This window comes from Nocardioides kribbensis (assembly GCF_015070375.1).
Taxonomy (GTDB): domain Bacteria; phylum Actinomycetota; class Actinomycetes; order Propionibacteriales; family Nocardioidaceae; genus Nocardioides; species Nocardioides kribbensis.
Genome location: NZ_JADCLL010000005.1, coordinates 171,374 through 286,278, shown reverse-complemented (window position 1 = coordinate 286,278; position 114,905 = coordinate 171,374). Strand labels below are relative to the sequence as shown.

Below are 114,905 nucleotides of genomic sequence, written 5' to 3'. Positions count from 1 at the left end.
CTGCGCCCGCGCGGCGGGGTGCCGGCCCTGGAGGCCGAGCTGTTCGACGGCTCCGGGGTCATCACCATCGTGTGGCTCGGCCGCCGCCGCATCGTCGGGATCTCCCCGGGGGTGTCGATGCAGGTGCAGGGTCGCATCGGCTGCCACGACGGCGTGCGCGTCATGTACAACCCGCGCTACGAGCTGATCCCGTGAGCGACCCGCTCCGTCCCGCCGGCGACCCCGTGTCCCGGTCCGCCGACCAGCCCGGCGCGCCCGTCGACCAGCCCGAGCACGACCCCGGGGTCGAGAGCGTCGAGGCCGTGGTGCGCGCGCAGCTGGCCAAGGCCCTCGGTGGGCGTCGCGGCATGGTCGAGGCCGCCGTGCCGACCCTCCTCTTCACCGTCCTGTGGCTGACCACGCGCGAGCTGAACCTCGCCATCGCGGTCGGCGGCGCGGCCGCCGCCCTGGCCCTGGTGGTGCGGCTCGTGCAGCGCTCCACGGTGCAGTTCGCCGTCAACGCGCTGGTCGGCATCGGCATCGGCTGGTTCTTCGTCGCGCTCTCGGCGCGCAACGGCGGCAGCGCCGACGAGCAGGCGCTGGCCTACTTCCTGCCGGGCCTGATCTACAACGGCGTCTACGCCGTGGCGATGGGGCTGACCTGCCTCATCCGCTGGCCGCTGGTGGGCTTCATGGTCGGCAGCGTCACCGGCGACCCCACGGCCTGGCACGCCGACAAGCAGGTCGTGCGGCTGTGCACCACGCTGACGTGGCTGCTGGCCGTGCCGTGCGTCGTGCGGGTCGCCCTCCAGCTGCCGCTGTGGCTGGCCGGCCAGTCCGGCGCCATGGACGTCGACACGGTCGTCGCCGCGCTCGGCGTGCTCAAGATCGCGCTGGGCTGGCCGCTGCAGCTGCTCGCCCTCGGCGCGATGATGTGGGTGCTCGGCCGCAACCGCACGCCGGTTTCGCCCGCCACCGCCTGAGACCGGCCCGGGCGCCGCGCGGACCCGGCGTACGCCGGTCGGCTCAGCCGCCGTGGGAGGAGGGCGCGAGCAGCCGCTCGAGCTCGTCCTCCTTCTCGGCCGGCACGACCAGCAGCAGCTCGTCGCCCGACTCCACCGGCTGCTCCGGGGTCGGCACGTAGACCTGGCCGTCGCGCAGGATGGTGACGAGCGCGCAGTTGTCGGGCAGCGGGATGAGGCCCGAGGGCTTGCCGACGTAGGGCGAGTCGCTGGGCAGCGTCATCTCGACCAGGTTGGCGTTGCCCTGGCGGAAGGTGAAGAGCCGCACGAGGTCGCCGACGCTCACCGCCTCCTCGACCAGGGCCGACATGATGCGCGGGGTCGAGACGCTGACGTCGACGCCCCACGCCTCGCTGAAGAGCCACTCGTTGTTGGGGTGGTTGACCCGCCCGACGGTGCGCGGCACCCCGAACTCGGTCTTGGCCAGCAGCGAGGCGACCAGGTTGGCCTTGTCGTCGCCGGTGGCGCAGATGAGCACGTCGCAGCGCTCCAGCCCGGCCTCCTCCAGCGACGACATCTCGCAGCAGTCGGCCAGCAGCCACTCGGCGTCGGGCACCCGCTCGGGCTTGATGGAGCCGGCGTTCTTGTCGATCAGCAGGACCTGGTGGCCGTTGCCGATCAGCTCGCGGGCGATGGAGCGGCCCACGGCGCCGGCCCCTGCGATGGCGACTCGCACGTCAGTGCTCCTCAGGTCCTCGGTCGAGCACGGCGTAGGCGTGGGCCGCGTTGTCCTCGCGGATCACCAGGTGGAGCATGTCGCCCTCCTGCAGGATCGTCTCGCGCGAGGGCAGCATGCCCTCGCCGAGCCGGTCGATCCACGCGATGCGGCTGCGGCTCTGCTCCTGCATGGCCACGGTGCGGTGGCCGATCCACGACTCGGGCACCGTGACGTGGTCGACGCGGATGGTGCCGCTGGGGTCGCGGAAGTCGGGCTCCGCGCCGGCGGGCAGGATCCGGCGCAGCACCTGGTCGGCGGTCCACTTCACGGTCGCGACGGTGGTGATGCCCAGGCGCTGGTAGACCTCGGCGCGGCCGGGGTCGTAGATGCGGGCGACCACCTGCTGGAGGCCGAAGGTCTCGCGGGCGACCCGCGCGGCGATGATGTTGGAGTTGTCGCCGCTGGAGACCGCGGCGAAGGCGTCGGCGCGGCGGATGCCGGCCTTCTCCAGGACCTCCTGGTCGAAGCCGTAGCCGGTGACCTTGTCGCCGTTGAACCCCGGGCCGAGGCGCCGGAAGGCGTCCGGCTCGCTGTCGATGATGGACACGGTGTGGTTCCGGTCCTCGAGACTGCGCGCGAGCGTCGAGCCGACGCGGCCGCAGCCCATGATCACAACGTGCACGCCGTCACCGTATCGCCTAGGGCTCCGGGCCGTGCGTGCCGTAGCGTTCCGTCGCGTGGGAGTTGGCGACGTCTCGAAACGGATCCTGCTGGGACGCAAGCTGCGCAGCTCCCAGCTGGGGGAGACGCTGCTCCCCAAGCGCATCGCGCTGCCGGTCTTCGCCAGCGACGCGCTCTCCTCGGTGGCCTACGCCCCCGACGAGGTCTTCATCATGCTCTCGCTGGCCGGTGCCTCGGCCTACATGTGGTCGTGGAAGATCGCGATCGCCGTCGCGATCGTGATGGCGGCGGTCATCGCCTCCTACCGCCAGACCGTCCACGCCTACCCCAGCGGCGGCGGCGACTACGAGGTCGCCACCGTCAACCTGGGCCCGAAGGCCGGCACGACGGTGGCCAGCGCCCTGCTGGTCGACTACATCCTCACCGTGGCCGTCTCGATCTCCTCCGGCGCCCAGTACGCCGCGTCGGCCATCCCGGCGCTCAGCGGGCACGAGGCGACCTTCGGCTCCCTGCTGGTGCTGCTGCTGATGGCGATGAACCTGCGCGGCATCCGGGAGTCGGGCAGCTTCTTCGCGGCGCCGACGTACCTGTTCATGGTCGCGATCCTCGGCATGTGCGGCATCGGGCTCTTCCAGCTCTTCACGGGCAACCTGCCCCGCGTCGAGAGCGCCGACCTCACCATCACCCCCGAGCCGGGCCTCGAGGGCCCGCTCACCACCTTCGCGCTGCTCTTCCTGCTCGCCAGGGCCTTCTCCTCCGGCTGTGCCGCGCTGACCGGCGTCGAGGCGATCTCCAACGGCGTGCCGGCCTTCAAGCGGCCCAAGAGCAAGAACGCCGCCACGACGCTGCTGCTGCTCGGCATGATCGCGATCTCGATGATGGTCAGCGTCATCGTGCTCGCCCGCCAGATGGGGCTGAAGTACGTCGACCCCCACGACCTCGACCGGCTCACCCGCGACGGGCAGGCGCTGCCGGCCGACTACGACCAGCACACCGTCATCGCCCAGATCGCCGAGGCGGTCTTCCGCGACTTCCCGCCGGGCTTCTACCTCGTGGTCACGGTCACCGGCATCATCCTGGTGCTGGCCGCCAACACCGCCTTCAACGGCTTCCCGGTGCTCGGCTCGATCCTGGCCAACGACGGCTTCGCCCCCCGCGCGCTCGGCTCGCGCGGCGACCGGCTGGCCTACAGCAACGGCATCGTCTTCCTGGCGGTGATGGCCATCGTGCTGATCCTGGCCTTCGACGCCGAGACGACCCGGCTGATCCAGCTCTACATCGTGGGCGTCTTCGTGTCCTTCAACCTCAGCCAGCTCGGCATGATCCGCCACTGGACGCGGCTGCTGCAGACCGAGCGCGACCCCGCCGAGCGGCGCCGCATGGTGCGCTCGCGCCTGATCAACGCCATCGGGCTCAGCTTCACCGCCGTGGTGCTCGTGATCGTGCTGGTCACCAAGTTCCTCGCCGGTGCCTGGATCACGATCCTGGCGATGATCTTCTTCTACGCCCTCATGCGCGGCATCCGCGGCCACTACGACAAGGTCTCCGCCGAGCTGGCCGCCGACGAGGAGGACCGGGTCATGCCGACCCGCGTCCACGCGATCGTGCTGGTCTCCAAGCTGCACAAGCCCACGCTGCGCGCGCTGGCCTTCGCCAAGGCGACCCGGCCCAACGTGCTGGAGGGCATCTACGTCTCCGTCGACCCCGTGGCCACCGACAAGCTGCTCGCCGAGTGGGACGAGCGCAAGATGGACGTGCCGCTCAAGGTGCTCCACTCGCCCTACCGCGAGCTGGTGCGCCCGATCGTGGAGTACGCCACCGAGATCCGCCGCTCCAACCCGCGCGGGGTGGTCGCCGTCTACATCCCCGAGTACGTCGTGGGACGCTGGTGGGAGCAGCTGCTGCACAACCAGACCGCGCTCGTGCTCAAGGGCCGCCTGCTCTTCACCCCGGGGGTCATGGTGACCTCCGTGCCCTACCAGCTGCGCTCCTCGCAGATCGCGCGCGAGCGCCAGCTGTCCGACGACTTCCGCGTGCGACCCGGAGACCTGCGCCGAGGCCAGGTCGACGAGCGCCACCCCGACGAGCTGAGACGATGACCCGACACCCCCGCGCCCGCGCCGCCCGCCCCCGAGCCGCCCGTGGACGCTCCCGCGTCGGCGAGCGCTTCGAGGTCGAGGTCGGCCCCGTCGCCCACGGCGGTCACTGCGTGGCCCGTGTGCCCGACGGCGAGGACCTGCGGGTCGTCTTCGTGCGCCACGCGCTGCCCGGCGAGCAGGTCGTGCTCGCGATCACCGAGGGCACCGACGGCGACCGCTTCTGGCGCGGCGACGCCGTCGAGGTGCTCACCGCCTCCCCCGACCGCGTCACCGCGCCCTGCGTCTACTCCGGCCCCGGCGGCTGCGGTGGCTGCGACTTCCAGCACGTCGAGCTGGGCGCCCAGCGCGGGCTCAAGGCGGCCGTGGTCGCCGAGCAGCTGCGCCGCCTCGCGGGCCTCGACCTGGCCGTCGAGGTCGAGGCCGTGCCCGGCGACGACCACGGCCTGCGCTGGCGCACGCGCATGCAGTACGTCGACCTGGGCCAGGCCGACGACGGCGCACGCCGCGTGGGCATGCGCAAGCACCGCTCCAGCGAGGTCGTCGCGATCGACGACTGCCTCATCGCGCACCCCGAGGCCCGCGAGCCGGGCCCCGGCACCCTGAGCGAGACCGTCAGCGCCACGACCGCCGCCGGACCGGTCGGGCCGCACGACTTCACCGTCGCCGCCGACGGCTTCTGGCAGGTGCACCCCGGTGCGCCGGCCGCCCTCGTCGGCGCCGTGCTCGACGCGCTCGCCCCGCGGGCGGGGGAGTCGGTGCTCGACCTCTACTCCGGCGTGGGCCTCTTCGCCCGCTTCCTCGGCGAGGCCGTCGGCGCCGACGGCCGGGTCGCCTCGGTCGAGGCCGACCGCACCGCCTCGGGCCACGCCCGCAGCAACCTGGCCCCGCTGCTCGAGCGCGGCACCGGCGTGGAGATCGTGTGCGGGCCGGTGGAGAAGGTGCTGGCCCTGCGCGCTCAGGAGGGCCCTGACAGCGTCGACCTCGTCGTGCTCGACCCGCCGCGCACCGGCGCCAAGCGGGTCGTGGTGGAGCAGGTCGTCTCCCGCTCGCCGCGCGCGGTGGCCTACGTCGCGTGCGACCCCGCCGCCCTCGCCCGCGACGTCGCCATCTTCGCCGAGCACGGCTACCACCTCACCTCGCTGCGCGCCTTCGACCTCTTTCCGATGACTTCACATGTTGAGGTCGTGGCGCAACTTGTGAAAAGCGGTTCTGAGGTGCGGTGATGCGGCGCGGGACCTCGGCGTCGGACGCTCAGAACGTGCCTTGAGGCCCACTTTGGGCTCACTTGGTTGAGAGACGGTGACCAAAGGACTCTGTGCGAAGGGAAGTGGGGAGCGACGTGCTATCGACTAGCGGTCGCCGACCGCTTTGCGACTCGGCTCGCGCCGAGCCCCGCGACCCAGACCCCGGCGACCATGGCGGCCACGACCACGAGCGAGGAGACGTTCAACTGGGCGACTCCGGAGAGGCCGTGGCCGATGTTGCACCCGCCGGCGATCCAGCCTCCGGCCCCGAGCAGGAGGCCTCCGGCCGCGAGCTGGACGTAGCGGACGGGCTCCTCGCCACGGAGCCAGAAACCGACGGCAGTACGAGCGGCCAGGGTGCCACCCGCGACGATGCCCAGGAGGAAGGTGATCAACCAGTAGTTGGGGGAGCCGCCGGCGATGCTCGCGACGGCACCCACCGAGCTGGGGCCGAAGCTGGCGCCGCCCAGGGCCGCCAAGGCCCACCCGCTGGTGATCGCGATCCCGAGTCCCAGTCCGATCCTTCGCCAGCCCCACTGCCAATCGTGGGCCGGGGACTCGCGACCCGGCCGCAGCCACAGAGCGATCGCGACGCCGAGGAGAAGCAGGACGGCCACGCCGAGGCGCGGCACCCCGAGCAGGCCGGGGATGGTGGCAGCCTCGCCACCCGCAAGCACCGTCGGACCGGGCAGCCTGAGCTGGCGGGCGACCAGCTCACCCGCTGCCCAGCCGGTCAACCCGACCACGGCACCGAGCATGCCTGAGCCCAGCTTGTAGAACAGCCCCGAGACGCATGACTTGGCCACGACCATCCCGATGCCGATGATCAATCCGCCGGTCACGTTCGCCACCGGGCGGAAGGCCAAGCCCTGGTTGAGCCCACTGGTGCCCGGAAGGAGGAACAGCAGCGCGAGGCCCACCGAGGCCAGCGCCACGCCGAGGGCCCAGCCTCGGACCAGGAGGAACCGGCCGTCCAAGGAACCGCGGATGGCGGAGTGGAAGCACAGCTGCCCCCGCTGCAGCACGTAGCCCATGGCCACGCCCGCCACCGCTCCGGTGATGACGGAGGTGATCATGCCCAGGTGCGGACGGCGCCAACGACGGACGGCCAGGTCATAGTGGCTCCAGGTGGGGTGTCAGCATTCGTCGATTCTGCCTGCCCCGTCCCACCCGAGGTGCGACGGCGTCCGAGGGCGGCCCGCTCGAACCATGAGTCACACCCTGTGACGATCGGCGCGCGACGCGGGGAGAGCGTTCGGATCCCCTTCAGGAGGCGCCGTTGATGCGGAAGTCGACGGTCTCGACCTTGGAGGCGACGCCGATGATTTCGAGGTCGCGGCGGTCGATGTGTCCGTCGGCGTTCTGGTCGGTGACCACGGCGGGCGCGTCGTTGTAGATGCCGTCGTGGTTGAGGTCGTCGATGACGGCGACGGTCAGCGTGGTGGTGACGTCCTTGCCGGCGATCGGGGCGCCGACGATCCAGGTGTCCCAGATCTCGACGTCGTTCTTGGAGCGGTCGGTGACGCCGGTGAGGTTGAACAGGTTGGCCAGGTTGGTTCCGGGGCCGGAGAAGCCGGGCAGGGTGCTGTTGGTGGTGCTGGTGAGCACGACCAGGCCGGGCATCCGGTCGTCGGCACCGGTCGAGAAGCTGCCGGGGAAGGGAGCGGTGTTGTTGTGAGCGGCCGGCCCGGTCAGCTGGTTGGCCGTGAAGCCGGTGCCCGCCAGCGTGGTGTCGTCGAACTCGATGTCGAGGTCGACGAACCACCCGGCTCCGGCGATGCCGGCGTTGTCGCCGCGTGCGGGGGCGAGGATCTCGACGTCCACGGACTTGGCCGCTTGATGGCGGTCGCGGTGCCCGGCCCCAGGGGCGGCGGAGGCCCCACCGGCGGTGGCGGCGTAGGTGCCGCCGAGCGCCGCGGTCACGGTGAGGGCGGTGAGGGCGGTGAGGGCGGTGGTCATCTTCTTCATGGTGGGTCCCTTTCGTCGGATGTCACGCAGGTGTACGCCGTCTCCGGCGGATCGGTTCACCGGGTGGCGGCGGAGAGGACGAGATCACCGTTGGAGTCGGTGACGCGCACCTGGGCCACGTCGCGCGTGACGAATGCCGCCGCCCCGGTCACGTGCGCCTCGCCGTTGCCGGTCGATCCCCAGGTGGCGACCTGCTGGCGCTCTCCCGCGGGTGAGACGAGCCATGCGACGAACTGCTCGTCCTGCGGGAGCCCCCGCAGGTCGAGCTCGACCGAGGTGCCCCACGGCTTGGCGCTCAAAGAGGTTGCACCGGTGGCGCTCACTCCCGCCGGTGCGCTCAGCGCGAGAGTCGTTCCGACCGGTGCGTCGGGTCCGAGGACCAGCGCCGTGCCGACACCCGCTCCGGCGACCAGCACGACCGCGGCGGCCGCGGTGAGGAGGAGCCGGCGACGTCGACGGCGGGTCCGCAGGGCTCCGATCGCGTCACCCAGGGCAGCATCGGAGGTTTCGCGGTGTGCTGATGCCGGTGCCCCGTCCCGCAGCAGCGCCGGCAGCCCGGCGTACGTCGCGAGCTCGTCGCGGCATGCGGCGCAGGTCGGGAGATGGGCCTCGAGCCGAGCCCGGTCGTCGGCGTCGAGACCGCCCAGGACGTAGGGGCCCAGCAGCTCGCGCAGCCGGGTGTGAGCGCGGTCCTCTTCTTGCTGGTTCATCGCTCGACTCCCATCTCTTCGAATGCGGTGCGCAGGATGCGGATCGCGTAGTAGGACCGTGACTTCACGGTGCCCGGGCGCAGTCCGAGGGTGCTGGCGGCCTCGGTGACCGTGGCGCCGCGGTAGTAGAGCTCGTCGACCACGGCCCGGTGCTCGGGTGAGAGCCGGTCCAGCGCCTGCTCGACGAGGTAGGCGTCGACGACTGCGTCGGCGCGGTCACCGACCGACTGGGCTGCCGCGGTGTCGTCGTCGCCGATGAGTCGTGGGCGGCGCTCGTCGGCGCGCCACAGATCGATGACCAGGTTGCGGGCCACCGCGAACAGGTAGGCCCGCGGCTCACCGCGGGTCGGATCGATCTTGTCCAGGTTGCGCCAGCCGCGCAGCATCGTTTCCTGCACGACGTCCTCGGCGCGGCCCCGGTCATCGACCAGGCGCAGCACGAAGGTCATTAGGGCCGTCCCGTGCCGTAGGTAGAGCTCGGTCAGCACCCGCTCGTCGGCCTCGTCCGGCCTCCCGGGTGCCCGCGAGCCCGGGCGTAGCGATCTCACGAGCCTGGGTACGACGCGCTCTCGGGATCGGTTCACGGTGTCGCGCCCAGCACGACGGCTCCGTGCGGGCTCACGGGGCAGCGAAGCGCTTGAGGCGGTGGAGCATCGCGCCGAGGACCGGTGCGGCCTGGTCGGTGGCGAAGATGTTCTGCGCGTGGGCCGAGCCCGGCAGGATCGTCACCTCGTTCTCCTCACCGGGCGAGGACGCGGCCAGCTCCATCGAGACGTGGGCCACGGGCTCGTCCTTGCTGGCCACGAAGAGCTTCGGCTCGTCTCCGAGCCCCTCGACCGTTGCGTTCGGCGACAGCAGGATCAGCTGATCGGCCAGCTCTGGGTCCTGGGTCGCGAGATCGAGGATGGCGTCGGCCCCAGCGCTGGCGCCGACGAGCGCGACGTCAGCGACTCCCTCGGCTTGTAGCTGTTCCACGGCATCGCGAATCGCATCGGGGTCGATGTCCTCGACCGCGATTACACTCGCCCCCTGGTCGGCGATCGCGACGGCTTGCCTCTCCCAGCTGGCCGCGTCGAAAGCAGCGCCATGCGCGAGGACAACTCCGTAGTCTCCCTCACCCCACCTCAGCGCCGGGGCGCCGGCCACGGAGATGCTCTTCCCCGAGGAGCCGCCGCCCGAAGTGCTGTTGGTCGTCTGAGGCGACCCTCCGCAGCTGACGAGGGCCAGGACGACGACCGGTGCCATCGCGGTTCGCCTCAGGCTTTGGAGCATGTCCACCACATTAGGTCGCTCAAAGGCCTCGAGTACTTACAGGAAGCTGACGGCAGATGGCTGCGCACCAGGCAGTGGGCCGTTCACCGGCAGAGATCCGCGGCTCGTTCCAGAGCGGCGGTGGTTCGGCGGAAGGCCTCCTGGCGCCGGTGTCCGTTGGCGGGTGAGGGATGGGGAACGGCCAGGGTGGGGACGAGGACCGGGTGCTCGGCGAGCGTGAGGTACCGCATCCAGCCCTCCAGCGCCGCGCTGCCGAAGGGCACGACCACCCGGAGGTCGACCAGTTCGGCGAGCAGGGCGCTCAAGGCGGGGCGGGCCTCTTCCAAGTCGTTGACCCGGGGGCTGCGGAGTCGACCTTCAGGTCCGGTCAATGCCCAGGGGACGACGTTCCACCGCAGGCAGCGCGCCGGGTCGAGCCTGGAGGGGGTCAGCGCCCGGCGGACCTGTCGGGTGGTGGGATCGTCGTTGTCGAGCGAGCTGAAGCCGAGGTCACCCGCGGCAACCGTCTTGGGGCCCGGCGCCTCCATCAGCAGCAGGACCCGGGCGCCCGTGCCAGCGCCGTCGGGGTCGAACCAGGGCACGAACCTGGTACCGCTCGGACCTCCGAACCGCCACCCTTCGACCAGCTCGTTCAGCCGACCGACCGGAACGTCATGGACGCGGGCTCGCTTGCTTGCGGGGTCTGGTCGCACGCAGTCAGTTCCAGCCCACGAGCGCGACACCGGTCGCGATGCAAAGGCGCACGAGGCCGGCGACCTCCGGGAGTGGGAGCGCTTGCTCGTCGCGGACAGGAGGCGACCACGTCATGAGCAAAACCCTATGCCGAGCGTGACCGAGCCGCCTGCTCGCGCCTACACGTCCGCGATGCTGGGACACAAGGCCGTGTTGTGGGTCCACACCACGAAGCCGGTGATTAGCAGGCCTCGCTCGCGGACACCCTGCAGGAAAGGAAGGGAGGTGGCACACATGCGGCTCACCAAACCAGGAGTTCAGATCGAGATCGTGGCGCTCTACTCGCTCGGCTTGCTCGTGGTGCTCGGAACCGTTGCTCGTGGTCCACCGATTCGTTGTGTAGGGGCTATGGTCAGCGTTCGGTCGTTCGCGCGATCGCCACAAGATCTCGCACCGCGCCCGTGGGCGGGTTCTTGGTTCCGACCCAGACGGCGCGGAAGTACCGTCTCAGGTCGAGGTCCAAGACCGCCACGACACTCAGGCTCCCGGAGTCCACGTCGCGCGCGACGACGCGACGGCTGAGGAACGCCGGCGCGCTGCCGGCAAGGACCGCCTCACGAACAGCGGTCGCGGTGGTGAGCTCCACCTCCGGGTCGCCCACCACCAAGCCATGCTTGGCCAGGGCGATCTCGAGAACCTCGCGGGTGCCCGAGCCCTCCTCACGACTGGTCAGCGCAAGTGCTGCCACCTCCTCGGGCAACAGAGGGGTGCGTCGTCGACTCAGCGGTGCGCCGGCCGCCGCGACCAGGACGAGCTCGTCCTCGGCGACGGTCACAGACCGCACCGCCGCCGGCGCCTCGACTCCCTCGACGAAGCCGACGTGAGCCGTTCCTGCGCGAACCGCTTCGACCACGTCGCGGCTGTTGGAGGCATGGAGACTCACAGCCGTCGCCCGGTAGCCCTCGCTTTGCTGTCGCTGGCGCAACTGCACCAGCCAGCGGGGGATCAGACTCTCCGCGATCGTCATGCTGGCCCACACCACGAGCTCGCGACTACGGTCGCCGCGCAACCCCTCGATCGCGGTGTCTACCTCGTCGGCCAGATCGAGCAACCTCGCCGCCCACTCGGCTACGACCACGCCGGCCTCGGTGAGCTGTGAGCCACGTGCGCCGCGTCGTAGGAGCGTCAGGCCCGTTTGGGTCTCCATCGCCCGCACACGTTCGGACGCGGCCTGCTGGCTCATGCCGTTGGCACGGGCCGTGCCACCGATGCTGCCATGCCGGGCGATGCCCACGAGCAGGCGCAGTGCATCGAGATCAGGGAGATGCGGAGTGGGCACAAGCCAAACCTACGGCAGTCACAAGCCCTGGTTGTGCATGCACAACTCGGCGGGGACTACTGACCCACCGTGTGCACTCGCAGACTCAAGTCATGAGCATTCTTGAAGCCCGCACCAGCACCAGCGAGCGCCCCGCAGATCGTCGTACTTTCCTGACCGCTCTCGAGGGACAGTCCGCGTTCGGATTCATCGGCCCGAACTGGTTCGCCTCCGTGATGGGCACCGGGATCGTCGCGAACGCCGCCGCGACCCTGCCCGTCAAGGTCCCCGGTCTGCTGCCTTTCGCACGGATCGTGTGGATCCTCGACGTGATCCTGCTCGCCGTCATCAGCGCGGCGACAATCATCCACTGGACGCAGCACCCCCGCACCGCGCGGGGACACCTCGACAACCCGGCGATGTCCCACTTCTACGGCGCCCCGGCTATGGCGCTGATGACCGTCGGAGCCGGCGCCCTGCTGGTCGGTCAGCCGCTGGTCGGCCAGGGGACAGCGGTGGGCATCGACTTCGTGCTCTGGACCGCCGGCACCCTGCTCGGTCTGTGGACCGCGGTGGCGGTGCCCTACAAGGCCTTCACCACCCACGAAGTGAAGCCGGACGCCGCCTTCGGGGGCTGGCTGATGCCCGTCGTACCGCCCATGGTCAGTGCAGCCACCGGCCCCCTGCTGCTGCCCCACCTGCCCGCCGGTCAGTGGCAGCTCACCATGCAGCTGGCCTGCACGATGATGTTCGGCCTCACCATCGTCGCCAGCCTGGTCGTGATCACGATGATCTGGACCCGCCTGGTGCACCACAAGGTCGGAGCCGCAGCCGCAGTCCCCACACTGTGGATCGTGCTCGGCCCGCTCGGCCAGTCGATCACCGCCGCGCACACCCTGGGCGCGACAGCCACCGACGTCTACCCCGCACCGTACGGGCGCGCCTTCGAGGCCATGGGGCTCGTCTACGGCGCACCCATGTGGGGATTCGCCATGCTCTGGCTCGCGCTCGCGATCGCCATCACGATCCGCACTATGCGAGCAGGCATGCCCTTCTCGCTGACCTGGTGGTCCTTCACCTTCCCAGTCGGCACCGTCGTCACCGGGACGTCAGGACTGGCCGCCATCACGGGTGCGCACTTCCTGGCAGTCGCTGCAGTGCTCTTCTACGCCGGCCTCCTGCTCGCCTGGGGCACCGTGGCAGCTCGTACCGGGCGCGGAGTGTTCTCCGGCCACCTGCTGCGCGCCCCGGCCTAACCTCCCTCGGCCCCGGACTGTGCTGATCCGGCACGTCAGCATGGTCGGGCTCGGTCGCGAGCGACTGGATTCGACACGTCATCGAAATGTCAGGCAGCGATGTGAGTCAGGCCTGCGCTTGGCGGTCGAGTCGGTGGCGGAGGGTGCGGTACTCGATGCCGATGGCGAGCATGACGACGCCTGGGTGACAGCTGGCGGGCAGGGTGAGGATCAGGATGCCGGATGACTTCGTCATCGCGCGCAACACCGAACCCGGATCGACGCTCCCGTACCTGCTCCGGATCCCGCTCGAGGAGGGAATCATCCTCAAGGCGAAGGACGTGTGGCCGCGCACCGGCAAGGTCTACTGCCACCGGCTCGAGGAGTGGCCACCCGACGCCGAGATCGTCGAGCAGGTGGCGGTGCGGTCCTGCGTACGACGGGGCGCGGCGAGCTCTCCGCGATCCCGCGCGCCGCCGTGGTCGTCGAAGAGGGCTACTCGCGGGGCGTCAAGGTCGACTACGTCCGGCCGAGTCTCGTGGCCGACGGGATCGCCGAGTGCCAGATCCGGTTCCCCAACGTTCCGATCATCTTCTGCGAGACCCGCAAGCTCGCCCAGGAGTGGACCTACCGCTTCCTCGCAGCTGCGCGCGTAGGACTGGCCGAGGAGATGGTCGGCGCCAATGCCGCACGAGCCCTCGAATCGGCACCGCCGCTCGCGCCCGCACCGCCGACCCCGGCGTACGTACGTCGCTGGGCGTCCACGCACGACATCGTCGTCTCCGACCGCGGCCGGATCCCCGTGGCGGTGATGGATCAGTACCTCGAAGCACGCGCTCGCGGCGACACCTGAACATGCAGTTGATTGCGACCGTCGGTGCCCGCAGACACGAGGGCTCGGAATGGGCTCGCTTTGATTCGCAAGCTCCCTCAGCGACGTGCTGACGACGTCAGACCTCTCGGGCGGCATCGCTGCAGGTCAGAGGTCAGTTTCGCCTCCTGACCGCAGCTGACCGCAAAGGATCGCGTCTACGCTCAGGAGCGTCGGCGTCTTCCCGATGACGCACCACGTGGAGTGCGTCGCCCTGCTGGAGCAAGCGGGCGCCGACCCGCGCTGACCCGCGCTGAGGCTGCTCGGGCTCCCGTGGTCGACGGCACGGACCGGCCGCAGGGTCCCGAGGGGGCCGCGCGCTGCTCCCGCGGCCGCCATACTGGACGCGTGACGAGCCGCAAGCCTTCCTCCCGCACCTCGCAGGCCCCGGCTGCGGAGCTCGACGAGGCCAGGCTGACCGACCTTCGGCGGTGGAACGTCGGCCTGACGGTGCTCCACGCCGCCCAGGCGATCGCGGTGCTGGTGCTCGCCTCGGACTTCGCGATCGACGTGTCGACGGCGTACCCGGAAGGCCCCCCGGGTAGCCGTGTCCCTGCTCCGACCGTGGCCTTCGACGTGCCGATCGGCCTCGCCGTCTCCGCGTTCCTCGCCCTGGCCGCGCTGGACCACGGTCTGACCGCGACGGTGCTCCGCACCCGTTACGAGCGCGACCTGAGGCGGGGGATCAACGTCTTCCGCTGGGTCGAGTACTCGGTCAGTGCCACGATCATGATCCTGCTCATCGCCTTCTACGCCGGCATCACGCAGGTCAACGCCGCGATCGCCATCATCGGCGCCAACGTGGCGATGATCCTCTTCGGCTGGCTCCAGGAGACGATGAACCCGCCCGGCAGGTCGTCGACGACCATGCTGCCGTTCTGGTTCGGCTGCATCGCGGGCGCCGCGCCGTGGGTCGCGATCACCGTCAACATCGTCGGGTCCGAGACCGTCCCCGGGTTCGTGTACGGCATCTTCGTCTCGCTCTTCGTGTTCTTCACGTCGTTCGCGCTCAACCAGTACCTGCAGTACCGCGAGGTCGGGCCGTGGCGCAGCTATGCGTTCGGGGAGAAGGCCTACCTGGCGCTGAGTCTCGGCGCGAAGTCCGCGCTGGCCTGGCAGATCTTCGCGGGGTCCCTGGCCGGCTGAGGGCACCGGGAGCACCAGCGGCCCGCGGGCCCGGCCGTGGAGACCTGCGCGGTCGGGTCGAGGCCGACCGACTCGTCGCCGGCCCCTCCCTGACCGGCCGGGCCGCCTCAGCGGCGAGCAGCGTAGACCCGGCGCACGACGTCCTCGACGTCGGGCTCCTCGATCGACAGGTCGAGCACCTCGGCGTGGTCGGAGACGGCGGCGAGCACGCGCGCGGCGGTGGTGGTGTCGGGGTCGAAGGAGAGCCGCTGGCGCAGACCGCCGCCCTCGCTGCCCAGGTGGCGTACGTCGGGCAGGCCGGTGAGGTCGGGGGTCGCCCCCGCGAGGTCGACCACCAGCACCCGCTCGGCGCCGACGGTGCGCGAGAGCCCGGCGAGGTCGCCGTCGAAGACCAGCGCGCCGCGGTCGACCAGCAGCACGCGGTCGCAGAGCCGCTCGACGTCGCCCATGTCGTGGGTGGTCAGCAGCAGGGTCGTGCCGTGGGCGCGGCGCTCGGCGACCAGGAACTCGCGCAGCCGCTGCTTGGAGAGCACGTCGAGGCCGATGGTGGGCTCGTCGAGCACGACCAGCGCGGGGGAGTGCAGCAGCGCCGCGGCCACCTCGGCGCGCATCCGCTGGCCCAGCGAGAGCTGGCGCACCGGGGTGCCGAGGACGTCGCCCATCTCCAGGCGCTCCACCAGTTCCTCGGTGCGGGCGCGCTCAGCGGCGGCGTCGAGGGAGTGGATCGCGGCCAGGATCCGGAACGACTCGCGCACCGGGAGGTCCCACCACAGCTGCGAGCGCTGCCCGAAGACCACGCCGACGCGACGCGCCAGGCGGCGCCGGTCCTCGACCGGACGCAGCCCGCAGGTGCGCACCGTGCCGGAGGTCGGCACGAGGATGCCGGTGAGCATCTTGATGGTGGTCGACTTGCCCGCGCCGTTGGCGCCGATCCAGCCCACCGCCTCCCCGGCGCCGACCGTGACGGTGAGGTCGTCGACGGCCCTCACGCGGCGGCGGCGCAGCCCGTCGCGCACCGTGAACTCCCGGGTCAGCCCGTGGGTCTCGATCACGGGCCCGGTCTCGCCCGGGCCGCCCGGTGTCGTGGGACCGCTCATCCGCCGCCTCCTCGGTAGTGGCGCACGCCGGTGCGCCAGCTCAGTGTGGCCAGGGCCCAGGCCCACACCGCGGCCAGCGGTGCGCACCAGCCCAGCCAGCCCGGCAGCCAGTCCGACCCGGGCAGGTCGAGCAGGGCGAGGGCGGGCAGGTAGGCGGTGAAGGCCATGGGGAAGAAGAAGCCGAAGACGACCACCAGCGGCCGCGACCACACGCTGGCCGGCTGCGAGGCGGCGTAGCGCCCGCCGTAGACGAAGGCGTTGGTCAGCTCGGCGCCGTCGAGGAGGAAGAACTGCAGCCCGGCGGCGGTGACGAAGAGCGCGGCGAAGGTCGCGATCCCGCTGGCGACGGCCACGAGCAGCAGCGCGACGGTGGCCGGCGACCACGCCACGTCGTTGACCACGAGCCCCGCCACGAGGGCGGCCAGCCCGACGGCCGCGCGGGCCAGGCGCCGCAGGCTCAGGTCGCTGGTGACGAGCTGGAGCAGCAGCGGCTGGGGGCGCAGGTAGAAGACGTCGAGGGTGCCGGCGCGCACGTAGGTCGGCAGCGTGTCGCAGTGGCCGAAGGCGAGGTCGGCGAGCGAGAAGCAGAGGTCGGCGAGGCCGAAGACCAGCAGCACCTGCGCGAAGTCGATGCCCCCGAGCCGGTCGACGTTGTGGAAGAGCACCCACACCTCGGCCAGCTCCACCACCCCGACCAGCAGCGAGCTGGCGAGGTCGACGCCGAAGCCGACGCGGTAGGAGCGCTGGGAGCGCGCCCGCGACCCCAGCACCGCGAGGTACGGCGCAGCAGCGCGCCGCCCGCGCGCGAGCGGTCCGCGGCGGGTCCCGGCGGGCGCGGCGGACCCGGATGCGGTCCCGGGTGCGGGCCGGGCCCGGGTCGGCTCAGCCACCCTGCACCTCCAGGCGGACCCGCCCGGCGCGGGTGAGCAGGTGACCCGCGAGCAGCACGAGAGCCAGCCACCCGACCTGGGCGGCGACCATCGCGAGGGCGCCGAGGCCCTCCACGCGCCCCGACAGCACGTCGACGGGGTACATCAGCATCGACGGGAAGGGCGTGGCCTGGGCGAGCGCGACCAGCCAGGAGGGGAAGAGCCAGATCGGCACGAAGAGGCCGGCCAGGAAGCCCGAGACCACCATGTAGAGCACCTGGAGCCCGCGGGCGTCGACCAGCCAGAAGCCGGCGGTGGCCACGACGTAGACCGTGGCCCACGACAGCACGATGCCGAGCAGCACGCTGAGCGCGCCGAGGGCGTAGGACGCCGGGTGGTCGGGGGTGGCCATGCCCACCACGAGGGCGCCGAGCACCACCGAGGGCACGCCGCGGGGGAGCAGCGCGAAGAGCGCCTGGCCCACGGCGGTGGTGATCGTGGCGGCCTGCACGTCGAGGGGGCGCAGGAAGTCGACGGCGATGTCGCCGGTCTTGATCCGCTCGGCCACGTCGGTGCGCCCGAAGAGGTTGACCGAGCCGAGCAGACCCTGGGAGAGCCAGATGTAGGCGCTCATCCGCGCCGCGTCGTAGCCGGCCAGCTCGCCGCCGGCGGCCTCGACGGTGGCGAGCAGCACGGCCACCTTGAGCAGCCCGAAGGTGGCGTTGGCGACCAGCCCGCCGAGCGCGGCCAGGCGGTAGGTCGAGCCGCGCCGGAAGCCGGCGACGAGCAGTCGCCAGTAGGTCCGCCCCGAGCCACGCACAAGCGCGAGAACCTACCCGCCGCGGCGACGCGCCGCAACGGAGCTGCGCGCCCGACGCGGCGCGGCGTACCGCGATCGCTCGACATGATGTATCTTGATATCAAGACAAACTGACGGTGATCGGTCGCTCGGTGTTAGGGCAGCCTTCCTTTTGAGGGGGTGCGTCCCGACGGCAAGATGGCAGCGGCGAACCAGAGACGGCGACGCGCACGCGTCGCACCAGAGGAGATGAAGGCGCATGCCCAGTCAGGACAGCTTCGGTGCCAAGAGCACCCTGGACGTGGACGGGAAGTCCTACGAGATCTTCCGCCTCGACGCGGTCGAGGGAGAGGGCCTCGACGTCGCGAGCCTGCCCTTCAGCCTCAAGGTGCTGCTGGAGAACCTCCTGCGCACCGAGGACGGCGCCGACATCACCGCCGACGACATCCGCGCGATCGCGGGCTGGGACGCCGACGCCGACCCCAGCAAGGAGATCCAGTTCACGCCGGCGCGCGTGATCATGCAGGACTTCACCGGCGTGCCCTGCGTCGTCGACCTGGCCACGATGCGCGAGGCCATGGCCGAGCTCGGCGGCGACGCCAGCAAGATCAACCCCCTCGCCCCGGCCGAGATGGTCATCGACCACTCCGTGATCGCCGACGTCTTCGGCACCCCCGAGGCCTTCGAGCGCAACGTCGAGATCGAGTACGAGCGCAACCGCGAGCGCTACCAGTTCCTGCGCTGGGGCCAGGGCGCCTTCGACGACTTCAAGGTCGTCCCCCCAGGCACCGGCATCGTGCACCAGGTCAACATCGAGCACCTCGCCCGCACGATCTTCACCCGCGAGGTCGACGCCGGCGACGGGACGACCAGCCTGCAGGCCTACCCCGACACCTGCGTCGGCACCGACTCCCACACCACCATGGTCAACGGCATCGGCGTCGTCGGCTGGGGCGTGGGCGGCATCGAGGCCGAGGCGGCCATGCTCGGCCAGCCCGTCTCCATGCTCATCCCGCGCGTGGTCGGCTTCAAGCTCAACGGCGACCTGCCCGAGGGCACCACCGCCACCGACCTCGTGCTCACCATCACCGAGATGCTGCGCAAGCACGGCGTGGTGGGCAAGTTCGTCGAGTTCTACGGCCCCGGCGTCTCCGCGCTGCCCCTGGCCAACCGCGCCACCATCGGCAACATGAGCCCCGAGTTCGGCTCGACCATCGCGGTCTTCCCGATCGACGAGGAGACCACGAAGTACCTCAAGCTCACCGGCCGCTCCGAGGAGCAGCTCGCGCTGGTCGAGGCCTACGCCAAGGCCCAGGGCCTGTGGCACGACCCGTCGGCCGAGCCGCGCTACTCCGAGCGCCTCGAGCTCGACGTCTCCACCGTCGTGCCGTCGCTGGCCGGCCCGAAGCGCCCCCAGGACCGCGTCGAGGTCACCTCGGCCAAGACCGCCTTCCGCGGTGCGCTGAGCGAGTACGTCGACGAGGGCGACAACGACCCCGACGACGCCGCGGGCGCCACCGGCTACGACGAGACCGTCGAGGAGACCTTCCCGGCCTCCGACGCCCCCTCCCACGAGGGCAACGGCTCGGCCCCGCCGCGCGACTACGTCTCGGCCGCCCCGGCCGACGGCGGTCGCCCGAGCAACCCCGCCCTGGTCACGCTGGCCGACGGCACGCAGTTCGAGCTCGACCACGGCGCCGTCACCATCGCCGCGATCACCTCGTGCACCAACACCTCCAACCCCTCGGTGATGATCGGCGCGGCCCTGCTGGCCAAGAAGGCCGTCGAGAAGGGCCTGCAGCGCAAGCCCTGGGTCAAGACCACCCTCGCGCCCGGCTCGAAGGTCGTCTCGGACTACTACGAGAAGTCCGGCCTCACGCCCTACCTCGACAAGCTCGGCTTCAACCTCGTCGGCTACGGCTGCACGACCTGCATCGGCAACTCGGGCCCGCTCATCCCCGAGGTCAGCCAGGCCGTCAACGACAACGACCTCGCCGTCGTCTCCGTGCTCTCGGGCAACCGCAACTTCGAGGGTCGCATCAACCCCGACATCAAGATGAACTACCTGGCCTCCCCGCCGCTGGTCGTGGCCTACGCCCTGGCCGGCTCGATGGACGTGGACCTGTTCACCGACCCGCTGGGTCAGGACACCGACGGCCACGACGTGTTCCTCAAGGACATCTGGCCCAGCGCCGCCGAGGTCGAGGACGTCATCGCCGACGCCATCACCTCGGAGATGTTCACCAAGGACTACGCCGACGTCTTCGCCGGCGACGAGCAGTGGCAGTCGCTGCCCACGCCCGAGGGCAAGACCTTCGCCTGGGACCCCGAGTCCACCTACGTCCGCAAGCCTCCGTACTTCGACGGCATGCCCGACGAGCCGGCCCCGGTCACCGACATCGAGGGCGCCCGCGTGCTCCTCAAGCTCGGCGACTCGGTCACCACCGACCACATCAGCCCGGCGGGTGCGATCAAGAAGGACTCGCCGGCCGGCAGGTACCTCGCCGAGCACGGCGTCGAGCAGCGCGAGTTCAACTCCTACGGCTCGCGCCGCGGCAACCACGAGGTCATGATCCGCGGCACCTTCGCCAACATCCGCCTGCGCAACCAGATCGCCCCCGGCACCGAGGGCGGCTTCACGCGCGACTTCTCCGCCGACGGCTCCGGCGACGTCACCACCGTCTTCGAGGCCTCGGAGAAGTACATCGCCGAGGGCACCCCGCTGGTCGTGCTGTCGGGCAAGGAGTACGGCTCCGGCTCCTCGCGCGACTGGGCGGCCAAGGGCACCGCGCTGCTGGGCGTCAAGGTCGTCATCGCCGAGTCCTACGAGCGCATCCACCGCTCCAACCTCATCGGCATGGGCGTGCTGCCGCTGCAGTACCCCGAGGGCCAGAGCGCGGAGTCGCTCGGCCTGACCGGCGAGGAGACCTTCTCGGTCACCGGCGTCACCGCCCTCAACGACGGCTCCACCCCGAGGACCGTCAAGGTCGTCGCCACCGGTGGCGGCCACGACGACGTCGAGTTCGACGCCGTCGTGCGCATCGACACCCCCGGTGAGGCGAACTACTACCGCAACGGCGGCATCATGCAGTTCGTCCTGCGCAACCTGCTCAAGGCCTGACCGAGCCGGGCCCGTCCCAGGACGGGCCGACCCGCTCCACCACCGGTGCCCCGGACCGCAGCTGCGGTCCGGGGCACCGGTGCGTCCGGGCGCGTGCGGGTGGGGCCGGGCGTCTCACCGCGGAGGCGGCATCAGGGCGAAGAGGTGGTCGAGGACGACCTCGGGGGAGGTGCGCAGGCCGTCGTGCTCGTGCTCGTCGGTGACCCAGGTGCTCAGCGTCGGCACCAGGGCGGCGGTCTCCAGCGACAGCGTCGCGTCGACGTAGGGGTCACGGGCGTAGACCGCGGCCGCGCAGGGCACGTCGACCTCGCCCAGCGCGTCGGCGTCGTAGAGCCGCGGCCAGGCGCGGTGGGCCAGCAGGTCGGCGGCCCCGGCCAGCGGCGCCAGCTCGGAGTCGTCGGCGATCGTCTCGGGGAAGACGTGCTCGCCGACGAAGAGCGTCGGGTCCGCGCGGAACTCCTCGGGCAGGGTGCGCGCCGCGGCCCAGCCCGTCGTGGTGCCGTCGGCGTAGCAGGACTCCTGGAGCAGCGTGTAGAGCGGGTTGCGACCGCCCCACGGCACGAGGTGGGCCAGGTCGTGGCGGAAGGCGCGGGAGAGCGGGTCGAGCTCCAGCAGGTGGTGCATCGTCTCCGCGCCGTAGGACATGCCGAGCACGCTGCCGGCGTTGCGGAGGCGGACGGGGGTCAGCCGGTCGCCGCCGGGCAGGACGATGCGGCCCTCGGCAGCCAGGTCGTGCACGCGTCGCACACGGTCGCGGTCGGCGGGGTAGCGCTCGTGGAAGAGCCGGTTGCGCTCCAGGACGGTCGGGTAGGTCGCGGCGTAGACGTCGTCGACCGGGCGGGCGACCGGCGGCAGCCCGCCGGTGAAGTAGCCCGCGGCCAGCGACCCCGGCGCCACGGTGAGGTAGTGCAGCAGGCAGAAGCCGCCGAAGGACTGCCCGAGGACCGACCAGCGCTCCACGCCGAGGTGGGCACGCAGCAGCTCGGCGTCGGCGACGATCGCGTCGGCGCGGAAGAGCGCGAGCCGGTCGGCCTGCTCCTGCGGGGTGGCGCCGAGGTCGGCGGGCTCGCCGATCGGCGTGGAGCGGCCCGTGCCGCGCTGGTCGAGCAGCACGACCCGGAAGTGGCGCAGGGCGTGCGCCACCCAGCCGGGCGCGGTGGGGCCGAAGGTGGGCCGGGTCGCCTCCGAGCCCGGACCGCCCTGGAGGAAGACCAGGTGGGGCCGCTGCTCGCCGCCCGGCGCGACGACCTCGCGGGCGAAGACCGTGAGGGTGCCCCGCGAGGGGTCGGCGTGGTCGAGCGGCACCTCCAGCTCGTGCTCGAGGGTGGTCGTGCCGTCGGGGAAGGTCGTGCGCTGGGGGGTCACGGGCCCAGTCTGCTCCCGCCGCCACCTCGACGTGCCGGGCGAGCACCTCCGTCGGCGCGGCGGAGCGGGGCCCCCGGGCGCCGGGTGCACCAGACTGGCCCGATGCCCTCCACCACGACCACCCCGGCCGAGCCCGCGTCGCGCGCCCGGGCCCTGCTGGCCACCGCCGGCCGCCTCGTCCTGACCTGGGTGGTGCTGGTCGCCGTGGTGCTCAGCGTCGGCTGGCTGCTCACCCACACGCTCGCCTCCTCGGTGGGCGGGTGGGACGACGACGTCTCGCGCGGCATCGCCGACGAGCGCACCCCGGGGCTGGGGGAGGTGGCCGACGTCGGCACCCTGCTGGCCGACACCCCGGTCGGCATGGCCGTCGCGGCGCTCTCGGCGCTGGCCTTCGCCGCCTGGCGTCGCACCTGGCGCCCGCTGGTCTTCGTGGCGCTCGTCGTCGCCGGCACCGGCGGGATCTACGCCGTCGGCACCCACCTGATCTCGCGCGACCGGCCCCCGGTGCGGATCCTCGACCCGGGGCTCGTGCCCGACCACAGCTTCCCGTCGGGCCACGTCGGCACCGCGGTCACGGCGTACGGCGCCCTGGCCCTGCTCGCCCTCGCCTACTCCGCCGCCGCGCGCCCGTGGGCGCTGGCGATCCTCCTCGTGCCGGTGCTCGTGCTGGCCGCACGGCTCTACCAGGGCGCCCACCACGTCACCGACGTCGTCACCAGCGTCGGCTACGCCGGCGCGTGGCTGCTCGTCGTCGGCCGCGCTGTGCTGCCGGCTCCGGTGGGGCGCACGGGCGCCGGTGCCGCTCGTGCCGACGGGTCGGGCCGGGCCTCCTGACCGAGGGCCGGCGAGCCTCGGGCGCCCGCGGCTGGAGGAAGTCCGCCGCCGGGCCCCTCCCTTCCCGGGGCTCGCGACGTGTGGGTGGATGAGGACAGGAAGGACCCCCACCCATGAGCGACGACCTGCGCGAGACGATGAGCCTGCTCGCCGACCGGGCCGACCCGAGCGGCCCGCCCCCCGCCCCCGACGAGCTGTGGGCGCGCGGCGCGGCGTACCGGCGTCGGCGCCGTGCGGTGGGTGCTGCGGGCGTGGCGGCGGTGCTGGTGCTGCTGGCCGCCCTGGGCGGGCTGGCCTGGGACCGGGGGCGCGCCGAGGTCCAGCCGGCGGGTGCGGTCGATGCGGGGTTCGGCGGCGGGCTGCGGCTGCCCGACACCTTCTTCACGCCGAACGACTGGCTGCCCGCCGCCGAGGCGCCGACGGGCCCCCTCGTGGCCACCGTGCCGTGGAGCGACGCCGGCTGGCTCGGCAGCCGACCGGGGCTGGTCGGGGTGTCGGCGACGGGGGAGTACGCGTTCCTCCCGCTCGTCGACGCCGCGCACGGCGACCTCACCACCGCGCTGTCGGCGGACGGTCGGTGGCTGGCCTGGTGGACCAGCGGCGGTGCGATCACGGGTGCGCCCGTCGACCCCGCGGCCTCGGGCACCGACGCGCCGGTCACGGGGCTGGCGGTGATGGACACGACGACCGGGGAGGTCCAGCGGCGCGAGGTGGTGAGCGAGCACGGGCTCCAGCCCGAGGGCCTGGCCTGGGCCGGCGACACGCTGTGGTGGTCGACCTTCGCCTTCACCGACGTCGGGAGCGCCGCGGGGAGCACGTCCTCCTTCCTGCGCGCGGCGGCCTGGGACCTGTCCAACGGCACCAGCATCAGCCTGGGGGTCGCGGACCGTCCGGCCTACGTGCCGGGGATGGGCGCCGCCGACAGCGGCTCGTTGGTGGCGACCTCCGGGCGGAGGGTGGTGCGCTTCCCGGGCCCCGGCGCCCGGGAGGTCCTCCGGGGCGACCGGCAGCTCCTCGGGGCGGCGTTCGCCTCCTCCGAGGGTCGCACCGTCGTGACCACCGCCTACGCCCGCGGCACCGGGCGGTTCGCCGACCGGCCCACCGAGCCGGTGCTGGCGACCCCGGCGGGAGACGGACGCCTCACGGTGCGGCCGCTGCGGGTGGAGGGCTACGCCCCCGAGACCCTGACGCCCGTGGGATGGCGCGACGAGACCCACGTCGTGCTCGCGGCGAGCGACCTCGAGACCGCCTTCGTCTCCGTCGACGTCGCGACGGGCGAGACGGAGGTGGTCAGCCGCGCGGAGCTGCAGGTCGCGTCGGCGCAGGTCTCGTTCGCCCAGGGCGTCTGGTCGGCGCCCGAGCGCGACGTCGTCGCGCCGCCCGACCCCCTCGACCCGCGGGCGGTCGCCGCGCTCGGCGTCGTCGTGGTGCTGCTCGGCGCGGCCGGCGTGGGGCTGTGGAGGCGACGTGTCCGCCCCTGACAGCTTCACCTCCTACGTGCTGGCCCGCCGCGGTGCGCTGCTGCGCACGGCCTACCTGCTCACCGGTGACGCCGACGACGCCGAGGACCTCGTGCAGGTCGCGCTGGTCAAGGCCAGCGGCGCGTGGCGCAGGATCGAGGACGACCCCGAGCCCTACGTGCGCCGCATCCTGGTCAACGAGAACGTCTCGCGGTGGCGACGGCGTCGGTGGCGGGAGGTGTCCACCGACCGGCTGCCCGAGGTGGGCCACGACCCCGTCGGCGCGCACGACCAGGCCCTGGTGCTGCGGGCGGCCCTGCAGGCCCTGGCGCCGCGGCAGCGCGCCGTGGTGGTGCTGCGCTACTTCGACGACCTCACCGAGCGCCAGACCGCCGAGCTGCTCGGCGTCTCGGTCGGCACGGTGAAGTCCCAGGCCCGCGACGGCCTGGCCCGCCTGCGCGAGGCGCTGCCGGCCCCGGCGGTGCCGTGAGGCGAGCGGAGGGCGACCGGTGCGGCCGGAGGAGCAGCCCGTCACCGACGCCCCGGCCTGGCACACTGCCGTCGTGAGCAGACCCGGCCCCGGCGTCCCGCAGTCCCCGCAGTCCGTCCCGCAGCCCGCGGCGCCGTCCGCGACCGCTGGGTCCGCCGCTGGGCCCCGCACGCCGGGCTCGGCGCGACGCCGGCTGCTCGCGACGGGCGCGCTGGTGGTGGTCGCGGCGGGGCTCGGCTTCGCCGTGGGTCGTGACGCCCGGGTCGTGGAGGAGGACGTCAGCTGCCTGTCGGCGCAGGGCACTATCAGCTGCGAGCTCGAGGACGGGTGGACCGTCTCCGTGCCGCGCGACGTCGCCTGGACCGACCGTCGCGGTGCCTTCCACCAGGGTGGTCGGCCGACCTGCCTCCCGCCCACCGGGATCGGCCTCGAGGGCCCCGTGCGCGTGTGGTGGGTCGCCGTCGACGAGCAGGGAGTGGGCCAGAGGCAGGTCGTCAGGGTCGCCTGCTGACCCCACCCGCCGAGCCCGTCGGCAGGGCCGCTCCCGGGCGGTGCTCACGGTCGAGGACGGCGGCGCGGCTACGGTGGGCCCATGATCGTGGCCTTCAGCATCACTCCCACCAGCGGCGACGACACCGGCGGCGTCTCGGAGGCCGTCGCGGCCGCCGTGCGCGTCGTGCGCGAGTCGGGGCTGCCGTGCGAGACCAACGCGATGTTCACCAACATCGAGGGGGAGTGGGACGAGGTGATGGCCGTGGTCAAGCGGGCCGTCGACGTCGTCGCCGCTGTCTCCCCGCGCGTCGGGCTCGTGCTCAAGGCCGACATCCGCCCCGGGTGGGAGGGTCAGCTCAGCGCGAAGGTCGAGCGCGTCGAGCGGATCCTCGAGGGCTGATGAGCAGCCTCCCGCCGCCGGGCCCGCCCCCGGCCGGTCCGCCGCCGGGTCCGCCGGGTCCGCCGCCGGCCGGCCCGCCCCCGCAGGCGCCGCCGGGCTGGTCGCCGTACCCGGTCGGCCCGGAGGGCCCCCCTCCGCCCGCGCCGCGACGCACGACCCGGCTCGTGCTGGCCCTGGTCGGCGCCGTCGCGGTGGTCGCCGCGGCCGTGGTCGTGCCGATCCTCGTGACCCGCTCGGAGGAGCCGGTCGAGCAGCAGGCGACGCTCGCGGCCATCGAGCAGTACGCCGACCTGCGCCGCGACCACGTCGAGGGGTCGGTGGACTACCCGCAGTCGCCGCCCGTCGGCGGCCCGCACGCCCAGGAGTGGCTCGACTGCGGCGCCTACGACACCCAGGTCCCGGCGGAGAACCTCGTGCACGACCTCGAGCACGGCACGGTGGTGCTCACCTACGAGCCCGGCCTGCCCGCCGACGACGTCGCCGCCCTCGCCGACGCGCTGCCCGCCAACGGGATCCTCTCGCCCTGGGAGGGCCAGGCCGCCCCGGTGGTCGTCACCGTGTGGGGCGTGCAGCTGGAGCTCGAGGGCGCCGACGACCCGCGCCTGGCGATGTTCCTGCAGGAGTTCGGCCACGGCGAGACCGCCCCGGAGTTCGGCGCCTCCTGCGAGGGCGGCATCGACCCGGCCGACGCCGCCGGGGCCGGCACCCCGGTCTGAGGCCGGCGGGCCCCTCCGCGCCCGGCCGCCCCAGCGCCCGGTCCCGGCTGCGGTGTCGGAGCGCGGCGCTACCCTCGCCGGCGTGACCCAGGACGCTCTCGCCCCGCTCGCCCTGCCCGCCGTCGACGACCGCGACGGGTGGCGTGCGCTGCTCGAGACGCGCAGCACCGGCGGGCTGGAGGCGGCCCGCGCGCTGGCCGACGGGCTGCGGGCCCTCGAGCCCGGCGACCCGGCCGCGCTCCAGCGGTGGAACGACCTCTTCGTCGAGCTCTCCAACGCCTTCGCCGTCTGCTCGCTGCTCGCGCAGGTGCACCCCCACGCCCCGCTGCGCGAGGCGGCCGAGGCCAGCGAGCAGGAGCTGCACCGCTTCCGCACCGCCCTGCTGCTCGACGCCTCCGTCTTCGAGCGTCTCGCCGCCGTGCCCACCGAGGGCCTCGACGACGGCGGGCGGCGCGTGCTGGCCGACGCGCTGCGCGACTTCCGCCGCTCCGGCGTCGACCGCGACGAGACCACCCGGGCCCGCCTCACCGAGCTCTCCGAGCGGGCCAGCGACCTGGCCCAGACCTTCTCCCGCAACATCCGCGACGGTGCCGCGGTGACCCGGGTGCCGGCGGCGGCGCTGACCGGTCTGCCCGCCGACTACGTCGCGGCCCACCCGGCCGACGCCGAGGGCCGGGTCGCGATCACCACCGACTACCCCGACACCCACCCCTTCCTGGCCTTCTCCACCGACCGGGAGGCCCGCCACGCCGTCGCGCGCACCTTCTTCACCCTCGCCCCCAACAACGACGTGGTGCTGCGCGAGCTCTTCGACGTGCGCCACGAGCAGGCCACCACGCTCGGGTTCCCCGGCTGGCCCGACCTCGACGCCGAGGTCAAGATGATCGGCACGGGCGAGGCGATCGGGGAGTTCGTCGACCGGATCGCCGCCGACGCCCTCGCCGCCTCCGACCGCGACGTCGCCGTCCTCCTGGAGCGCGCGCGCCGCGACCACCCCGAGCTCGAGCAGGTCGACGTGGCCGACAGCCGTCACTACGGCGAGCTCGTGCGCCGCGAGCAGTACGACGTCGACGCCCAGGCCGTGCGGGAGTACTTCGACTTCACCCGCGTGCGACAGGGCCTGCTCGAGGTCACCGGGCGGCTCTTCGGTCTCACCTACACCGCGGTGCCCGACGCCCCGACCTGGCACGAGGAGGTGAGCGTGCACGACGTGTCCCTCGACGGACAGCTGCTCGGGCGCGTCTACCTCGACCTCCACCCGCGCCCGGGCAAGTACAACCACGCCGCGCAGTTCGACCTGGTCAGCGGCGTCGCCGGTCGCCAGCTGCCCGAGGGCGTGCTGGTGTGCAACGTCGGGCGGGGACGCATGGAGCACTCCGAGGTCGTGACGCTCTTCCACGAGTTCGGCCACCTCATGCACCACGTGCTCGCCGGTCGCCACCCGTGGGTGCGCTTCTCGGGCGTGGCCACCGAGTGGGACTTCGTCGAGGCGCCGAGCCAGATGCTCGAGGAGTGGGCCTGGGACGCCGACGTGCTCGCCACCTTCGCCACCGACGACGCCGGCACCCCGATCCCCGCCGCTCTGGTGGAGCGGATGCGCGCCGCGGAGGAGTTCGGGAAGGGCTACTACGCGCGCACCCAGATGTTCTACGCCGCCGTCTCCTACCAGTTCCACCGCGACCGGCCCGCCGACCTCGGCGCGCGCCTGCACGAGCTGTCGCAGCAGTACGCCGCCTTCGCCGCGCTGCCCGGCACCCACTTCCACACCGGCTTCGGTCACCTCGGCGGCTACACCTCGGCCTACTACACCTACATGTGGAGCCTGGTGATCGCCAAGGACCTCTTCTCGGCCTTCGACGCTGACGACCTCTTCGCCCCCGACGTCGCCACCCGCTACCGCGACACGGTCCTGGCCGCGGGCGGCAGCAAGGACGCCGCCGACCTGGTCGCCGACTTCCTCGGCCGCCCCTACGACGCCCGTGCCTTCCGGGCCTGGCTCGAGGGCTGAGGACCCGCCGCGGGGAGTCGACCGGCGGGGTGTGGGTCGGGGCAGCACCCGGCTGGCACGATCGGCGCCATGGACTCAGAGACCCGGACCTTCCACACCGGTGACCGCGAGCGCGTGCTCGACCTCACCGCCGAGGTGGCCGACTTCTGCGCCGGCCGCGGCAGTGGGCTCGTGCACGTCTTCGTGCCCCACGCCACCGCGGGCATCGCGATCCTCGAGACCGGCGCCGGCAGCGACGACGATCTGCTCGCCGCGCTATCCGACCTGCTGCCGGCCGACGACCGGTGGCGCCACCGTCACGGCTCGCCGGGCCACGGCCGGTCCCACGTGATGCCTGCGCTGGTGCCGCCGTACGCCACGGTGCCCGTGCTGGAGGGTCGGCTGGCCCTCGGCACGTGGCAGAGCATCTGCCTGGTCGACCTCAACGTCGACAACCCCGAGCGCCAGGTGCGGCTGAGCTTCCTGGGGGCGGCGTGAGCGCGGGCCCGGGCGGGCGCGACCTGGTCGTGCGCCCGGTGCACCCCCAGGACCGGGAGTCGATCACCCGGGTCGTGACCGCCGCCTTCGGCGAGGAGGGCGAGGTCGTCGCCCGCCTGGTGGAGCGGCTGGAGGCCTCGCGGGCGGTGGCGCTGGGCCTGGTCGCCGAGGTCGGCGGCGCCGTCGTCGGCCACGTGATGCTCACCCAGTGCTGGGTCGACACGCGTGAGCGGCTGCGCCAGGTGCTGGTGCTCAGCCCGCTGTCGGTCGCGCCCGACCACCAGCGCGCCGGCGTGGGCGGCGCGCTGCTCGCGGCCGCGCTCGACGCCGCCGAGGCCGACGGGTGGCCGGCGGTGTTCCTGGAGGGATCGCCGGCCTACTACTCCGCGCGTGGCTTCGCCCCGGCCGGCGACCACGGCTTCGAGCGACCCTCGCCCCGCATCCCGCACGCCGCCTTCCAGGTCGCCCTGCTCTCGACCCACGACGGCACGCTGACCGGGCCGCTGGTCTACCGCGACGCCTTCTGGGAGCTCGACTGCGTGGGGCTGCGCGACCCGCTCCTGGCTGAGCTGGAGTCCGAGCCGGAGTCCGAGCCGGGCGGCCGGTCGGAGGGCCGGTAAGCGGGAAGAGGCACCCGGCGCAGGCCGGGTCTGAGCCTCGCCCACGGCAGGGGTGCGAGCGCAGGCGCCCGGAGTCGGGCACGATGGGACGGTGCCTCGTCCCGCCGCCCCGGGCCCCTCCGGTCGGAGCTCGTCGTACCGGACCGCGTCCGAGAAGAGCGCCGCCGACCGGAGCGCGGCCGACCTGCGCCGCGCCGGCGGTGCGCCGCGCGACCTGCGGGTCGGCCTGGTGGCCGCGGTGGGGGTCAACCTCGTCGTCGCGGTCGCCTTCTGGGCCGCCGCGGTGCTCGAGGTCGGCTACGACGGGGTGGCCTACGACCTCGAGCTGTGGTCCGATCCGGTCTGCCTCTTCCTCGCCGTCTCCTCCGCGGCGGCGCTCGTCTGCCTCTGCCTCACGGAGTGGCGGCGCCTGGGCTTCGGGCTGCTGGCGGGCACGCTGCTCGTCCTACTCCTTGACGCGACCTGGCTGTTCGTCCACGTGGCGCTCCTCGGGTCCTGAGGTCGGTCGCGCCGGCCGGGGTCAGCTTCTCGCCGGAGCCGGAGCCCGGCCGACAGGTCGCGCACTGATCGAACAGATGTTCGATCAGTGGAGTAGGGTGGGCGCCGTGAGTGCTCCCGTCGCCCCGCCCGGCTGGCCCGCCGAGGTGCGCGCCCCGGGGGCGCCCGAGTGGGAGGCCAGTGCCGAGGCCTGGCTGCTCGACCTGTGCCCGCCCGACTACCGCTCCTACCCCGTGCTGCGTCGCCACCTCGTGGTGCTGGCACGCTTCGCGGTGCTCCACGTCGAGGCGGGTCAGCTGGCGTGCCGCCGGGGTCTGAGCGAGGCCCGCGCCGAGCTGCGCGGGCTGGTCGAGCCGGAGGTCGTCGACGCCGTCGTCGACACCTGGCTGCGGGAGGACGCCCGCCTGGCCGGGGCGCGGCGCGCCGTGGGGCTGGTGGAGGAGGCCGTGCGGGGACGCCGCTTCCGTCCGCAGCTCTGACCCTTGCACCCTCCGCGGCCGGACGGCCGGACGGCCGGACGGCCGGACGGCCGGGCGTGCGGGCGTGCGGGCGTGCGGACGGGCGTGCAACGGGCCTCGCCTGCGGTGCGGGTCGCGGGGCGTCATGCGGAGGGTGGATGCGCATCCACGCGGCGCATGACGTCCGGGGCGGGCCTCGCTCCCGCATCGCCCACACCGCGGTGCAGACGACCCAACGTCCGCACGTCCAGGGGTTGAACGAACGTTCGATCAACCCCCGGCACTGCCCCAACGTGGGCCACTCCGCGGTGCGAACACCCCGGGGCCGCACGTCTCGGGGTCGGACGCGAACGCTCGACCAACCCGCGGCACTCCTCCAGCGTCGGCCACACCGTGGCGCGGATGACCCCGGGCCCGCACGTCCCGGGCCTGCAGTGCCGGGTGCGGGCCGAGGCGGTCAAGCGTGCTGGGGTCGACGCGGGTCGCACGGCTCATGCGGAGGGTGGACGCGCATCCACGCAGCGCATGACGTCCGGGTGCGGCGCACGACGTCCGCAGCCGCGACTCGGCCGACCCACCACGAGCGCGCCGGGGCTGGGCCGGGTCCGCGCGGCCGAAAGTCGACCGGGCCGTGCGACAATCGCCTGGTCATGTCCCACGGCACCGCCCTCCCGTCGACCCCGGCCGCCGAGCCGCGGGTCGACCCGGTCGTGCTCTGGCTCCGCGCGGCCCTGCTGGCCACGGTGACCCTCTTCCTGGGAGCCGCCGGCCACGTCACCGCTGACGGTCTGCTGCCCGGCCCGGTGGTGATGACCCTGCTCACGGCCGTGACCCTCGTGCTGAGTGCGGCGCTCCTCGCCCGGCCGGCCTCGACGCTGCGCCTGGTCACCCTGCTGGTCGGCGGTCAGGCCGCCGTCCACGTGGTGCTCAGCGCCACCGCGGGTCACGTCGGCGACGCCCCGACCACGGCCACGCCGGCCGGGGGAGCGGCGCACGCCGCCTCCGCGTCGCTGCCGCAGGTCGACGGGCGACGGGTCGGCTCGCTGCTCGACGCCTACACCGGCCCCGCCGGCGACCTCGCCTCCGGACCCTCGCTGACCCTCGGCCACCTGGTCGAGGACCTGGCCGCCCATGCCCCGATGATGGCCGCCCACCTGCTGGCGGCCGCCCTCGTGGGCCTGTGGCTCGCTGTCGGCGAGCACGCGCTGTGGGCCCTCGTGGCCCTCGCCGGTGCCGTGCTCGCCGCGCCGTGGCGCCTGCTCGCGGCCTGGGCCCGCGGGCGGTCGCTGCCGGCCCCCACGCGCGGCCGCCTCGTGCCGACCTCCCACCACCCCGCGCCGGTCGTGGCGCACCTGGCGCGCAGCGTCGTACGCCGGGGACCGCCGGCCCTCCTCGCCTGACCGCACCCCGGTCCGACCGCACGAGGCGGTCGGCCCTCGTCAGCATCGTCCGACGCGACGGCCCCGCCGTCGCGCGTCCCTGCGTCCGCACCCACCGCTGCCGCGCCACGCCCCGGCCCGGGCCCGCCACCACGGGCCCGCCGGGGCTCGGCCCGCGCGGTCGCCCTGCGGCGCCGTCTCGAGGAGAGACCGTGACCGACTCCATCGCCCGTCCCGGCGCACCCACGCGCGCCACCCCGACCCGCCCGCCCACCGACCCGCCCACCGACCAGGCGGCCCCCACCGCCACCCCGGCTCGCCGACCGCGACCACCGCGCGACGAGCGCGCCCGCAAGAAGGGCGGGTCGGGCCTCTTCCGCGCGATGTGGCGCTGGCACTTCTTCGCCAGCTTCCTCGTGGTGCCCGTGCTGCTCGTGCTGTCGGTGACGGGGCTGATCTACCTCTTCCGCTTCCAGATCGAGCCGCTCATGCACGGCGACCTCATGCACATCGACACCCCCGCGGCCACCGAGGTCCGCCAGTCCTACGCCGCCCAGCAGACCGCGCTCGAGCGGGTCTACCCCGACGTCACCGTGGTCTCGATGCGCGAGCCGCTCGAGGCCGACGACGCCACGGCCTTCTCCGTGGTCGAGGCCGACGGCAGTCCGCGCGACGTCTACGTCGACCCCTACGGCCCCGACGTGCTCGGCTCCCTCGACCCCGACACGACGCTGTCGGGCACGGCGGTGAGGATCCACGCCGACCTGATGGCCGGGCGCTTCGGCGACCACCTCATGGAGCTCGGCGCCTGCTGGGCGATCGTGATGGCGCTGACCGGCTACTACCTCTTCGTCCGCGGCGCCAAGGCCCGTCGCCGCGCCCGGGCCAAGGACCGCCCCGGCGCCCGGCTGCGCTCGCGGCACGGGTGGCTCGGCGCCGGCGTCGGGGTCGGGCTGCTCTTCCTGCTCGTCTCGGGCCTGCCCTGGACCGGGGTGTGGGGCGAGACGGTGCAGAAGCTCGCCACCGACCGTGGCAGCTCGCTGTGGAGCACCGACCCGGGCGCCCTGTCCGACCCCACCTCCAGCCTCGACGAGTCGCTGCCGCACAGCCACGTGCAGGACGTGCCGTGGGGCATGGGCGCCTCCGAGGTGCCCCGCTCGACCGGCGACCCCGAGGGCAGCGTGGCCAACATCGACACCGCCGTCGAGGTGGCCGAGGCCGAGGGCCTGCGCCACCCCTTCACCGTCGCGGTGCCCGACACCAGCACCGACGAGGCGGGGGTCTACTCCGTCATCGGCTACGCCTTCGACGCACCTTCCGACGAGCGCACCGTGCACGTCGACCGCTTCGGCGGCGCGGTGGTCTCCACCTACGGCTTCGACGACTACCCCACCCTGGCCAAGGTGGTCTCGCAGGGCATCGGGCTGCACGAGGGACGCAGCCTCGGGCTGTGGTCGTTCTGGGGTGCGGCGCTGATGTGCGTGGGCATCATCGCGGCCTGCGTCACCGGTCCGCTCATGTGGTGGCGCCGCCGCCCGCGGGGTGCGGCACGCATCGGCGCCCCGCGTGGACGCATGCCGCTGCGCGGCAGCCCCGTGCTGCTCGTCGGCCTGGTCGCCCTCGGGATCGTCCTGCCGCTGTTCGGTCTGTCGCTGCTGGTGGTGCTGGCCCTCGACCAGCTCGTGCTGCGACGGGTGCCGGCGCTGGCGGGGTGGTTCGACACCGTGTGACCCGCCCGGCGGGGCCTCGTGCGGGTCGTGGGGACGCCTCCACCTCTCGCACGACGTCACCGCCCGGCCGCCACGTGCGATCGGCGGCCACACCGAGCGCCGTACGGCGGCAGCGCACCCCGAGCCGGGGCGAACCTCAAGAGGGTCGCCCCGGCTTGCGCGTTCCTTGAGGCAACGTCGTGGATCTGCCGCGTCGTGGCTTGAGGCTGGAGCGCCAGAGTTCTGGTCATCAAGCAACAGCGACCGGCGCAGGGCTGGTCCACCCGACTCGAAGGACTCCCGATGCGCACTGCACACCGCAAGGCCACCACCCGCAAGGTCTCCAAGGGCGCCACCCGCCTGGCCGCCTCGGTCGCCCTCGTCGCCGGTGCGGCGTCGGTCGCCGGTCTCGGCACGTTCGGTTCCTTCACCTCCACCACCAGCGCCACCGAGGCCACCACCACCGGCACCGTCGTGCTGACCGCCAGCAACCCGGCGCGCGGCTTCGACGTCGCCATCCCCAAGCTGGTGCCGACCGACACCGTGCAGCGGGCGCTGACGCTGACCCGCGGCTCGGCCGACGAGACCTTCGGCTCGGTCGCGCTGACCACGACTAGCTCCACCGCCAACGTCCTCACCGGCGACGCCACCAAGGGTCTGCAGATGCGGATCGACCAGTGCTCGCAGGCCTGGACCCAGGTCGGCTCCACCAACGCCCTGACCTGCGGCGGCACGGAGACCCCCGTCCTGGCCAGCGGTCGCGTCCTCCAGGCCAACACGATGCTGCCGGTGGTCACCACGGCCCTCAACGCCGCGGCGAAGACCTCCTTCCTCCGTGTCACCCTCACGCTGCCCGAGGCCGCCGACAACACCTTCCAGAACCTCACCAGCACCATCAACTACTCCTTCCTCGCCACGCAGCGCGCCGGCGACTTCCAGTGACCCCCTCCCGCGCGGCCGCGGACGCCGCTGCCGGCCGCGCGGGAGGCTCGGCCCCGGGTCGCAGGGCGACCTGACCCTCCTCTCCCGTGCGGCCAGGGGTGCCCTCGTGGCCGCACGGGTCTCCACCGCCCAGCCCGCCCCGCCAGCCCGACCCAGACCAGACCAGACCAGACCGGATCAGCGACCAGGAGGACACGATGAGCAGCTCGACCGCCACCACCGCGGCGACCGAGTCCTCCGCCAAGCACCGCGGCGACGGGTCGAGCAGGGTCGTCGTCCGGCCCACGGCCGGCGGGGCGCTTCACGTGCTGGGCAACGTCGTGACCAGCCTGGTGCTGGTGGCCTGCCTGGCCGCCTTCCTGCTGCTGGCCGTGGGCCCGCACGTCTTCGGCTACCGCACGGCCACGATGCTCACCGGGAGCATGGAGCCGGGGATCAGCCCGGGTGACGTCGTGGTGACGGTGCCGCGCCCGGCCGCCGACGTCGAGGTCGGCGACGTGATCAGCTACCACATCCCGATCGAGGACCACCGCGTCGAGACCCACCGGATCACCAAGGTGGTCCGGGGCGACGACGGCAGCGTCGCGGTGCAGACCCAGGGCGACGCCAACGAGGGCGTCGACCCCTGGACCGCCACGCTCGAGGGCGACACCGTGTGGCAGATGACCGCGGTCGTGCCTCACGTCGGCAAGGCCATCCAGTGGCTGCGCGCGCCCGTCGTGCAGCACGGCGTGCTGTGGGGCGCGCTGGGCCTGCTGGTCGTGCTCGGCCTGGTGCGCATCTGGGCCCGCGACGAGGACGGCGAGCCCGGCGCCGGGACGCCCGAGACCGCCGACGGCACCGACGAGGTCCTCCGGGAGCCCGCCGGGTCCGAGCGGTGAGCGCCGAGGACCTCTGCGGCGGCGTGGCCGTGCTCGACGAGTCGGTCCTGGGGGAGCTCGCGCTCGACCTCTGCCCCGCCTCGGCCCTGACCTTCGCCCGGACCTACCGCCGCATGCTCCCCGGGCGCGTGACCCGGGTGACCAGCGTGCTCGCCCCGCCCGCGGCGGCGGCCACCGAGCCCGCCGACGTCGACGTGCTCGACGCGGTGCTCAGCCTCGGCACCTCGGCCGCAGCCGTCGGCGCCTGCTGCCTGGCGGAGGTCGCGCAGGGCCTCGCGCGCGACGTACGCCGGGGCGACCGCGAGGCCGCTCGCTGCCGTCTGGCCCGGTTGCGCGACGTCACCGGGTGCACCGAGCGCGCGCTCGACGGCTACCTCGCACGCAGCTGACCCGCACGACCCACCGACCACCGGCCGCCCGCGGGCCGGGGGAGACAGCCCTCTGAGGCGCCTGGGGGGAGGCGCCTCAGAGGGCCTCCATGCGGTAGCCCACGCCTCGCACGGTGTGGATGAGCCGGCCGGCGCCGAGCTTGCGGCGCAGGTTGCCCATGTGCACCTCCACCAGGTGCGTGTCGGTGGCCCACTCGGTGCCCCACACCGAGCGCAGCAGCGACTCGCGGCTCCACACCCGCGCCGGGCTGCGCATCAGCTCGGTGAGCAGGTCGAACTCCGTGCGCGTCAGCGTCAGCTCCCTGTCGTCGCGGAAGGCGCGCCTCCCGTCGACGTCGACGCGGAGCGGGCCGTGGTCGAGCACCTCGTGCGACGGGGGCGCCACGGGGGCCGCGGGTGCCGGCGGCGTCGCGGTGGGGTCACCGGTCGCCGGTGCCCGGCCCTCGCCCACCGGGAGGCGGCGGGGGCGTCGGAAGAGCACGTTGACCCGGGCCTTGAGCTCGCGCACCGAGAAGGGCTTGGCCAGGAAGTCGTCAGCGCCGGTCTCGAGGCCGAGGAGCTTGTCGATCTCCTCGTCGCGGGCGGTGATCATGATGACGTAGGCGTCGGTGAGCTCGCGCATGCGACGACAGGTCTCGATCCCGTCGATGCCGGGCAGCCCGAGGTCGAGGGTCACCAGGTCGGGGTCGAGGGTGCGGATGGTCTCCACCCCGGCCAGGCCGTTGTCGACGGTGGTGACCGCGAAGCCCTGCGACTGCAGGGAGAGCTCGATGAGCGCGCGGATGTCTTCGTCGTCCTCCACCACGAGGGCGCGCCGCTCCTCGGTGGTGGTGCCGCTGCCGTTGGTCATGCTCCCCGTGACTGACATCGAGACGATCCTCTCAGACCTTGAGGATTCCTTGAGGCAAGTCGGCGGATCGGTTGAGGCCCTCCGGACAGACTCGTCCTGTCGCCCACCCGTGGGCGAGGACCCGACCGACGACCCGACCCCGAGCCAACCGACCGCGCCAACCGACCGCGCCACCCGACCGCGCCGCCCCGCCGAGAGGACGCCATGAGCAACAGCCTGCGTCGCCGTGTGCTGGTGCTGGTCGCGCTCACGGCGTTCCTGGTGTGCCTGCCGCAGCTGGCCTCGGCCCGCTTCTCCGGCCAGCAGCAGGCCTCGCTGAGCGTCGGCACAGCGGGCATGGTGGCGCCGAGCGGTGTCACGGGCACCTACACGTGCACGCGCAGCGGCTTCTCGGAGGGGATCTCGGTCACCATCACCTCGGTGGCCGACCCCGGGCCCGCCGGCGCCTCCTACCCCCTGGTCCTCACGGGGGGCAACGCTCCGCGAGCCACCGCCACCGCGGCGACCTCGACGTCGACCACCACCCTGTCCACCTCCGGACTGATCGACCTCGGGTCGACCGACTACACCCTGACCGTCACCAGCCGCATCGGCGGATGGACCGGGGACCCCCTGGTCCGCACGATCACCTGTCCCGCGGCGCAGACCAGGACCGGCCCTCTCTGAGGCCCCGGGTCGGGCTCAGGTCGGGCTCGGGCCGACTCGGTGACTGCGTCCGGTCTAGCCCGGAAGCGCACAATTTCCGACCAATACCTGTCATCGCGTGTTTTACCGATGCCGGCGCGTCACACTGGGGGAGCCAGGTCGCGACTGATGCCCCCCAGAAGCCGCGGCCTGGCACACACGTCCTCGTCGAGCCCCGCTCCGAGACCCGTCCTCGCCCCGCTTGGTCCGCCGTCCTCCGGGCCCCTCCACCCGGCCCAGCCTCCGAGCACGTGACGCGTATCGCGTCGCCCCGGCGGCCCACGTGACTCGGGCGAAACACCCCCGACACGCGCGCCCCCTACGGTCCGGCTACCGCCCCGCCGTCCGAGGAGACACCGATGAGCGCCAATCCCGTCCGCCTGCAGGCCATGAGGGCCGTCGAGGCCACCGTCGCTCCGCCGATCAGCTTCGACCCCGGCGAGGAGCCCGGCGCCATCTTCGGGCAGAACGTCTTCAGCCTCACCGTGATGCAGAAGCGGCTGCCGAAGAGCGTCTACAAGTCGGTCGTCTCCACCATCGAGCGGTCGACGCCGCTCGACCCCGACGTCGCCGACGCGGTGGCCTCGGCCATGAAGGACTGGGCGATGGAGAAGGGCGCCACGCACTACGCCCACGTCTTCTACCCCCTCACCGGCCTGACCGCGGAGAAGCACGACAGCTTCCTCGACCCGGTCGGCGACGGCACGGCCTTCGCGTCCTTCTCCGGCAAGACCCTGGTGCAGGGTGAGCCCGACGCCTCGAGCTTTCCCAACGGCGGGCTGCGCAACACCTTCGAGGCGCGCGGTTACACCGGATGGGACGTCATGAGCCCGGCCTACGTGCTGGAGAACCCGAACGGCAACACGCTGTGCATCCCCACCGTCTTCATCTCGATGACCGGCGAGGCGCTCGACCACAAGACCCCCGTGCTGCGCTCGCAGCAGGCGATGTCGGTCCACGCCAAGCGGGTGCTCACGCTCTTCGGCCACGACGACCCCGACAACGTGGTGGCCTACTGCGGCCCCGAGCAGGAGTACTTCCTGGTCGACAGCCACTTCTTCATGGCCCGCCCCGACCTGCTCAACGCCGGGCGCACCCTCTTCGGCGCCAGGCCGCCCAAGGGCCAGGAGTTCGACGACCACTACTTCGGCGCGATCCCCGAGCGCGTGCTCGGCTTCATGATGGACACCGAGCGCGAGCTCTTCAAGCTCGGCATCCCGGCCAAGACCCGCCACAACGAGGTCGCGCCGGGCCAGTTCGAGGTGGCGCCGATGTTCGAGCGGGCCAACGAGGCCTCCGACCACCAGCAGCTGCTCATGACCACCTTCAAGTCGGTCGCGCGCAAGCACGGCATGGAGTGCCTCTTCCACGAGAAGCCCTTCGACGGCGTCAACGGCTCGGGCAAGCACGTCAACTTCTCCCTGGGCAACGCCGAGCTCGGCAGCCTCCTCGTGCCGGGGGAGACCCCGCACGACAACGCGCAGTTCCTCGTCTTCTGCGCCGCGGTCATCCGCGGCGTCCACCAGTACGGCGGGCTGCTGCGGGCCTCGGTCGCCTCGGCCTCCAACGACCACCGCCTCGGCGCCAACGAGGCCCCGCCGGCGATCATCTCGGTCTTCCTCGGCGACCAGCTCGCCGACGTCTTCGACCAGATCGCCAAGGGCGGTGCCACCCGCTCCAAGGAGCGCGGCACGCTGACGATCGGCGTCGACACGCTGCCCAACCTCACCAAGGACCCGGGCGACCGCAACCGCACCAGCCCCTTCGCCTTCACCGGCAACCGCTTCGAGTTCCGCGCACCGGGGTCCAACCAGACGGTGGCGGGCCCGATGGTGGTGCTCAACACGATCATGGCCGAGGCCCTCGACCACTGCGCGAGCTTCCTCGAGGACGCCGTCGCGGCCGGCACCGACTTCAACGAGGCCGTGCAGGCGCTGCTGACCCAGGTCATCAGCGACCACGGTGCGGTGATCTTCAACGGCAACGGCTACTCCGAGGAGTGGCCGGTCGAGGCCGAGCAGCGGGGGCTGAAGAACCTGCGCACCACCGTCGACGCCCTGCCCGAGCTGATCGCCCCCGAGGCGCTCGCGCTGTTCTCGGCCTACGGCGTCTTCAACGAGCGCGAGATGCACAGCCGCTACGAGATCGGCCTGGAGCAGTACGTGCTCAGCGTCGGCGTCGAGGCCAACCTCACCCTGGAGATGGGCACGACGATCGTCCTGCCCGCGGCGCTGCGCTACCAGACCGAGCTGGCCGGCAACGTCGCGGCGCTCAAGGCGGCCGGCGTCGAGGCCGACACCTCCACGCTGCTGTCGGTCTCCGAGCCGCTGGCCGCGCTGCGCGCCGGTCTGGCCGACCTCGGCGCCGCGCTCGCCCACGAGCACCCCGCCGACGCCCTGGCGGCGGCGACCGCGGTGCGCGACGGGGTGCTGCCCGCGATGGCGGCCGTGCGTGCGGCCGCCGACACCCTCGAGGGCCTCGTGGCCGACGACCTGTGGTCGCTGCCGACCTACCAGGAGATGCTCTACGTCCTGTGACCCGCACCGTGTTCTGCGCTGTGACCCGCGCGGGGCCCCGCGTCGTGGCCTGCGGCGCGACCCGCGCGGTCGTCGCGGGGCGGTGACGCCCCGAGGAGGCCCGGGAGGGTCTCCTCGAGCACGTCGCGCAGCGCGGTCACGGGGGCCGGTGGCCCGGCGCTCGACCACACCAGCTGCACGACGCGCTCCGCGCGCCGCGCCCCGGCGTCGAGGGCGACCTCGACCGTGCCGGGGTAGTCGACACCGGCCGGCACGACGGTGAAGCCCAGGCCCGCCGCGACCAGCCCGCCGGCGGTCGCGAGGTCCTCGCACTCGTACGCCGGGCGCCGCGGAGCGCCCGCCTCGCGCATCATCGCGTCGGTGATGGTGCGCAGCCCGTAGCCGGTCGCCATCGCCACGAAGGGCTCCTCGGCGAGGTCGGTCAGCGCGACCTGCCCCGCGCGGCCGTCCTCGGCCCCCCGCGAGCCGCGCCCCGAGGCCCCGTGGTCGCCCGGACCCGCCAGGTGGTGACCGCGGGGGAGCAGCACGCGCAGCGGCTGCGTGCCGAGCACCAGCGAGGCCAGCCCCGTCCCGGTCGAGGGCTCGAGCACGGCCACGAGCGCGAGGTCGAGACGGCCGCCGGCCACGTCGGCGACGAGGTGCTCGGCGCCGCCCTCGGCCAGCTGCAGGGTCACCCGTGGGTGACGGTCGTGGAAGACCCGCAGCGCCCGCGGCACCAGGTCGGCGCCGAGGGCGTGCTGGAAGCCGAGCCGCACCCGGCCGGCCCCGGGGTCGACCTCGGCCCGGATGGCGCGCAGGGCCTCCTCGACCTCCGCCACGGCCCGCTCGGCGGCGTCGGCCAGCAGTCGCCCGTGACGGCTGAGTGCGATCCCGCGTCCCCGGCGCAGCAGGAGGGGGGCGCCGACCTCGGCCGACAGTCGCGCCAGGGAGCGGCTCAGGGTCGGCTGCGGCACGCCCAGCTCGGCGGCGGCATCGGTGACGTGACCCGTGCGCGCCACGGCGAGCAGCTCCTCGAGCGGTCGCAGGAAGCCGGCGGAGTCATGCTGCACGCGCATGAGTCTAGGTCGACCGGTGCATTGGAGTCATCAGCGGCGGCACGAGAGACTGGGTCACGTGAGACGCCCGAGCGACCTGGACCCCACGGCCACCCGCGCCGGCGTGCCCGTCGCGCCTGCGCCGGCCGGTCCCGCGGGGCACCTCCCGGGCTCGCGCGACTTCCGCCGCCTCAACCTCGCGATGGGCGCGGCGGGGCTGGCCGCCTTCGGCATGCTCTACGCCACCCAGCCGCTGCTGCCGGAGATCGGCGCCGACTTCGGCGTCGACGCCACCCGGGCCAGCCTCACCATCTCGGTGACCACCGGCCTGCTGGCGCTGCTCGTCATCCCCGCCACCCGCATCGGCGCCCAGCGCGGACGCGTCGCCACGATGCGGCTCGGCCTGCTCGTCGCCGCGGTGCTGACGCTGCTGAGCGCGGTGGCGCCGACGTACCCGCTGCTCCTCGTGGCGCGCGGCCTCACCGGTGCGGCCCTGGCGCTGGTGGTGGGCGTGGCGATGGGCCACGTCGCGGCCGAGGTCCACCCGCGCGGCCTGGCGACGGCGATGGGGCTCTACGTCGCCGGCAACTCCCTCGGCGGCGTCGGTGGGCGCGTGGTGACCTCCGCGGTCGTCGACCTCGCCGGCAGCTGGCGCTGGGCCGTGGTGGCGCTGGGCGTCTGCGCCCTGCTCGCGACCCTGGCCTTCCTGCGCCTCGTGCCGGGGCCCGCGGCGGGCGTGGCCAGCGCCATCGGGGTGCCGCCGCCCCCGGGGCGGGTGGTCGACCTGCTGCGCGACCCGGCGGTGCTGGCGGTGCTGGCTCTGCCGTTCCTGCTCATGGGCGGCTTCGTGGCCACCTACAACTACCTCACCTACCGGCTCACCGGTCCGGCCTTCGAGCTGCCCGCGGCGGTCGTCGGGCTGGTCTTCCTGGCCTACCTCGCCGGCACCGCGGCGTCCGCGGTCGCGGGTCGCGCCGCCGACCGGGTCGGGCGAGCGGTCGTGCTGGTGGTGTCGGTGGCGGTGATGGGCGCAGGTCTGCTGCTCACGCTGCCCGACGTGCTGTGGCTGGTGGTCGTCGGCCTGGTCGTGCTGACCTCCGGCTTCTTCGGCGCCCACTCGGTGGCCAGCGGCTGGGCCCCGGTGGTCGGCTCGGCCCAGCCGGCGCGCACCAGCGCGCTCTACGTCGCCTCCTACTACGTCGGCTCGTCGGTCTTCGGCGCCCTGGTCGGGCTCGGCTGGCACGCCGGTGGCTGGCCGCTGACGGTGGCCTGCGTCGGCGCCCTGGTGGCCCTCGCGGGCGTCGCGACCGCGGTGCTCCTGGCCCGCACCGGCAGCTCCTCTCGGCGCTCGGCCGCCTGAGAGGGCCGCGGCCCCGCGCCCTGTCCCGCTCGGTCCCGCCCGCCGTCGCGGACCGGTCCGACCCCGCACGGACCGGGCGGGGCCGGGAGGCACCCCGAGGGGTGGTTCGTCCCCGCGGAGCCGGCCGCACCATGGAGGCAGATGAGGCGGGAGGTGCACCGTGCAGCCCATCCCCGAGTCCGTGGCCGCGGTCGACAACCTCGACGCGGCCTCGGTGGACGACGACGTCCTGCGCTGGCTCTGCCTGCTGGGCGAGCGGGCCCGCGAGGTCGTGCCCGACTGCATCGGGCTCACGTGGGAGCACGCCGACCTCGGTCTCGTGCTGACGGTCGAGGCCTCGGCCGCCGAGCGTGCGGCGAGCCCCTGCCTCGAGACCGCGACGTCCGCGGTGGCCCAGCCCGCGGCGTCCGACGATCCTTGCCAGGAGTCGTCGTGGAGCACGTCGGGTCGCGCCTCGGCCGCCCGCGGTGTCGGGAGCACGCTGACGATGCCCATCCTGAGGGCCGGCGACGTCGTCGGCACGATCGACCTCTACGCCGCCTCGCCCGGCGCCTTCGTCGGCCGGCACGACGAGCTGGCGCGCCTCTTCGACGCGTGGGCGCCGGGCGCCGTGTCCGACGCCGACCTCGGCTTCGCCCGACGCGTCGAGGCCTGCGAGGCTCCGCGTCGCGCCGAGGACCGCGCCGCCATCGACACGGCCACGGGCGTGTGGGCCGCCCTGCTCCACCTCGATGTCGTGTCGGCGCGCGAGCGGCTGCGCGAGACCGCCCTCGGGCTCGGGCTCACCGAGGCGGAGCTGGCGCGGGCCGTGATCGGCCGCGCCTCACCCTGACCCCGCACGCGGATCACCTCCCCACGGGTGGGACGGCTCGCCCCCGGGGTGCGGCGTGAGTAGGGTCGGGCTCGTGTCGACCGATTCCCCCATCCGCCTCGCGATCGTCAACGACTACGAGCTGGTCGTGAAGGGCCTCGCGGGTGCCTTGGCGCCCTTCGCCGACCGGGTCGAGGTCGTGGAGCTGGCCGTCAACGTGCCGGTCGAGAGCGACGTCGACGTGGTGCTCTTCGACAGCTTCGCCCAGACCCAGGGCGCCTGCACCGAGCTGCGCGACCTGGTCCACGAGGTGGGCTCCGCCGGTGCCCGCCTGGCCGTCTACAGCTGGAACGTCGACGAGGCCCTGGTGCAGGACAGCCTCAAGGCCGGCGCGTCGGGCTACCTCGCCAAGTCGATGTCGTCGGCCGACCTGGTGGAGTCGATCGAGCGCGTGCACGCGGGCGCCCGGGTCGTGCCGCCGATGGGCAGCGGTGGCGACGACGAGGGCGCCGAGGACGACGCCACCGGCGACGCCGTCAGCTGGCCCGGCCGCGACCTGGGCCTCTCGGGCCGCGAGAGCGAGATGCTCGCGCTGATCGTGCAGGGCCTGACCAACCAGGAGATCGCCGAGCGCACCTACCTCAGCATCAACTCGGTCAAGACCTACATCCGCACCGCCTACCGCAAGCTCGAGGTCACCAGCCGCTCCCAGGCCGTGGCCTACGGCATGTCCCACGGCTTCGAGCCCGACCGCTCGCGGATGCTGCAGCGCGACTGAGCACCGCCCGGCGCGGTCGTCGCGGAGGTGGGCCCCGACGTGACGAGACCCCGCCGGCGACTGCCGGCGGGGTCCCGCTGCTGGGTGCCGTCGTGACGACGGCTCAGCGGAAGAGCACGTCGGTGCAGCCCGTGCACTCGTAGGAGCGCACGGTCAGGCCGTCCTCGAACTCCACGCCGCGCAGGTCCCACAGGTGCTGGTGGGTGCGGGGCAGGTCGAGACGGACCCCCTCGGCCCGCAGCGGCTCGGGAGCCGACAGCGGGGCCGCGGTGGCCAGGTGGAGCACGGGCGGGTCGGTGGGGCCCTCCAGCGAGTGGGCGGCGCTCACGCGGCTGCTCAGCGCGGGGGGAGGGTGTCGCGACGCTCGGTCACGTGCACGCTGCGCGTGCGCTGCTGGTTGACGATGAGCGACACGACGATCGCGAGCACGCCGGCGGCGAGCAGGATCCACCCGAGGGTGGTGTCCTCCACGTTGGCGAGGTCGAGGGTGATGACGTCGAGGACGAAGACGAGTCCGACGACGATGAGGACGATGCCCAGGCCGATGACCATGAGATGACTCCTTCTGAGACTCCGTGGAGCGGAGGTGGTGCGCGTGGGGTGGGGCTGACGGCGGAAGCCGTCCGATCCACGATGTCGGAGTGCCCGGGTCCTCACAAGAGCCCCTCAGGGTGAACTCAGGTGCGCGCGGCCGGGGTCGAATACCATGCCCGAGGGCGCCGATGCGCCCGTCGGGCCCAGTGTCCCGACCCGACGTGGCAGGAGGGTGCCCCGTGTCGCAGCGTGCCGAGGTCGTCGACCCGCAGGGGTCGGTCCCGCCCGACCACCTCCACGACCCGGACCACGGACCGGACCACCACCCGGACCACGACGGCGGCGCCGCGGCCGGTGGCGGCGGTGCGGCGTACGCCGACCGCGCGCTGGGCTGGCTGCTGCTGCTCGGCGGGCTGGTCGGGGGGCTGGCGGCGTTCACCCTCGCGGTGGAGAAGATCAAGCTGCTCACCGATCCCTCCTACGTGCCCAGCTGCAGCATCAACCCCGTGCTGAGCTGCGGCTCGGTGATGGCGACCGACCAGGCCTCGCTGCTGGGCTTCCCCAACCCGCTGATCGGCATCGCGGCCTTCCCCGTGCTCGTCGTGACGGGGGCGCTGGTGCTGGCCCGGGTGCGGCTGCCGCGCTGGTGGTGGCTGGGGCTGCAGGCCGGGGCCACCGTGGGCCTGGTCTTCGTGGCCTGGCTGATCGACCAGAGCCTCTACAGCATCGGCGCGCTGTGCCCCTACTGCATGGTCGTGTGGAGCGTGGTCGTGCCGGTCTTCTGGTACGTCACGCTGCGCAACCTCAGCAGCGGCGTGCTGGGGGAGCGGGCCCGCGACTCCTCGCTCACCGCGCTGCTGCGCGACGCCCACGCGCTGGTGCTGCTCCTCGCGCTCGTCGTCGTGGTGGGTCTCATCGGCGTGCGCTTCTGGGACTACTGGTCCACGCTGCTCTGAGCCTCGCCCCGGGTCTGCTCGCGCGCCACGTCAGCGGGTCGTCCCGGGGGAGCCGCACCCATCAGCACCACCAGCACCCGCCCCAGCAGGTCGTCGGCGACCGAGCCGGGGTCGGCGTGCCGCTCAATGGCCAGCCCGTTGGAGAGCGCCATGAGCACCGTGGCCAGCTCCTCGGCCGGCAGCGGGGCGGCGACCCCGGCGGCGTCGACGTGCTCGGCGATGGCGGCGGTGACCGCCCCGTGCAGGTCACGACGGCGCTCGCGGAAGGCCTGCGAGCCCTCGCCGCGCACCGCGCGCTGCCACAGCTCGAGGAAGAGCAGGTGCCAGTCGCGCTGCTCCTCGGCGGCGGCGCTGAGCCGGTCGCCCAGGTCGCGGGCCTGCTGCTCCAGGGGCACCGCCACGTCGCTGACGGCGGCCAGGCCCAGGTCGAGGTAGGCCGAGATCCGGTCCTCGGCCAGGGCGTCGACCAGACCGTCCTTGCTGCCGAAGTTGGAGTAGACGGCGCCCTTGGTGAAGCCCGCCGCGCGGGCCACGTCGTCGAGGCTGGTGGCGTCGATGCCGCCGCGGGCGAAGAGCTCGGCCGCGGCGTCGAGCAGGGCACGACGGACCTCGTCGCGCGGGGGTCGACGACGCACGGCGGGATCGGGAACGCCATCAGCGGCGCCCGCGGTGGTGGGGCGGTGCTCGGGGGAGGTTGACATCGGTCGCTACGATACTCACCAGTACTCGATACCGATCGGTATCCCAGGTCGTGGCCGGTGTCGGCGAGGAGAGGTGGGCCCATGAGCATCCAGGAGCAGGTCGGCGGCCGGGCGGCCTCGGCGGTGCGGTGGGGCTTCGGCCACGCGCTGCCGGCCACGGCGATCCGCAGCGCGGCCAAGCAGGGCGACCTGCACGGGCGCCTGATCGAGGCGACCCGCGACGGGGAGACCGTGCCGCTGGAGCTCTTCGAGGCGATCCGGGCCGACGGCCCGCTGCACCGCTCGAAGTTCGCCTTCGTCACCGCCTCCCAGCCGGTGGTCAAGGAGGTGCTCACCAGCGCCGACGTGCGGGCCGGGGTGGAGTTCTCACCCGGCGGCGTGCTCGGTCGCATCGGCCACTGGGCCGCCCGGCAGGCGCCGATCGGTCCGCTGACCCCGCCCTCGCTGCTGGTGACCGAGCCGCCCGACCACACCCGCTACCGCAAGCTCGTCACGCGGGTCTTCTCGGTCAAGGCCGTGCAGGGTCTGCGCGAGCGCACCGAGCAGATCGCCGCCGGGCTGCTCGACGACCTCGAGGCGCAGGCGCGCCGCGAGCCGGGCGCCGCGGTGGACCTCGTCGAGACCTACTGCGCCCAGCTCCCGGTCACCGTCATCGCCGAGATCCTCGGGGTGCCCGCCGCCGACCGCGGCCGGGTGCTCGACTTCGGCACGGGCGCGGCGCCCAGCCTCGACCTGGGGCTGACCTGGGGCGGCTTCCGGCGCGTGGAGTCGTCGCTGACCGACTTCGAGGCGTGGCTCAGCGACCACATCGACCAGGTGCGCCGCAGCCCCGGTGACGACCTGTTGAGCCAGCTCGTCACCGCCCGCTCCGACGACGGCGTGGCCCTCACCGACGCCGAGCTCAAGGCCACCGCCGGTCTCGTGCTCGCCGCGGGCTTCGAGACCACGGTCAACCTCCTCGGCAACGGCGTCGCCCTGCTGCTCCAGCACCCCGACCAGCTCGCCCGGCTGCGCTCCGAGCCCGGGCTGTGGCCCAACGCCGTCGACGAGGTCCTGCGCTACGACCCGCCCGTGCTGCTCACGGGGCGGATGACGCTGCGCGACACGACGTTCTCCGGGGTCCCGGTGCCGCGCGGCGCCGCGGTCACCACGCTGCTCGCGGCCGCCAACCGCGACCCCGACGTCTTCGCCGACCCCGACATCTTCGACGTGGCCCGTGAGAACGCCGCCGACCACGTGTCGTTCTCCTCTGGGCGCCACTACTGCCTGGGCGCCGCCCTGGCGCGGATGGAGGGCGAGGTCGGCCTGCGCGCGGTCGTCGAGCGCTTCCCCGACCTCGCGCTCGCCCCCGGCGCCCGGCGCCGCACCACCCGCATCCTGCGCGGCTTCGACCGGCTCCCGGTCACGCTGGGCTGACGCGGCCCGCCGTACGCCCGGGGGCCTCAGCCGGCCAGGTCGTGGGTGCGCAGCCAGGCGTCGACGGCGGCGTAGGCGGCCGCGCGGGGCTCGGCGAGGGAGAGGAAGACGTCGTGGCGGGCGTCGACGACGGGCACGACCGTGGTCTCGGAGCCCAGGCAGCCCGACCAGCGGGCGATCTGGCGCACGTCGAGCACGGTGTCGGCGCGGTCGCTGCGCTCGGAGTAGCGCGAGGAGTAGTAGGTCTTGTCGGAGCGCAGCACCAGCGAGGGCACGCCCACGTCGAGCCCGCGGTGGAGCCTGGCGTGGCCGCGGCGCACGGCGTTGAGCCAGCCCACGGTGACGGGGAACCCCTCGAGCGGCTTCATGACGGTGTCGAACTCCCACTCCCCGGTGCCGCTGACGTGGAGCGTCTCGCCGTAGGTGCCCTCGGGCAGGTCGAGGGCGCGCAGCGGGCGCACCCTCGACAGCGCCCGCACCGCCCAGGTGACCGGGCCGCGCATGACCGGCTTGCCCTGGAGGTCGAGCCAGGGGCTGTTGAGCACCAGCCCGGCGATCGGCGCGAGCCGGCCCGCGCGGCGGCGCCGGTCGAGCCACAGCGGGGCGATGAGGCCGCCGGTGGAGTGCGCGACCACGGTGACCGGCACGCCCGGGTGCGCCGCGGCCACCAGCTCCAGGGAGCGGTCGAGCTCGGCGTCGTACTGCGCCAGGTCGCTGACGAAGTGGGCCGTCTGACCCTCGCGGCGCGCGCGACCGCACTTGCGCAGGTCGAGGCCGTAGAAGGCCTGGCCGCGCTCGGCGAAGAAGTCGGCCAGCTCGGTCTGGAAGAAGTAGTCGGAGAAGCCGTGGACGTAGAGGGTCGCGCCGCGCACGGACTCGCCCTCGCGCACGCCGCGCCGCACGAGCACCGCCGCGACCTCGCCCTCGCCGTCGGGGTCCTCCCCGAGGTCCATCACGTGCTGCTCGTAGCCCTCGCCGAGCAGGTCGGGGGTCCAGGTGACCCCGGTGGCGGTGGCGTCGGCGCTGTCGGTGCTCATGGCTCCGATGATGGCAGGGCCGGGCCACGCCGCGGGAGGCTTCCCCCTGTCCGGACACCGCGCCGCGCCCTGCGGCCCTGCGCTGGGTACGCCGGCGGCGCCGGCTCAGCCGCGGACCGGCAGGCGCGGGTCGATCACGGTGATGCCGGCCGGCGACGCGGTGGCGACGCCGGGCAGCAGCCTCGCGCCCTCGTCGAGGTCGACGACCCGCTCGAGCAGGTCCTGGGGGCGCAGCGCGCCGCGCTCGACCTCGGCGAGCAGGGCGGGGTAGTCGGCCGCGGCCATGCCGTGGCTGCCGAGCACGTCGATCTCCCAGGCCACCACCCGGTCCATCGGCACCGGCGGGTGGCCGTCGACGGCGGGCAGGAGGCCGACCTGCACGTGGCGCCCGCGGCGGCGCAGGCTGTGGATCGCGTCGGCGCAGGTGGCCGCGCTGCCCACGGCGTCGAGCGCCACGTGGCTGCCGCCGCCGGTGAGGTCGTGCACCTCCTCGGCGACCCGGCTCGGCCCGGGGCCGACGTCGCGCCCTGCCTCGTGCCCGTCGGTCGGGTCCGCGGCGAGCACGGTGTGCTCGGCGCCGAGGCGTCGGGCGAGGTCGAGGGCGGCGGGGGAGCGGTCGACGGCCACGACCCGCGCCCCGCGGGCCACCGCGATCATCACCGCGCTGAGGCCGACCCCGCCGGCGCCCACGACGGTGACCCACTCGCCGGGGCGGAGGTCGGCGCGGGCGCTCAGGGCGCGGTAGGCGGTGGCGAAGCGGCAGCCCAGGCTGGCCGCCGCGGCGTCGCCGACGGCGTCGGGCACGGCCACGAGGTTGGTGTCGGCGGCCCGCAGCGCGACCAGCTCAGCGAAGGAGCCGTCGTGGGTGAAGCCCGGCTGGGTCTGGTCGGGGCAGACCTGGGCCTGGCCGCTCGTGCACCACGCGCAGCGCCCGCAGCCGCAGACGAAGGGCGTGGTCACGCGGGCGCCCACGCGCCAGCGGCGTACGTCGGGGGCCACGGCGACCACCGTGCCCGCCAGCTCGTGGCCCGGCACGAGCGGCAGGGTGACGCCGTCGTCGTGGCCGGCCCACGCGTGCCAGTCGCTGCGGCACAGCCCGGTGGCGTGCACGCGCACCACCACCCCGCCCGGGGGCGGCTCGGGGTCGGCGACCTCCCGCACGACCGGTGCCTGCCCGTACTGCTCGACGACGACTGCTCGCACCGGTGCTCCCCTGGGTGTCGCGACGGTCCGCGGCTCCGTGGTCGGCGCCGCGGGCGCATGTTACTGACCGTTGCGACCACTACCTGACCGTCATGACTGTCAGGTAGAGGTCGCAACGGCCAGTAGGACCCGCGCACCCGGGCCACCCCAGCACCCCACCGGTACGGCGAGCCGCGTGACGCCGGCCGCGCGGGCGGCGATCATGGTCAGGTTGCGTGCAGGTGGCGGCGGGGATGATCGGTCCCGGCGCCCGCCACCCGGGCGCTCCGGGCCGGGAGTCGGCTCCGGCGCACGGCTCCTGGAGGCCACTGTGTTCGACCTGATCAACGGACTGCCGGTCCACCCGCTCGTGGTGCACGCCGTGGTGGTGCTGCTGCCGCTGGCCGTGCTCGGCACCATCGCCCTCGCGGTCCGGCCCCGCTGGCGGGTGACCTTCGGCCCGCTGCTGGTCGGCATCGCCGCGGTGGCCACGGTGCTGGTGCCGGTGGCGACCTCGAGCGGAGAGGCGCTGGAGGAGCGGGTGGGCGACCCCGGCGAGCACGCCGAGCTCGGCGAGCAGCTGCTGTGGTTCGCGATCCCGCTGCTGGTGCTCGCCCTGGTCATGGTGGTGCTCGCGCGCCGCTCGGCCGCGGGCAAGCCGGCCCCGGGCCCCTCGTGGCTGACGACCGTCGTGGCGGTGCTCGCCGTCGTGGCCGCGCTGGCCACCGCGGTGCAGGTCTACCGCGTGGGCGACTCGGGCGCGAAGGCGGTCTGGGGCGACCGGGTCAGCGCCTCCGCGCCGCGCTGATCCGCGACCGGGCCCAGGACACGCCGCCGTGGCCCGCATCGGGGTCTGCGAGGACCAGGAGAGCATCCGCAAGGTGCTCGTGCGCGGTCTGCGACAGGCCGGTCACGACGTGGTGGCCGCCCACGACGGCGGGGAGGCGCTGCGCCTCTTCGCCGACGACACGGCCCTGGGCGCCCTCGTGGTCGACATCGGCCTGCCCGACGCCGACGGCCGCGACGTGGTGCAGGCGCTCCAGGCGGGCGGGCAGACCGCCCCGGTGCTCTTCCTCACCGCGCTCGGCGAGGTGCGCGACAAGCTCCAGGGCTTCGCCGCCGGCGCCGACGACTACGTCGTGAAGCCCTTCGACCTGGCCGAGCTGCTGGCCCGCCTCGACGTGCTGGTGGCCCGGCGGGCCCGTGCGCACGCCGACGCCGCGGGTCGAGGCGGGCTGCGGCTCGACCCGGTCGCCCACGCCGCGCGCACCGCCCACGGCGAGGTGCTGCTGACCCCCACCGAGTACCGCATGCTCGCCGCGATCCTCGCCCGGCCCGGCGAGGTGGTGCGACGCCGCGTCGTGGTCGCCGCGGCCTGGCCCGACGGGTCGGTGGTGCACGACAACACCGTCGACAGCTTCCTGCGGCGCATCCGCTCCAAGCTGGCCGGCATCGGGTCGCCGGTGGTCATCGAGACGGTGCGCGGCATCGGCTACCGGGTCGCGGAGTCGTGAGGTGAGCGGCGCCGACGGCGCACGCGGCCCCCGTGCGCGCGGCCGCCGCGGACTGCCGGTGTGGCCCGGCGCCGCTGCCGACGTGGGCTCCCTGCGTCGCCAGCTCGTGCTGTGGACCGCCGTGCTCGGCGCGGCGGTGGCCCTGGCCCTGGTGGGCGTGGTGCACGCCGTGGTCGACGGGGCCTCGCAGGACGCCGTGGCGCGGGTGCTCGACGACCGTGCCGCCACGGTCGTGGCCGCGGCCGAGGCCACGCGGGCAGGCACGGTCAGCGTGCCCGACGACCTGCTCGGGCCCGCCGTGGCGCTCTACGACGACCGGGGGCGGCTCGTCGGGGGCACCGTGCCGCCCGCCCAGGCCGACACCTTCGCCGATCTCGCCGGATCCACCAGCGAGCGCAGCCTCACGCGGGGGGAGAGCTACCGGGCGCTGGCTCGTCCCTTCGTCGTCGAGCAGGAGGCCGCCGGCCCCGGCGAGGGCGTCGGCCCCGGCTCCGGTGAGGGCTCGGCCTCGGGTGCGGCCGGGGCACCCGTGACCGCCCGTGGCGTGCTGGTGGTCGCGGAGTCGCTGTCGCCCTACGAGGCCGACGAGCACGTCGCGCTGGTGGTGGCGGTGGTCGCCGGGCTGATCATCGTGGGGCTGGCGACGCTGCTGGTCTCGCTGGCCAGCCGGCGCGTCCTGCAGCCGGTCGCGGCGATGGCCGCGACCGCCGAGGACTGGAGCGAGCACGACCTCGACCGCCGCTTCGACCTCGGAGCCCCGACCAACGAGATCCGCGCGCTCGGCCGCACCCTCGACGCGCTGCTCGCCCGCGTCGCGGACGCGATCCTCGCCGAGCAGCGGCTGACCTCCGAGCTGGCCCACGAGCTGCGCACCCCGCTGACCGCCGTGCTCGCCACGGCCGACCTGGTGGCGCTGCGCGGCGACCTCGACGAGGAGCTGCGCACCGACATCGCCGACATCCAGAGCGCCTGCCGCGCGATGGCGGCCACCGTGACCGGGCTCCTCGACCTCGCCCGCGACCGCTCGGGCCCGGTCAGGGCCGGCAGCGGGCTGCGGGAGGTCGTCACCAGCGTGTGCGCCGAGGTCGACCCCGACGGCCGCGTCGAGGCCCGGGTCGGGGCCGGCGTCGACCTCGCGCTCTCCCACGACCTGGCCGTACGGGCCCTCGCGCCGGTAGTGCGCAACGCCGTCGAGCTGGCCCACCACGTGCTCGTGCGCACCGAGCGCGACGGCGACCTCGTGCGGGTGGTCGTCGAGGACGACGGCCCCGGGGTGGCGCCCGAGGACGCCGACACCGTCTTCGAGCCCGGTCGCTCCGGGGTCGGCAGCAGCGGTCTCGGCCTCGCCCTGGCCCGCCGGGTCGCCCGCAGCGCCGGCGGCGACGTCGTCCTCGACCCGGTGGCCGGCGACACCGGGGGGCGTACGTCGGGCCCCGCAGGCCCGCACGGGGCCCGCTTCGTCGTCACCCTCCCGGCCGCCCGCCCCCACGCCTGAGCCGCTTCAGCGGCTGAGCCGCTCGGGGCGGTCGGATTGCTGGAGTAGCGCAATTGCGCGGGCGTGGTGGGGCTGCCGGGTCGGGTTTGCGCTGGTGGTGCGGTGTCGGGGGCGGTCGGGTTGCTGAAGTGGCGCAATTGCGAAGGACGGCATGGGCCTGCGGTGCGGGTTTGCGCGGGTGGTGCGGTGTCGGGGGCGGTCGGGTTGCTGGAGTGGCGCAATTGCGTGGGCGTGGTGGGGTGCCGGTGCGGGTTTGCGCTGGTGGTGCGGTGTCGGGGGCGGTCGGGCTGCTGGAGTGGCGCAATTGCGAAGGACGGCATGGGCCTGCGGTGCGGGTTTGCGCGGGTGGTGCGGTTGCCGGGGCGGTCGGGTTGCTGAACTGGCGCAATTGCGCGGGCACGGCCCGCCGCCGGAGCGGGTGTGCGCGGCTGGTGCGGTGCGCGACGCGATCCGACCGCTGGGGTGGGGCCATTGCGCGGACGGACGAGCGGAACCTTCGGGCGAGTCGGCCAGGCCCGGACGGTGCCACCACCGACGTCCGCGCCCCACCCCGCGGGCGGCCGTCAGCCCCAGGTCGGTGCGGCCAGTCGCGAGCCCGGCGGCTCGGTGAGCACGCGCAGCGCCAGCTGGGTGGTGGCGGGCACGCCGAGGTAGCCGACCACGCGCGAGACGCGGTCGGGGTCGAGCGGCAGCAGGCCCGGGGTGCCGGGCACGTCGGGGGTCAGCCCCAGGTCGACCGGGCGGCCCGACATGATCGCGAGGTTGAAGTCGAAGCGCTCCCGGGCGCCCGGTGCGGTGAGCCGCTTGAGCAGCCCGGCGCCGATGCGGCGCTGGCCGGTCTCCTCGCAGTAGGAGTCGAGCGCGGCGACGAGGTTGGCGCCGTCGCAGTGCTCGATGTCGGCCCACACCGAGCGCATCGAGCCCATCTGGGAGAGCAGCACCGGCGCGGTCTTCTCCCCGATGCCGGGCACGCCGGGCAGGTTGTCGCTGGCGTCGCCGCGCAGGGCGGCGTACTCGAGGTAGTGCTCGGCGGCGATGCCGTAGAGCGCGAAGAGCCGCGCGGGGTTGAGCAGCGGGGAGGCGTTGATGCCGCCGTTGATCAGCCGCAGCACGCGGGTGTGCTCGCTGATGTGGGCGAAGGAGTCGCGGTCGGAGGTGATGATGACGCACTCCCACCCGTGGGTCTCGGCCCACACCGCGGCCGAGGCGCTCACGTCGTCGGCCTCGAGCCCGGCCGGGGTGACGGTCTGCAGGCCCAGGGCGTCGAGGAGCGCCGCGGCCCGCTCGAGCTGGTCGACGAGGGTGGCGTCCTTGGCGGCGCGTCCGGCCTTGTACGCCGGGTACATCCGCTCCCGCACCGAGTCGCGGCGGTCGTCGAGCCCGAAGACGACCGCGTCGGGGGCGAACTGGTCGATGGCCTCGAGGATCTGGCGCAGCATGCCGTGCAGCGCCCACGCCGGGCGACCGCCCTGGTCGAGCAGCGCCGACTCCGCCCGCGCGTGGTGGTTGCGGTGCAGCAGCGACGGCGCGTCGACGGCGAGCAGCAGCTTGCGGCCCTGGGCGGGCGTCGCAGTCACGGGCGGGGCACTCACAGGGGAGGCGTCGGTCGGTTCGGTGGTCATGGCGGTGAGGACACCGTACGCACCCCACCGGCCCCCGGGCAGTGAGGGCCGGTGGCCCGCCCGGTCGGCCGCCCGAGCGCCCGGGCAGCGGCTCGTGCAGACGCCCAGGCAGACGACCGGGCCTCCGCCCGGGCCGGTGGGCGACTGGGGCCCGCTCAGGCCAGCTGGCCGGGCGGCTCGCTCTGCACGGGGCGTCCGGCGCCGGCGGCGGCGCACTGGCCCAGGGTGATCTCCTTGTAGCGCGCGAAGTCGGGCGAGGTGGCGGCGGCCTCGAGGTAGTCCCCGGGGGCCAGCTCGGCGTAGTACTCCACGGCCTCCAGCAGGTCGGCGGCCTCGGTGGTGGGGTCGTCGTCGACGGCCTCCCGGGCCAGGGGCACGGCCTCCTCGAAGCGGCGCACCGTCTCCTCGTAGTCGCCGAGGTTGAAGGCGTCGATGCCCAGCACCACCTGGCGGCACGCGCCCGGCACGGCGGCGTCGGGGTCGCCCGGCGCGGGCGCGGCGTCCTGCGAGGGGGCGCCGTCGTCGCTCCCGGAGGGCGTGCCGGGGTCCGACGGGGCGGGCGTCGTGCTCGACGTCGCGTCTGCGCGGGCTGCGGCCCCGTCGCCGGCCGGGTCGTCGTCGCTGCACCCGACGAGCAGGGCCAGCAGCGTCACGGGCGCGGCGAGGGCGGCGGAGCGTCTCATGCCGAGGAGCCTAGGCCGCTGCTGCGCGGGCGTGGTCGGACCAGAGGTGGCCGGGCGCCCGGGCCGGGCGTCCGGATCGGTGCCTGGGTGCGGTGCCGGGGGCGGCGCGGTCAGGCCCCGACGTACGCCGCGAGGTGCTGGCCGGTCAGCGTGGTGCGGGCGGCGACCAGGTCGGCCGGGGTGCCCTCGAAGACGACGCGGCCGCCGTCGTGGCCGGCGCCGGGGCCGAGGTCGATGACCCAGTCGGCGTGGGCCATGACGGCCTGGTGGTGCTCGATCACCACCACCGAGCGGCCGGAGTCGACGAGGCGGTCGAGGAGGGCGAGCAGGTGGCGCACGTCGGCCAGGTGCAGCCCGGTGGTCGGCTCGTCGAGCACGTAGACCTCGCCCTTCTCGGCCATCTGCACCGCGAGCTTGAGGCGCTGGCGCTCGCCCCCGGAGAGCGTGGTGAGGGGCTGGCCGAGGCTGAGGTAGCCCAGGCCGACGTCGCGCAGCCGCTCGAGCACGGCGTGGGCGGCCGGCACCCGCGATTCGCCCTCGGCGAAGAAGGCCAGGGCCTCCTCGACCGGCATCGCGAGCACCTGCGCGATGTCGCGCCCGCCCAGGGTGTGCTCGAGCACGGCGGCCTGGAAGCGTCGGCCCTCGCACTCCTCGCAGGGCGACTCGACGGTGGCCATCACGCCGAGCTCGGTGAAGACGGCCCCGGCGCCGTTGCAGGTGGGGCAGGCGCCCTCGGAGTTGGAGCTGAAGAGCGCGGGCTTGACGCCGTTGGCCTTCGCGAAGGCCTTGCGCACGGGCTCGAGCAGACCAGTGTAGGTGGCGGGGTTGCTGCGTCGTGAGCCCTTGATGGCGCCCTGGTCGACGACGACCACGCCCTCGCGACCGGCGATCGAGCCGTGCACCAGCGAGCTCTTGCCCGACCCGGCCACGCCGGTGACCACGCAGAGCATGCCGAGGGGCACCTCGACGCTGACGTCGCGCAGGTTGTGGGTGGCCGCGCCGTTCACCGCGAGGGTGCCGGTGGGGGTGCGCGGCGTCGCCTTGAGCGCCACCCTCTCGTCGAGGTGGCGCCCGGTGAGGGTGTCGCTGGCGCGCAGCCCCTCGACCGTGCCCTCGAAGACGATCTCGCCGCCGGCCGCGCCGGCGCGCGGGCCGAGGTCGACGACGTGGTCGGCCACCGCGATGGTCTCGGGCTTGTGCTCGACGACCAGCACGGTGTTGCCCTTGTCGCGCAGCTCGAGCAGCAGGTCGTTCATCCGCTCGATGTCGTGGGGGTGCAGCCCGATGGTGGGCTCGTCGAAGACGTAGGTGACGTCGGTCAGCGAGGAGCCGAGGTGACGGATCATCTTGGTGCGCTGGGCCTCCCCGCCCGAGAGCGTGCCCGCGGGGCGGTCGAGGGAGAGGTAGCCCAGCCCGATCGCGGTGAAGGAGTCGAGCAGGTGCTGCAGGCCCGCGAGCAGCGGCGCGACCTCCGGGGCGTCGAGGGCGCGCACCCAGTCGGCGAGGTCGCTGATCTGCAGCGCGCACAGCTCGGCGATGTTGCGGCCCTCGATGCGCGAGGCGAGCACCGCGGTGGTCAGCCGCGTGCCCTGGCAGTCCGGGCAGGTCTGGAAGGTGACCGCGCGGTCGACGAAGCGCCGCACGTGGGGTTGCATCGCCTCGGGGTCCTTGGAGAGCATCGACTTCTGGATCTTCGGGATGATCCCCTCGAAGGTCAGGTTGACGCCCTCGACCTTGATCTTGGTCGGCTCCGCGTGGAGCATCGTGTCGAGCTGCTTCGCGGTGAAGGTCGAGATCGGGGCGTCCATCGGCAGCCCCATCCCGGCGAAGAGGCGGCCGTACCACCCGTCCATGGAGTAGCCGGGCACGCTGAGCGCCCCGTCGGCCAGCGACAGCGTGTCGTCGTAGAGCGCCGTCAGGTCGATGTCCTTGACGCTGCCCGTGCCCTCGCAGCGCGGGCACATGCCACCGAGGTAGACCGCGCCCTTCACGACGCTCTTCTCGGTGCGCCCCGCCCGCTCGGTCGACATCACGCCGCTGGCCCGTCGGGTGGGCACGTTGAAGGAGAACGCCGTCGGCGGTCCGACGTACGGCGAGCCGAGCCGGCTGAACAGGATGCGCAGCATCGCGTGGGCGTCGGTGGCGGTGCCGACGGTCGAGCGGGGGTTGGCGCCCATGCGCTCCTGGTCGACGATGATCGCCGTGGTGAGGCCCTCCAGCCGGTCGACCTCGGGGCGCGCCAGCGAGGGCATGAAGCCCTGCACGAACGCGCTGTAGGTCTCGTTGATCATCCGCTGCGACTCCGCGGCGATGGTGGCGAAGACCAGCGAGCTCTTGCCCGACCCCGAGACGCCGGTGAAGACGGTGAGCCGCCGCTTGGGCAGCTCGACGCTCACGTCCTTGAGGTTGTTCTCCCGGGCGCCCTGCACCCGGATCAGGTCGTGGCCGTCGGCGGGGTGCCCCGCAGGAGGTGCCGTGGTCTCGGTCATGGTCTCTCCTCGCGGTGTGGGTGCCACAGGGTAGTGAGGGGCTCCGACAGCGCTCAGCGACCGGGAACGGGGCTCGCCGCCGTGCGGTCGGCACCGGCGTCACCCGCGACCGGGCCACCGGCAGGGTGCCCGGCGGAGCGCTCGTCCGAGTCTTGCGCCGAGCCGCCCGCGGCGCCACCCTCCGATGCTCCCGGGACGGGCGCCGACGCGCTCGCGGCGAGCGGCACGGTGAAGCGGAAGCTGGCCCCGTGGCCGGGCTCGCTGTCGACCCAGATCCGCCCGCCCTGGTGCTCGACGAGGGAGCGGCTGATGGCCAGGCCCAGGCCTGAGCCGTCGCGCTGCCTGACGTCGCTCTCGTCGAGCTGGCGGAACCGCTCGAAGACCGTCTCCTGCGCCTCCCGCGGGATGCCGGGGCCGGTGTCGGTCACGCTCACCTCGGCGGCCCCGTCGCGCACGACCGCCTCGACGCGCACGAGCCCACCGCGGGGGGTGAACTTGACGGCGTTGCCGACCAGGTTGGTCAGCACCTGGGTGAACCGGTCGGCGTCGACCCTGACCCGCGCCTCGACCGGACCGGCCTCGAGGACGATGCCGGCGGCGTCGGCGACGGGCTCGAGCGCGGCGAGCACGCCGGCCACGAGGGGAGCGGCGTCGTGGTCGGCGAGGTCGAGCGGCAGGCGTCCCGACTCCAGCCGGTCGACGACCAGGATGTCGTTGATCAGCCGGGCCAGCCGGTCGGTGCCGCGCAGGGCGACGTCGACGACCCGCTCGGCGGCGGGCGACAGCTCGCCGACGTCACCGTCGTGCAGCAGGTGGAGCGCGCCGTGGATCGAGGTCAGCGGCGTCCGCAGCTCGTGGCTGACCACGGAGATGAACTCCGACTTCAGCCGGTCGGCGGCGCGGCGCTCGGTGGCGTCGCGGAAGACGACCACGGCCCCCCTGGCCCGTCCGTCGGGCCCGGGTCGGGCGCCGTCGGCGGTGATCTCGACCGGCAGCACGCTCCCGTCGGAGCGGCGGAAGCCGTGCTCGGCGTCGCGCACGGCCCGGCCGCCGAGCGCGGCGTCGAGGGCGCAGAGCGGCGCCTCGACGACCGGTCCGGGGTCCGCCGTCTCCGCCGCGGCGCCCGGGTGCTCGGCCGCGGTGTGCACACCGTGCAGGCGCCGGCACGCGGGTGCGCCCACCAGGGCGTCCGCCGTCGACCCGAGCATCCGGGCGCCGGCGTCGTTGACGAAGTCGATGCGGCCCTGGGCGTCGAGGCCGAGGATCCCCTCGCCGACGGACTCCAGCAGGTGCACGTGGCGCGCGGTCAGCGCGAGGTTCTCCTCGGTGCGCTCGGCCACGCGCTGCTCGAGCCCGACGCGCAGGCGGTGGTTCTCCCACCCCAGCCAGACCTGGCGCACCACGGCGAGGACGACCACGAGGAGCACCAGCCGGCCGCTGGCCCCCTCCGACCCACCGACGGCCAGGGTCGTGGCCAGCGCGGCCAGCACCGCGAGGTCGGGGGCGGCGGCGCTGAGCAGGCGGGCCCGGGCCGAGGGCGTGCCCGGCTGCTCGGGGGGTGGGGCGAGGGCGGCCAGGCCGAGCACCAGGGGGGCGGCGACGTAGGGCACGTCGGTCAGGAGCATCGACTCGTAGGACCCGTCGAGGGTCACCAGCGCGAAGGCGGAGTCGGCCACGGCGTAGCAGATGAAGCCCAGCCCCAGCAGGGCCAGGTCGGCACGTGGCCGGGCCGCGCCGCCGCGCAGCAGCAGCAGGCTCGCGACGCACACCAGCAGGACGTCGAGGACGGGGTAGCCGGCGTTCACCGCCGCGCCGAGGCCGCTGCCGAGGGAGGAGAAGACGTCGCGCAGCAGCACCATGAAGGCGACCAGGACGACCGCGCAGCACACCACGGCGGAGTCCAGGAGCACCCGCGCGCGGCTCACCGCGACCCCGCGACCGACGGGGAAGAGCAGCAGCCCGGCGAGCGCCGGGGGCGCTGCGAGCAGGTAGAAGAGGTCGGCGACCGAGGGGTAGGGCACCGGGGCGGAGGCGATGTCGTAGACCGTCCAGACGCCGTCGGCCACGGCGTAGCCGACCAGGGCCACCAGCACCAGGCCCCAGGCGCGTCGCGCCGGGCCGGGCCGGCTCCGCCGCACCCGCAGGGCGACGGCGGCCGCGGCGAAGAGGTCGGCGGCCATGGTCGCGGCGTCGGCGGCGATCCAGGCACGGTCGGGGCCGCTCCACGGCCCGAGCATGAGGGCCGTGGCCACCACCAGCACGGTGCCGGCCGCCGCTGCCGCCCACCGGAAGAGCCGCCATCCCTCGTCGTCTGCGCGCACCCGTGCCTCCCCTCCCGCCCGCCGTGCGCCGGGCCCTGTCCGGCCCGGCTCCTCCGGGGCGATCGTCCCACGTCGTGCGCCCGGTCGGGACCGACTCGGTGACACCCGCCGCCTCGACCAGCAGCGGGGGAGCGAGGTGCGGCTGTGGTCGCCGCAGATGGGCCGGTGGGTCGGGCGCGGTGGTGGCGTGCGGGCGCTCGGCCCCGTCGAGGGTGTCGTGGAGTGCGCGGGAGCCGTGGACCACCGGCAGCGTGGTGGCCGCGGCCCCGGCGAGCAGGGTCTCGGCCTGCTCCCGCCACCCTCGACCTGCGCGGGAGCGCCCGTCGGCCGGCGCCCTGGTGCCACGACTCACCGGGTCCACGGCGTCCCGGGCGCCTGTCGGTCGCGGTGCGCTCAGGCCCGCGGGGAGCGGCCACGCACGACCTGGGCCGCGCCGAGCTCGGCGCCCCACTCCTCGGCGCCCCGCTCCTCGGCGCGGTCGACCTCGCCCGCGACGAGCGGGCCCTGCAGGTCCTCGACGTAGAACGACCGCGGGGCGTCCTCGACGAGGTAGTGGTGGCGGCGCAGGATCCGCGCGGCCTTCACCGCGGCCGAGCCCGGCAGGTGCCGCACCTTGGTGACACGGGTGTCGAACGTCGCGGCGTGGTGCGCCCCGGGCGGGGGCTCGGGCACCTCGGCCAGCCACTCGCGCATGCCGCGCTCCTCGTGGTCGAGGGGCGCCCCCTGCTCGATCGCCTGCGCGCGCGAGGAGGCGCGGCTCAGCGAGAAGGCGTGGGTCGGGGCGCCGACCACCAGCACGTCGTCGTCGGGCACCGTGGGACCCACCGCGCCGGCCTCGGCCACGTCGACCACGTCGGTGCTGACACCGGCACGCTCGAGGCCGCGGGCGACGGCGTCGGCGACGAGGCGGGTGTTGCCGAACATCGACTCGTGGGCCACGAGGGCCCGGGCACCGGCCCCCCGGTCGCGGGCCTGGTCGGGTGCGGGGCCGGGCCGGTCCATCGGGTGCTCCTCGTGGGTGGGGGCTGCTGCCCCCAGGCTCGTACGTCGACCCCGCCGACGCACCGGCCGGGCGCCCCGGGCCGGCGGGCCGAAGGTCCCTGCGGCACTGCGACCCGCCGGTCCGCCGGCCCCGCTCGCGGGAAGGCGCCGCTCGGGACGGAGGTCCGCCGCGGAGGGACGTCCGTCCCTGTCGGCCCCGGCCGCCGTCGCGCAGGCTCGAAGGGCGTCGTCCCCGGCCGTCGGGGGCCCGGGCGCACGACCGAGGTGGGGAGTGCGATGGCAGGCAGCAGGCGTGCGGAGCGGGCCAGCGGGGTCGGCTCGGACGTGGGGGTGGTCGCGGCCCTGGGCCGCTGGCCCGGTGACGAGGCGGTGCTGCGCCGGGCGGTCGAGGGGGCCGTGCGGCGCGCGACCTGCGTGACGATCCTCCACGTGGACGACCGCCGTGCCTCCGGCGGGCGGGTCGGCCCCGCGAGACCGGTGCTGCCGCGCACCCACGAGGAGCACGCGCTGCTGGTGGCGGCCGAGCGCGCTGCGCGCGAGTGGCAGCCGGGGCTCGTGGTCCACACCGTGCTCTACGCGGGCTCGGTGCTCGAGGGGATCCTCCAGACCTCGCGGCGCGCCGACCTGGTGGTCGTGGGCACGAGCGGCGCGCCGGCCGACCCCGTGCGAGGCGGGCCCGCCCCGACGGCCCCGGACCCGACGGAGGGCCGCGAGCCGGTCACGGCCGCGGTGGTGGCCCGAGCCGCAGCCCCGGTCGACGTCGTGCCGACCGGGACCGCGCCGCGCTGAGCCGAACCGGGTCGCGCTGAGCCGGGCTCAGCCGAGCCGGCCCCATCTGGCCCGAGCCGAGCCGGGCCGCTGGGAGCGCTCCGGGCGTCCGGCCCGTGCAAGGGCGGGGCGCCCGGTGCTCAGCGCGTGCGGCCGAAGAGCCGCCCGAGCAGGCCGGGCCGCTCCTCACGGGGGTGGCCGGCGCACCGGTCGGCGCGTGGCACGCGGGCCATGACCTGGTCGACGTGCTGGCCGCAGCCGGCCCAGGTGGTCTTGCCGCACTGCTTGCAGGTGACTGCTCGGCACACGGTGGTGCTCCTTCGTTCGAGGTGGTGGTGGGGAGGTGCAGGTGGTGCGTGGTGTGGTCGGGAGATGGTCAGCCGTGCGAGAACGTGACGGTGGGCAGCACCCGTCGCAGCCAGGCGGGGGTCCACCAGGCGGCGCGACCGGTGAGCCGCAGCATGACCGGCAGCAGCACGAGCCGCACGAGGAAGGCGTCGAGCAGCACGGCGACGCCGAGCACGATCCCCATCTCCTTGGGCGGCAGCGGCCCGGAGAGCGCGAAGGTGAAGAAGACCGCGACCATGACGGCGCCGGCGGCGAAGATGACGCGTCCGGAGTGGGCCAGCGAGCCGACCATCGCGTCCTTCGGGTCGCCGGAGCGCTCGTAGTGCTCCTTGGCGGAGGCCAGCAGGAAGACGGTGTAGTCCATGGCGATGGCGAAGATCATCGCGAAGAAGAACACCGGCGCCCACGCGTCGAGGAAGCCCTGGCTCTCGAAGCCCAGCAGGTCGGCGCCGATGCCCTCCTGGAAGACGAGGCGGGCGACCCCGAAGGCGGCCGCGGTGGACAGCAGGCTCGCCAGGGTGCCGAGCAACGAGATGAGCGGGGCCTGCAGGGCCACGAGCAGCAGCAGGAAGCCGAGCACGAGCACGACGGCGATCACCAGCGGCGTGGACTCGTCGAGCTGGGCCTCGAGGTCGAGGTTCTCCACCGCTGCGCCTCCGACGAGCGCGCTGTCGGGCAGGGCGGCGCGCAGGCGGTCGACGGTGTCGGCGAGGGCGGGGTCGGAGGGGTCGACGGTCGGGACGGCCTGGAGGAGGACCAGCCCGCTGTCGTCGGCCGCCGGCTGGGCGGGCAGGGCGCCCGCGATCCCGGGGTCGGAGGCGAGCACGCTGCTCGCGGCCTCGGAGTCGGCTGCCGCGGTCACGACCTGGAGCGTGCCGGGCGCGCCGTCGCCGAAGGAGTCCTGGACCAGGTCGTAGCCGATGCGGGCGCTCGCGTCCTCGGGCAGGACCTTGATGGACGGCATCGCCGTCGTCAGGCCGAGGATCGGCGCGGCGAGGGCGAGCAGCACGACCAGCGCGCCGAGACCCCAGACGACGGGGCGCCTCCAGAGCCGCTCGCCCCACGCGGCGAAGGCCGCGGAGCGGTGCTCGCCGGTCCTGACCCAGGGCAGCGAGAGCGTGTTGATCGTGTGGTCGAGCGTGAACAGCACCAGCGGGAGCAGGGTGAGGGTGGCGGCCAGGACGAAGACGACCGAGAGCATGATGCCGCCGGCCATCGACCGGAACGACGGCGAGGGCACGAGCATCACCGCCGACAGCGAGACCAGGACGGTGGCGCCGGAGAGCAGCACCGCCTTGCCGGCGGTGTCCATGGTCTCCGCGACCGCCTGGCGTGCGGAGCGGCCGGCGCCCATCCGGGCGGCGCGGTAGCGCACCACGAGGAAGAGCGCGTAGTCGATGCCGAGCGCGAGGGCGAACATCATCGCGAAGTTCATCGCCCAGATGGAGACCGGGACGAGCTCGTTGATCAGCACCAGCGATCCCGCGGAGGCGACCAGCCCGGCGAGGGTCAGGATCAGGGGGAGGCCGGCGGCCACGAGGGCGCCGAAGGCGAGCACCAGGATCGCCATGGTCACCGGCCAGGAGACCATCTCGGACGTCAGCATGGCCTCGAGGTTGGCCTCGTTGAAGTCCGACCACAGCAGCGAGGAGCCGGTCGGGTTCACCTGGACCCCGTCGACGGAGAGGTCCTGGAGCTCCTCCTTGAGGTCGGTGGCCACCCGCACCATCTCGTCGGTGTCGACGCCGGCGCCGGCGAGCACGATCGCGGTCGAGCCGTCCTGGCTCAGGGTGGCGCCCGGCTGCGGGGCCACGACGTCGGCCAGACGGGGCTCGCGCTCGAGCACGGCGGTGATCCGGGCCAGGACGTCACGGCCCGCGCCCTCGGTGACGGGTCCGTCGGTGGAGTGGACGACGACCTGGATCGCGGAGGAGGCGTTGCCGCCGAAGCTCTCGCGGGCCAGCTCGCGCGCCGCGACGGACTCCGAGCCGTCGGCCTGCCAGCCGGCGCCGGAGAGGTTGTGCTCGACCTGCGGGGCGAAGGCGCCGAGGCCGACGACGAGCAGCAGCCAGACCCCGGTGACGAGGCGGGCGTGGTCGGTGACCCAGACGCCGAGGCGCCCCAGCGGCCCGGGTCGCGCCTCGGAGGCGTGACCCGCCGCGGCGGGGCCGGAGTGCCGGCCGGCGCGCTGGTCGGGTCGCCGGCCGGCCTCCTGGTCGGGCGGGGTGTCGGCGTCGCTGGCGCGGCGCGGGCTCGTGGTGCTCATGGTCGGTCCGTTCCTGGTGCGTCGGATGAGGGACTGGTCGGGTCGCGCGGAGCGCGTGGTCCTGCGGTCGCGGTGCGGCCGGGTCACAGCAGCGCGGGGAGGGCCTGGGTCGCGGTGTAGGCGGCGACGGCCAGGACGAGGGCGGTGAAGGCGGCGGAGAGTCGACGGGTGTCGACACAGTCGGCGAGTCGGGCTCCGACCACGGCGGTGAGGGCTGAGGCGGCGGTGAGGGCGAGCACGAGACCCCAGTCGGGGGCCGGGCCCACACCGGCGCGGGTGGCCAGCGCGGCGGCGCTGGTGATCGTGATGACGACCAGCGACGTGCCGGCGGCGTAGGGCAGCGGGAGGGCGAGGGCCAGCAGCAGGGCGGGCACGACGAGGAAGCCGCCGCCCACGCCGAGGAAGCCGGTCAGCCCGCCCACGAGGGTCGCGGTGAGCAGGACCTTCAGCGCGCGCGGGCAGGCGCAGGCGAAGGTGGGGGAGAAGGTGAAGATCGGGTCGTCCAGGGCGGGTCGCGCGGCGTGGGAGGGCCCGTCTCCGGGGCGGCGCACGAGGCGCACCGCCATCAGGGCACCCACGAGGAGCATGAGCGCGGCGAAGGCCGCGAGGAGGACGTCGTCGTCGACGTGGGCCGAGGCCTTGGCGCCGAGCACCGCCCCCCCGGTCGCCACGGCCCCGAAGGCGACCCCCCGCGCGAGCAGCACGTGGCCGGACCGGGCGGCCGCGACGGCCCCTGCCAGGGAGGTCGTCGCGACCACCACCAGCGAGCCGGTCGTGGCCTGGGCGGGCGACTGGCCGAGCAGGTAGACCAGCACCGGCACGGCCAGGATCGACCCCCCACCGCCCAGCGCGCCGAGGCTGAGCCCGATGAGGGCGCCGGCCAGGAGGGCCGCCAGCAGGGTCGTCTCGGGGGTCACGGGGCGCCCGGTCGGTCGGGTCGCCGCCCGGTCGGGCGGCTCATGCCGAGAGGCCGACGAGGTGCAGGCCCACCGCCTCGGCCTGGTCGAAGGTGTCGTCGATCGCGACGGGGCGCCGGCCGTGGGCGTCGAGGATCGACGCCGCCACCGAGGCGCGGTAGCCGCCGGCGCAGTGCACCCAGACCTCTCCGGGCGGCACCTCGCCGACCCGGTCGAGCAGCTCGTGCAGCGGCACGTTGACGGCGCCGGCGACGGCTGCCGCGGCGTGCTCGTCGGCGCGGCGCACGTCGAGCACCACCACGTCGCGGTGGTGACGCACCTGGGCGAGGTCGGCGAACGTGGCGGTGGCGAAGCTCGCGGGGGCACGGGTGCTCCACTGCTCCGGGCCGCCGGTGGCGTGGGCCGCGGGCCGGTCGATGCCGATGCGCACCAGCTCGCGCTGGGCGGCGGCGACGTCCGCGGCGCTCTCGCCGAGCAGGGTGAGCGGGGTGCCCCAGGGCACGAGCCAGCCGAGGTAGGTCGCGAAGCCGCCGTCGAGGCCGAAGTTGAGCGTGCCGGGGGCGTGGCCCGCGGCGAAGGCGGTGCGGTGGCGCAGGTCGACGACCCACTCGCCGGCCTCGATGCGGCGGCGCAGCTCCTCGGCGTCGGCCCGGGCGGGCGGGCTGAGGTCGGGTGCCGAGGGGCCGGCGGCGTTGGCCGGGGCCATGTGGGCGTAGTAGGCCGGCCAGGCGCCGAGACCGGCGAGCAGCTCGTCGACGTAGGACTGCTCGTCCTGGGTCAGCACGGGGTTGGTCGAGCGCTCCCGGCCGATGGTCGAGGAGGTGGCGTCGGACTGGGTCGCGGAGCAGAAGGACCCGAAGCCGTGGGTGGGGAAGACCTCGGCCTCGTCGGGCAGCAGCGCGGCCAGCCGGTGCGCGGAGGCGTGCTGGTGGCGCACCAGGTCGTGGGTGTGCTCGGGCCCGAGCAGGTCGGGGCGACCGGTCGCGCCGAAGAGCAGCGAGCCGCCGGAGAAGACCCCGACGTCCGTGCCGGTGCCGGTGCCGGTGCCGACGTCGCACAGGGCGTAGGCGAGGTGGGTGAAGGTGTGGCCGGGCGTGGCCAGCGCGGTGAGTCGCATCCGCTCGCCCACCGCGACCACCTCGCCGTCGGCGACCGGGGTGCGCGCGAAGGCGACCTCGTCGGCGCCGTTGACGACGTACGACGCTCCGGTCGCCTCCGCGAGGGCGAGGCCGCCGGTGACGTAGTCGTTGTGCAGGTGGGTCTCGAGCACGTGGGTCAGCCGCACGCCGTGGGCGTCGAGCAGGTCGAGCACCCGGTCGATGTCGCGCTGCGGGTCGACCACGAAGGCGACCTCGCCGTCGTGCACGAGGTAGCTGCGGTCGCCCAGCGTCGGGGTCTCGATCGGGACGACCGTGAGACCGGTGCCGGTCGTGGTGCCGGTCGTCGAACCGGCGGGGGAGGAGGTGGCGGGGGAGGTGGCGGTCATCGGGGTCAGCCCCTCTCGACCGGGCGGCCGGAGCGGATCCACGCGGTGGTGCCGCCGGTGACGTTGACCGCCTCGAGGCCCTGGGCGGTGAGCAGGTCGGTCATGGCCGCGCTGCGGTTGCCGCTGGCGCACACGACGTGCACCGGCCGCGAGGGGTCGAGCTCGCCCAGGCGCGAGGGCAGGTGGCCCATCGGGATGTTGCGGGCGCCGGGCACGCGGCCCTCGGCGTACTCGCCGGGCTCGCGCACGTCGACGACCACGGCGCCGCCGTCGATCGCGGCGGCGAGCTGGTCGATGTCGATCTGCCTCATGTCGGTCCTCTCCGGTGCGGGCGAAGTATCCCCGTGGGGGGTTCCTGTCGTCGACGTTAGCATAACCCCCCGGGGGGATATAGCATCGACCGTGAGAGCACCTCACGAGCACGATCGACAGCACGAGGAAGGCCCCGCTGATGAGCGACTACACGATCCGCGTCACGACCCACCGCCCCTACGCCGAGGCGGTGGCCGCGGTGAGGGAGCAGCTCGCCGAGGTCGGCTTCGGGGTGCTCGCCGAGATCGACCTCGCGGCCACGCTCGAGGCCAAGCTCGACGTCGACGTCGCGCCGCAGGTGATCCTCGGCGCGTGCCGCCCGCAGCTGGCGCACCAGGCGCTTCAGGCCGAGCCCTCGATCGCCGCGCTGCTGCCGTGCAACGTCGTCGTACGCTCCGTCGACGACACCACCACCGTGGTCGAGGCCTTCGACCCGGCCGTCATGACGTCGTTCGTGGGGGAGCCCAGCGACGCCCTGCGCGCGGTGTCGGAGGACGCCCGCACCCGCTTGACCACCGCGCTGACCGCGCTCGAGGACGGAGCACACTGATGGACCTGCAGCCCGACGACATCAAGGCGATCATCACGCGCATGAAGCGCGCCAACGGCCACCTGGCCAGCGTCATCCGGATGATGGAGGAGGGGTCGTCCTGCGAGGACGTCCTCACCCAGCTCGCCGCGGTCAACAAGGCCCTCTCGCGCGCCGGCTACGCCATCGTCGCCACCGGCCTGCAGCAGTGCCTCGCCGACGGCGAGGGGCTCGACGGGGTCGACACCAAGAAGATGGAGAAGCTCTTCCTCGCCCTCGCCTGAGGACGACGCGCGGGGCGTCATGCGATCGGTGGATGCGCATGCACACCTCGTACGACGTCCCGCCCCGCACCCGGGGGCACACAGCGCCCGCGGCCGGTGCGACCCCCTCGATCCCCGGGTCGTCGGCGCCCTCTGGGATGCTTGCTCGTCGCGGCGCGAGCCGCGACGGGCGACAGGCGGCAGTGAGAGGGCAGGGATGAGCGAGATCGCGGGGGAGCTCGCGCGCGTGCGCGGCGCGTTCTCCCAGCCGACCCTCACGCTGCTCCACCAGCGTCAGGCGCCGGTGGTGATCACGATCTTCCGCGCCGCCTTCGGCCGCGACAACAAGCCGATCCCCACCGGGCGGCTGCACACGCAGGTCGAGGAGCACCTCGCCGCGATCCGGCACGCCGACGAGGGCGAGGTGCCGGTCGGGGAGGGGCGCGAGATCTGCCAGCGGTGGATGCGCGGACGCTGGCTGGTGCGCTCCCTCGACGAGGGCGGGCGCGAGGTCTACACGCTGACCTCCCACGCCCAGCAGGCCCTCGAGCTGGTCAAGAACCTCGCACGTGACCGCGCCACCCTCAGCGAGCACCGCATCGCCACCCTGCTCGGCACCGTGCGCCGCTTCAACGCCGAGGCCAACCCCGACCGCGCCTCGCGGGTGGAGCTGCTCGACGCCGAGATCGCCCGGCTCCAGGCCGAGCGCGACCGTCTCGTCGACGGCGCCGAGCTGGTCGGCGTGAGCGAGGACTACATGCAGGAGGGCTTCACCGAGCTGCTCTCGCTGGTCTCCGCGCTGCCCAGCGACTTCGCGCGCGTCGAGGAGCGCTTCGCCACCATCCGCAGCGAGATCCTGGCCGCCTTCCGCGCCGAGGACCGCCCGGCCGGCGAGGTCATCGACGACTACCTCGCCCGCGCCGACGCCCTGATGACCGCCACCCACGAGGGCCGCGCCTTCGAGGGCGCCTTCGCGCTGCTGCGCGACGAGGAGCTGGTCGGCCGGCTGCGCGACGACCTCACCGCGCTGCTCGAGCACCCCGTCGCCGACGGCGTGCTCGGCGACGCCGACCGCGCCGAGCTGCGCGGCACGGTGCGCCTGGTGCGCGAGGGCCTCGACCGCGTGCTGGCCCAGCGCGCCCGGGTGACGGCCACGCTGCGCGACTACATCGTCTCCCGCGACGTCGAGCGCGACCGCGAGCTGGAGCAGACGCTGCGCCAGGTCGAGTCGGAGCTGGCCACCTGGATGGCCACCACCGGGCCCCGCGCCACCCTCGAGCTGGCCCTGCTGCCCAGCCGGGCCGGCGTCGAGCACCTGCGCGAGCGCTTCTACGACCCCGCCGACGACGTCCTGCCCGACCGCATCGCCACCGCCGGCCCCGACGAGGCGCCGGCGGTCTCCCTCGACGCGCTGCGCGCCCAGGGCGGCCCCCAGCTCGGGTCGCTGCGCGAGCGCCTCGACCTCGCCCTGGCCTCCACCCACCCGCCCGACTCCCTGGGCGCGCTCTTCGCCGGCCTCGAGCCCTCGCTGCGCCGCCCGGTCGAGATCCTCGGGCTGCTCCACCTCGCCGCCGACCACGGCTGGGAGGCCGAGCAGGAGCTGGAGACCTACGCCGCCGTGCGCGCCGACGGCTCCACCCGCACCTTCACCGCCCCCCGCACCCCGCTGCGCGGCTCCCCGCCGAGCGCCGAGGCCGGCACCGCAGGCACGGCCGGCGCCGAGACCCCCGACCCGCAGCACCGACCCGAGAGCGAGGCCCGATGACCGACGTCGACACCGCCGACCTGCGCCGCGACCCCGACCTCGCGCCCGAGCCCGCCCACGACTCCGGCATTGCGTCCGGTCACGACTCCGACGGCGACCTGGCCGCCCACCTCGACGTGCGGGTCCCCGACGGGGGGTCGGTCTCGCTCTTCGAGGGCGACGAGGGCGGCCTGGAGCTGGCCCAGCGCCACGTGCTGGTCACGCTGCTCAAGCAGCGCTTCGTCAGCGCCCGCACCCACCCGCGCGACTGGCGGGTGCTGGTGGAGCACGAGCGGGTGCTGCGCTCGCGGCTCAACGACCTCTTCCTCGAGCTGGCGGTCGACCGCGAGCGCGAGGTCGCCTGGAAGCGGCAGGCGACCTCCGAGACGGGCGCCCGCTTCCCGACGCTGCTCTACGACGCCGCCTGGTCGCGCGAGGAGACCATCGTGCTGGTGCACCTGCGCGACCGGTTGCGTGCCGGCCTGGCCGCGGGCGACGCGCGCGTCTACGTCGACCGCGACGACCTGGTCGCCCACGTCGCGACCTTCCGTCCCGCCCACGTGACCGACGAGGCCGCGGAGGAGAAGCGGGCCCGCAACGCGGTGCTGGCCGTCGCGCGCACCGGCCTGCTGATCCCCACCGCGGCCGAGGAGCGCTTCGAGGTCAGCGAGGCCGTCGAGGCGCTGCTGCCGCTCGAGCTGCTCCAAGAGCTGCTGGAGGCGCTGCGGCGCGCCAACGGCTCCGACGTACCGGCTGCGCCGGAGGCGCCGGTCGACCTCTTCGGCGAGGTCGCGCCCGAGCACGACGCGAGCGAGGAGCAGGCATGAGCGTGCACGAGAGCGACCGGCTCGACGGCCCGGTCCCCGACGAGCCCACCGACGAGATGGCCGACGAGACCGGCGAGGGCCTCTTCGACCGCGGCGTCGTGGCGACGCCCAAGGACGACACCATGCAGTGGCGCGCCAGCCTGCTGCAGCTGGTCAACTGGGGCGGCTTCTCGGGGCTGACCACGATCCCGCTGCGCGGCGACGCCACGATGATCTCGGGGGCCTCGGGCGTGGGCAAGAGCACCGTGCTCGACGCCTACACCGCGCTGATGATGCCCTCCGACGCGAAGTTCAACGGCGCCTCCAACGACGCCGTGGCCGGTCGCGCGCGCGGCGCGGGTCAGCGCAACCTGCTGTCCTACCTGCGCGGCGCCGTCGACGTCGTCGACGACCCCCGCACGGGCCGGCCGGTGGAGCGGCTGCTGCGCGGCCAGGGCGGCGACACGTGGGGTGCGGTGGCGATGACCTTCGTCAACGACCGCGGCGGGCGCTTCACGGTGCTGCGCACCTACTACGTGCCGAGGCGTGCCACCCGCTCCGCCGACGTGCAGATGCAGCTGGTCACCCACGACTCCGGGCTGGAGCTGACCAGCCTCGAGGTCGCGGTGCCCGAGCGCTTCCACGCCACGACGCTGAAGAAGCTCTTCCCCGGCATCCGGGTGCACCGCACCTACGCGGAGTTCTCCGCCGTGCTCCACGCCCGCCTCGGCATCGGCGCCAACGGCGACGGCGCCAAGGCGCTGCGCCTGCTGGCGCGCATCCAGGCCGGCAACCAGGTGCGCAGCGTCGACGAGCTCTACAAGGACATGGTGCTCGAGCGGCCCGCCACCTACGCCGCCGCCGACCGCGCCATCGAGCACTTCGACGACCTCGAGGCCGCCTACACCGCCATGCGCACCGAGGAGGCCAAGCTCGAGCTGCTCGGCCCCATCACCGGGCTGGAGGAGCGCCGCCGCGGCGCCACCCGACGCCTCGCCGAGCTCGACTCCTACGGCGTGACCCGCTCCGGCGACACCCCGCTGCGCCGCTGGCTGCTCCAGACCCACCTGCGCCTGATCGAGACCGCCACCGACGCCAACCGCCGCGACCGCACCACCACCGCCGGGGAGCTGGCCGCCGCGGCGCGCGACGAGCGCCGCCTGGTCGCCGACCTCGACGCCGCCCGCGAGGCCCACCAGGACGCCGGCGGCTCCGCGCTGGAGTCGATCGCCCTCGGCCTGGAGCAGGAGCAGTCCGTACGCCAGGAGCGCCAGGCCCGCCGCGACGCCCTGGAGGAGCGGCTGCTGCCGCTGCTCGCCGCGGCCGACTCCGAGGCCCGCGACCTCGAGGCGTCGCTGCGGTCGGCGGAGTCCTTCAGCGTGCTCCAGCTCCACGCCCGCCAGTGGCTCTCGGGCTGGGAGCGTCACCAGCAGCAGACCCGCCGCGAGCGCGACGCCGCCCGCGACCGGCGCTACCCGCTGAGCAAGCGGCAGTCGGACCTGCGCGCCGAGCGCGCCTCGCTGGAGAGCCGTGCCGGTCGCGTGCCGGCCCCGCTGCACGAGCTGCGCGCCGAGGTCGCCCGCGCCAGCGGGCTGAGCCCCGAGGAGCTGCCCTTCGTGGCCGAGCTGCTCGACGTCGCGCCCGACGAGGCGCGCTGGCGCACCGCGGTCGAGACCGTGCTGGGCGCCAGCGCCCGGGTGCTGCTGGTGCCCCTCGACCGGCTCCAGCACTTCTCCTCGGCCATCGACGGGCTGCGCCTGCGCGGGCGGCTGAGCTTCGAGGGCGCCCCGCTCGACCTGCCCGACCTCGGCCCCGCCGACCCCGAGCGGGTCGCGGGCAAGCTGGTCTTCCGCTCCTCGCCCTTCTCCGGGTGGGTGCAGGCCCACGTCTCCGAGCCCTCGCGCAACGCGCTGTGCGTCGAGGACGCCGCCGACCTCGCCGGCCCCGGCCTGCGGGTGACCCTGGCCGGGCAGACCCGCAGCGGTCGCCGCGGCAGCCACGGGCGCTCGGAGGCCCGCAGCATCATCGGCTTCTCCAACGACGAGGCCGTGGCCGAGGTCGACGCCGAGCTCGCCGCGGTGGAGCGCGACCTCGGCGCGCTCGACGCCGAGCTGGTCGAGCTCGACCGGCGCAGCAGCAAGCTGGAGCTGCAGCGCTCGTCGTACGACGCCGTGGTGACCGCCCGCTTCGCCGACCTCGACGTCGAGGGCAGCCAGGAGCGCATCGACGACCTGGAGCGCCGGCGCGCGGAGATCCTCGGCGCCGACGACCAGCTGCGCGCCACCGAGTCGCAGGTCGAGGCGCTGGCCGCGCGGCTGGAGGACACGCGCCGGCGGCGCTTCGCCCTCGAGCAGCGCCAGCGCACCCTCGAGGAGGTGCACGGGCGCCTCGTCGACGACGAGGACCTGGTCAAGGACCGCCTCGAGACCATCCTGGCCTCCGGCGCGGTCGACCTCACCGAGGCCCAGTCGGGCGCCCTGGCCGCCGACTTCGCCGCGGCCGCCGCCCCGGCCGACCCCGAGGCCCTCGACCGCTTCGCCGAGACCTCCCAGCGCCTGGCCGAGCGGCTGCGCGCGGCCGTGGCCGACACCGAGACCGAGATCGCGCGGGTCGAGGACGAGCTGAGCGCGGTCTTCCGGCTCTACGTCGCGCGCTGGGAGTCGCCCAACCTCGGCACGTCGGTGGCCTCCTACCCCGACTTCGCCCGCATCCTCGCCGACATCCGCGGCACCGGGCTGGCCGAGCGCCGCACCGAGTGGCGCCGCCGGCTCACCGAGTGGAGCGGGCAGGACCTCGTGCCCCTGGTCGGGGCGATGGCAGCCTCGATCGAGGACATCGAGGACCGCCTCGAGCCGATCAACGCGATCCTGCGGCGCCTGGAGTTCGGCGGGGCCGGCGACCGGCTGCGCATCCGGCTGCGCCGACTCAGCCCCGCCCACGTGCAGGTCTTCCTCAAGGACCTCCGCGCGCTCTCGGCCGCCTCCCCGGCCCGGCTGGAGGAAGCCGACCTCGAGCGCCGCTTCACCGACCTGAGCCGCTTCATGGACCAGCTGCGCCTGCCCGCGCAGTCGGGGGAGCGCGCCGGCGAGCCGACCGACCGCGACCGGCTGCTCGACGTGCGCCGACACGTCGAGGTCAGCGCTGAGCGCTACGACTCCGCCACCGGCGAGCTGCGCGCGACCTACCGCACGCTGGGGGAGAAGAGCGGCGGGGAGAGCCAGGAGCTGGTGGCCTTCATCGTCGGCTCGGCGCTGCGCTTCCGCCTCGGCGACGAGATGCGCTCGCGGCCCCGCTTCGCCCCGGTCTTCCTCGACGAGGGCTTCGTCAAGGCTGACTCCGACTTCGCCGGCCGCGCCGTGCGGGCCTGGAAGGGCCTGGGCTTCCAGCTCGTCGTCGGTGTGCCGCTCGACAAGGTCACCGGCCTGGAGCCGCACATGGACGAGCTGCTGGCCATCACCAAGAGCCCCGAGACCCACCAGTCGTGGATCACCCCGATCACCACCGAGGCGAGGTCGGCCGGGGTCGGGGCGGGGGCCTGACGCCGGCTCGACGCACGGGCGAGGGCTGCCTAGGCTGCTGCCCTCGCCTCACCCCTGGGGCGGACGGGCTACGGCAGGTCTCGATCCTGTGTGGCGACCGTGATCCGTGAACAGTGGTCCGACCACATCGGCAGGGGTTGCCCGGCGGGCCCGGTCGGTGACCGGGCCCGCCGAGCTCCGACGGCTGCGTTCCGCTGTCGTGGCCCGGTCTCAGTGGGTGTGCGGCGCGACCGTGCGGCCCTCGCTGGCCTGCACGACGACGAAGCCCTGGCCGCTGAAGGCCAGCTGGAAGGCCTCCCCGGAGCCGCGGCCGATGAGGGCGCCGGCGCCCGCGGTGCGGCGTACGGAGGTGCTGAGCGAGGACGACCACGCCACCGCCGACTGGATGTCGGCGAAGGTCGGGGCGTCGACGTTGAGCACGACGGGCTCGCCGTGGGTGCTGATGGCGACGGTGCCGGTGCCGGTGAAGGTGGTGTTGAAGACGCCGCCGGCCATCATCGAGGCGCCCTCGACACGCTTGATGTCCCAGGTCAGCGAGCTGTCGAAGGCCAGCACGTTGCTGCCGTTGACGGTGAGCGAGTCGTTGTCGAGGGTGACCAGGTGGATCTCGGAGGCGTCGTCGGCGAAGAAGACGTCGCCGCGGCCGGTGACCTTCATCAGCGGCATGCCCTCACCGGTGATGGCCTTCTTGAGGAACTTCCCCATGCCGCCCGCGCCCTGGTAGGCGAAGTCGACCTGCCCCTGGTAGGCCACCATCGCGCCCTGTCGCGCCATCACCTCGCCGTCGAGGGCCACCTTGAGCATCCGGGGGTTCTGCAGCGTGAAGCGCTCCGCGCTCTCGGACTCGAGGTTGGTGCCGAACAGGTTGCTGCGCATGGGGGCTCCTTCGTGTCGTGGGGTGTCGCTCGCAGGCTACGGGCCGCCGGCGCGGGGCGGGGCGACTCACGACGGATCGCTGCGACGACGTGCCACGACGTGGCACGAGGTCGTGGCGCCGGCGCCGTGCAGGTGTGAGGCTCGCAGGACCGAGGCCGCTCCCGCCCCGGCCGCGACCGGTGCCGTCAGAGAGGAACGACAGATGCCGCACTACCTCATCTTCTTCAATCAGCAGTGGGTCGGCGACCACGACGAGGCGTGGTACCAGACCCGCGTCGAGCCCTCGACCGCCGTCGTCCGCGACATGAGGGAGCAGGGCGTCCTCGTCTTCGCCGGCGGACTCGAGGAGGACCTCGCGCAGGCCGCAAGCGCCGACGCCACCAGCGGCACCCCGGTCGTGACCGACGGACCGTTCACCACCACCGAGGAGTGGCTGGGCGGCATGACCATCATCGACGTCCCCGACGACGAGACCGCCCGCCGGTGGGCCGGCAGGGTCGCCGAGGGCTGCGGCTGGCCCCAGGAGGTACGCCGCTTCACGGGCGGCTCGATGCGCGGCGCCGCGCCGGGGGAGTGAGGCCGTCACTGGCTCGCAGGAGTCGCCCCGCATCGACGAGCACCCCGGTCGGCCGACGGACTTGGGCGAGGCGTCGCCCGCTCGGAACGTGCACCCGGGCTGCGTCGTCAGCGGCGCATTGACGCGCGTTCGAGGTCGTGCGTCAGCATCATCAGCAACGGGCCGTCGCTCCCGCTAACTGATCGGGTGGTCGTGCACGGCCGAGGAGAGGTGGACGCCGTTCAGCTCCAGGTAGAGCTGCCGCTCCGTGACGGTGAGCGTCATCGTGTTGCGGCGCTCCATCGTGTCCACCGCTGCATCGATGAACCCGGGGTCGAAGTTGTGCAGCACGATCTCGCCGGCGCGGTGGATCCTCGCCCCGGCCCACTGCGCGAGCACCTTGGCCGGATCGCGGTGCGTGTAGATCGTCGTGCGCTCGGCAGCCTTGCTGCCCGTGTGAAGCCGCGCGGCATCCGGTGCGCCGACCTCGATCCAAGCGAGCAGCTTCCCGCTCAGGTCCCGGACCAGCACTGCCGGGGCGTCGGTCGCCGAGATGCCCTCGCTGAATGCAATGCCCTCTTCGTGCTCGAGACAGTAGGCGAGCACGCGCGTCACGAGGTACGCCTCGGTCTCTGACGGGTGCCGCGCCGCGCGCAGCGTGAACTCCTCGTAGACGCCGCGATCCGTGTCGGCCAACTCGACTTGAAACGTGTGCATCGTCGCGCCGGCCGCCATGGGGCTCAGCCTAGTCCGGGAACGGGCACCTCTCGCGCCGCCCGCAGGGCCTGGGACACCGCCCCCTCGACGGGCTACTTCACCTCTGACCGCCGCAGCGTCACCAGCCCGATGACGAGAGGCAGCACGATCCACAGCGCTGTGGTCGAGGCCAGCATCGCCCACTCCTCGGCCGTGTCCGTGGCGCCCTCGAAGAGCTGCACCTGCGTGTAGTTCCAGTCGATCCACGGCTGCAGGTCGAGGAACCACTCCCGCACCAGTCCGAGCAGTTCGAGCACCCCGGGCATGACGAGGGAGACCACGAAGTAGCCGACGATCGCCGCGGCGGAGGCTCGCAGGACGACGCCGAGGGTGAAGCCGATGGCCATGCCGACCAGGTTGCCCAGCACGATCTGGGGTGCGGCGGCGAGCGAGACGTCCCAGACGGTGTCGACGCCGGCGAGGGCTGAGCCGGCCAGGTTGCCGACGGCGCCCACGGCGAAGGCGAGCGCCATCGAGACCAGCCCGACCACGAGGGTCGCGAGCGCCTTGGCGCCGATGACCCGTGAGCGGTGGGGCACGAGGGTGAAGGTGGTGAGCCCGCTGCGCTGGCTCCACTCGCTGGTCACCGACAGGATCGCGATCATCGGCAGGATCACCGACATGGGCAGGCCGATCGCGGTCGCGAAGCTGTCGTAGGTGACGGCGTCGTCGGGGGCGAGGACGATGACCGCCCCGGTGGCGAGCACCGCCAGGACGCCGATGCCGACCAGCAGCCAGAAGCCAGAGCGGGTGTCGAACATCTTGCGCAGCTCGATCACCACGAGCCGCCTGGTCGGGACCGGGCGCGTAGTCCTGCGGCCCAGCACGGCCCCCGGGGCGGGCGTGGTGGTCGGGGTGACGGTCGTGGCGCTCATGCCGCGACTCCTTCGCGTTGGGTGGCGGCGGTGAGGGAGAGGAACATGTCCGCGCATGGCGTGACGCGTTGATCGAGTCGCCGGTGAGTTCGCCGCCCCTGGAAGAAGTGCTCCGCCTCTCCCGTCGCTCCACACGGCACCGCAACCTTCTGGCATGCGGCGCCCTACTTGCTGCAGCGGTCGTCTCCGGTTCAGCTTATCAACTGACGTCCGGGGTTCCCGGTCAAGGCCAAGTAGCTTCCTCGGGCGAAGAAAAGGTGCAGGCCGATGTGATCAGCGGAGTCGCTGTGGAACCCGGACTTGTTTTCGACAAAAGCGGAGTAACCGTTACGCGAGCGCACTGGGATGGCTCTACTGGGCGCCTCGAGTTCGTTAGCTCCGCGAGCTACAGTTCGGCGTGTGGCGCCATAGCCACGTCGAGTAGCACCGCTAACGTCGTAAGAATTGTGGTCGTGGCGCGCAGTAAAGGAGGCTTGTGCACTGCGGACGCGTCACGGGTGACGGTCCGTATTGGTCCCCTGGACTCGCGGCCAAAACGCGTCGAAGTTCTAGAGAATGGTTCGACCGCTGAATATGTGGTCGACACCCGATAGGAACAGAGGCTGCAGGTCTCCAGGCCCTTGCTGACGGCTTGGCGCCGTCGGGTGAGCATCGTTTTCCATGACCTTGGGGTGCTCGTGCGAAGCAACGGCCTGGGGTCTTGGGGAGGAGTTGCGCTCGGCCTTGACGGGGCTGCAACGCGGCTGTGTCCGCCATGCGTGGGCCTCGGGACTCCTAGAGAGTCGGCGTCCGGCGCGGCGATCACGAAAGAATGTGGACCGCGAATTGGTCGACCAGATCGTCTGTAGGTTTTGCAGGAGGGCAAGCGCCTGGATTCGGGACTGCTCTGTCGGGCATACCAACTACAGACGGATACAATCTGCGGCAATTGCGCCGTGCCCCGTCCCGCATCGGCGGGACGGGGCACGGTGTTCAACGAACCGGGTTATCACGTGTAGAAGCGGTCGGAGAGCTTCATGTCGCTTTCGTAGTGAAGTTCGATTCGCCAGCCGTACTCGTCCTCGGGGATGGACAGATTGACGGTGCAGGCGCGCTTTCCATCGCCAGCCGTCGGGTCGGTGACGTCGGCCCGAATTGACCCATCGGGTCGACGAAGATAAACGTATGCATCAACGGAGGCGTTCAGTCCGTTATTGACACAGATTTGGTCGGTCTCGTCGATGTATTTTCCGACGACCGCGCCGTTTCGCAGGGTGATGGTCATGTCGTTCGCGGAGGCCGCCGGCATGTTGCCGACGATTACGGCTCCGGTCATTGCCAGAGCGGCGGGGGCAATGAGGGCTTTGCGCAGATGCTCGTTTCGTTAAGTTCTCTTCGTGGATGGGGTGTTGCGATGCGCCTGCGACGTTTGCCTAACAATTCAATTGGACGTGGCGAATGGCTCGTTGAGGCGTATCGCAAATGCGAGTGATATCCACTTGCACGTCGAAATTTTCACCCACGAGACCTACGTCACCAATAGTCACACCCAGCCATTGACATCGGACCAACGCGCTGGGTCAGGCCGTGTTGTACGTGGGCGGGAGGACCGCACTTCGTACTGTGAGGTAGCGATGCCGCTGCTTCGGGCGGGGCGGTCTGGTTTGACCGCGTCCGTCGGCACCGGAATGGAAGCGATTAGGTTGGGCTCCGCCATGACCTGCGGCGTCAGCAACCTGAGGTCGCCGACGCAACTCACAGCGTCTTTGCACAGTCCCGAGCCGGACCGGGCTGCTGCGCACCACCCTGCAAACCTTAAGTGCACCTACTCGACGGGCCAGCGCAGGTTAGACTCGTCCTCCAGCTACAGGCGCAGGACCGACCGGCGTCTTGCAACCTCCGGGGGCAGTTTCATGAGTGCCAGTGACTGAGCGGCGCGCCACAAGACGGCAACGTGACGATGCTTCAGCGGAACTCGGCGACCGACCTTCGGCGATTGGTGCCGGCGACCCTCGGGTGGGGACGCGTCGCGCGCGGATCAAGACGCGGCACACCGTCGCCAAAGTCATTGGAACGACTCTGCTGGTGCTCGGTATGGTCAGTGCCCTTGGCGCTGCGTGGCTGTATCGCGAATTGAACAGTTCGTTCACGCGAGAAGATGTCGACGGTCAACTGACCAACCGGCCTGAAAAGATAGAAGTCGAAGCGCCGCAGGAGCCCCTCAACATTTTAGTTCTCGGCGACGACACTCGCTCCGGCGACAACGCCATCGACAATGAAACCGGCGGGGGATCGGACACTACAATCCTCATGCACCTCTCGGGTGACCGCGAGAGTGCATACGGCATCAGCATCCCCCGCGACTCTCTTGTGGATCGGCCGTCGTGTACTTCGGAAAGTGGATCCACGATTCCAGGTGAGCTAGATGCAATGTGGAATGCTGCATACTCTGTTGGGGGTGCCGCCTGCACTATCCAGCAATTTGAGCAACTGACGGAAATTCGAATCGACAATTATGTAGTTGTTGACTTCGCCGGCTTCTCGGCCATGGTCGACGCCATCGGGGGCGTCGACGTCTGCATCCCGGAAGACATTTCCGACCCTGAGCATGGCATTCAGATTTCGGCGGGCACTCGCAGTCTTACCGGTCAGGAGGCACTTAATTACGTGCGAGTCCGCAATATTGGCGACGGTTCAGACATATCGCGTATCAAGAGGCAGCAGGCCTTCATTGCGGCCATGGCGCAACGCGTGGTCTCCAGCGACACTCTTACCAAGCCGACTCGGGTCATCTCATTCCTGAAGGCAGCGTTGGCGTCATTGACGACCGACTTCGGATCTCTTCGTCAACTAGGACAGTTGGGGTACAGCTTCAACTCCATCGGCCTGGATAACGTAAAATTTGTTACGGTGCCATTCGAATACTCTACTGCGGAGCCTGGTAGAGTCGAATGGCTACCCCAAGCTCAGAATCTATGGGAGACCGTTCGCCGTGACCAGCCCTTGAGTAAGGGAGTTGCAACCGGCGCGATCTCGGCTGACAATGTGCCCGGTCTCAATGATGGTCAGGGTGATCGCAGTGGGCGAGGCGCATCGAGCAACGCCAGTGACGATGAACTTGCATCTGCGGGTCTGTGTACTTAGTTAGGGCGGTCAACCCCAATTCGTCGTTGATGTACCTCCAACGAATCTGACTGGTCTCAGCGCTTGCGGCCAAGGCGGCGTCCCCGGTGGTTTTTATCAGGTAATAGCCTGGCCAGCGGCCCGCGTGTGGCACGGAGAGCCAGTTGCTAGGTCTTCGGGAGAGATGAAGGGCCCGGGGTCTTCATCGGTGCTTAGGCCGCCGCGGCGTCGATCTACAGCAGACGGGCGTTGTTTTCGGTATCGAACCGGTCCAAGATGACCGCACCCAGTTCGATGCCAACCGCCGCCGCGGTTCTAGGTGTACTCGGCAGGGAGGTTCATGACAGTCGGCTGATCGGGGGTAGGCCTCCGATGGCTGAGTGGCGTCGTCGAGTGTTGTAGTAGTCCAGCCAGGGCGCCAGTGCTGTGGCGCGTTCGTCGTTGGTGAGGAAGACCTGGTGGTACGCCCACTCGGTCTGGACGGTTCGGTTGAACCGCTCGACCTTGCCGTTTTGCCATGGACAGTGAGCCTTGATGGTGATGTGCTGGGCGCCGATCGAGTCGATGGCGTCGGCGAAGTCGCGCGAGCGGGTGTCGTTCAGGGCGTTGTCGCTGATCACCTGGCGGATGCTGATGCCATGCTCGGCGAAGAAGTCGGCGGCGCGGGTCAAGAAGGCCGCGCAGGTCGCTCCGGTCTCGTCGGTGAGGATCTCGGCGTAGGCCAGTCGGGTGTGGTCGTCGACCGCGGCGTGGACGTAGTCGTAGCCGACACGGCGTTTGTAGTTGGGGCGCTCGCCGCGACCATGTGCCTTCCATCCGCCGCCGTTGGGGATTCGGCCGATCTTCTTGACGTCCACGTGGACCAGGTCGCCTGGGGTGTCGCGTTCGTAGCGCACTGCGGTGGTCTTGGACGCGCGGATGACCTCGCCGGTCAGCGGGTCACACGTGTGCAGCAGCGGCACCAGGTGTCGACGCAAGATCGGGCCCACGGTGCGCGCGGGGATTCCGAGCTCGGGTCCGATCCAGTCCTGTCCGCGGCGTTCGTCGCGACGCATCTGGAGGACTTGCTGCTCGACCTCGGGTGCGACACGGCGTGGGCAGTGGTGCGGTCGTGAGGATCGGTCGAGCAGGCCGGCCTCGCCTTCGGCGCGGAATCGGGCGATCCAGCGGTGGGCGCACTGGCGCGAGACGCCGAGTTCTTTGGCGACGTGAGCAACAGGTCTGCGGTCGTCAATCACGCGGGAGACGAGCAGACGACGGCCATGCAGAGTCAAACGAGCGTTAGCGTGGGCCACGAGGACCTCCTGGGCGAGCGGATGACTTAGACATCTCCACTAAGCCGGGAGGTTCTCCTCCTTCACAAGACCCGAACCGTCACCAACGTCTCTGCCGAGTACATCTAGCAGTCAGTCGCTAAGCGACACGTCCCTCAGGCGCCGCGCGTCTTAGGGGCGGAGAGACGCACCTTCGCAAAGACCATCACCTGACCGTCAGCCGCGTTTGAGCAACCGCGGTTACTTGGTCATGAGTACGTACAGGACCCACGACAAATGCGGCTCCGGCTGGCTACTTCACCTCTGACCGCCGCAGCGTCACCAGCCCGATGACGAGAGGAAGCCCGATCCACAGCGCGGTGGTCGAGGCCAGCATCGCCCACTCCTCGGCCGTGTCCGTGGCGCCCTCGAAGAGCTGCACCTGCGTGTAGTTCCAGTCGATCCACGGCTGCAGGTCGAGGAACCACTCCCGCACCAGTCCGAGCAGTTCGAGCACCCCGGGCATGACGAGGGAGACCACGAAGTAGCCGACGATCGCCGCGGCGGAGGCTCGCAGGACGACGCCGAGGGTGAAGCCGATGGCCATGCCGACCAGGTTGCCCAGCACGATCTGGGGTGCGGCGGCGAGCGAGACGTCCCAGACGGTGTCGACGCCGGCGAGGGCTGAGCCGGCCAGGTTGCCGACGGCGCCCACGGCGAAGGCGAGCGCCATCGAGACCAGCCCGACCACGAGGGTCGCGAGCGCCTTGGCGCCGATGACCCGTGAGCGGTGGGGCACGAGGGTGAAGGTGGTGAGCCCGCTGCGCTGGCTCCACTCGCTGGTCACCGACAGGATCGCGATCATCGGCAGGATCACCGACATGGGCAGGCCGATCGCGGTCGCGAAGCTGTCGTAGGTGACGGCGTCGTCGGGGGCGAGGACGATGACCGCCCCGGTGGCGAGCACCGCCAGGACGCCGATGCCGACCAGCAGCCAGAAGCCAGAGCGGGTGTCGAACATCTTGCGCAGCTCGATCACCACGAGCCGCCTGGTCGCGACCGGGCGTGCTGGCCTGCGGCCCGGCACGGCTCCTGGGGCGGTCGTGGTGGTGGGGGTGACGGTCGTGGCGCTCATGCCGCGACTCCTTCGCGTTGGGTGGCGGCGGTGAGGGAGAGGAACATGTCCTCGAGCCCGGCGCCCTCGGCGGAGCGGAGCTCGGTGAGGGCGATGCCGGCGGCCAGGGCCACGGCCCCGACCTGGGAGGGGTCGGCGTCGGTGCGCACCGAGCCGTCGCCGGCGAGCGTGCTGGGCAGTCCGGCCAGCTCCAGTGCGTGGGCCAGCTCGCGCGGCGCCGCCGAGCGGGCCAGCGTGCCGGCCGCCGCGAGCAGCTCCTCCTTGGTGCCGGAGGCGACGATCCTGCCCCCGCCGATGACGACCAGGTCGTCGGCGATGACCTCGATCTCGTGCAGCAGGTGCGACGACAGCAGCACGGTGCCGCCGCGGCCGGCGAAGTCGGTCAGCAGGTCGCGCATCCACCGGATGCCCGCGGGGTCGAGCCCGTTGGCGGGCTCGTCGAGGATGAGCACCCGGGGGTCGCCCAGCAGCGCGGCCGCGATGCCAAGGCGCTGGCGCATGCCGAGGGAGTAGTGGCGCACGCGCCGCCTGGCCTCGGCCGGGGTCAGGCTCACCAGCTCCAGCATCTCCGCGACACGGGAGCCGGGCAGGCCCATGGTGGCGGCGGCTATCGCGAGAGTCTCGCGTCCGGTGCGACCGGCGTGCTGCGCGGAGGCGTCGAGGAGCACGCCCACCTCGCGGCCGGGGTTGGGCAGGTCGGCGAAGCGGACGCCGTCGATCGTGGCCGACCCCGAGGTCGGCGCGGTCAGGCCCACCACGACCCGCAGGGTGGTGGACTTGCCGGCCCCGTTGGGCCCGAGGAAGCCGGTGACGCGGCCGGGCCGGGCGGTGAAGGAGACGTCGTCGACGGCGGTGACGCCGGCGTACGTCCTGGTCAGCGACTCAACGGTGATCATGGGCTCGACCCTCACGGTCTGGTGCAGCGGGCATGGTGGCCTCCTGGGACGGTCCGCGCCGGGTGCGCAGGACCAGAGCCCCACCGTGGCGGCGCGCGGGGTCGTGGGGCATCGGCCGTGAGGCCGCGCGTACGTCGTGCCTTCGGCCGGGCGCCGGGTCAGACTTTCGGCCGGTCCCCGCGCGGCGCCGGATCCCTAGGCTGGGCCGGTGAGCAACCCGCTGCGCTCCCTGCTGGAGGAGCCCCGTCCCTCGGCCCCGCCGGCTCGCGTCCGGCGCGATCGGGCGCTCCTGGCGTTCGTGGTGGTCTGCGTCCTGCTGGAGGGAGCGCTGCGTGCCGACCTGGCGACGCCGGTGCTCTCGGTGGTGGTGACGCTCGGGCTCGCGCCTCTGCTGCTGTGGCGACGCACGCACCCCTTCGCGGTGGTGGCGGCGACCTTCGGCACGATCGCGGTCGTCGACCTCGGCCTGCTCGCCGTCGGCGCCCCCGTGCTCGACGTCTACTCGATGCTCTACGTCCTGGTGCTGCCCTACGCGCTCGTCCGGTGGGGCTCGGGGCGCGAGGCGGTGGCCGGTCTGGGCGTCATCCTGGTGCCGGCCACGATGGCGGCGGTGGTCAGCTGGACCGGGCTCGCCGACGCGGTCGGGGGCTACGCCGTGCTGGTCTCCTCCATCGTGCTGGGCTGGGCCGTGCGCTCCCAGCACGGCGCCCGGGAGCGGCGGCTGGCGCAGGCGAAGTCGGAGGAGCGGGTGCTGCTGGCGCGCGAGCTGCACGACACCGTGGCCCACCACGTCTCGGCCATCGCCGTGCAGGCCCAGGCCGGGCGCGCGCTCGCCGCGACCAGCCCCTCCGCGCCGCTGGAGGCGCTGCGGGTGATCGAGGTGGAGGCCTCGCGCACGCTGGCGGAGATGCGGGCCATGGTGGGGGTGCTGCGCAGCGACGCGCCCGTGGCCTACGCCCCGCAGCCCGGCGTCGCCGACCTCGCGCGGCTGGCCGGGGCCTCGCCCGCCGGCCCGCGGGTGGAGGTCGGCGTCTCCGGTGACGTCGCCGGCCTGCCGGCGGCGATCGACGCCGCGGTCTACCGGATCGCGCAGGAGGCGGTGACCAACGCCCTGCGCCACGCCCGCCACGCCACGCGGGTCGACGTACGCCTCACCGGTGACACCTCGACCCTCACCCTCCTCGTGCGAGACGACGGTGACCCCAGCACCACCGACCTCAGCACCACCGACCCCCGCACGACCGACCTCGGCGCCGCCGATGCCACCCCGGCGGGCTTCGGCATCGCCGGCATGACCGAGCGCGCCCAGCTCCTCGGCGGCACCTGCCAGGCGGGCCCCTGCCCGGACCGCGGCTGGGCCGTCACCGCCACCCTGCCGCGACGGGTGCCGGCGTGAGCATCCGCGTGCTGGTCGCCGACGACCAGGACCTCGTGCGCACCGGACTGCGCCTGATCCTCGGCACGCTGGAGGGCATCGAGGTCGTGGGGGAGGCGCGCGACGGTCAGGAGGCCGTACGGCTGGCCCGCGAGCTGCGCCCCGACGTGTGCCTGATGGACATCAGGATGCCCGTGCTCGACGGGGTCGAGGCGACCCGGCTGCTGGCCGGACCGGGTGTCGAGGACCCGGTCGCGGTGGTCGTCATCACCACCTTCGACCTCGACGAGTACGTGCACGGCGCGCTGGCGGCCGGCGCCTCCGGCTTCCTGCTCAAGGACGCCGGACCCGAGCTGCTCGGCGAGGCCGTGCGCGCCGCCACCCGCGGCGACGCCCTCATCTCGCCCAGCATCACCCGCCGGCTGCTGGCGACCTTCGCCGGCACGGGCCGCACGGCGCCTCCCGCCCAGCCGCTCGACGCGCTCACCGAGCGCGAGGAGGAGGTGCTGCTCACCGTCGCCCGGGGGCGCACCAACGCCGAGATCGCCCGCGAGCTCCACATCAGCCTCAGCACCGTGAAGACCCATCTCGGCAGCCTCATGGCCAAGCTCGGCGCCCGCAACCGCGTCGAGCTCGCCCTGTGGGCCCACGAGACCGGTCGGGTCCGGGACTGAGCCCGGCGCGCCCGGCTGCGGCTAGGTCGCCCACCACGGGAATTGTGGAACGATCGGTCATCAATCGGTATCGTGGCGGTGTGGGACGCAACCGCCTCTTCAACGAGGCCGACGTGGTGCAACGGGCCACCCACGCCTTTCTGGTCGCTGGCTACGAGGGGACGTCGGTCGGGGAGCTCGTCACGGCCACCGGACTCCACCGCGGCAGCCTCTACCAGGCTTTCGGCAGCAAGCGCGGACTCTTCCTCGCCTGCCTGCGCCACGTCGTCACGGACCGGAGCGGCGACGTGGCCATGGACCTCGTGCTCGTCGCGCTGCTCGAGCTCGCTCCTCGGGATCCCGAGGTCCGTGGCCTGCTCGCGGACCAGCTGGACCGACGCGGCGTCACTGCCCACGACCTGGGCGCGAGACTCCTCGCCCGGGCCCTCATCCACCCATCGGAGGACTGACGTGCAGAACAACCTCACCCTCGACAGCAGCCGTCTGGTCGTCGAGCCGATCGGGCTGAACAAGCTCTGGGGACTGCGACGCCGGATCGTGGTGCCCACCGATCAGGTGCGCGGGGCGACGTACGACCCTGAGGCCACCCATGCGGGCAAGGGACTGCGCCTCCCGGGTCTCGCGCTTCCCGGGACGAAGTGGGTCGGTACCTTCCTGAAGGACGGGCAGAAGAGCTACTGGAACGTCCGCGCTGGGGGGCAGACCATCGTCGTGGAGCTCGGTGCGCAAGCGCCGTTCACCCGGCTCTTCCTCACGGTCGACGATGCCCGTGCCGTGGTGGACCGCATCAACGCTGTGGCTTCTGCCTGACACCGTTGCTCCGCCGACGAGCCTCGCGCGCGCCGGACGAGTGCTCCGCCGTCGCGTGCCGAGACCGTGGCAGGCGTCGACCTCGCCCGGGGTCGGCGTGGGGCGACCGGTGCCGTCAGGCAGGCAGGTCGGCGCGTGAGAAGGCCCCCGATCCGCAGTGGTGCGGATCGGGGGCCCTCCTGGTGCTGACGACGTGGCTCAGATGTCGTAGTAGAGCTCGAACACCGTAGGGGCTGTTGGCCGGTGTTGGCAATCTCCCGAAAATGCCGTTTGACCTGCGGAAACGCTGATCTGGCGCAATGGTCAACGTTGGCCGATTTCGGCCTCGAACGGATCTCCTGCGGAATCCCTGCGGAATTTGGCGGAGTCGCGACGAACGCAGTACGCCGCCCTACGCCTGGTTGCCGCCTCCGTACTTTCTCCCCAGGCCGACTGCGGTTGCTGCAAAGGCGGCTGTGCCCACGACGGCCGGCCCCTTGTCCTTACTCTGCTGGATCGCCTTCGACCCGAACTCCACAACGGGCGCCAAGGGGCGCGGCTCCCATGCTCGGCGGTCCGCATCGACCCCCAGCAGCCCGAGGAATTCGTGGACATCGGCGGCGACGCTGTTCCCGGCGTTGATGATGAACAGCGACTTGTCGCGGGTCAACGGCAGCCGCTTGTTGGCACGGCCGACCGCTGTATCCATCCGCCCCAGCAGTTCGGCGGTGTGCCCAGTGATGAGCTCGAGGCGATCGGCTCGATCGGCTTCGAGGCCCTCCCGCCGCGCGTTGAGCACCTCCGACGACTCGTCCATCGCCTTGTCGAGTGCCAGCACGTCGAAAGCCTCCTGGAGTTGGAAGGTGTCAGCCAGGACCGCCAACCACTTCAGGACCTCAGGCTTGACGTCCTCGGCGGCCGCGGCGATCCCGCGAACGTTCTTGCGGCTCTCCATCTTTGTGGCGATGGCTTCAAGCTGGAGGAGTGCGTAGCCCTGCACATCTGCCAGCTTCCCCGACGCGTTCTGCACCTCTGACCAGGCGTCGGCCGTGACGCGCCCCTCCCGGTCCCGCATCGTCATCGCCCGCCTGATCTGAAGGCGTGCGCCACGCATGTCCTTCAGGACAGTGTCGTCAACCTTGCCGAGGACCTCATCGACCTTGGTATCGATCCTGTCGAGGTAGGCCACGATCTCGGCCATCGTCTGCTGGCCAGCGATCTGTGCCATGACCCCCGCCACGCCAGAGAGCGCCGCGGGATTGGTGAGCAGCGACCCCATGTTTTGCTCAGTCTGGAGCCAGCTCTTCACTCTGCCGGGCACCCCGATCATGAGGTGACTGACGCCGTCCGTGTCAGTCTCCATGAGACCGTGCTCATTGACGAGTCGGGCGGACTCCTCCGTCAGCTTGATCCAGCGCCCGGAAATGGCGGAAAGCTCAGATGCTGCCTGTGCGATATCGGCGCCGAGACCCAAGAGAGCCTTGACCCGTCGCAGGTCAAAGCCCTGGGACATCGCCCAGACACCTTCGTCGCGCAAGAACTTCTCGACAGCCTTCGGCTCGCCGATGACCGCAAGGCCATCGCCATCGCTGACGAGCTGAATCTCGTTGTCCATCGCCACTTCCTCGGGCTTCTCGGGTCAGGCCAACGGTAGTGGGCACATCCGACGAATCAGGTTGTTTGGCTGCGCTGGTCAGGAGTTGGCGTGCTTGATGACGTCGAACGCCGTGCGCCTGGTGTCCTCGTCGCGACGGACCAGCTCGTGCTCAAACTGGGATCGGCGCATGAACCGTGGCCTCGACGACCGCGGCCCAGTGGCTACGCATCGGCTCAGGCACCTCCATCTCGTTCCAGAGGTCGATCAGCAGCGCGCCGTCGAGGTAGAGGCGCAGGCTTCCTTCGTCGCCGTACGTGAGGAGTCGCTCGTAGACGAGCTTGCGGTCCGCGCGGATGGAGAGGTCCCACCAGAACTTGTCGTTGTCGTCGTCGATGAGGTCGAAGAACTTGATCGTGCGGAAGCATGCGGGGGCTTCCAGGCGCCACAGCCGGTCGGGGACGGTGAACGGGAATCGGAATCCGGGCGGTTCTGGGTGCTCGGTGAAGCTCACCCGCGGCTGGAGCGCGATGTTCCAGCCGGCGACGTTCACGATTCGCTCCGCGACGGCGAGGCCCGGGCTCTTCTTGCCCCGTTCATAAGCCGACAGCGTTGGTTGTGAGGTGCCAGCGAGGGCCGCGAGCTCGGCCTGGCCGAGTCCGCTCGCGAGACGCGCCTCCTCGATGACCGTCCTCGGCTGGGGTCTCCAGTTGGTCACACCTGCATCGTACATATCTACCCAGATCTAAATTCCACGATCTGGGGACACTCGCACACCTACCTGTCACCCAACCCGGGGCGGACAGGAAGGAGCAGCGTGATGAGCGTTGCCAAGTGCCTGGGCGTTGACGACATCAACGCCCCGAATATGCGAGAACTACGAGCCGAGTGGCCGCAATGGAGGCAGGTGTCGAACGAGCTGCCGGACGTCGCCGACCTGAAGGACCTGCCGCGCTGGATGCAGGACGCCGAGCCGACCCGACGCGACCAAGTGCTGGCGGCTCTCCGGAGGATTGCCGAGGGGGACCGACGGGCGTACGTCGCGCTCGCGTGGCTCCTGATGCCAGGTGCCGCGCGAGTCGCCGGCCGCATAAGCCGCCTGGCTGAGGAGATCGACGCGGTCGTGGCTGGCCAACTCTGGGTCCAGATCTGCGAACACGATCCCGCAGACGACAGGTACGTCGCGAAGAAGATCCTCGATCGGGTCTACCGGGAGTCGATGGCCGAGCTCGGCGTCGGCGATCTTGCCAAGCGTCGTGATGAGGCGTGGGCGATGACGGTGCTGGTCGACGCCTTCGATGAGTCCATCCCGGCCGGACCCGCGGACGACGAGGTGGCGGGCAGGAAGGTCCTGGCCGATCTGCTCCAGCGCGGGATCGACTCGGGCAAGCTGGCGCAGGGCGATCGCGACCTTCTGCTCGACCTGGCGCACGCGGCCGAGCAGATCGACGCACCGGGCCGGCGCGGTCGAGGTGGGCTGATGACGCCGTCGGTCACGCAACTGGTGGAGGAAGTCCATGGGATGTCTTCCCGCTCGATCCGTCGTCACGCAGCCGGTGCCATCAAGGCAATGCGGGAGGAGGCCGAGCGCGGGCACCTGGCGATGTGAGCCGTCAGCCGTGCGGCGGCAGGAGGCCCTTCAAGCGCTCGACGGCGTCCGCGAGAGGCGCCAGGCGCTTGTCGATCGTGAGCTGGATGATCTCGGGATTCGTCGCGAAGTAGTGGTGAGCGAGGAAGTCGCGCATGCCCGCGATGTCGCTCCACTGGATGTCGGGCTCCGTCGCTGTCAGCTCGGGACTGAGTCCCTTCACCGCTTCGCCGATCTCCAGGAGTCGCATAGCGACGGCGTCCATGACGATCTCAACAGAGATCGGGCCATGTTGGAGGTGGGAGCGGATCGACGTGATGGCCGTGGCGATGTCATCGAGGCGGTCGGCGTCGGGGCGGCTCACAGTGGCAGCAAGTCCTTCGCGGCGCGTGAGCGCACGCGCTCCTTGAGGCCGTTGCGCGGCACCAAGTCGACGGGCACACCGAGCACGTCTTCCAGTTCGCGCTTGATGCCGATGATGTCGATGATGTCGGTCCCGGCCGGGAAGTCGACAAGCAGGTCGACGTCGCTGTCTTCGCGGTCGTCGCCCCGGGCGGCGCTGCCGAAGATCTCGGGGTTCGTGACGCCATGGCGGCGCAACACCTCGAGCAGCTCACCACGACGGGCGGCCACACGCTGGCCCGTGGGGCCGCTGAGCGGCTTTCGGGCAGGCGCTGCTGTCTCGGACATGGGCCTATCGTATCTGCCGCGTTGAGGCTTTCGCCGATCTACAGCCCCAGCGACGGGCCGGACTGACGCTGGCTCGGACGCGGGAAGGGCTCGATCGACGGCACCGCCCGGCGCTGCCTCCGCGGCGTGGCGAGGTCCCTGACCCGGAAGGACAGCGCGGCGGTCGGGTGGTCGATCGGCAGCGGCTTCCGTGCGGCGGCGAGGTGGAGGAGGCGCCCGGCGTCGATGCCCTTGCGGGCAAGATGGTCGAGGTACTTCGCAAGCTCTCCGGTCTGCTCGTCACGCCTGCCGACGTACTCAACGATGCGGTCGGCCCAGACCTTCACGGCCTCGCCGTAGCCGGCGTTGATCCGGCCGTTGAGGTTGCGGTGGTACGCCACTTCCCGGTCGTCGTGCGGTACGGGCCCGGCCATCGTTCGCTCGTCGGCGGGTACGCCGGAGGCTGCTCGCCAGACGGCCAGTTCGCGCCTGAGTTCCGGGGTGAGGATGTCGTCGTACTTCGCCGTCCACTCCGGCAGCACGGGATCCTCGGCGACCTCGGCGGCGAGCGACGAGACTCGGCGGGACCGGGCGGCGAGGTACGGGCCCCATGCCGAGTGCGACGCCGCCTCGGAAAGGATGCCGGCGAGCCAGGGGAGCGGGCCAGGCTCGGCGAGGTCGGGATTGGCTCGCATCTGGGACGTTGCGAGCGCAACTGCGTCCGCGTATCGAGCGACGGCGTCCTGCAACTGCGCGGCGGGCGACGTGGCACGGGCCTGTGTCGACGTGGCGGAGACGGCGGCTCCGTCGCGGGCGAGGATGCCTTCGAGCACCTCGGCCGCCGTCATCGCCCGCTCGACCGTCGGCGACGGCAGCGCGTGCGTCGGCTCGTCGGAGAGCACGATGTGGGCGTGGTTCTCGACCCGGCCGCGCGTGAGCATCGTGTAGAGCATCTGTCGGTCCTCGGTGCCGGTGACGATCCCGTGGACGACGTCGGTGGTGATGCCCTGGGCGGTGTGAACGGTCGAGGCGTAGCCGAGCTCGACATGCTGGCTCACGTACGCGGCGGGCAGCGTTGCGTGCAGCCGCGACGTGGCGTGCCGCACCATCAGGGCGTCGTCGGCGCGTACGTCGGTGACGATCCAGCGGTCGCCGTTCTTCACCCAGTCGGTGCCGCTGACCCCGAGCCGTCGGTCGTTGCGTCGGCTGATCACCACGTCCCCGCGGTGCGCCGAGCAGCCGTCGGCGAGACCGACCGACCCGCCCACAACACCGCGCGATGCCTGCGCGCGAAGGTTCAGCTCACGCACCAGCTCGCGGGTCGGCGCGAGCATCGTGCAGTCGCGCCCACCGGCACGTTCCCGTGACCACGCTTCGAAGACGTCGTCGAGGCACGACGCCACGTCGCCGACGTGGACGCGGTCGTTGTCCAGGTAGAAACCCAGCGCGACCCGGTCGCCATCGCGAAGAGCCAGCGACGCCTCACCTTCGGCGCGGTCGGTGAACCGCACCAGCTCGTCGAGCCGAATGACACCGTGGGTGGCGGCGATGTCGCGCAGCAGTCCACCCGCGCCAATGGCGGCGAGCTGACGGTCGTCGCCGATCAGCCGCACCGACGCTCCCCGCGCCACCGCGAGCTCGACGACGGACGCCAGGGTGAGGGTGTCGGCCATACCGGCCTCGTCGATCACGACGAGCGTGCCCGGCCCGATCGAGCCGACAAGGTCGGAGGCGGGGACGTGGGCAAGGTCGTGGGTGAGCTTGGCCAGCGTCTCGCACGGCATCCCGGTCGCCTCGGCGAGAGCGGCGGCAGCCGCCGCAGACGGCGCGAGCCCGAGCACGCTGCAGCCGCCCTCGGTCCACACACTCGCCAGGACTTGCATCGCGGTGGTCTTGCCCGACCCGGCCGGAGCCAGCGCGAGCTGCACCCGCGCTCCTCTGGTGGCCATCGCGGACACGAGCACCTCCTGGCCACGGTTGAGCCGTACGCCGTCAAGTCCGGAGGCCAGCACCGACAGCTCGACCTTATCGGCCGACCACGCCAGCCCGTCGTACCGTCCAGCAAGAGCGACGATGCGCTGCTCGGCCTCCAGCACGCTGCGGCTGGTGTAGTGGTCGCGGCCGGTGTGCCGGTAGACGCTGGTGCCGTCCGAGCGCCGCAGCCCGGTGGGCTCAGGGATCGGGTCTACGTCGGGGGTGAGGTTGACCGACAACCGGCCGAGGGCGTCCTCGACGATCCACTCGACGACCTCGGCCACTCGATCAGCCGGTACGGCGACCTCGCGCACCTGCCGCTGCGCCTCGGCCCGTAAGTGCCAGACCTGCCACGTCGCCCGCCGCGACTCCACCTCCGCGATCACCCGCCCCGCTGCCTCGCGAATCCAGGACGCCGTCACGGACCGTTGAGCCGCGGCGCGGGGGAGCGAGGACACCATGTCGTCGATCGACCTCGCCGAGCCCAGCACCTCAACCGCCTCGGCCCGCCACGTCGTCCGCTGCTCGGCTTCCGACCTCGGCTCGTGCTTGGCCTCCCGGGTCTCCAGGTTCGCCTGCTGAGCCAGCGCCACCGCCTCCACTGGCGTCGGCGGCCGACCATGCGCCCGCTTGAACTCCCGCGCCAGCTCCCGCTGCCGTGCCGTGATCGCCTTGCGCCGCTCCGACCACCGCTCACACAGGTCGGCAGGAACTCCGTCGATCTCCCGTACCGGCCGCTTGTCCCGCGCGCCACCCGACCGCTCGACGAACACCACCCCGAGCGCATCGACCAGCCGCCGCTCCAACGCGGTGTTGTAGGTCTCCGACGCGGCCACGACGTGCTCGTGCAGCACCGTGCCGTAGATCGACAGCCACTTGCCCGAGCGCGTCTGCACCTTGTTGGCGACGGCGACGTGGGTGTGCAGGTCGGGGTCGCCGGCCCGGGAGTCGCGGTGGGTGAACGCGGTCGCGACCAGCCCGCGGGTCTCGACCTGCCGGGCACCGTTTCGCCCCTCGCGGGTGAAGACCGCCTCGCGCTCGATGAAGGCAAGCGCATCGCGGACGGCAGCATCGTGTGCCTCCTCGATCGCCCGGGCGAGGTCGGCAGGTGCAACGGCCCACAGCGCGGACACCGACTTCACCGGCGAGAACGTCAGGTCGAACCCGGCCACCGCCGTCTGTCGTGGCCGGGAGTAGCGAGCCAACGCATCCGACAGCTCCCGTGCAGAATTCGGCTCTCGACCGTGGTCGGCGACGAACCGCTCACGCGCGACCTCGGAGCGCACCCGGGCGACCACGTCGTACGGCGGCACCCCGGTGGTTGAGCCGCCCTCGGTGGTTGAGCTTGTCGAAACCCGAATCCGCCGGGCGACCTCGGCGTTGAACCCGTCGACGCCGGTGTTGTCGTAGGTCTTGTACGCCGCCCCGAGCGGGTCGCCCGTGAGCGGGTGCGACCCGGTGCCGAACAGGTGCTTCATCTGGTTGGCTGTGACCACGTCGCCGGTCTCCAGGCCGTCGATGCCGACGAGTCCGGAGCCGGCCCAGCGCCCGGGCGACTCGCCCTTCCCCGAGTAGTAGTCGGCCAGGGGAGTGGCGCCCTTCTCCGTCGAGTCGAGCGCGGCGACCTGTCGGGTCAGGTACTCATACCCCGACCCCGCCGAGAGCTTGTGAAGCGTCATGGTCACATCCCAAAGGGACGCGCGCAGAACGCGAGTGGCCACCGCCCGAGCTGTGGATGAAAGAGGTGTGTGGGGAGGAGGAGAGCGTGGTGATGGACCGGGGAGGCGAGGAAGGAGAGAGAGGGACGGAGGGAGGGCGAGAGGGATGGGGAGGGAGAAGGGAAGGGAAAGGGCGGAAGGGGGAAGGAAGGCGGAGGTCAGGTGAGACGCGCGTGAGGTCGAAGGTGAACCAGTCCGCGCCGACGGACAAGGGAGCGACACTTCCGCGACAGACGAGCGTGCCGGCCGTCGGGAAGTTCGGGTGGCTAGTCCTCGTCGGGCGAGGCAGACCGACGCTTCGCGTATTTCGGAAAGAAGTATGTGTTGTGCGCTTGCTCCACGGTCAGCGAACCCCTTCGGATGTCGTGCATCGCCGCCGTGAGGTCCTGGGGAGCCGGCACTCCTGAGAGCGAGAACGTGAACGCATCGGAACCGTAGAGCGATTCGTTACTCGTGAACTGATTGAGAAACGCGACCGAGTCCTGGACCGCCTCCGCCCAGAATCGAACGAACCGGAGTCGCCGGAAGGCCATGTACGGAGAGGTGACCAACTCAGAGAAGGTTCCGCGACCGTCCCATCCGATGGGTGCCGTGGTCGCAGCAACGGCGAGGTTCTGCGTTTCTACAACCTTGGAGAACGAGTAACCCTCCCATGACAGCCGGTCGACATCTGCCCCGATCACCTTGGTGGCATCGACTTGCCTGAGTTCTCGGACTGCGTGCGCCCAGTGGCCGAGGTTCGGACTCCGAAGGCGAAGTCGATGAACGCGGGATCCCGGGATGATCACCGCTGGTTGGCCAGCATCAGGTGACACTTGGGAGAGACCGGAACGCATCTGTCTCACCGACCAGTTGGGGATGAACCCCAGGGTCGGTAGGGATTCGCTCTGCCCCTCGGAGGGTCCTGGCCGGCCGAAACGACGCGACTTCGCACGGTTTACCTGCTCGGGGAGTGAGTGCAGCTCCAGAAGCAAGTCCCTGCCGCCCGTTGACTCCTCAAGTAGGCCATCGACAAAATCGCAAAGGATGGCGGCCGGGTCGCGGTCGTAGCCCGTGTGGTTGAAGTCGTTCAGCAGGGCGAACATCACCTCGGATGCTCGGGACCACTCGGCACCCACTGGAGCCAACGAAATCTCGTAGGCGTAGCGCTGTTTCCGGAGATCGTCCTTGAGCATGCCTGTGTAGAAGCCGCCGCGCTCAAAGCTGGACCGTCTCCGAGCGAGGTGTTCTGCCTGATACAGACTCCAGGGATGTGCGCTGAGTCTTGGCTGAGGGCTCTCGCCGCTACGCATCGCTATCCTCCTCGTCGATGTCGAGTAGGCGGAGATACTGCTCGATCTCAGTCGGCGCTTCGGCACCTGCGGAAATCGCGCGCGGGCGCAGCCAGCGTGCGTAGAACATCCCCTCAAAGTGGCCAGATCGCACCGACCTCAGGATCCTCGTCGCTTCCTCCGTTAGGGACTCTGGCTGCGGGTCGTCGTCATACCCGAACCCGCCGAGATCGAAGAGTCCTCTCGGCACGCCCAACTCATCGAGAGTCTGGTTGGCGCGGATCTCGATGTTCGAGCGCTCGATGCCGCCCGGGGTGAGTGCGAATAGTGCCGACTCTGAGGACAAGGTTGCCGCCGCCCGCCCCAACAGCTGTGTAGGCCGCTCGGCGTCCGTGAAGAGCCCGACCCAAAGCGACTCGAACGGGGCGAAGATCGCGGGCTCTCGCGTGACCTCGGACATGGTGAGAGCGATGCCGCACAGTTGGAGGAACCTGACGTAGGGCTCCGCGACGTAGGAGTTGATCACGCTCCGGTCGTGACGGCGAACCGTTGCGAGCAGGCGCTGGGTCGCGACATCTCCGGCCCAGTAGAGGAGCCCCACCTTCTGACGCAGTTCGTTTGGGTCGCCAGGTTCGCGCGTGAGTACTTGTCTCAGGACGTTCTCGTGGGCTCGGTAGTAGGCCCACCCGAAGTGATCTGGCCGGTCGGAATCAGGGGCCGAGTCGACGGTCGCCGCGAGACGTGCAACCGGCAGTTCCAGTCGTTCTGTGAGCGACACTGCGCGTCTGTCAACGGCGGCCGTATCGGTGTCGGGCCAGCGATCGTCCTTCTCGATGTGAACGGATTCGCACGCGTCTAGGAGTTGGCGTTCGAAGCGAAGCATCGTCCCGAGCTTCTCCGTCAGCTCCGTCGCGCGGCTGAGCGCGGACCCAGCTGCCCAAGACCGGGTTCCTCCGATCTCGATAACCCACGGCCAGATTTCGTTCTCCAGGAACGAAACGAGGTGCTCCACTTCATCGATTGCTTCGGTGGCCAACGCTCGAGAGACGAGCTGAGTCAGCGCGCTATCCGGGGTCACGCGTTCGCCCTCGATGTCGACTTCAGTTTCGAGTGCCTCGCGGAGATTGGCGGTGATCTCAAGGACCAACTTTCCTGCGACGATGCGCTTTGAGGCGTCGGCAACGAGCGCGCCCACGCCCGGTATCAACTGGCGCATGCGTTCGTAGTAGTCCATGTATCCGAGGCAGGCACTGAGCAACTCCAAGAGGACATGGTCGACGAGATTGTGTGCACTTGCCTCGCCGGGGAGCGCAAAGTGCTGCTCTCGTGACAGACGTGACCCAGGCTGCCCAGCCTCGCGCGAGACGTCTATGGCTCCCTGCTCCCGCGTGTATTCGCCCACTGACGCCATGGCAGCGAACGTCGTCGAGGTCAGCCACAGTCGAAGTTCTTCGAACTGTCCCCTACTTGCGAGGGCTCGCGACAGGGGCGGTAACCCACGGAGGGCGCTCTCGATTGATCGCAGATCTCGGCCAGCCAACAGACGCTCGGCGAAGTCGGCGACCCACCGCTCGAACCACAGGTCGTCCACGACCTCTGTGCCAACGAGCGTGGTGCCCGTCGCCAAGGCGACGCTCACCTCCGAATGGGACGACAAGAACCAGTCCTTCGACTGGGTACGCGTCGGGTTCCATCCAGGAAGGGTTCGTATCGTGTGCTTGCGCTGGGAGTAGGACTCCCAGATGAGCAGGAGGTTCATTGCGGCGGACTTGACCCGGGGGTCGTAGCTAGCAGAGATTCCGCGATCCCCGGCCCTCTCGTACTCCCTGTCGAGAATGAGAGTGACCAAGTCGCTGAGCGTCTCCAGATTGCTTCGGATGCGGGCATTGGCTCGCCGCACCGCAACGGGCGAAGGAGCCTTGCGCTTACCGAGTTTGTAGGCGCGGTGCACCCAGCGATTGAGGTCGCGCTGAATCTGGGGAAATAGAGACGTCGGCTCCAGCAGCACGAACAACGTGATCCAAATGCGTCCGAAGGAGAGCACGACGAGCGCGGCGGACAGACCTGCGGCCACCAGCGTCAGGTGGGTTGCCGTTCGGCCGATAACAGGGAGTGCCAGGACCATCGCGATGTACACAACGGCCGGAGTGAAGAAGGCCGCGTACCAGCGTGACTCAGGCTGGCGAACGATCTGATCTCGCAGGTTTTTTGTCGCATCCTTATATGTGGTCGAGACAACGAAGGTGACCGTTGCAAAGTAGACCGCGACGAACACCCCGGCCACTCCGATTGCCGCTGTTGGCAAGGCGGCTGAATCGAAAGTGTGTGGAACACGCGACGTGAGCCACGCCGAACTCTGCTCGATCCAGTTGGGGAGTGAGCTGAGCCAGCCTGGTCGGTGTCCATTGGCATGAGCGACCGCTTGTGTAAGCACCAGGGCGAGTAGCGGCGGGACAATCAGTGCCAGGGACTTCGCGAGCGCGCGGCCACCGATACGGACGAGGGACGAGACATCCGCCGCACGAGAGACGGTGGCGATCCGTGCAGAACTGAGGCGATTTCCAAGCTTCTGGCTCCGTGAAAGCAGGCGCCAGTAGCGGCGAGACTCCATCGCCCGCAGCCTCAGTCGCATCTTGCGGGAACTCATCTCAGCGCTCCAGCGGTGCCGCGACCTGGATGGGTAGGAGGCACGTGTCGGCGGCGCTTGATCACGCCACCTCTTCGGGAAGAGCGGTCTGCTTGATGTGTTGGAGAGTGTCGACGATGACCTCGACGTCGGCGTCGGGGAAGAAGTAGTCGGGTCCGGTGGGGGCGCGGTCGGTGTAGGGCGACTCGAAGAGGCGGGCCGGCTCCATGACGCCGTTTTTGGTGAGCTCGTCGACGATGAGGTTGACGAAACGGACCTGGTCGGCGGAGAACCTGGTGCCGTCGAGGTACCTCTCGAAGGCCTCGATGGCGGCGGAGCGGTCCAGGCCGATGAGGTTGCGGACGAAGATGCCAAGACCGCCGCCCTGCTCGGTGGCCCAGGCGATGTCGACCTGCTGGCCGCCGGAGGCGACGAGCATCTGCTCCAACTCGCTCAAGTCGTCGGACGTGAGCTGCTTGTTGCGCCGAAGCCGCTGGAGGGCGAGGTTTTCGAGGTGCTCGCGGAGATACGCCTCGGCCTTGGCGCGGAAGCGTTCGAAGTTCGTGCCGGGCGTGACGCCGGGAAGCACGACCTCGACTCCTTCGCCGATGGTGTCCTCGAAGTCGGTGTAGATCGGATTGCGTGGAGTCTTCTCGATGAACCTGACGAGTCCGCGGAGGCGTAGGCGGGCGAGTTCGAGCATGGGGAGGGTGACGTCGATCCACCACCCGTCGCCAGCGACCGACTCCAGCAGGACGGCCTGCTCGGCGACGCTGGGGATGGTCGTCTTCCCGAGCAGCGCGCCAGCGATCCGCTGCGCCGTTTCACGCAAGCGTTCGGCCAGGACAGCGTCCCCGTCGAGCTGGGCGAGCTGGCGGCGCAGGATGAGCAGGTCGAAGCGCTTGGCGTCCTCGTCGTCGTCGCGGACCGAGGACGGCAATCCGGCGAGCCCGAGCAGGTCTTCGGAGTCCTCCGGCTTCAGTGCCTGCCAGGCGTCGGCGGCGCCGAACTTCTCGACTGCCCTACGGTGCGGCCGCACAACGAAGTTGTCGAGGTTCATGCCGGCGACGACCTCGTGAAGGGTCGCAGCGGTCGAGGCCCGCAGGTCGGGTTCGTCCTCGCTGAGCGCCGTCACCAGGCCGAGCCGGGCCTCGAACAGCCGCTGGGAGAGCGACTTCTGGATCTGGCCCTGTGAGCCGGGGAGGTCCTGGCTGAAGTAGTCGAGGTTGCCGCAGAAGTCGAAGACGAGGAAGTCGTTCTTGTCCTCGCCGGGCGCGAACAGGTCGGGGCAGAGCCGGGTGCCGCGGCCGATCATCTGCCAGAACTTGCTCTTCGAGCGGACCATCTTGAAGAAGACGAGGTTGACGACCTCGGGCACGTCGATGCCGGTGTCGAGCATGTCGATGCTGATGGCGATGTGCGGCGCCTTGTCCTTGATCGAGAAGTCGTCGATCAGCGACTGGGCGTACGGCGTGCCGTGGGTGATGACGCGGGCGAAGCGCCCGGCGAGCTCGGGGTAGGCGAGGTTGAACCGCTTCTCGATGAACTCGGCATGCTTCTGGCTCTTGGCGAAGATGATCGTCTTGCCCAGCCGATCGCCGCTGGTGACCTTGTAGCCCTGCATCATCAGGGTTTCGAGGACCTTGTCGACGGTGTCTTCGTTGAACAGGAACCGGTTGAGCTCTTCGGCCCCGACCTCGTCGGGGGGCCCGTCTTCGCCCCAGTCGAGGACGTCCCACTCGTCCTTCTCTTCTTCGGTGAGCTCGTCGTACTTGATGCCGGAGCGCAGGAACTGGGTGCCGACGCTGATGCCCTTCGGCGGCACGAGGTAGCCCGCTTCGACTGCTTCGTCGAGGGAGTAGTTGTCAGTGGGTATGCCGTCTTCGAGGTGGAACAAGCGGTAGGTGTTGTGGTCGACCTCGTCCTTGGGTGTCGCGGTGAGGCCTATGAGAAGTGAGTCGAAGTAATCGAAGATCGCGCCGTACTTGGCGTAAACGGAGCGGTGGGCCTCGTCGATCACGATGAGGTCAAAGTAGCCCGGCCCGAAGCGGCGAGTGCCGTCGTCGATCTCGTTGATGAGGTTCATCATCGTTGGGTACGTCGAGACGTAGACGCGTCCTTCGACCGCCTTCTCGGTCACGAGGTTGACCGTCGTCGAGCCAGGCAGGTGTTGCTTGAACGCATTCGCGGCCTGGTTGACCAGGGCGGTTCTGTCGGCGAGGAAGAGCACCCGCTTGACCCAGTTCGCCTTCTGCAACAGATCGACGAGCGCGATCGTGGTGCGGGTCTTGCCCGAGCCGGTTGCCATGACGAGGAGGGCCTCGCGCTGCTTGCGGTCGAACGCATCGCCCACGGCCTTGATGGCCCGCACCTGGTACGGCCGACCGGCGATGTCGGTGTTCGCCTGCGCAGACGACAATGCGAGGTTGGTCTGGCGGCGCTGGATCAGCAGCTCCAGCTCGTCACGGGTGTAGAAGCCTTGCGTCTCGCGCGGCGGGTAGCCGCCGGCGTCGTCCCAGATCCGGTGCTCGTAGCCGTTGGTGTAGAAGATCACCGGGCGGCGGCCGAACTGCTTCTCTAAGCAGTCGGCGTACAGCTTGGCTTGTTGTTGACCCACCTCCGGCGACTTGGCGGTGCGCTTGGCCTCGACCACCGCGAGTGGCAGACCATCGGCACCCCACAGGACGTAGTCGACGAAGCCCTTGCCCTCTGCGTTGGGCATGCCGGTGACGGGGTACTCGCGGTCGCGCTCCTGATCCAGGGCCCACCCGGCTTCGTGCAGCAGGACGTCGATGAACAAGTCGCGTGCGGCTGCCTCGTCGTAGTCGCGGGTGTCCGGCGCCGCCGCTGCCTGGGCTGCTGCGATTTGCGCCTTCAGAACGGCGATCTCGGCCTCATGTGCGGTGAGCCGCTCGTCCTTCTCGGCCAATGCGCGCGCGTGTGCTTCGTCCTGCTCCTTGAACCGAGCCGCGAGGCGAGCGACCTCCTCGCGAGAGAGGGGAGCGGCCTTCGCAGCGAGGGCCGGGTCGAACTGCGCTTGCAGCGGCACCACGCTCGGCTGTGGCGAGTGGTGGTACGAAGTCCACACGACGACGTGGAACAGTTCGCGCAGCACCGCGAGCGACACGTCAGGCCGGATCTGCCGGTTCTCGTGGACGGCGGTGTTGGCGATGCGACGGATCGCGGTCAGCTTCTGCGTGATGCCCTGCGGCACCTTGGCCTTGAAGGCGGCGTCGTTGATTTTCGCGGCGAGGTCGTCGCGGTAGGGGATGGGCAGGGAGAGGACGTCGTAGAGGTAGCCGACGAGCTCCTCGACCACGCGGCGGCTGTAGAAACACGCCGAGCGCGGATCCGACGACAGGTACGACTCAGCCCTGGCGCAGTCGTCATGCAGTGACGGCACCGTCTGACGGACGAAGTCGAAGTTACCCATACCGGTGAGTCACTCCCCGTCTTTGTCGAGACCGAAGTGGTCGGCGAGACGTTCCAGCGTGAACTCCTGACGGAGCTTGCACGAGGTGTTGGGGTTGTAGAACAGGCCTGGCTCGTTGTAGGCCCCGGTCAGGGGAACGGCAGCCAGCCATTTGACCGCTAGCACCCACTCGGAGATGTCGTCCGCCTCCGTCTGGCCCGGTTCGCCGTGCTGATAGTTGCCGCGCAGCTCCTGCTGAGCCAGGGGTGTCCACGCGCCGCCCTGCTGGACGAGTGCGGCATCGAAACGCTTGGCCTCGGCGAGAGTTACCCCGACCCCGACATAGCCACTCCCCGGCACGTAGACGTTGACACGGTCGCCTACGGGGATGGTGCGCAGCGTCCCTGACGACCGCGGCGAGCCGCCGGCTGAGACGAATCCGAGCTCCAGTGCGTCTTGCCAGTCGCGGCCGTGGGTGCCGAAGTTGACGTACCAGTCCTGACCGTTCCACTGGGCGCGCTTGCCCTTCTTCGAACCGGGTGCAGCCGGGATCACCTGATCGTCGACCAGCCAACTCCGCGCGAGGTAGCGCCGACCCTCGTCCTCCAAGTACGAGAAGAAGACCGCATTCACGGGCACGCCAAAGCCACGCAGATAGGTGACGATCCGCTCCGAGCCGGCGTCCAGCTCGCTCGCGACAATTGTGAGGTGCAGTTCGCCGTTCAACTCATCAGGCGGCGGACTACCGAAGACGCGCTCGAACGCGACCTCGAACCGCTCGTCGAGATGCCCACTGGCGATGTCGATAACGTCATCCCGCGACAGGGTCGAGACCCAAGAGCCGTAGTCGAGCACCTGGGCGACCACCTCGCGAGGAGTCTTGTCGCGCTTGAGTTCCAGCAGGTGCAGGTTGCCGTCAGCGTCGATCGCCAGCAGGTCGAGTCTCTTGCCGTACGGCGTCAGCGCTTCGCTCCCGATGACCAAGAGCCGATCGCCGAGTAGCGACGGGTCCTGTGCGAGGAACTCGTGCAGATCCTTCTCGGCCGGGAGGACCGAGGTGGACAGCGGTCGCGGCTTGTCGTCGTCGATACGCCACATCCTCATCTCAACAGGCATGGGTCACAGCTCCCCTCGGAAGGCACATGACTGGAAAGAGGCGAAGAGCGCGTCGGCGGCCGTGTTGGCGCGCTGGACCGCTCCGCGCTGCGAATCGATCCGCTGCACGCGTCCGGCGAACTCGTGCTGAAGATCGACCGCGGGCACTGGCAGTCGGACGCCGCCGATCTTGCCTGCGCTGATCGAAGGCTGCCCCGAGACGCCCGCATATTGATTCAGATTCGCGAGGGTGAGCGCAGGAAGTAGGTAGCCGAGCGTGAGGTCATCCCGTAGCAGGGTTGCGATCAAAGCGTTATCCGTGACCCAAGCGTGGGGTTGCGTGATGTGAACGGCCCCGCAATACGCGCCGACCCGACCCACGACGAGGCGAGGCTCTTCATACGTGTACTCGTCGTGCCAGCCGTTGACGCCATTTCCTCCGTAAACCGGGTACACGCCGCCATGTTGTTCCTTCGCCGGCAAGAACTTCCCGCTCTTCCACTTGATTAGGTCCTTCAGTGGAGCACTGTCGAGCTGAGCGGTCCGGCTGAACATGTCGTGGAAAATCGATTGGGTGAGCGCATCCAGTTTGGTGAGGACTTGGCGACGCGTGGTGCGTAGTGCGTCGGCGTGGTCGAGGATCGCGGCGATGCGGCGCTGCTCGGTGAGGGGTGGCAGCGGGATCGGCATCGCGTTGAACTCGGCGGGCGGCAGCGACCGACGTCGGGCCGTACTCCCCTTCATCTTGCCGACGTAGTACTCAATCGCCCGTGGTGACTTGAGGAATCGCTTCAGGTACGCACGGTCTGCGAGCGATTCATCTCGCAGGTTCCAGACTCCGTAGGCGGGGCTCACGAGAGCGGCGTCGTGATGAAGTTGGAAGTCGAGAACTCCTTCATTGATCGGGAAGCCGACGACGAGCTGACCGCGCCTCACGACCTTGTAGTCGGACGTGTCTAAGCTAGCGATGCGCTTTTTGAACCGGTCGGTCTGCGCGACCAGGCCGTCGTGCATGGTCATCGACAGCACCGGGTAATCGGTGTTCCTCGCGCGCTGCACCTGAGCGGGAGCGACCAGTGCTCCAAGCTCCACGGTCTTCACGAGAGCATCGCCTTCAGCTCGGCGAGGCCTTTGGCGATCTCGTCTTCGAGGGTCTCAATGTCGGCGATGATCTCCAGCGGGGCGCGGTGCTCGATGTCGTCGTGAACGATCTCCTTGTACCGGTTGAGCGATAGGTCGTAGCCCTGGGAGACGATGTCGGCCTTGGGGACCAGGAAAGACTGCTCAGTGCGGGCTCGGTTCTTCTCGTCGACGAGGTTCTGCCAACGGGTGAGCACGTCGGGTAGGTCGTTGGTCTCGACCGGGCTGCGCTTGTCATCGAGGGAGAAGCCGTCGGCCCGGACGTCGTAGAACCAGACGTCGTCCGTCCCGCCCGAATTGGTCTTGGTGAAGAACAAGATGGCGGTCGAGACACCGGCGTACGGGCGGAAGACACCTGAGGGCAGCTTCACAACTGCGTCGAGTTTCTGGTCCTCCACGAGGATCGTGCGAAAGTCCTTGTGCGCTTTGGACGAGCCGAAGAGCACGCCATCGGGCACGATGACGGCGGCCCTGCCGCCGGGCTTCAGGAGCTTCAGGAACAGCGCGAGGAAGAGCAGTTCGGTCTTCTTGGTCTTGACGATGCGCTGGAGGTCCTTGGCAGTGGACTCGTAATCGAGCGACCCGGCGAACGGCGGATTGGCGAGGATGAGCGTGTACTTGTCTGCGTCGCCGGCCGCCCCCTCGGAGAGGGAGTCGCGGTAGCGGATGTCGGGGGACTCGATGCCGTGCAGCAGCATGTTCATGCTGCCGATGCGCAGCATGGTGGAGTCGAAGTCGTAGCCGTGGAACATCGACCGGTGGAAGTGCTTGCGCTGCAATGAGTCGAGCAGGGCTTCGGTGTGGGTGCCGCGGACGTACTCGCTCGCAGCAACGAGGAAGCCGCCGGTGCCGCAGGCCGGGTCGCAGATCTCGTCGGACGGCTGCGGGGCGGTCATCTTGACCATCAGATCGATGATGTGGCGCGGCGTGCGGAACTGGCCGTTTACGCCGGCTGAGGCGATCTTGGAGAGCAGGTACTCGTACAGGTCGCCGTTGGTGTCGCGGTCAGCCATCGGGATGTCGTCGAGCATGTCGACGACCTTCGACAGCAGCGCCGGAGTCGGGATGGTGAAGCGGGCGTCCTTCATGTGCTCGCTATAGGTGGTGCCGTCACCGAGGCTCCGCAGGAACGGGAACACCTCGTCGGCGATGGTCTTGTGCATGACCTCGGGCGAGGTGTTCTTGAACTGGCCCCACCGCAGGTGTGCCTGGCCGGGCAGGAACACCGGGCTCTCGACATCGGTCTTGGTGACGCGGGACTTCTTCTCGGCGAGTGTCTGGATGTCGTCCAGGCGGCGGATGAACAGCAGGTAGGTGATCTGCTCGATGACCTCCAGCGGGTTGCTGATGCCGCCAGACCAGAAGGCGTCCCAGACACGGTCGATCTTGCTCCTCAGCTCACCAGTGATCACAGGCGTCACTCTAGTGAGAGCGCGGGGTTCAGGCTTGGACATCGAGGACCTCCTGCTGTCCGGACCGTCCGAGGCAGCCAAGCAGCGTCCCACAGCCGACCGACAGACCCTCACGTCGCTGGCCACTCGGCCGACGTTCTGGGCCTTTAGGGGTAGGACCAACCCCGACAGGCAGGAGCCGACCATGACCGAGTACCTCCACCGCGACTCGACCCTCCGCGACGAACTGCTCACGATCGAGGAGGTCGCCGAGCTGCTCCGGATGCCAGTGGCCTCGCTGCGCTACTGGCGAGTGCTGGGCACGGGGCCGCGCGGCTTCATCATCGGAAGGCGGCTGCGCTACTGGCGCCAGGACGTCCTCGACTGGCTCGACGAGCAACGCGAGTCCACAGGCCGCGGAGTGGCCTGATCGATCCACAGGCACGGGGATCGCCGACACCGCCGGGTGGCGACGAGTGCTAGGGCGGACAGATGAGCAAGCAGCCTAGGATTACGCCTCGGCAACGACGCTCCCAACGCGGAGCCGTCGAGGATCGCTGGCGCAAGCGGATCAAGGACGAGGACGGGATCACCATCGAGGTGCCGTCGGCCGTCGCGGGCACGGTGACTCGCTGGCGCGCCAGGTACGTCGACGACGCCGGCCGCGAACACACGCGCGCGTTCGACCGGAAGGTTGACGCGCAGAAGTGGATTGAGAAGCAGCTCTCCGCTCTGCTGCGCGGTGACCACGTCACACCCAAGGACGCCAAGCTGACCGTGGGGGAGTGGTGCGACAAGTGGCTTGCCGGCTACGGCACCCGGCGCAAGTCGACCGTGCGGCAAGCCGTTGCTCACATCAAAATCATCAAGGCGCACTTCGGGTCTGTGCCGCTCTCGGCGGTGAAGCCGTCCGACGTACGCACCTGGACAGCAGTCCTCAAGGACGAAGGTCGTGCCGACTCCTACACCTACGCGCTCCACGCTCGCCTCTCGCAGCTCTTCACCGACGCCGTCCACGACGGGCTCGTTGTGCGCAACCCGTGCTCGCGTCGGACGTCGCCAGGGATGGGGAAGCAGCGGCCGTACGTCGCAACGACGCGACAGGTGTGGGCGCTCTACGACGCTGTACCCGAAGGTGTGCGTCGGGCGATCCTGCTCGGAGCCCACGCAGGGTTACGGCTGGCCGAGGCGGCAGCGATTCGTGTCGAGGACGTCGACTTCGCGACGGGGGTAGTTTCGCCTGCGCGTCAGTGGCTCGACGAGCCGCTCAAGTCCGACATGAGCCGGACACCAATCCCGATCCCCAAGGAGATGGCGCGCCTCCTTGCCGAAGCGATCCAGTGCGGTGACGGGCGATTCCTGGCCAGCGATCAGTGGGGAAACCCCGCCGGACCGTGGACGATCGAACGCGGGGTGCGGGCCTGCCGCAGGGCGGCGGGTCTGCCCGACGACTTCCGGTTCCACGACCTGCGCCACTACTTCGCCTCGCTGCTCATCGCATCTGGGCTCGACGTCAAGGTCGTCCAGGCACGGCTACGGCACGCGTCCGCCAAGACCACACTCGATACCTACGGCCACCTTTGGCCCGAGCGTGACGACTCCTCCCGAGCAGCTGTCGCGGCGGTGTATCGCGAACGAACTTCAGAAGGCGAGAGTCGCGATTGACCGGCCCATCTTGTCGCATGCGATCAACGAGCATCGACCTTCGGCCGGCACGTGCCTGCTGCAGGAAGGTCCGGAGCATTCCAGAATGGGCTAGGCCTTCTTGACCCTCCCAGCATCTTCAACGTCGTCGTCGGCCTTCGCCGCGACGCCTTGCTGGGAACCGCCGCATGACGCACGCAAGATAGACCCTTGGATGGTGGCGTCCCATCTGCGTAGTGATCTGGACGCCTCCACCATGAGGCACCTGTTCCAACTGCTGAGCGTCCCCGCCATGCCACCGGTAGTGACGTCCGGCAGCGTGGTCTATGGATCGCTGGAGCGTGTCACTGCGGATGCAGGCGACGGCCACAGGGTGATCCTTCGAGTGAACCTCTCGCGGCACTCTCCGAAAGGACCGTCCACAGTGACCGTCAGCTCCAGTATCGATCCGGCTCCCTGCTCGAGGAACAGTTGTCTCGGCCTCTCCTGATCTACTGCGCGAGCTGCTGCAGACCTTAATCAACACGCAACTCTCGGCCGAGTCCGACTCGGTCTGCGGCCCCCGCCTTCCACCACTGCACCTCGCAAAAGCGATGGCATAGGGAGGGTCCGCTGGTGACAGCCATCCGGAGGCTGAGTGCTCATAACGCCAGCGAACATGGTAACCAACGAGCCGCGCGCTTGTAGACCTGCGTCCTGCCGTCAGTCAGCGATTCAACGTGCGATTGGGAAACCTAGATGTCAAGAACGCTCGCCCAGGGGAACAGCTCGTAGTATTCGGAGCGCCTGGGTCACGGATTCATATCCATCCTCGTCCGAGATCGAGTCGTCGGTGATTGCAAAGTGCATTGCCTTGTTCCTGTCATCGCGGACCCTGTCAAACAGCTTTAGGCAGAATTCATGATCCAATCCAATTCCGGTCGCATCCCAGATCTCCGGTTGCTTAAGAGCGCTCAGATACTCGCCGAACATCATGTCCGTCGCGCCACGGAATCCTTTCTTCTCTTGTCGATTCTTGACGAGATGACCTTGGAGCAAAGGCAGTGGGGAGCGGTCCAGCAGAATCCGCAACCTGCTCTCAATTTCTTGAAGCTTGATGTAGATGCTGGCGGCTTGATCGAAAGCGCGAGCAAGGTCACTTGCCGTCACGATGCCGTCGATGCGGCCATCGGGGACCTTATAGAGGAGATACTCCTGTGCGATCAAGGTGTCCACGAGGTCTAGGAAGTCGTCGCTTGAGGAGGCGACATGTCCCGCACTCTCCATCGCATCCGATGCCACTGCGACCGAAAGATCTACACGTGATTGCGCGAGACTACGCCAAGTCACGACGCCGTAAAGCGACTTCTTGTCCGACGAAAGAACAGGAATCTGCGAGATGTCGCGACTTATCATAATGGCGCGAATCTTCGAAACCCGCATTTCGGGGCCGCAAGATACGAGATGCCCAATCTCGCTTGGAAAGGCAGACAATGGCAACGATGCTGCCGTATCGGCTATCGGCAACTGGTCTCGAAAGTCTGAGATGACGACCTCGCCGTAGTAGTCCGCAATTTCGATAGCCGGCGTGCATACCAATCCATGACTCTTAAAGAGGTCATTGAGGGACTGAGTGACATTCTTTCCCCGTCTACTGTTGCCATGTAGGCGGATTAAGCGTTCAGTCGCAATACGCCATGGCGATCCCTTCTTCACTAGAACAAGAAAATCGACTATGCGCTGAACATCCTCGGATTCATACATTTCCTCGGTGAAGACCTGAAGATCATTTGAATCATCGCCTTTGGACATGCGGCCACTCTATGCCTACGGAACCCCCGGAAGTAAGCTCTCATCACGGCAAGCATCCCTCCAACGGCCCTTCACAGGACGCGGGTCAAATGTCAACTACCTGCCGACTAGTCCTCGGACCCGCCTGTCTGGACCGCTGGGTCGGACTTGGGCCGTAGTGGACACCGGCAATACGAAGTCAGCGATAGTGACCAGACGACCTGTAGTCGTAGCGGTAGTCGACGGCATCGCTCTGCCCGGTTCATGCACTCATACTTAGAGTCGAGCTTCGATCGGAGTATGGGTCGTGGCCTTTGAGCGGTCTTAGCCTGAGCACGAGCCCCCCTTTGCTCTGGTGACCCGATCCGCACGAATCCAAGAGTCGGCGAACGGCTAAGCCATCCCGCGATGCGAGGTTTCGCGGATGCGTCCTTCCACCGCCTATCCCTGTCGGGGAAGCTGCCTCACGGGACCGTCGGACCCCGGCCCGGGATCCACAACGAGCATCCCGCGAGCTGTGCGCTTCCATGTCTGACCACCTGCATCTCGGAAGTAGACCTTCGGGAGAAGAGCGTCGGGGACCCAGTCATCGGCGCTAAACGGCTCGACATAGATCCACTCCGCAGTGGCACCCGGTCCGACCGCACCAATGTCAGCCCGAATCGTGTTCCCGTCGGCGGGGCTGACGAAGTCGACGAAGACCTCATACACGGCAGCATCCGACGCGTTCCTGACACGGATCGATGGACAAGAGGGCTGAGCGAAGGTCGCGCCGTCCAAATCTGACTTCCATTCCGCCCAACACGTCACGCGCGACGCTTGCTCGCGCCTTCGATCATTCGCTGCTTCGCGGCGATCGCGCTGGCCCTGAGCGAGGAGGAACAGCGAGGTTCCGATTGCCACGAGGGTTCCAGCAGCGCTGATGGGCTCCAACCATTCGTTCATGGGATGACGATCTCGCAGGCCACCGACATTCCAACTCCACATGCGCCCAGGACCGCGTCTGTCCGCCACATCCGGACGTTCCGGCGGCGACCCCGGGTGGAGAGCGGAGCGTAGGGCGCAACGGGGCTGGCCGGCTCTAGGGACGCCTCCTGCTCGGAACCGGTCGCGGGTGTCCCTATTCGGTGATTACATAGAATCGCCGAAGACGGCGCCACCAAAGGCTCGAGACCTATCGGCCGGAATCGGTGGACTTTCCGACTCCGATTAGGCGCTAGCGTGACCCACCCCGATACGAGCGACGAGTTGCTTGTGATGCTCAACGGCGAAGCCGTCCCCATCTCCCGAACCGGGTTCGAACTGCTCTTCGGCAACTCACACCGTCGCGCCTACGCCGACATCCGCCACGCCGGCGAGGATGGCCACATCAACTGGGCTGACCTAGTGCACCACGCCCGCGCCGCCGACATCCCTTGGACGCTGTTCTTCGCCCCGCTCGAGTACATCCGCGCTCAGGTGAAGCGGAAGATTGCGCTATTGCTTAGGGGTACCTCCAAGCAGGCGTTCTCGATGAACTCCCGGCACGAGGTGCAGTTGGCTGACGTTGAGCTCATCGTCAAAGACCTACTCCGCAAGCAGCAACACCTCAAACGACTCGACCCTGGCCTGGAGAGAAATAAGGTCGTCAGCTGCCTCGGCAAGCCGGCCAAGTCCAAGCGCTCAGTGGTGGAAGACGCCAACATCCTCCGCGCCGCCCTGGGGTTCACACTTGCTGAACTGCATGCCCACGGCAAGAAAGAGCGCGCGTTCGACTACCTCATCGAACGCTTCGAGGCTCAGCAGGTATTCGTTTCGCGCAACCAGCCCGGCTACATGCTTCAGAGGGTCCCGCCAGGCGTCAAGTTCTCCGGGCTCACGGTCAAGGACATCAAGATTCCGTACCTGTTCCTGGCGTCGGGCGATGAAGGCGACTTCGAACCCGCAGGGCGGAAGATCTTCACGATGGTGCTCCTTGCGACCCTCATCGCCTACGGCACCTTTACGCCCGTCACGTTCGAAGACAAGACCGGCGACGGCGACATGAAGCGCGAGTACGAGGTCGCCGGCGAAGTTCTCATGCCCCGCGGCGAGGTCAAACGACTGTCGGTGCCTGACCTGGCGGCGGCCCGCACGTACGCCGACGCGTACAAGGTCACACCATCTGCGTTCGTGATGCGCGCCTGGAGGCTGGGTCTCATCGACCGCGAAACCGCCGACGCCTGGCTCGACGACTTGGCTCAGGCGTGGCGCGAACGCGAGAAGAAGCCACTTGCCGGCCAAGCCAAAGCGATCAACGCCGTCAGGAGGTACTGCGGCCCGGAGTACTTCTCCCGCATGCTCAGCCAACTTGGCTCGGGTCGGATTGACGTTGGTGAGTTCCGGCGCAGCGTTTGCCTGAATCACCTGTCAGCCTCCGAGATACGTGATCTGGTGGCTGCCACATGATCGGCGACATCCCGCTCTACCTCGTAGACAACAACGCCCTCTTCCGTTTCCCCCCAGCCATGCGAACGTCCAATGAGTTCCGAAGAGTGGTGCGGCTGCCTTCCGAGGTAATCCACGAAGCTGGCCAATACGCGACCAGGTACGACCTGTCGCCTCTCGAGTACAGGCCCACCCCGACGGTTCTTCGGCACCTCAAAGTGGTGATGAACCAGGTCCCGACTGACGGCTTCGAACTCATCGACCTGTACGCGGGCGAAGGCGCGGCCGACCCGCTTCTCGTCGCATGCGCCCTAGACGCTGCCAAGCAGCGCAGTCAGCTCCTCGTTGGTGAGGTCTACACAGTGGTCAGCGACGACATCGCGGTCCGCGAAGCCTGCGAACGCCACCAAGTGAGGTGGATGAGCGCGGCAGACTTCGCTGAGGAGTTGTCCCAAAAGCACAGTGACTGAGCGCGCCCACAAGGAGTGGATCTCCGCGGAAGGCCGTTAGGTTCTGGGTCTGCGAGTACAACAACCGAATCAACTTGCACGGGTCACGACGGTGCGTCACTCCGCCGCCAGTCGGCGCGAGTCGAAGCGCACTCACATGGCACATGAGCGGGCGTGTCCTCGGGTGCCTGAGCGCTACGAGACCAGGAACGGCCGCACGGCATTCATGTTCCAACCATGCGGTCGGCGTCGCTCGTAGGCCGGTCGTCTAAGCATCCGCTGAGGTGACGTCACCTCTGACTAGCCCCGCTCCCTCGTCGGAGACGACAAGCGACGGCCGTTAGCGGAGTGTCGGAGGCGGGCGCCACACTGAGAGTGCAGGTCATAGACCTATCGAAAAAGATCGAGAAAGTCCGGGGGGAAACGGCCGGGGCTGCACTTAAGAGGGGAACGACAGGGAGCTTGCGAGCTGCCGTTGCCCGATGAGGAGAGACGCATGGCTGCGAAGTCGGAGCGCGAGCCGGGGGGAGCCCGGACGCTTCGGCGAGCCACTACAACGTCATCCGAGGGACCAGGTGCCCGAGGCATGGCTGGTTGAGTCTGACCACCAGGACCTGGCTGACAGCGTCGACCGGCTCCAGGGCGACGTCGACCTTGTGACGGCGCTGGCGTTGGCGAAGTACGAGGGGGACCTCTACGACTACTTCGCCAACGAGCTCGCCAAGTACGGCTACGCCGTGCTGAAGAGCTGGATCGCCAAGAAGATCATGTTCGAGCGATGCAAGCAGAAGGGCTTCGGGCTGCGAGTCCTGGAGCGGGACTTCACCCAGCAGGAGATCGAGGGCCTGGCCAACTACACAGTGGCCATGGCCCTCAACTATTTCCGGGAGAAGGTGCTGATGAAGCGCCGGTGGGACCCGACCAAGGGTGCCTCGCTCCGCACTTTCTTCATCGGTCAGTGCGTCTTCCAGTTTCCGAACATCTACCGAGACTTCTTGGACGACCTGGACTCCGACTGGCTGCACGGCTACACCGACGACGTGTTGGAGATGGACTTCTACACCGAGCACACGTCGCCGGTCGACCGGCGAGTCATCGCGGCGATCGTTTCCTCGCAGGCCATGGCTGAGATCACCGACCGGCGGGTTCGTAGGGCCATGGTCATGACGGCAGAGGGCTACACGCAGCCCGACATTGCACGTGTTCTGGGGGTTTCTACCAAGGCGGTGGAGCGGATGCTCGCGCGTGCGCGCGAGAGTCTTCCGCGGAAGGAGTTGGGGTGACAAGCAAGAACATCAAGGCGCAGGTCGAGCGGAGCTCGCTCGGCACGCGCTCAGCCAAGGCGGCGAGGCGGACGGTGTCCGACGACGTGTCTCGGCGCATTGTGGCCAACGCGGCGAGTGGCCGGTACGCGACAAAAAGTCCGAAGAAATCCGGGGGGTAACCGGCACTTCGGCACTTACACAGAGATGTCAGGCGGTCAGAACGACCAACTGATAGAGCCCCACAAAATGTGTGGCTCTCCAACCAGCAGGAGCCAGTCGAAGAGCCATCACGGGTAGCAGCGAGAAGACTACTCGATGAGTTCCTGCACGAGGTCCTAAGGAGGACCTAGTGGCTAACCGCAGCTCGATCTCCGGGCGATACATCAGCAACGCCGCCGCGGCTCGTCATCCCAAGACGTCGGTCCGTGAGACCGGCGCCAACCGCAGTTCCGGGACGCACTACCGGAACGCTGGCAACGGGCAGTTCGTCACGCCCGCCCAGGCCGCCCGCAACCCGAAGGGCACCCTGAGGGAGCAGGGCTGATCTAGCAGTGCATCGGCGGACGTCGGCTGGGGAAGCGGCGCCCGCCGATGCTATGCCTCGAGCAGATGGGCCATGTAGACGTACGGCTTGGATGCATCGAGCGCCTGGTCAGCGATGTACTCAGTAACCTTGGGCGCCTGCCGAACCCCGCGGGTTTCGTAGGTGGGTCATATCGCCGCCTTTCCGCTCTCGCCCGACCCTGGTTCGGACCTCCACTAGGGCCCGGTACCGCGTCAGTGAGCGAGCCGAAGGCCTGCCTTGCCAGCGAGCCGAGGGCGCGGCCTTGCCTACGTCCCGAAGGCATGCATGAGCGCCCGAGGGACTTGCACCACGCGCATTAACGCGACGCGATGCCCGCGAGAAGCCGTCCAGGACTCGATGTCATTTACGTCGGCCCTCACATCCTCCGCGATCGCGATGATCCCGAGAGCGACTTCCACACCCGGATGCCGGAGGTACTCCTCCAATACCGCATGCGCGTCCTTCAACTCTGCTGAAAGCTCCGAGCCGTCTTTCGCAAACTTCAGTTCCACCGCGATCCGTGAGTCGGCCAACGCAAAGTCGGCTGACCTCTTGGCACCTGAGACTTTTACCACGAATGGCTCCCGGCTGATCGGAAGAAACGAAGCAAGGACCAGCTCCATCAGGTTTTGTAGGTCGTACTCCACGGACAGCGTCACGTGGCTCCCCTTGCCACGCTTTGCGTTGCCGTCCCCGCGCATCCGGGTCGCCGCAGTTATGGCGTTGCGGACGACGTCCACGACGACTTGAGCGGACAAGGAGAGATCGTCCTCCAGGATCGACGGAAGCCTTCGAGTGACGAGCAGGTTGTCTTGGCGGACGGGCACAGCAGCCCGCGGAAGCGGCGCCATTGACATCGCGTACTCGTAGTCGTCACGGAACCGCTGACGCCGGAGGCCCCCCAATCGATCTAGATCTGCGACCGGGAAGAGGTCGATGAGACTCAGATTCTCGACTGCAAGCATGCTCCCGTTGACCACGCTGAACGCTGAGCCGCCTTGCTCAAGCCACAGGTCGAGGGGCTGGTACTGACGGCTCGACTCACGAAAGTCGACAAGCACGTCGCCGCTTGCTGGTCCCGACACAAGCAGATCTACGTCCGAACGGACCTTGCCGGGGTACTTTCGGCTACCGAACAATGACACTCGATCGACGCCACCCACTCCGTGCGCAAGATCCGCAGCGAGATCCACCAGATCCATGAAGTACTCCACCGGCGCAGAGTATCCGCGCAGGGCGGCGTTGCGGTCGACCACGCGCGGGGCGTGCTCCGGTCTCTTGTCGCTGCCGCCTTCTCGGGAACAAGACCGGCCGCCTTCGTCTAGCGTCATAACACCGCCTGCGAACGCGCTGAGTCACGCCTCGGGCTAGCGTCGCTGGCCAAAGAGCTTGGCGCGTTGGCGGCGGGCGGGCTGAGCCAAGCCATTCGCCGCACGGAGCGTTCCATGTCCGACTCGACCGTCTTCCCGTTCCAGCCCATCACCATGACCACGGCGCGGGTGGCAGCCGTCTCATACCTCGCCCGATACTCGGGCCGTACGCACCGGCTCTACGCCTACCAGCTCCGGCGCTGGTTCACCTGGTGCGAAAACAACGGACTGGATCCCCTCCTAGGGATCCAGCGTGCCCACGTCGAGCTGTACATCCACCAACTCGGCGAAACCGGCCTGATGGACTCCTCCATCGTCACGATGATGCACGGCGTCCGCGGCTTCTTCCGGTTCGCACACATCGACGGCCTGATCGCAGCCGACCCAGCCATCTACGCACGACTTCCCAAGATCCAGCACGACGAGTCCCGCACCCAAGGACTCGACCGGCTCGAGCTCATCCGCTTCCTCCAAGACGCCCAGACCCTCACGGTGCACCACGGGGCGCTCGCATTCCTCCTCGGCATCAACGCCCTGCGCGCATCCGAAGCAGCCGCGGTACGCATCGAGGACTACGCGGAAACGCTGCGGGGACACCGAGTCCTGCACCTGGTCGGCAAGGGCAACAAGCCCGCCACCATGCCGATCACGATCCCAGTGCTGCGTGTCCTTGAGGCCTGCCGAGGACAGCGATCCGACGGGCCGCTCGTCCTGAGACCGACCACGGGAAAGCCGATCGACCGCCGAGACGTTTACCGGATGGTTGTGCGGGTCGCCAAGGTGGCGGGGATCCCCCGACACATCAGCC

The 114,905-nt window shown here is 71.1% G+C and carries 105 protein-coding genes (2 of these 105 running past the window's edge); 54 read left to right on the top strand and 51 right to left on the bottom strand.

All coding sequences use genetic code 11. The annotated features are described in order from the left end of the window. On the top strand, positions 1-195 hold the 3' portion of the coding sequence (locus tag IR170_RS12585) for an OB-fold nucleic acid binding domain-containing protein (RefSeq protein WP_056862592.1). 168 nt of this gene lie to the left of the window's left edge; only the last 195 of its 363 coding nucleotides appear in the window; the start codon falls outside the window, past its left edge; the stop codon is at positions 193-195. Continuing rightward, a complete protein-coding gene (locus tag IR170_RS12580; protein WP_319805053.1) occupies positions 192-962 on the top strand; it encodes a DUF3159 domain-containing protein in 771 nt (256 codons plus the stop codon). The genes IR170_RS12585 and IR170_RS12580 overlap by 4 nt, the downstream gene beginning before the upstream one ends. 43 nt (positions 963-1,005) lie before the next feature. On the opposite strand, the gene IR170_RS12575 is transcribed toward IR170_RS12580, so the two are convergent. Next, positions 1,006-1,677 (bottom strand): potassium channel family protein, encoded by a 672-nt coding sequence (locus tag IR170_RS12575; RefSeq protein ID WP_056862593.1) that lies wholly within the window; start codon positions 1,675-1,677, stop codon positions 1,006-1,008. Between the two features lies 1 nt (position 1,678). Then, entirely contained in the window at positions 1,679-2,326 is a 648-nt protein-coding gene (locus tag IR170_RS12570; RefSeq protein ID WP_227489238.1) for a potassium channel family protein, read from the bottom strand. A gap of 70 nt (positions 2,327-2,396) precedes the next feature. On the opposite strand from IR170_RS12570, the gene IR170_RS12565 reads away from it, so the two are divergent. Both IR170_RS12565 and IR170_RS12560 read left to right on the top strand, forming a co-directional pair. After that, entirely contained in the window at positions 2,397-4,439 is a 2,043-nt protein-coding gene (locus tag IR170_RS12565) for an APC family permease (protein WP_056862595.1), read from the top strand. Next, on the top strand, positions 4,436-5,662 hold the full coding sequence (locus IR170_RS12560; RefSeq protein WP_193664528.1) for a class I SAM-dependent RNA methyltransferase: 1,227 nt from the start codon (positions 4,436-4,438) through the stop codon (positions 5,660-5,662). Before IR170_RS12565 ends, IR170_RS12560 begins: the two co-directional genes overlap by 4 nt. 119 nt (positions 5,663-5,781) lie before the next feature. Here the strand turns inward: IR170_RS12560 and IR170_RS12555 are convergent, their stop codons facing one another. The 7 genes from IR170_RS12555 to IR170_RS12525 all read right to left on the bottom strand — a co-directional run bounded on the left by IR170_RS12555 (position 5,782) and on the right by IR170_RS12525 (position 11,644). Continuing rightward, the gene (locus IR170_RS12555) at positions 5,782-6,759 is read right to left on the bottom strand and encodes a YeeE/YedE thiosulfate transporter family protein (RefSeq protein WP_193664526.1); all 978 of its coding nucleotides are present in this window, start codon (positions 6,757-6,759) and stop codon (positions 5,782-5,784) included. Positions 6,760-6,949: 190 nt separating this feature from the next. Further along, the gene (locus IR170_RS12550) at positions 6,950-7,651 is read right to left on the bottom strand and encodes a hypothetical protein (protein WP_193664524.1); all 702 of its coding nucleotides are present in this window, start codon (positions 7,649-7,651) and stop codon (positions 6,950-6,952) included. A 56-nt stretch (positions 7,652-7,707) separates the two neighbouring features. Next, positions 7,708-8,361: a zf-HC2 domain-containing protein gene (locus IR170_RS12545; RefSeq protein ID WP_193664522.1), complete on the bottom strand. Its 654-nt coding sequence runs from the start codon at positions 8,359-8,361 to the stop codon at positions 7,708-7,710. Then, positions 8,358-8,849 (bottom strand): sigma-70 family RNA polymerase sigma factor, encoded by a 492-nt coding sequence (locus IR170_RS12540; RefSeq protein WP_319805052.1) that lies wholly within the window; start codon positions 8,847-8,849, stop codon positions 8,358-8,360. Before IR170_RS12540 ends, IR170_RS12545 begins: the two co-directional genes overlap by 4 nt. Positions 8,850-8,979: 130 nt before the next feature. Beyond that, a complete protein-coding gene (locus IR170_RS19545; RefSeq protein WP_227489148.1) occupies positions 8,980-9,606 on the bottom strand; it encodes an alpha/beta fold hydrolase in 627 nt (208 codons plus the stop codon). 110 nt (positions 9,607-9,716) lie between these two features. Then, on the bottom strand, positions 9,717-10,214 hold the full coding sequence (locus tag IR170_RS12530; RefSeq protein WP_193664518.1) for a uracil-DNA glycosylase: 498 nt from the start codon (positions 10,212-10,214) through the stop codon (positions 9,717-9,719). A gap of 503 nt (positions 10,215-10,717) precedes the next feature. Continuing rightward, positions 10,718-11,644, bottom strand: a complete 927-nt coding sequence (locus tag IR170_RS12525; protein WP_193664516.1) for a LysR family transcriptional regulator — start codon at positions 11,642-11,644, stop codon at positions 10,718-10,720. 92 nt (positions 11,645-11,736) lie between these two features. Between IR170_RS12525 and IR170_RS12520 the strand changes: the two genes are divergently transcribed. Beyond that, positions 11,737-12,879, top strand: coding sequence for a TDT family transporter (locus IR170_RS12520; RefSeq protein ID WP_193664514.1), 1,143 nt, complete (start codon positions 11,737-11,739; stop codon positions 12,877-12,879). Between the two features lie 106 nt (positions 12,880-12,985). Here the strand turns inward: IR170_RS12520 and IR170_RS19985 are convergent, their stop codons facing one another. Next, on the bottom strand, positions 12,986-13,114 hold the full coding sequence (locus IR170_RS19985) for a hypothetical protein (protein ID WP_264674811.1): 129 nt from the start codon (positions 13,112-13,114) through the stop codon (positions 12,986-12,988). Positions 13,115-13,336: 222 nt separating this feature from the next. Between IR170_RS19985 and IR170_RS20370 the strand changes: the two genes are divergently transcribed. Both IR170_RS20370 and heR read left to right on the top strand, forming a co-directional pair. Next, positions 13,337-13,711 carry an Lsr2 family DNA-binding protein gene (locus tag IR170_RS20370; RefSeq protein WP_319805051.1) on the top strand — a complete coding sequence of 125 codons (375 nt, stop codon included), beginning with the start codon at positions 13,337-13,339 and terminating at the stop codon, positions 13,709-13,711. Positions 13,712-14,077: 366 nt separating this feature from the next. After that, on the top strand, positions 14,078-14,875 hold the full coding sequence (gene heR, locus IR170_RS12510; protein ID WP_193664512.1) for a heliorhodopsin HeR: 798 nt from the start codon (positions 14,078-14,080) through the stop codon (positions 14,873-14,875). 107 nt (positions 14,876-14,982) lie between these two features. Here the strand turns inward: heR and IR170_RS12505 are convergent, their stop codons facing one another. The 3 genes from IR170_RS12505 to IR170_RS12495 are packed head-to-tail and all read right to left on the bottom strand — an operon-like array spanning position 14,983 to position 17,661. Then, positions 14,983-15,972 carry an ABC transporter ATP-binding protein gene (locus tag IR170_RS12505; protein ID WP_193664505.1) on the bottom strand — a complete coding sequence of 330 codons (990 nt, stop codon included), beginning with the start codon at positions 15,970-15,972 and terminating at the stop codon, positions 14,983-14,985. Further along, on the bottom strand, positions 15,969-16,862 hold the full coding sequence (locus IR170_RS12500) for an ABC transporter permease (RefSeq protein ID WP_193664503.1): 894 nt from the start codon (positions 16,860-16,862) through the stop codon (positions 15,969-15,971). The genes IR170_RS12505 and IR170_RS12500 overlap by 4 nt, the downstream gene beginning before the upstream one ends. Further along, positions 16,855-17,661, bottom strand: coding sequence for an ABC transporter permease (locus tag IR170_RS12495; protein WP_193664500.1), 807 nt, complete (start codon positions 17,659-17,661; stop codon positions 16,855-16,857). The genes IR170_RS12500 and IR170_RS12495 overlap by 8 nt, the downstream gene beginning before the upstream one ends. 238 nt (positions 17,662-17,899) lie before the next feature. On the opposite strand from IR170_RS12495, the gene IR170_RS12490 reads away from it, so the two are divergent. Next, positions 17,900-20,761 (top strand): aconitate hydratase, encoded by a 2,862-nt coding sequence (locus tag IR170_RS12490; protein WP_193664498.1) that lies wholly within the window; start codon positions 17,900-17,902, stop codon positions 20,759-20,761. A 114-nt stretch (positions 20,762-20,875) separates the two neighbouring features. On the opposite strand, the gene IR170_RS12485 is transcribed toward IR170_RS12490, so the two are convergent. Further along, the gene (locus tag IR170_RS12485) at positions 20,876-22,126 is read right to left on the bottom strand and encodes an alpha/beta fold hydrolase (RefSeq protein WP_193664497.1); all 1,251 of its coding nucleotides are present in this window, start codon (positions 22,124-22,126) and stop codon (positions 20,876-20,878) included. Between the two features lie 102 nt (positions 22,127-22,228). Here IR170_RS12485 and IR170_RS12480 point away from each other — a divergent pair, with 102 nt between their 5' ends. The 16 genes from IR170_RS12480 (at position 22,229) to IR170_RS12405 (ending at position 35,879) form a co-directional block, all read left to right on the top strand. Then, the gene (locus IR170_RS12480; RefSeq protein WP_193664496.1) at positions 22,229-22,960 is read left to right on the top strand and encodes a phosphatase PAP2 family protein; all 732 of its coding nucleotides are present in this window, start codon (positions 22,229-22,231) and stop codon (positions 22,958-22,960) included. Positions 22,961-23,073: 113 nt separating this feature from the next. Beyond that, positions 23,074-24,441, top strand: a complete 1,368-nt coding sequence (locus IR170_RS12475) for a hypothetical protein (protein ID WP_193664495.1) — start codon at positions 23,074-23,076, stop codon at positions 24,439-24,441. Next, on the top strand, positions 24,428-24,910 hold the full coding sequence (locus IR170_RS12470) for a SigE family RNA polymerase sigma factor (protein WP_193664494.1): 483 nt from the start codon (positions 24,428-24,430) through the stop codon (positions 24,908-24,910). The genes IR170_RS12475 and IR170_RS12470 overlap by 14 nt, the downstream gene beginning before the upstream one ends. Positions 24,911-24,983: 73 nt before the next feature. Beyond that, positions 24,984-25,421: a hypothetical protein gene (locus IR170_RS12465; protein ID WP_193664493.1), complete on the top strand. Its 438-nt coding sequence runs from the start codon at positions 24,984-24,986 to the stop codon at positions 25,419-25,421. 81 nt (positions 25,422-25,502) lie between these two features. Continuing rightward, complete coding sequence (locus tag IR170_RS12460; protein ID WP_056904452.1) at positions 25,503-25,802, top strand: thiamine-binding protein; 300 nt, start codon at positions 25,503-25,505, stop codon at positions 25,800-25,802. Positions 25,803-25,966: 164 nt separating this feature from the next. Further along, positions 25,967-26,518 (top strand): DUF3105 domain-containing protein, encoded by a 552-nt coding sequence (locus tag IR170_RS12455; protein ID WP_193664492.1) that lies wholly within the window; start codon positions 25,967-25,969, stop codon positions 26,516-26,518. Between the two features lie 82 nt (positions 26,519-26,600). Next, a complete protein-coding gene (locus IR170_RS12450; RefSeq protein ID WP_319805050.1) occupies positions 26,601-28,526 on the top strand; it encodes a M3 family metallopeptidase in 1,926 nt (641 codons plus the stop codon). A gap of 69 nt (positions 28,527-28,595) precedes the next feature. Then, positions 28,596-29,003 carry a secondary thiamine-phosphate synthase enzyme YjbQ gene (locus IR170_RS12445; protein WP_056904450.1) on the top strand — a complete coding sequence of 136 codons (408 nt, stop codon included), beginning with the start codon at positions 28,596-28,598 and terminating at the stop codon, positions 29,001-29,003. Next, positions 29,000-29,623: a GNAT family N-acetyltransferase gene (locus IR170_RS12440; protein WP_319805049.1), complete on the top strand. Its 624-nt coding sequence runs from the start codon at positions 29,000-29,002 to the stop codon at positions 29,621-29,623. The genes IR170_RS12445 and IR170_RS12440 overlap by 4 nt, the downstream gene beginning before the upstream one ends. Before the next feature lie 91 nt (positions 29,624-29,714). After that, positions 29,715-30,122 carry a hypothetical protein gene (locus tag IR170_RS12435; RefSeq protein WP_193664491.1) on the top strand — a complete coding sequence of 136 codons (408 nt, stop codon included), beginning with the start codon at positions 29,715-29,717 and terminating at the stop codon, positions 30,120-30,122. Positions 30,123-30,228: 106 nt separating this feature from the next. After that, the gene (locus IR170_RS12430) at positions 30,229-30,600 is read left to right on the top strand and encodes a hypothetical protein (protein ID WP_227489147.1); all 372 of its coding nucleotides are present in this window, start codon (positions 30,229-30,231) and stop codon (positions 30,598-30,600) included. Positions 30,601-31,229: 629 nt separating this feature from the next. Beyond that, complete coding sequence (locus tag IR170_RS12425; RefSeq protein WP_193664487.1) at positions 31,230-31,979, top strand: hypothetical protein; 750 nt, start codon at positions 31,230-31,232, stop codon at positions 31,977-31,979. Between the two features lie 191 nt (positions 31,980-32,170). Then, positions 32,171-33,688, top strand: coding sequence for a PepSY-associated TM helix domain-containing protein (locus IR170_RS12420; protein ID WP_251531012.1), 1,518 nt, complete (start codon positions 32,171-32,173; stop codon positions 33,686-33,688). Positions 33,689-33,970: 282 nt separating this feature from the next. Then, positions 33,971-34,609 carry a TasA family protein gene (locus IR170_RS12415; protein ID WP_193664485.1) on the top strand — a complete coding sequence of 213 codons (639 nt, stop codon included), beginning with the start codon at positions 33,971-33,973 and terminating at the stop codon, positions 34,607-34,609. A gap of 197 nt (positions 34,610-34,806) precedes the next feature. Further along, positions 34,807-35,490, top strand: a complete 684-nt coding sequence (locus IR170_RS12410; RefSeq protein ID WP_227489146.1) for a signal peptidase I — start codon at positions 34,807-34,809, stop codon at positions 35,488-35,490. Beyond that, complete coding sequence (locus IR170_RS12405) at positions 35,487-35,879, top strand: hypothetical protein (protein WP_193664483.1); 393 nt, start codon at positions 35,487-35,489, stop codon at positions 35,877-35,879. The genes IR170_RS12410 and IR170_RS12405 overlap by 4 nt, the downstream gene beginning before the upstream one ends. 76 nt (positions 35,880-35,955) lie before the next feature. Here the strand turns inward: IR170_RS12405 and IR170_RS12400 are convergent, their stop codons facing one another. Then, positions 35,956-36,747 carry a response regulator transcription factor gene (locus IR170_RS12400; protein WP_227489145.1) on the bottom strand — a complete coding sequence of 264 codons (792 nt, stop codon included), beginning with the start codon at positions 36,745-36,747 and terminating at the stop codon, positions 35,956-35,958. Between the two features lie 186 nt (positions 36,748-36,933). Here IR170_RS12400 and IR170_RS12395 point away from each other — a divergent pair, with 186 nt between their 5' ends. Together IR170_RS12395 and IR170_RS12390 are read left to right on the top strand one after the other, a co-directional pair. Then, on the top strand, positions 36,934-37,395 hold the full coding sequence (locus IR170_RS12395) for a hypothetical protein (RefSeq protein ID WP_193664481.1): 462 nt from the start codon (positions 36,934-36,936) through the stop codon (positions 37,393-37,395). A 377-nt stretch (positions 37,396-37,772) separates the two neighbouring features. Next, the gene (locus tag IR170_RS12390) at positions 37,773-39,950 is read left to right on the top strand and encodes a glutamine synthetase III family protein (RefSeq protein WP_056862623.1); all 2,178 of its coding nucleotides are present in this window, start codon (positions 37,773-37,775) and stop codon (positions 39,948-39,950) included. Here the strand turns inward: IR170_RS12390 and IR170_RS12385 are convergent. Further along, complete coding sequence (locus IR170_RS12385) at positions 39,938-40,999, bottom strand: LysR family transcriptional regulator (protein ID WP_193664479.1); 1,062 nt, start codon at positions 40,997-40,999, stop codon at positions 39,938-39,940. The genes IR170_RS12390 and IR170_RS12385 overlap by 13 nt on opposite strands. A 64-nt stretch (positions 41,000-41,063) precedes the next feature. Here IR170_RS12385 and IR170_RS12380 point away from each other — a divergent pair, with 64 nt between their 5' ends. From IR170_RS12380 to IR170_RS12370, 3 genes are all read left to right on the top strand, one after another. Then, entirely contained in the window at positions 41,064-42,344 is a 1,281-nt protein-coding gene (locus IR170_RS12380) for an MFS transporter (protein ID WP_319805048.1), read from the top strand. Positions 42,345-42,504: 160 nt separating this feature from the next. Further along, a complete protein-coding gene (locus IR170_RS12375; RefSeq protein ID WP_193664475.1) occupies positions 42,505-43,176 on the top strand; it encodes an ANTAR domain-containing protein in 672 nt (223 codons plus the stop codon). 73 nt (positions 43,177-43,249) lie between these two features. Continuing rightward, positions 43,250-43,933, top strand: a complete 684-nt coding sequence (locus IR170_RS12370) for a response regulator transcription factor (protein ID WP_193664473.1) — start codon at positions 43,250-43,252, stop codon at positions 43,931-43,933. Between the two features lie 103 nt (positions 43,934-44,036). On the opposite strand, the gene IR170_RS12365 is transcribed toward IR170_RS12370, so the two are convergent. Together IR170_RS12365 and IR170_RS12360 are read right to left on the bottom strand one after the other, a co-directional pair. After that, positions 44,037-44,261 (bottom strand): hypothetical protein, encoded by a 225-nt coding sequence (locus IR170_RS12365; RefSeq protein WP_193664471.1) that lies wholly within the window; start codon positions 44,259-44,261, stop codon positions 44,037-44,039. 8 nt (positions 44,262-44,269) lie between these two features. Next, a complete protein-coding gene (locus tag IR170_RS12360) occupies positions 44,270-44,485 on the bottom strand; it encodes a DUF6458 family protein (RefSeq protein WP_193664469.1) in 216 nt (71 codons plus the stop codon). A 221-nt stretch (positions 44,486-44,706) separates the two neighbouring features. Here IR170_RS12360 and IR170_RS12355 point away from each other — a divergent pair, with 221 nt between their 5' ends. Next, positions 44,707-45,423, top strand: a complete 717-nt coding sequence (locus tag IR170_RS12355) for a vitamin K epoxide reductase family protein (RefSeq protein ID WP_319805047.1) — start codon at positions 44,707-44,709, stop codon at positions 45,421-45,423. Here the strand turns inward: IR170_RS12355 and IR170_RS12350 are convergent. After that, entirely contained in the window at positions 45,402-46,124 is a 723-nt protein-coding gene (locus IR170_RS12350) for a TetR/AcrR family transcriptional regulator (protein WP_193664466.1), read from the bottom strand. The genes IR170_RS12355 and IR170_RS12350 overlap by 22 nt on opposite strands. Positions 46,125-46,205: 81 nt before the next feature. Between IR170_RS12350 and IR170_RS12345 the strand changes: the two genes are divergently transcribed. After that, positions 46,206-47,540, top strand: a complete 1,335-nt coding sequence (locus IR170_RS12345; RefSeq protein WP_193664464.1) for a cytochrome P450 — start codon at positions 46,206-46,208, stop codon at positions 47,538-47,540. A 26-nt stretch (positions 47,541-47,566) separates the two neighbouring features. On the opposite strand, the gene IR170_RS12340 is transcribed toward IR170_RS12345, so the two are convergent. Then, on the bottom strand, positions 47,567-48,577 hold the full coding sequence (locus tag IR170_RS12340) for an alpha/beta hydrolase (RefSeq protein ID WP_193664462.1): 1,011 nt from the start codon (positions 48,575-48,577) through the stop codon (positions 47,567-47,569). A 105-nt stretch (positions 48,578-48,682) separates the two neighbouring features. Continuing rightward, positions 48,683-49,780, bottom strand: a complete 1,098-nt coding sequence (locus tag IR170_RS20365) for a zinc-dependent alcohol dehydrogenase family protein (RefSeq protein ID WP_193664460.1) — start codon at positions 49,778-49,780, stop codon at positions 48,683-48,685. A 310-nt stretch (positions 49,781-50,090) separates the two neighbouring features. On the opposite strand from IR170_RS20365, the gene IR170_RS12330 reads away from it, so the two are divergent. The 3 genes from IR170_RS12330 to IR170_RS20355 are packed head-to-tail and all read left to right on the top strand — an operon-like array spanning position 50,091 to position 52,768. Next, positions 50,091-50,567 (top strand): DUF2231 domain-containing protein, encoded by a 477-nt coding sequence (locus IR170_RS12330; RefSeq protein WP_193664458.1) that lies wholly within the window; start codon positions 50,091-50,093, stop codon positions 50,565-50,567. A gap of 28 nt (positions 50,568-50,595) precedes the next feature. Then, complete coding sequence (locus IR170_RS20360; protein WP_193664456.1) at positions 50,596-51,273, top strand: response regulator transcription factor; 678 nt, start codon at positions 50,596-50,598, stop codon at positions 51,271-51,273. 1 nt (position 51,274) lies between these two features. Further along, the gene (locus IR170_RS20355; RefSeq protein ID WP_193664454.1) at positions 51,275-52,768 is read left to right on the top strand and encodes a sensor histidine kinase; all 1,494 of its coding nucleotides are present in this window, start codon (positions 51,275-51,277) and stop codon (positions 52,766-52,768) included. A 563-nt stretch (positions 52,769-53,331) separates the two neighbouring features. On the opposite strand, the gene IR170_RS12315 is transcribed toward IR170_RS20355, so the two are convergent. From IR170_RS12315 to IR170_RS12295, 5 genes are all read right to left on the bottom strand, one after another. Next, positions 53,332-54,345 (bottom strand): 5'-3' exonuclease, encoded by a 1,014-nt coding sequence (locus tag IR170_RS12315; protein WP_193664452.1) that lies wholly within the window; start codon positions 54,343-54,345, stop codon positions 53,332-53,334. A gap of 200 nt (positions 54,346-54,545) precedes the next feature. Continuing rightward, positions 54,546-55,073 (bottom strand): tetratricopeptide repeat protein, encoded by a 528-nt coding sequence (locus IR170_RS12310; protein ID WP_193664450.1) that lies wholly within the window; start codon positions 55,071-55,073, stop codon positions 54,546-54,548. Between the two features lie 110 nt (positions 55,074-55,183). Continuing rightward, the gene (locus tag IR170_RS12305; protein ID WP_193664448.1) at positions 55,184-57,562 is read right to left on the bottom strand and encodes an ATP-binding cassette domain-containing protein; all 2,379 of its coding nucleotides are present in this window, start codon (positions 57,560-57,562) and stop codon (positions 55,184-55,186) included. A gap of 53 nt (positions 57,563-57,615) precedes the next feature. Next, positions 57,616-59,883, bottom strand: a complete 2,268-nt coding sequence (locus IR170_RS12300; protein ID WP_193664446.1) for a PAS domain-containing sensor histidine kinase — start codon at positions 59,881-59,883, stop codon at positions 57,616-57,618. 393 nt (positions 59,884-60,276) lie between these two features. Continuing rightward, positions 60,277-60,885: a flavodoxin family protein gene (locus tag IR170_RS12295; RefSeq protein ID WP_193664444.1), complete on the bottom strand. Its 609-nt coding sequence runs from the start codon at positions 60,883-60,885 to the stop codon at positions 60,277-60,279. Positions 60,886-61,161: 276 nt separating this feature from the next. Between IR170_RS12295 and IR170_RS12290 the strand changes: the two genes are divergently transcribed. Beyond that, on the top strand, positions 61,162-61,674 hold the full coding sequence (locus IR170_RS12290) for a universal stress protein (protein WP_193664442.1): 513 nt from the start codon (positions 61,162-61,164) through the stop codon (positions 61,672-61,674). Positions 61,675-61,793: 119 nt separating this feature from the next. Here IR170_RS12290 and IR170_RS12285 read toward each other — a convergent pair whose 3' ends face one another. The 5 genes from IR170_RS12285 to IR170_RS12265 all read right to left on the bottom strand — a co-directional run bounded on the left by IR170_RS12285 (position 61,794) and on the right by IR170_RS12265 (position 66,981). Next, positions 61,794-61,961 (bottom strand): hypothetical protein, encoded by a 168-nt coding sequence (locus tag IR170_RS12285; protein ID WP_193664439.1) that lies wholly within the window; start codon positions 61,959-61,961, stop codon positions 61,794-61,796. 68 nt (positions 61,962-62,029) lie between these two features. Beyond that, positions 62,030-64,267, bottom strand: coding sequence for an MMPL family transporter (locus tag IR170_RS12280; RefSeq protein ID WP_193664437.1), 2,238 nt, complete (start codon positions 64,265-64,267; stop codon positions 62,030-62,032). 83 nt (positions 64,268-64,350) lie between these two features. Next, complete coding sequence (locus IR170_RS12275; RefSeq protein WP_193664434.1) at positions 64,351-65,184, bottom strand: TSUP family transporter; 834 nt, start codon at positions 65,182-65,184, stop codon at positions 64,351-64,353. A 40-nt stretch (positions 65,185-65,224) separates the two neighbouring features. Then, on the bottom strand, positions 65,225-66,670 hold the full coding sequence (locus tag IR170_RS12270) for an MBL fold metallo-hydrolase (RefSeq protein ID WP_227489143.1): 1,446 nt from the start codon (positions 66,668-66,670) through the stop codon (positions 65,225-65,227). Positions 66,671-66,675: 5 nt separating this feature from the next. Next, complete coding sequence (locus tag IR170_RS12265) at positions 66,676-66,981, bottom strand: rhodanese-like domain-containing protein (RefSeq protein WP_056862642.1); 306 nt, start codon at positions 66,979-66,981, stop codon at positions 66,676-66,678. A gap of 140 nt (positions 66,982-67,121) precedes the next feature. On the opposite strand from IR170_RS12265, the gene IR170_RS12260 reads away from it, so the two are divergent. The 5 genes from IR170_RS12260 to IR170_RS12240 all read left to right on the top strand — a co-directional run bounded on the left by IR170_RS12260 (position 67,122) and on the right by IR170_RS12240 (position 73,863). Next, on the top strand, positions 67,122-67,532 hold the full coding sequence (locus tag IR170_RS12260; protein WP_193664432.1) for a DUF302 domain-containing protein: 411 nt from the start codon (positions 67,122-67,124) through the stop codon (positions 67,530-67,532). Beyond that, positions 67,532-67,795, top strand: coding sequence for a metal-sensitive transcriptional regulator (locus IR170_RS12255; RefSeq protein WP_056862644.1), 264 nt, complete (start codon positions 67,532-67,534; stop codon positions 67,793-67,795). The genes IR170_RS12260 and IR170_RS12255 overlap by 1 nt, the downstream gene beginning before the upstream one ends. A 196-nt stretch (positions 67,796-67,991) precedes the next feature. Continuing rightward, positions 67,992-69,539, top strand: a complete 1,548-nt coding sequence (locus IR170_RS12250) for a DUF3375 domain-containing protein (RefSeq protein WP_193664430.1) — start codon at positions 67,992-67,994, stop codon at positions 69,537-69,539. Further along, positions 69,536-70,345 carry a DUF4194 domain-containing protein gene (locus IR170_RS12245; RefSeq protein WP_193664428.1) on the top strand — a complete coding sequence of 270 codons (810 nt, stop codon included), beginning with the start codon at positions 69,536-69,538 and terminating at the stop codon, positions 70,343-70,345. Before IR170_RS12250 ends, IR170_RS12245 begins: the two co-directional genes overlap by 4 nt. After that, positions 70,342-73,863 carry an ATP-binding protein gene (locus IR170_RS12240; RefSeq protein ID WP_227489142.1) on the top strand — a complete coding sequence of 1,174 codons (3,522 nt, stop codon included), beginning with the start codon at positions 70,342-70,344 and terminating at the stop codon, positions 73,861-73,863. Before IR170_RS12245 ends, IR170_RS12240 begins: the two co-directional genes overlap by 4 nt. A gap of 210 nt (positions 73,864-74,073) precedes the next feature. On the opposite strand, the gene IR170_RS12235 is transcribed toward IR170_RS12240, so the two are convergent. Continuing rightward, complete coding sequence (locus IR170_RS12235; RefSeq protein ID WP_056862646.1) at positions 74,074-74,739, bottom strand: AIM24 family protein; 666 nt, start codon at positions 74,737-74,739, stop codon at positions 74,074-74,076. Between the two features lie 202 nt (positions 74,740-74,941). Here IR170_RS12235 and IR170_RS12230 point away from each other — a divergent pair, with 202 nt between their 5' ends. Then, entirely contained in the window at positions 74,942-75,316 is a 375-nt protein-coding gene (locus IR170_RS12230; RefSeq protein ID WP_193664427.1) for a YciI family protein, read from the top strand. A gap of 174 nt (positions 75,317-75,490) precedes the next feature. Here the strand turns inward: IR170_RS12230 and IR170_RS12225 are convergent, their stop codons facing one another. The 3 genes from IR170_RS12225 to IR170_RS12215 all read right to left on the bottom strand — a co-directional run bounded on the left by IR170_RS12225 (position 75,491) and on the right by IR170_RS12215 (position 78,190). Continuing rightward, positions 75,491-76,030: a YaeQ family protein gene (locus IR170_RS12225; protein WP_193664425.1), complete on the bottom strand. Its 540-nt coding sequence runs from the start codon at positions 76,028-76,030 to the stop codon at positions 75,491-75,493. A gap of 74 nt (positions 76,031-76,104) precedes the next feature. Then, entirely contained in the window at positions 76,105-76,926 is an 822-nt protein-coding gene (locus tag IR170_RS12220; protein ID WP_193664423.1) for an ABC-2 transporter permease, read from the bottom strand. Between the two features lie 988 nt (positions 76,927-77,914). After that, positions 77,915-78,190, bottom strand: a complete 276-nt coding sequence (locus IR170_RS12215; protein WP_193664421.1) for a hypothetical protein — start codon at positions 78,188-78,190, stop codon at positions 77,915-77,917. 638 nt (positions 78,191-78,828) lie between these two features. Here IR170_RS12215 and IR170_RS12210 point away from each other — a divergent pair. Continuing rightward, positions 78,829-80,049 (top strand): LCP family protein, encoded by a 1,221-nt coding sequence (locus IR170_RS12210; protein WP_319805046.1) that lies wholly within the window; start codon positions 78,829-78,831, stop codon positions 80,047-80,049. A gap of 317 nt (positions 80,050-80,366) precedes the next feature. On the opposite strand, the gene IR170_RS12205 is transcribed toward IR170_RS12210, so the two are convergent. From IR170_RS12205 to IR170_RS12195, 3 genes are all read right to left on the bottom strand, one after another. Then, positions 80,367-81,323 (bottom strand): IS481 family transposase, encoded by a 957-nt coding sequence (locus IR170_RS12205; RefSeq protein ID WP_193664418.1) that lies wholly within the window; start codon positions 81,321-81,323, stop codon positions 80,367-80,369. A gap of 271 nt (positions 81,324-81,594) precedes the next feature. Then, on the bottom strand, positions 81,595-82,416 hold the full coding sequence (locus tag IR170_RS12200; protein ID WP_193664416.1) for an ABC-2 transporter permease: 822 nt from the start codon (positions 82,414-82,416) through the stop codon (positions 81,595-81,597). Next, positions 82,413-83,312 (bottom strand): ABC transporter ATP-binding protein, encoded by a 900-nt coding sequence (locus tag IR170_RS12195; protein ID WP_193664414.1) that lies wholly within the window; start codon positions 83,310-83,312, stop codon positions 82,413-82,415. The genes IR170_RS12200 and IR170_RS12195 overlap by 4 nt, the downstream gene beginning before the upstream one ends. 208 nt (positions 83,313-83,520) lie before the next feature. Here IR170_RS12195 and IR170_RS12190 point away from each other — a divergent pair, with 208 nt between their 5' ends. The 4 genes from IR170_RS12190 to IR170_RS12175 all read left to right on the top strand — a co-directional run bounded on the left by IR170_RS12190 (position 83,521) and on the right by IR170_RS12175 (position 86,171). After that, positions 83,521-84,708: a sensor histidine kinase gene (locus IR170_RS12190; RefSeq protein WP_193664412.1), complete on the top strand. Its 1,188-nt coding sequence runs from the start codon at positions 83,521-83,523 to the stop codon at positions 84,706-84,708. Further along, on the top strand, positions 84,705-85,361 hold the full coding sequence (locus tag IR170_RS12185) for a response regulator (protein WP_193664410.1): 657 nt from the start codon (positions 84,705-84,707) through the stop codon (positions 85,359-85,361). Before IR170_RS12190 ends, IR170_RS12185 begins: the two co-directional genes overlap by 4 nt. A gap of 80 nt (positions 85,362-85,441) precedes the next feature. After that, positions 85,442-85,810 (top strand): TetR/AcrR family transcriptional regulator, encoded by a 369-nt coding sequence (locus IR170_RS12180; RefSeq protein ID WP_193664408.1) that lies wholly within the window; start codon positions 85,442-85,444, stop codon positions 85,808-85,810. Between the two features lies 1 nt (position 85,811). Beyond that, on the top strand, positions 85,812-86,171 hold the full coding sequence (locus IR170_RS12175; protein WP_193664406.1) for a hypothetical protein: 360 nt from the start codon (positions 85,812-85,814) through the stop codon (positions 86,169-86,171). Positions 86,172-86,562: 391 nt separating this feature from the next. On the opposite strand, the gene IR170_RS12170 is transcribed toward IR170_RS12175, so the two are convergent. Further along, positions 86,563-87,765: a hypothetical protein gene (locus IR170_RS12170; protein WP_193664404.1), complete on the bottom strand. Its 1,203-nt coding sequence runs from the start codon at positions 87,763-87,765 to the stop codon at positions 86,563-86,565. A gap of 151 nt (positions 87,766-87,916) precedes the next feature. After that, the gene (locus IR170_RS12165) at positions 87,917-88,462 is read right to left on the bottom strand and encodes a helix-turn-helix domain-containing protein (RefSeq protein WP_193664402.1); all 546 of its coding nucleotides are present in this window, start codon (positions 88,460-88,462) and stop codon (positions 87,917-87,919) included. A 102-nt stretch (positions 88,463-88,564) separates the two neighbouring features. Here IR170_RS12165 and IR170_RS12160 point away from each other — a divergent pair, with 102 nt between their 5' ends. Beyond that, positions 88,565-89,353 (top strand): hypothetical protein, encoded by a 789-nt coding sequence (locus IR170_RS12160; RefSeq protein ID WP_193664400.1) that lies wholly within the window; start codon positions 88,565-88,567, stop codon positions 89,351-89,353. Between the two features lie 4 nt (positions 89,354-89,357). Here IR170_RS12160 and IR170_RS12155 read toward each other — a convergent pair whose 3' ends face one another. From IR170_RS12155 to IR170_RS12115, 9 genes are all read right to left on the bottom strand, one after another. Beyond that, a complete protein-coding gene (locus IR170_RS12155) occupies positions 89,358-89,696 on the bottom strand; it encodes a HepT-like ribonuclease domain-containing protein (protein ID WP_193664398.1) in 339 nt (112 codons plus the stop codon). Continuing rightward, complete coding sequence (locus IR170_RS12150) at positions 89,693-90,022, bottom strand: nucleotidyltransferase family protein (RefSeq protein ID WP_193664396.1); 330 nt, start codon at positions 90,020-90,022, stop codon at positions 89,693-89,695. The genes IR170_RS12155 and IR170_RS12150 overlap by 4 nt, the downstream gene beginning before the upstream one ends. Before the next feature lie 38 nt (positions 90,023-90,060). Next, complete coding sequence (gene mobF, locus IR170_RS12145) at positions 90,061-93,654, bottom strand: MobF family relaxase (RefSeq protein WP_193664394.1); 3,594 nt, start codon at positions 93,652-93,654, stop codon at positions 90,061-90,063. Between the two features lie 305 nt (positions 93,655-93,959). Next, positions 93,960-94,868: a hypothetical protein gene (locus IR170_RS12140; RefSeq protein WP_193664392.1), complete on the bottom strand. Its 909-nt coding sequence runs from the start codon at positions 94,866-94,868 to the stop codon at positions 93,960-93,962. Between the two features lie 109 nt (positions 94,869-94,977). Continuing rightward, the gene (locus tag IR170_RS12135) at positions 94,978-97,239 is read right to left on the bottom strand and encodes a hypothetical protein (RefSeq protein ID WP_193664390.1); all 2,262 of its coding nucleotides are present in this window, start codon (positions 97,237-97,239) and stop codon (positions 94,978-94,980) included. Positions 97,240-97,672: 433 nt separating this feature from the next. After that, positions 97,673-101,023: a DEAD/DEAH box helicase family protein gene (locus tag IR170_RS12130; RefSeq protein ID WP_193664388.1), complete on the bottom strand. Its 3,351-nt coding sequence runs from the start codon at positions 101,021-101,023 to the stop codon at positions 97,673-97,675. 9 nt (positions 101,024-101,032) lie between these two features. Beyond that, on the bottom strand, positions 101,033-102,100 hold the full coding sequence (locus tag IR170_RS12125; RefSeq protein ID WP_227489140.1) for a PDDEXK family nuclease: 1,068 nt from the start codon (positions 102,098-102,100) through the stop codon (positions 101,033-101,035). 21 nt (positions 102,101-102,121) lie between these two features. Beyond that, positions 102,122-103,198, bottom strand: coding sequence for a restriction endonuclease subunit S (locus IR170_RS12120; protein WP_193664384.1), 1,077 nt, complete (start codon positions 103,196-103,198; stop codon positions 102,122-102,124). Beyond that, positions 103,195-104,649, bottom strand: a complete 1,455-nt coding sequence (locus tag IR170_RS12115; protein ID WP_193664383.1) for a type I restriction-modification system subunit M — start codon at positions 104,647-104,649, stop codon at positions 103,195-103,197. Before IR170_RS12115 ends, IR170_RS12120 begins: the two co-directional genes overlap by 4 nt. A gap of 184 nt (positions 104,650-104,833) precedes the next feature. On the opposite strand from IR170_RS12115, the gene IR170_RS12110 reads away from it, so the two are divergent. Together IR170_RS12110 and IR170_RS12105 are read left to right on the top strand one after the other, a co-directional pair. Continuing rightward, the gene (locus tag IR170_RS12110) at positions 104,834-105,058 is read left to right on the top strand and encodes a helix-turn-helix transcriptional regulator (RefSeq protein ID WP_193664381.1); all 225 of its coding nucleotides are present in this window, start codon (positions 104,834-104,836) and stop codon (positions 105,056-105,058) included. A 62-nt stretch (positions 105,059-105,120) separates the two neighbouring features. Beyond that, positions 105,121-106,293 carry a tyrosine-type recombinase/integrase gene (locus tag IR170_RS12105; protein WP_193664379.1) on the top strand — a complete coding sequence of 391 codons (1,173 nt, stop codon included), beginning with the start codon at positions 105,121-105,123 and terminating at the stop codon, positions 106,291-106,293. Between the two features lie 720 nt (positions 106,294-107,013). Here the strand turns inward: IR170_RS12105 and IR170_RS12100 are convergent. Beyond that, on the bottom strand, positions 107,014-108,063 hold the full coding sequence (locus tag IR170_RS12100; RefSeq protein ID WP_193664377.1) for a CBS domain-containing protein: 1,050 nt from the start codon (positions 108,061-108,063) through the stop codon (positions 107,014-107,016). 1,200 nt (positions 108,064-109,263) lie between these two features. Between IR170_RS12100 and IR170_RS12095 the strand changes: the two genes are divergently transcribed. The 4 genes from IR170_RS12095 (at position 109,264) to IR170_RS12080 (ending at position 112,706) form a co-directional block, all read left to right on the top strand. After that, entirely contained in the window at positions 109,264-110,469 is a 1,206-nt protein-coding gene (locus tag IR170_RS12095) for a hypothetical protein (RefSeq protein WP_193664375.1), read from the top strand. After that, complete coding sequence (locus tag IR170_RS12090) at positions 110,466-110,918, top strand: hypothetical protein (RefSeq protein WP_193664374.1); 453 nt, start codon at positions 110,466-110,468, stop codon at positions 110,916-110,918. The genes IR170_RS12095 and IR170_RS12090 overlap by 4 nt, the downstream gene beginning before the upstream one ends. Before the next feature lie 554 nt (positions 110,919-111,472). Beyond that, positions 111,473-112,180 carry a sigma factor-like helix-turn-helix DNA-binding protein gene (locus tag IR170_RS20350; protein ID WP_193664371.1) on the top strand — a complete coding sequence of 236 codons (708 nt, stop codon included), beginning with the start codon at positions 111,473-111,475 and terminating at the stop codon, positions 112,178-112,180. A 331-nt stretch (positions 112,181-112,511) separates the two neighbouring features. Continuing rightward, the gene (locus IR170_RS12080; protein ID WP_193664370.1) at positions 112,512-112,706 is read left to right on the top strand and encodes a hypothetical protein; all 195 of its coding nucleotides are present in this window, start codon (positions 112,512-112,514) and stop codon (positions 112,704-112,706) included. Between the two features lie 287 nt (positions 112,707-112,993). Here the strand turns inward: IR170_RS12080 and IR170_RS20345 are convergent, their stop codons facing one another. Next, on the bottom strand, positions 112,994-113,941 hold the full coding sequence (locus IR170_RS20345) for a PD-(D/E)XK nuclease domain-containing protein (protein ID WP_193664368.1): 948 nt from the start codon (positions 113,939-113,941) through the stop codon (positions 112,994-112,996). 231 nt (positions 113,942-114,172) lie between these two features. On the opposite strand from IR170_RS20345, the gene IR170_RS12070 reads away from it, so the two are divergent. Further along, positions 114,173-114,905, top strand: partial view of a tyrosine-type recombinase/integrase gene (locus tag IR170_RS12070; RefSeq protein WP_193664366.1) — the 5' portion only. 179 nt of this gene lie beyond the right edge of the window; the window shows 733 of its 912 coding nt (coding positions 1-733); it begins with the start codon at positions 114,173-114,175; its stop codon lies off the right edge, out of view.

Coding starts and splice junctions, on each gene's coding strand:
- IR170_RS12425 (WP_193664487.1), top strand. CDS start 31,230: ATGTCCCACGGCACCGCCCTCCCGTCGACCCCGGCCGCCGAGCCGCGG.
- IR170_RS12250 (WP_193664430.1), top strand. CDS start 67,992: ATGAGCGAGATCGCGGGGGAGCTCGCGCGCGTGCGCGGCGCGTTCTCC.
- IR170_RS12160 (WP_193664400.1), top strand. CDS start 88,565: ATGAGCGTTGCCAAGTGCCTGGGCGTTGACGACATCAACGCCCCGAAT.
- IR170_RS12570 (WP_227489238.1), bottom strand. CDS start 2,326: ATGGGCTGCGGCCGCGTCGGCTCGACGCTCGCGCGCAGTCTCGAGGAC.
- IR170_RS12545 (WP_193664522.1), bottom strand. CDS start 8,361: ATGAACCAGCAAGAAGAGGACCGCGCTCACACCCGGCTGCGCGAGCTG.
- IR170_RS12460 (WP_056904452.1), top strand. CDS start 25,503: ATGATCGTGGCCTTCAGCATCACTCCCACCAGCGGCGACGACACCGGC.
- IR170_RS12445 (WP_056904450.1), top strand. CDS start 28,596: ATGGACTCAGAGACCCGGACCTTCCACACCGGTGACCGCGAGCGCGTG.
- IR170_RS12395 (WP_193664481.1), top strand. CDS start 36,934: ATGAGCAACAGCCTGCGTCGCCGTGTGCTGGTGCTGGTCGCGCTCACG.
- IR170_RS19545 (WP_227489148.1), bottom strand. CDS start 9,606: ATGGCACCGGTCGTCGTCCTGGCCCTCGTCAGCTGCGGAGGGTCGCCT.
- IR170_RS12170 (WP_193664404.1), bottom strand. CDS start 87,765: ATGGACAACGAGATTCAGCTCGTCAGCGATGGCGATGGCCTTGCGGTC.
- IR170_RS12505 (WP_193664505.1), bottom strand. CDS start 15,972: ATGAGCGGTCCCACGACACCGGGCGGCCCGGGCGAGACCGGGCCCGTG.
- IR170_RS12550 (WP_193664524.1), bottom strand. CDS start 7,651: ATGAAGAAGATGACCACCGCCCTCACCGCCCTCACCGCCCTCACCGTG.
- IR170_RS12475 (WP_193664495.1), top strand. CDS start 23,074: ATGAGCGACGACCTGCGCGAGACGATGAGCCTGCTCGCCGACCGGGCC.
- IR170_RS12200 (WP_193664416.1), bottom strand. CDS start 82,416: ATGAGCGCCACGACCGTCACCCCCACCACCACGACCGCCCCAGGAGCC.
- IR170_RS12400 (WP_227489145.1), bottom strand. CDS start 36,747: ATGTCAGTCACGGGGAGCATGACCAACGGCAGCGGCACCACCACCGAG.
- IR170_RS12245 (WP_193664428.1), top strand. CDS start 69,536: ATGACCGACGTCGACACCGCCGACCTGCGCCGCGACCCCGACCTCGCG.
- IR170_RS12305 (WP_193664448.1), bottom strand. CDS start 57,562: ATGACCGAGACCACGGCACCTCCTGCGGGGCACCCCGCCGACGGCCAC.
- IR170_RS12100 (WP_193664377.1), bottom strand. CDS start 108,063: ATGTCCAAAGGCGATGATTCAAATGATCTTCAGGTCTTCACCGAGGAA.
- IR170_RS12360 (WP_193664469.1), bottom strand. CDS start 44,485: ATGGTCATCGGCCTGGGCATCGTCCTCATCGTCGTCGGACTCGTCTTC.
- mobF (WP_193664394.1), bottom strand. CDS start 93,654: ATGACGCTTCACAAGCTCTCGGCGGGGTCGGGGTATGAGTACCTGACC.
- IR170_RS19985 (WP_264674811.1), bottom strand. CDS start 13,114: ATGACGAAGTCATCCGGCATCCTGATCCTCACCCTGCCCGCCAGCTGT.
- IR170_RS12150 (WP_193664396.1), bottom strand. CDS start 90,022: ATGTCCGAGACAGCAGCGCCTGCCCGAAAGCCGCTCAGCGGCCCCACG.
- IR170_RS12255 (WP_056862644.1), top strand. CDS start 67,532: ATGGACCTGCAGCCCGACGACATCAAGGCGATCATCACGCGCATGAAG.
- IR170_RS12270 (WP_227489143.1), bottom strand. CDS start 66,670: ATGACCGCCACCTCCCCCGCCACCTCCTCCCCCGCCGGTTCGACGACC.
- IR170_RS12280 (WP_193664437.1), bottom strand. CDS start 64,267: ATGAGCACCACGAGCCCGCGCCGCGCCAGCGACGCCGACACCCCGCCC.
- IR170_RS12555 (WP_193664526.1), bottom strand. CDS start 6,759: ATGATCACCTCCGTCATCACCGGAGCGGTGGCGGGCGTGGCCATGGGC.
- IR170_RS12195 (WP_193664414.1), bottom strand. CDS start 83,312: ATGATCACCGTTGAGTCGCTGACCAGGACGTACGCCGGCGTCACCGCC.
- IR170_RS12490 (WP_193664498.1), top strand. CDS start 17,900: ATGCCCAGTCAGGACAGCTTCGGTGCCAAGAGCACCCTGGACGTGGAC.
- IR170_RS12235 (WP_056862646.1), bottom strand. CDS start 74,739: ATGCGCAGCAACCTGTTCGGCACCAACCTCGAGTCCGAGAGCGCGGAG.
- IR170_RS12295 (WP_193664444.1), bottom strand. CDS start 60,885: ATGGACCGGCCCGGCCCCGCACCCGACCAGGCCCGCGACCGGGGGGCC.
- IR170_RS12130 (WP_193664388.1), bottom strand. CDS start 101,023: ATGGGTAACTTCGACTTCGTCCGTCAGACGGTGCCGTCACTGCATGAC.
- IR170_RS12350 (WP_193664466.1), bottom strand. CDS start 46,124: ATGTCAACCTCCCCCGAGCACCGCCCCACCACCGCGGGCGCCGCTGAT.
- IR170_RS12090 (WP_193664374.1), top strand. CDS start 110,466: ATGATCGGCGACATCCCGCTCTACCTCGTAGACAACAACGCCCTCTTC.
- IR170_RS12410 (WP_227489146.1), top strand. CDS start 34,807: ATGAGCAGCTCGACCGCCACCACCGCGGCGACCGAGTCCTCCGCCAAG.
- IR170_RS12340 (WP_193664462.1), bottom strand. CDS start 48,577: ATGAGCACCGACAGCGCCGACGCCACCGCCACCGGGGTCACCTGGACC.
- IR170_RS12220 (WP_193664423.1), bottom strand. CDS start 76,926: ATGAGCGCCACGACCGTCACCCCGACCACCACGCCCGCCCCGGGGGCC.
- IR170_RS12225 (WP_193664425.1), bottom strand. CDS start 76,030: ATGGCGGCCGGCGCGACGATGCACACGTTTCAAGTCGAGTTGGCCGAC.
- IR170_RS12230 (WP_193664427.1), top strand. CDS start 74,942: ATGCCGCACTACCTCATCTTCTTCAATCAGCAGTGGGTCGGCGACCAC.
- IR170_RS12265 (WP_056862642.1), bottom strand. CDS start 66,981: ATGAGGCAGATCGACATCGACCAGCTCGCCGCCGCGATCGACGGCGGC.
- IR170_RS12560 (WP_193664528.1), top strand. CDS start 4,436: ATGACCCGACACCCCCGCGCCCGCGCCGCCCGCCCCCGAGCCGCCCGT.
- IR170_RS12345 (WP_193664464.1), top strand. CDS start 46,206: ATGAGCATCCAGGAGCAGGTCGGCGGCCGGGCGGCCTCGGCGGTGCGG.
- IR170_RS12480 (WP_193664496.1), top strand. CDS start 22,229: ATGCCCTCCACCACGACCACCCCGGCCGAGCCCGCGTCGCGCGCCCGG.
- IR170_RS12215 (WP_193664421.1), bottom strand. CDS start 78,190: ATGACCATCACCCTGCGAAACGGCGCGGTCGTCGGAAAATACATCGAC.
- IR170_RS12520 (WP_193664514.1), top strand. CDS start 11,737: ATGAGCATTCTTGAAGCCCGCACCAGCACCAGCGAGCGCCCCGCAGAT.
- IR170_RS12290 (WP_193664442.1), top strand. CDS start 61,162: ATGGCAGGCAGCAGGCGTGCGGAGCGGGCCAGCGGGGTCGGCTCGGAC.
- IR170_RS12140 (WP_193664392.1), bottom strand. CDS start 94,868: ATGCTCAAGGACGATCTCCGGAAACAGCGCTACGCCTACGAGATTTCG.
- IR170_RS12125 (WP_227489140.1), bottom strand. CDS start 102,100: ATGTGGCGTATCGACGACGACAAGCCGCGACCGCTGTCCACCTCGGTC.
- IR170_RS12110 (WP_193664381.1), top strand. CDS start 104,834: ATGACCGAGTACCTCCACCGCGACTCGACCCTCCGCGACGAACTGCTC.
- IR170_RS12310 (WP_193664450.1), bottom strand. CDS start 55,073: ATGAGACGCTCCGCCGCCCTCGCCGCGCCCGTGACGCTGCTGGCCCTG.
- IR170_RS12390 (WP_056862623.1), top strand. CDS start 37,773: ATGAGCGCCAATCCCGTCCGCCTGCAGGCCATGAGGGCCGTCGAGGCC.
- IR170_RS12105 (WP_193664379.1), top strand. CDS start 105,121: ATGAGCAAGCAGCCTAGGATTACGCCTCGGCAACGACGCTCCCAACGC.
- IR170_RS12415 (WP_193664485.1), top strand. CDS start 33,971: ATGCGCACTGCACACCGCAAGGCCACCACCCGCAAGGTCTCCAAGGGC.
- IR170_RS12260 (WP_193664432.1), top strand. CDS start 67,122: ATGAGCGACTACACGATCCGCGTCACGACCCACCGCCCCTACGCCGAG.
- IR170_RS12240 (WP_227489142.1), top strand. CDS start 70,342: ATGAGCGTGCACGAGAGCGACCGGCTCGACGGCCCGGTCCCCGACGAG.